Annotated in this window: 96 protein-coding genes and 2 tRNA genes (2 of these 98 cut by a window edge); 63 read left to right on the forward strand and 35 right to left on the reverse strand. The window is 71.3% G+C overall.

Annotated features, from left to right (window positions below; all coding sequences use genetic code 11):
• The 7 genes from gcvH to ABRP24_RS08260 all read left to right on the forward strand — a co-directional run.
• Positions 1-324, forward strand: the 3' portion of a protein-coding gene (gcvH, locus tag ABRP24_RS08230; protein ID WP_027464550.1) for a glycine cleavage system protein GcvH. Its footprint begins 54 nt before the window's first position; the window shows 324 of its 378 coding nt (coding positions 55-378); the start codon falls outside the window, past its left edge; the stop codon is at positions 322-324.
• Positions 321-3,242, forward strand: coding sequence for an aminomethyl-transferring glycine dehydrogenase (gcvP, locus tag ABRP24_RS08235; RefSeq protein WP_349848084.1), 2,922 nt, complete (start codon positions 321-323; stop codon positions 3,240-3,242). Before gcvH ends, gcvP begins: the two co-directional genes overlap by 4 nt.
• A 599-nt stretch (positions 3,243-3,841) precedes the next feature.
• Positions 3,842-5,470: an ABC transporter substrate-binding protein gene (locus ABRP24_RS08240; RefSeq protein WP_027464552.1), complete on the forward strand. Its 1,629-nt coding sequence runs from the start codon at positions 3,842-3,844 to the stop codon at positions 5,468-5,470.
• Positions 5,471-5,691: 221 nt separating this feature from the next.
• Complete coding sequence (locus tag ABRP24_RS08245) at positions 5,692-6,621, forward strand: ABC transporter permease (RefSeq protein ID WP_027464553.1); 930 nt, start codon at positions 5,692-5,694, stop codon at positions 6,619-6,621.
• Positions 6,611-7,561, forward strand: coding sequence for an ABC transporter permease (locus tag ABRP24_RS08250; protein ID WP_027464554.1), 951 nt, complete (start codon positions 6,611-6,613; stop codon positions 7,559-7,561). The genes ABRP24_RS08245 and ABRP24_RS08250 overlap by 11 nt, the downstream gene beginning before the upstream one ends.
• The gene (locus ABRP24_RS08255; protein WP_349848079.1) at positions 7,558-9,300 is read left to right on the forward strand and encodes an ABC transporter ATP-binding protein; all 1,743 of its coding nucleotides are present in this window, start codon (positions 7,558-7,560) and stop codon (positions 9,298-9,300) included. The genes ABRP24_RS08250 and ABRP24_RS08255 overlap by 4 nt, the downstream gene beginning before the upstream one ends.
• Positions 9,301-9,362: 62 nt before the next feature.
• Positions 9,363-9,869 (forward strand): PH domain-containing protein, encoded by a 507-nt coding sequence (locus ABRP24_RS08260; RefSeq protein ID WP_214542376.1) that lies wholly within the window; start codon positions 9,363-9,365, stop codon positions 9,867-9,869.
• Between the two features lie 104 nt (positions 9,870-9,973).
• Here ABRP24_RS08260 and ABRP24_RS08265 read toward each other — a convergent pair whose 3' ends face one another.
• The 3 genes from ABRP24_RS08265 to ABRP24_RS08275 are packed head-to-tail and all read right to left on the reverse strand — an operon-like array spanning position 9,974 to position 14,033.
• On the reverse strand, positions 9,974-12,118 hold the full coding sequence (locus tag ABRP24_RS08265) for a dipeptide ABC transporter ATP-binding protein (protein WP_301600380.1): 2,145 nt from the start codon (positions 12,116-12,118) through the stop codon (positions 9,974-9,976).
• Positions 12,111-13,049, reverse strand: coding sequence for an ABC transporter permease (locus ABRP24_RS08270; RefSeq protein ID WP_083404166.1), 939 nt, complete (start codon positions 13,047-13,049; stop codon positions 12,111-12,113). Before ABRP24_RS08270 ends, ABRP24_RS08265 begins: the two co-directional genes overlap by 8 nt.
• A gap of 3 nt (positions 13,050-13,052) precedes the next feature.
• Positions 13,053-14,033 carry an ABC transporter permease gene (locus tag ABRP24_RS08275; protein WP_027464558.1) on the reverse strand — a complete coding sequence of 327 codons (981 nt, stop codon included), beginning with the start codon at positions 14,031-14,033 and terminating at the stop codon, positions 13,053-13,055.
• 255 nt (positions 14,034-14,288) lie between these two features.
• On the opposite strand from ABRP24_RS08275, the gene ABRP24_RS08280 reads away from it, so the two are divergent.
• Positions 14,289-16,007, forward strand: coding sequence for an ABC transporter family substrate-binding protein (locus tag ABRP24_RS08280; protein WP_071244946.1), 1,719 nt, complete (start codon positions 14,289-14,291; stop codon positions 16,005-16,007).
• 123 nt (positions 16,008-16,130) lie between these two features.
• Here ABRP24_RS08280 and ABRP24_RS08285 read toward each other — a convergent pair whose 3' ends face one another.
• The 3 genes from ABRP24_RS08285 to ABRP24_RS08295 form a co-directional block, all read right to left on the reverse strand.
• Positions 16,131-16,685, reverse strand: a complete 555-nt coding sequence (locus ABRP24_RS08285) for a PH domain-containing protein (RefSeq protein ID WP_349848073.1) — start codon at positions 16,683-16,685, stop codon at positions 16,131-16,133.
• 193 nt (positions 16,686-16,878) lie between these two features.
• The gene (locus ABRP24_RS08290) at positions 16,879-17,358 is read right to left on the reverse strand and encodes a peroxiredoxin (protein WP_111110026.1); all 480 of its coding nucleotides are present in this window, start codon (positions 17,356-17,358) and stop codon (positions 16,879-16,881) included.
• Between the two features lie 76 nt (positions 17,359-17,434).
• Positions 17,435-18,184: a CPBP family intramembrane glutamic endopeptidase gene (locus tag ABRP24_RS08295; protein WP_349848068.1), complete on the reverse strand. Its 750-nt coding sequence runs from the start codon at positions 18,182-18,184 to the stop codon at positions 17,435-17,437.
• Between the two features lie 121 nt (positions 18,185-18,305).
• On the opposite strand from ABRP24_RS08295, the gene typA reads away from it, so the two are divergent.
• The 7 genes from typA to ABRP24_RS08330 all read left to right on the forward strand — a co-directional run bounded on the left by typA (position 18,306) and on the right by ABRP24_RS08330 (position 26,336).
• Complete coding sequence (typA, locus tag ABRP24_RS08300; RefSeq protein WP_027464562.1) at positions 18,306-20,228, forward strand: translational GTPase TypA; 1,923 nt, start codon at positions 18,306-18,308, stop codon at positions 20,226-20,228.
• A gap of 97 nt (positions 20,229-20,325) precedes the next feature.
• Positions 20,326-21,519, forward strand: a complete 1,194-nt coding sequence (locus ABRP24_RS08305) for an amidohydrolase (RefSeq protein ID WP_071244959.1) — start codon at positions 20,326-20,328, stop codon at positions 21,517-21,519.
• A 117-nt stretch (positions 21,520-21,636) separates the two neighbouring features.
• Entirely contained in the window at positions 21,637-22,185 is a 549-nt protein-coding gene (locus ABRP24_RS08310; RefSeq protein WP_349848065.1) for a hypothetical protein, read from the forward strand.
• Between the two features lie 19 nt (positions 22,186-22,204).
• Positions 22,205-23,389: a PIG-L family deacetylase gene (locus ABRP24_RS08315; RefSeq protein WP_349848062.1), complete on the forward strand. Its 1,185-nt coding sequence runs from the start codon at positions 22,205-22,207 to the stop codon at positions 23,387-23,389.
• A 35-nt stretch (positions 23,390-23,424) separates the two neighbouring features.
• A complete protein-coding gene (gene fdxA / locus ABRP24_RS08320) occupies positions 23,425-23,742 on the forward strand; it encodes a ferredoxin (protein ID WP_017887060.1) in 318 nt (105 codons plus the stop codon).
• A 12-nt stretch (positions 23,743-23,754) separates the two neighbouring features.
• Positions 23,755-24,873 carry a succinyldiaminopimelate transaminase gene (gene dapC / locus ABRP24_RS08325; RefSeq protein WP_027464564.1) on the forward strand — a complete coding sequence of 373 codons (1,119 nt, stop codon included), beginning with the start codon at positions 23,755-23,757 and terminating at the stop codon, positions 24,871-24,873.
• A 164-nt stretch (positions 24,874-25,037) separates the two neighbouring features.
• Positions 25,038-26,336, forward strand: a complete 1,299-nt coding sequence (locus ABRP24_RS08330) for a citrate synthase (RefSeq protein WP_081827170.1) — start codon at positions 25,038-25,040, stop codon at positions 26,334-26,336.
• An 866-nt stretch (positions 26,337-27,202) separates the two neighbouring features.
• Here ABRP24_RS08330 and dapD read toward each other — a convergent pair.
• Positions 27,203-28,168 (reverse strand): 2,3,4,5-tetrahydropyridine-2,6-dicarboxylate N-succinyltransferase, encoded by a 966-nt coding sequence (gene dapD, locus ABRP24_RS08335; protein ID WP_349848058.1) that lies wholly within the window; start codon positions 28,166-28,168, stop codon positions 27,203-27,205.
• Between the two features lie 119 nt (positions 28,169-28,287).
• On the opposite strand from dapD, the gene dapE reads away from it, so the two are divergent.
• The 4 genes from dapE to ABRP24_RS08355 all read left to right on the forward strand — a co-directional run bounded on the left by dapE (position 28,288) and on the right by ABRP24_RS08355 (position 31,760).
• Positions 28,288-29,370, forward strand: coding sequence for a succinyl-diaminopimelate desuccinylase (gene dapE, locus ABRP24_RS08340; protein WP_027464567.1), 1,083 nt, complete (start codon positions 28,288-28,290; stop codon positions 29,368-29,370).
• On the forward strand, positions 29,355-30,599 hold the full coding sequence (locus ABRP24_RS08345) for a hypothetical protein (protein ID WP_349848056.1): 1,245 nt from the start codon (positions 29,355-29,357) through the stop codon (positions 30,597-30,599). The genes dapE and ABRP24_RS08345 overlap by 16 nt, the downstream gene beginning before the upstream one ends.
• Before the next feature lie 147 nt (positions 30,600-30,746).
• Positions 30,747-30,917 carry a DUF3117 domain-containing protein gene (locus ABRP24_RS08350; RefSeq protein WP_017887054.1) on the forward strand — a complete coding sequence of 57 codons (171 nt, stop codon included), beginning with the start codon at positions 30,747-30,749 and terminating at the stop codon, positions 30,915-30,917.
• A 123-nt stretch (positions 30,918-31,040) separates the two neighbouring features.
• A complete protein-coding gene (locus tag ABRP24_RS08355; RefSeq protein WP_349848049.1) occupies positions 31,041-31,760 on the forward strand; it encodes an AAA family ATPase in 720 nt (239 codons plus the stop codon).
• Between the two features lie 27 nt (positions 31,761-31,787).
• Here the strand turns inward: ABRP24_RS08355 and ABRP24_RS08360 are convergent, their stop codons facing one another.
• Positions 31,788-32,420 carry an O-methyltransferase gene (locus ABRP24_RS08360; RefSeq protein WP_027464569.1) on the reverse strand — a complete coding sequence of 211 codons (633 nt, stop codon included), beginning with the start codon at positions 32,418-32,420 and terminating at the stop codon, positions 31,788-31,790.
• 64 nt (positions 32,421-32,484) lie between these two features.
• Between ABRP24_RS08360 and ABRP24_RS08365 the strand changes: the two genes are divergently transcribed.
• The gene (locus ABRP24_RS08365) at positions 32,485-32,853 is read left to right on the forward strand and encodes a twin-arginine translocase TatA/TatE family subunit (RefSeq protein ID WP_027464570.1); all 369 of its coding nucleotides are present in this window, start codon (positions 32,485-32,487) and stop codon (positions 32,851-32,853) included.
• Positions 32,854-32,952: 99 nt separating this feature from the next.
• Here ABRP24_RS08365 and ABRP24_RS08370 read toward each other — a convergent pair whose 3' ends face one another.
• From ABRP24_RS08370 to ABRP24_RS08390, 5 genes are all read right to left on the reverse strand, one after another.
• Positions 32,953-34,251 carry a carbohydrate-binding protein gene (locus ABRP24_RS08370; protein WP_035807574.1) on the reverse strand — a complete coding sequence of 433 codons (1,299 nt, stop codon included), beginning with the start codon at positions 34,249-34,251 and terminating at the stop codon, positions 32,953-32,955.
• Positions 34,252-34,414: 163 nt separating this feature from the next.
• Complete coding sequence (locus ABRP24_RS08375; protein WP_214524998.1) at positions 34,415-35,263, reverse strand: bifunctional 2-polyprenyl-6-hydroxyphenol methylase/3-demethylubiquinol 3-O-methyltransferase UbiG; 849 nt, start codon at positions 35,261-35,263, stop codon at positions 34,415-34,417.
• Between the two features lie 10 nt (positions 35,264-35,273).
• A complete protein-coding gene (locus tag ABRP24_RS08380; protein WP_349848043.1) occupies positions 35,274-36,434 on the reverse strand; it encodes a P-loop NTPase in 1,161 nt (386 codons plus the stop codon).
• Positions 36,427-36,924, reverse strand: coding sequence for a DUF1003 domain-containing protein (locus ABRP24_RS08385; RefSeq protein ID WP_042539423.1), 498 nt, complete (start codon positions 36,922-36,924; stop codon positions 36,427-36,429). Before ABRP24_RS08385 ends, ABRP24_RS08380 begins: the two co-directional genes overlap by 8 nt.
• A gap of 52 nt (positions 36,925-36,976) precedes the next feature.
• Positions 36,977-38,296, reverse strand: a complete 1,320-nt coding sequence (locus ABRP24_RS08390; RefSeq protein ID WP_027464574.1) for a magnesium transporter MgtE N-terminal domain-containing protein — start codon at positions 38,294-38,296, stop codon at positions 36,977-36,979.
• A gap of 118 nt (positions 38,297-38,414) precedes the next feature.
• Here ABRP24_RS08390 and ABRP24_RS08395 point away from each other — a divergent pair, with 118 nt between their 5' ends.
• Positions 38,415-39,305, forward strand: a complete 891-nt coding sequence (locus tag ABRP24_RS08395; RefSeq protein WP_349848041.1) for a general stress protein — start codon at positions 38,415-38,417, stop codon at positions 39,303-39,305.
• Positions 39,306-39,729: 424 nt separating this feature from the next.
• Here ABRP24_RS08395 and ABRP24_RS08400 read toward each other — a convergent pair whose 3' ends face one another.
• Positions 39,730-40,200, reverse strand: a complete 471-nt coding sequence (locus tag ABRP24_RS08400; protein WP_035807774.1) for a GNAT family N-acetyltransferase — start codon at positions 40,198-40,200, stop codon at positions 39,730-39,732.
• Between the two features lie 15 nt (positions 40,201-40,215).
• The gene (locus tag ABRP24_RS08405; RefSeq protein WP_027464576.1) at positions 40,216-41,700 is read right to left on the reverse strand and encodes an aminopeptidase P family protein; all 1,485 of its coding nucleotides are present in this window, start codon (positions 41,698-41,700) and stop codon (positions 40,216-40,218) included.
• A 70-nt stretch (positions 41,701-41,770) separates the two neighbouring features.
• Between ABRP24_RS08405 and ABRP24_RS08410 the strand changes: the two genes are divergently transcribed.
• Positions 41,771-42,643 (forward strand): PHP domain-containing protein, encoded by an 873-nt coding sequence (locus ABRP24_RS08410; protein WP_027464577.1) that lies wholly within the window; start codon positions 41,771-41,773, stop codon positions 42,641-42,643.
• A gap of 156 nt (positions 42,644-42,799) precedes the next feature.
• Here ABRP24_RS08410 and ABRP24_RS08415 read toward each other — a convergent pair whose 3' ends face one another.
• A complete protein-coding gene (locus tag ABRP24_RS08415; protein ID WP_071246524.1) occupies positions 42,800-44,308 on the reverse strand; it encodes a DEAD/DEAH box helicase in 1,509 nt (502 codons plus the stop codon).
• 135 nt (positions 44,309-44,443) lie between these two features.
• Between ABRP24_RS08415 and ABRP24_RS08420 the strand changes: the two genes are divergently transcribed.
• Complete coding sequence (locus tag ABRP24_RS08420) at positions 44,444-45,160, forward strand: ferritin-like domain-containing protein (protein ID WP_260678812.1); 717 nt, start codon at positions 44,444-44,446, stop codon at positions 45,158-45,160.
• Between the two features lie 54 nt (positions 45,161-45,214).
• Here the strand turns inward: ABRP24_RS08420 and ABRP24_RS08425 are convergent, their stop codons facing one another.
• Positions 45,215-45,511 carry a hypothetical protein gene (locus ABRP24_RS08425; protein WP_349848037.1) on the reverse strand — a complete coding sequence of 99 codons (297 nt, stop codon included), beginning with the start codon at positions 45,509-45,511 and terminating at the stop codon, positions 45,215-45,217.
• Positions 45,512-45,515: 4 nt separating this feature from the next.
• Entirely contained in the window at positions 45,516-45,740 is a 225-nt protein-coding gene (locus tag ABRP24_RS08430) for a DUF3107 domain-containing protein (protein WP_027464581.1), read from the reverse strand.
• A 127-nt stretch (positions 45,741-45,867) separates the two neighbouring features.
• On the opposite strand from ABRP24_RS08430, the gene ABRP24_RS08435 reads away from it, so the two are divergent.
• Both ABRP24_RS08435 and ABRP24_RS08440 read left to right on the forward strand, forming a co-directional pair.
• Complete coding sequence (locus tag ABRP24_RS08435; RefSeq protein ID WP_349848034.1) at positions 45,868-49,023, forward strand: PD-(D/E)XK nuclease family protein; 3,156 nt, start codon at positions 45,868-45,870, stop codon at positions 49,021-49,023.
• Positions 49,020-52,295: an ATP-dependent DNA helicase gene (locus ABRP24_RS08440; RefSeq protein ID WP_301600364.1), complete on the forward strand. Its 3,276-nt coding sequence runs from the start codon at positions 49,020-49,022 to the stop codon at positions 52,293-52,295. Before ABRP24_RS08435 ends, ABRP24_RS08440 begins: the two co-directional genes overlap by 4 nt.
• 438 nt (positions 52,296-52,733) lie before the next feature.
• On the opposite strand, the gene ABRP24_RS08445 is transcribed toward ABRP24_RS08440, so the two are convergent.
• A complete protein-coding gene (locus ABRP24_RS08445; protein ID WP_301600363.1) occupies positions 52,734-53,732 on the reverse strand; it encodes a phosphotransferase in 999 nt (332 codons plus the stop codon).
• A gap of 116 nt (positions 53,733-53,848) precedes the next feature.
• On the opposite strand from ABRP24_RS08445, the gene nudC reads away from it, so the two are divergent.
• Together nudC and ABRP24_RS08455 are read left to right on the forward strand one after the other, a co-directional pair.
• Positions 53,849-54,784: an NAD(+) diphosphatase gene (gene nudC / locus ABRP24_RS08450; protein WP_173035761.1), complete on the forward strand. Its 936-nt coding sequence runs from the start codon at positions 53,849-53,851 to the stop codon at positions 54,782-54,784.
• The gene (locus ABRP24_RS08455; RefSeq protein ID WP_349848031.1) at positions 54,781-56,547 is read left to right on the forward strand and encodes an ATP-dependent helicase; all 1,767 of its coding nucleotides are present in this window, start codon (positions 54,781-54,783) and stop codon (positions 56,545-56,547) included. The genes nudC and ABRP24_RS08455 overlap by 4 nt, the downstream gene beginning before the upstream one ends.
• Here ABRP24_RS08455 and ABRP24_RS08460 read toward each other — a convergent pair.
• Both ABRP24_RS08460 and ABRP24_RS08465 read right to left on the reverse strand, forming a co-directional pair.
• Complete coding sequence (locus ABRP24_RS08460) at positions 56,438-57,295, reverse strand: TOMM precursor leader peptide-binding protein (protein WP_301629646.1); 858 nt, start codon at positions 57,293-57,295, stop codon at positions 56,438-56,440. The two genes, ABRP24_RS08455 and ABRP24_RS08460, sit on opposite strands and share 110 nt — an antisense overlap.
• Positions 57,296-57,355: 60 nt before the next feature.
• Entirely contained in the window at positions 57,356-58,774 is a 1,419-nt protein-coding gene (locus ABRP24_RS08465; RefSeq protein ID WP_301629647.1) for a zinc-dependent metalloprotease, read from the reverse strand.
• A gap of 152 nt (positions 58,775-58,926) precedes the next feature.
• Between ABRP24_RS08465 and ABRP24_RS08470 the strand changes: the two genes are divergently transcribed.
• The 4 genes from ABRP24_RS08470 (at position 58,927) to ABRP24_RS08485 (ending at position 64,299) form a co-directional block, all read left to right on the forward strand.
• On the forward strand, positions 58,927-60,036 hold the full coding sequence (locus ABRP24_RS08470; protein ID WP_301600359.1) for a PDZ domain-containing protein: 1,110 nt from the start codon (positions 58,927-58,929) through the stop codon (positions 60,034-60,036).
• A gap of 165 nt (positions 60,037-60,201) precedes the next feature.
• Positions 60,202-63,180: a UPF0182 family protein gene (locus tag ABRP24_RS08475; protein ID WP_173035750.1), complete on the forward strand. Its 2,979-nt coding sequence runs from the start codon at positions 60,202-60,204 to the stop codon at positions 63,178-63,180.
• A 63-nt stretch (positions 63,181-63,243) separates the two neighbouring features.
• Positions 63,244-63,320, forward strand: a tRNA-Met gene (locus ABRP24_RS08480).
• 139 nt (positions 63,321-63,459) lie between these two features.
• Complete coding sequence (locus tag ABRP24_RS08485; protein WP_232749696.1) at positions 63,460-64,299, forward strand: carbon-nitrogen hydrolase family protein; 840 nt, start codon at positions 63,460-63,462, stop codon at positions 64,297-64,299.
• 32 nt (positions 64,300-64,331) lie between these two features.
• Here the strand turns inward: ABRP24_RS08485 and ABRP24_RS08490 are convergent, their stop codons facing one another.
• Positions 64,332-65,540, reverse strand: coding sequence for an aminotransferase class I/II-fold pyridoxal phosphate-dependent enzyme (locus ABRP24_RS08490; protein WP_027464589.1), 1,209 nt, complete (start codon positions 65,538-65,540; stop codon positions 64,332-64,334).
• Between the two features lie 191 nt (positions 65,541-65,731).
• Between ABRP24_RS08490 and ABRP24_RS08495 the strand changes: the two genes are divergently transcribed.
• From ABRP24_RS08495 to ABRP24_RS08515, 5 genes are all read left to right on the forward strand, one after another.
• Entirely contained in the window at positions 65,732-67,687 is a 1,956-nt protein-coding gene (locus ABRP24_RS08495) for a trypsin-like peptidase domain-containing protein (protein ID WP_349848026.1), read from the forward strand.
• 184 nt (positions 67,688-67,871) lie between these two features.
• Positions 67,872-68,915, forward strand: coding sequence for a glycosyltransferase family 2 protein (locus ABRP24_RS08500; protein ID WP_027464590.1), 1,044 nt, complete (start codon positions 67,872-67,874; stop codon positions 68,913-68,915).
• Between the two features lie 4 nt (positions 68,916-68,919).
• On the forward strand, positions 68,920-69,741 hold the full coding sequence (locus tag ABRP24_RS08505) for a CDP-alcohol phosphatidyltransferase family protein (RefSeq protein ID WP_176708342.1): 822 nt from the start codon (positions 68,920-68,922) through the stop codon (positions 69,739-69,741).
• Between the two features lie 44 nt (positions 69,742-69,785).
• Positions 69,786-70,661 (forward strand): glycosyltransferase, encoded by an 876-nt coding sequence (locus tag ABRP24_RS08510; RefSeq protein ID WP_349848136.1) that lies wholly within the window; start codon positions 69,786-69,788, stop codon positions 70,659-70,661.
• 42 nt (positions 70,662-70,703) lie between these two features.
• On the forward strand, positions 70,704-71,936 hold the full coding sequence (locus ABRP24_RS08515; RefSeq protein WP_111057027.1) for a CDP-glycerol glycerophosphotransferase family protein: 1,233 nt from the start codon (positions 70,704-70,706) through the stop codon (positions 71,934-71,936).
• A 47-nt stretch (positions 71,937-71,983) separates the two neighbouring features.
• On the opposite strand, the gene ABRP24_RS08520 is transcribed toward ABRP24_RS08515, so the two are convergent.
• From ABRP24_RS08520 to ABRP24_RS08535, 4 genes are all read right to left on the reverse strand, one after another.
• Positions 71,984-72,286 carry a hypothetical protein gene (locus ABRP24_RS08520; RefSeq protein WP_027464593.1) on the reverse strand — a complete coding sequence of 101 codons (303 nt, stop codon included), beginning with the start codon at positions 72,284-72,286 and terminating at the stop codon, positions 71,984-71,986.
• 116 nt (positions 72,287-72,402) lie between these two features.
• A complete protein-coding gene (locus ABRP24_RS08525) occupies positions 72,403-73,173 on the reverse strand; it encodes an ABC transporter ATP-binding protein (protein ID WP_071246545.1) in 771 nt (256 codons plus the stop codon).
• Positions 73,173-73,997: an ABC transporter permease gene (locus ABRP24_RS08530; RefSeq protein ID WP_232536603.1), complete on the reverse strand. Its 825-nt coding sequence runs from the start codon at positions 73,995-73,997 to the stop codon at positions 73,173-73,175. Before ABRP24_RS08530 ends, ABRP24_RS08525 begins: the two co-directional genes overlap by 1 nt.
• Before the next feature lie 43 nt (positions 73,998-74,040).
• Positions 74,041-74,736, reverse strand: a complete 696-nt coding sequence (locus tag ABRP24_RS08535) for an NTP transferase domain-containing protein (protein WP_027464596.1) — start codon at positions 74,734-74,736, stop codon at positions 74,041-74,043.
• Positions 74,737-75,033: 297 nt separating this feature from the next.
• Between ABRP24_RS08535 and ABRP24_RS08540 the strand changes: the two genes are divergently transcribed.
• The 3 genes from ABRP24_RS08540 (at position 75,034) to ABRP24_RS08550 (ending at position 78,145) form a co-directional block, all read left to right on the forward strand.
• The gene (locus tag ABRP24_RS08540) at positions 75,034-76,266 is read left to right on the forward strand and encodes an ABC transporter ATP-binding protein (protein WP_302475673.1); all 1,233 of its coding nucleotides are present in this window, start codon (positions 75,034-75,036) and stop codon (positions 76,264-76,266) included.
• Positions 76,242-77,813: an ABC transporter permease gene (locus tag ABRP24_RS08545; RefSeq protein WP_301600355.1), complete on the forward strand. Its 1,572-nt coding sequence runs from the start codon at positions 76,242-76,244 to the stop codon at positions 77,811-77,813. Before ABRP24_RS08540 ends, ABRP24_RS08545 begins: the two co-directional genes overlap by 25 nt.
• A 71-nt stretch (positions 77,814-77,884) precedes the next feature.
• On the forward strand, positions 77,885-78,145 hold the full coding sequence (locus tag ABRP24_RS08550) for a DUF3039 domain-containing protein (RefSeq protein WP_123313364.1): 261 nt from the start codon (positions 77,885-77,887) through the stop codon (positions 78,143-78,145).
• A 190-nt stretch (positions 78,146-78,335) separates the two neighbouring features.
• On the opposite strand, the gene ABRP24_RS08555 is transcribed toward ABRP24_RS08550, so the two are convergent.
• The gene (locus tag ABRP24_RS08555) at positions 78,336-79,625 is read right to left on the reverse strand and encodes a nicotinate phosphoribosyltransferase (protein ID WP_301600354.1); all 1,290 of its coding nucleotides are present in this window, start codon (positions 79,623-79,625) and stop codon (positions 78,336-78,338) included.
• 194 nt (positions 79,626-79,819) lie between these two features.
• Here ABRP24_RS08555 and murI point away from each other — a divergent pair, with 194 nt between their 5' ends.
• Genes murI through rdgB form a run of 3 tightly spaced genes read left to right on the forward strand, consistent with a single transcriptional unit; the run spans position 79,820 to position 81,989 of the window.
• Complete coding sequence (murI, locus tag ABRP24_RS08560) at positions 79,820-80,665, forward strand: glutamate racemase (RefSeq protein ID WP_301600353.1); 846 nt, start codon at positions 79,820-79,822, stop codon at positions 80,663-80,665.
• Positions 80,662-81,399 carry a ribonuclease PH gene (rph, locus tag ABRP24_RS08565; RefSeq protein WP_027464601.1) on the forward strand — a complete coding sequence of 246 codons (738 nt, stop codon included), beginning with the start codon at positions 80,662-80,664 and terminating at the stop codon, positions 81,397-81,399. Before murI ends, rph begins: the two co-directional genes overlap by 4 nt.
• Positions 81,396-81,989 carry an RdgB/HAM1 family non-canonical purine NTP pyrophosphatase gene (rdgB, locus tag ABRP24_RS08570; protein WP_301600352.1) on the forward strand — a complete coding sequence of 198 codons (594 nt, stop codon included), beginning with the start codon at positions 81,396-81,398 and terminating at the stop codon, positions 81,987-81,989. The genes rph and rdgB overlap by 4 nt, the downstream gene beginning before the upstream one ends.
• Before the next feature lie 124 nt (positions 81,990-82,113).
• Here the strand turns inward: rdgB and ABRP24_RS08575 are convergent, their stop codons facing one another.
• The 3 genes from ABRP24_RS08575 to ABRP24_RS08585 form a co-directional block, all read right to left on the reverse strand.
• Entirely contained in the window at positions 82,114-82,821 is a 708-nt protein-coding gene (locus ABRP24_RS08575; RefSeq protein WP_027464603.1) for a DedA family protein, read from the reverse strand.
• A gap of 145 nt (positions 82,822-82,966) precedes the next feature.
• Positions 82,967-83,047, reverse strand: a tRNA-Leu gene (locus tag ABRP24_RS08580).
• 198 nt (positions 83,048-83,245) lie between these two features.
• Entirely contained in the window at positions 83,246-84,553 is a 1,308-nt protein-coding gene (locus ABRP24_RS08585; RefSeq protein ID WP_027464604.1) for an MFS transporter, read from the reverse strand.
• A 56-nt stretch (positions 84,554-84,609) separates the two neighbouring features.
• On the opposite strand from ABRP24_RS08585, the gene mnmA reads away from it, so the two are divergent.
• The 9 genes from mnmA (at position 84,610) to ABRP24_RS08630 (ending at position 97,827) form a co-directional block, all read left to right on the forward strand.
• Positions 84,610-85,716 (forward strand): tRNA 2-thiouridine(34) synthase MnmA, encoded by a 1,107-nt coding sequence (gene mnmA, locus ABRP24_RS08590; RefSeq protein ID WP_349848015.1) that lies wholly within the window; start codon positions 84,610-84,612, stop codon positions 85,714-85,716.
• A 66-nt stretch (positions 85,717-85,782) separates the two neighbouring features.
• Positions 85,783-88,113: an NAD-dependent DNA ligase LigA gene (ligA, locus tag ABRP24_RS08595; protein ID WP_349848013.1), complete on the forward strand. Its 2,331-nt coding sequence runs from the start codon at positions 85,783-85,785 to the stop codon at positions 88,111-88,113.
• Positions 88,114-88,306: 193 nt separating this feature from the next.
• On the forward strand, positions 88,307-89,710 hold the full coding sequence (locus tag ABRP24_RS08600; RefSeq protein ID WP_349848010.1) for an alpha/beta hydrolase: 1,404 nt from the start codon (positions 88,307-88,309) through the stop codon (positions 89,708-89,710).
• Between the two features lie 247 nt (positions 89,711-89,957).
• Complete coding sequence (locus ABRP24_RS08605; protein WP_176708349.1) at positions 89,958-92,306, forward strand: transglycosylase domain-containing protein; 2,349 nt, start codon at positions 89,958-89,960, stop codon at positions 92,304-92,306.
• A 139-nt stretch (positions 92,307-92,445) separates the two neighbouring features.
• Positions 92,446-92,745: an Asp-tRNA(Asn)/Glu-tRNA(Gln) amidotransferase subunit GatC gene (gatC, locus tag ABRP24_RS08610; protein WP_017887005.1), complete on the forward strand. Its 300-nt coding sequence runs from the start codon at positions 92,446-92,448 to the stop codon at positions 92,743-92,745.
• Positions 92,746-92,756: 11 nt separating this feature from the next.
• On the forward strand, positions 92,757-94,304 hold the full coding sequence (gene gatA, locus ABRP24_RS08615; RefSeq protein ID WP_027464607.1) for an Asp-tRNA(Asn)/Glu-tRNA(Gln) amidotransferase subunit GatA: 1,548 nt from the start codon (positions 92,757-92,759) through the stop codon (positions 94,302-94,304).
• Positions 94,304-95,809, forward strand: a complete 1,506-nt coding sequence (gatB, locus tag ABRP24_RS08620) for an Asp-tRNA(Asn)/Glu-tRNA(Gln) amidotransferase subunit GatB (protein WP_035807593.1) — start codon at positions 94,304-94,306, stop codon at positions 95,807-95,809. Before gatA ends, gatB begins: the two co-directional genes overlap by 1 nt.
• A 111-nt stretch (positions 95,810-95,920) precedes the next feature.
• Positions 95,921-97,108: a 3-oxoacyl-[acyl-carrier-protein] synthase III C-terminal domain-containing protein gene (locus ABRP24_RS08625; protein WP_349848005.1), complete on the forward strand. Its 1,188-nt coding sequence runs from the start codon at positions 95,921-95,923 to the stop codon at positions 97,106-97,108.
• Complete coding sequence (locus ABRP24_RS08630) at positions 97,105-97,827, forward strand: methyltransferase domain-containing protein (protein ID WP_349848002.1); 723 nt, start codon at positions 97,105-97,107, stop codon at positions 97,825-97,827. Before ABRP24_RS08625 ends, ABRP24_RS08630 begins: the two co-directional genes overlap by 4 nt.
• 185 nt (positions 97,828-98,012) lie before the next feature.
• Here the strand turns inward: ABRP24_RS08630 and ABRP24_RS08635 are convergent, their stop codons facing one another.
• A complete protein-coding gene (locus ABRP24_RS08635) occupies positions 98,013-99,062 on the reverse strand; it encodes a zinc-dependent alcohol dehydrogenase family protein (protein WP_349848000.1) in 1,050 nt (349 codons plus the stop codon).
• 80 nt (positions 99,063-99,142) lie between these two features.
• On the opposite strand from ABRP24_RS08635, the gene ABRP24_RS08640 reads away from it, so the two are divergent.
• The gene (locus ABRP24_RS08640) at positions 99,143-100,087 is read left to right on the forward strand and encodes a DUF3097 domain-containing protein (protein ID WP_349847997.1); all 945 of its coding nucleotides are present in this window, start codon (positions 99,143-99,145) and stop codon (positions 100,085-100,087) included.
• A gap of 70 nt (positions 100,088-100,157) precedes the next feature.
• On the forward strand, positions 100,158-100,811 hold the full coding sequence (locus ABRP24_RS08645; protein WP_017886998.1) for a hypothetical protein: 654 nt from the start codon (positions 100,158-100,160) through the stop codon (positions 100,809-100,811).
• Between the two features lie 166 nt (positions 100,812-100,977).
• Here ABRP24_RS08645 and ABRP24_RS08650 read toward each other — a convergent pair whose 3' ends face one another.
• Both ABRP24_RS08650 and ABRP24_RS08655 read right to left on the reverse strand, forming a co-directional pair.
• Complete coding sequence (locus ABRP24_RS08650) at positions 100,978-101,991, reverse strand: LacI family DNA-binding transcriptional regulator (protein ID WP_027464613.1); 1,014 nt, start codon at positions 101,989-101,991, stop codon at positions 100,978-100,980.
• Positions 101,988-102,410, reverse strand: a complete 423-nt coding sequence (locus ABRP24_RS08655) for a DUF3054 domain-containing protein (RefSeq protein WP_349847994.1) — start codon at positions 102,408-102,410, stop codon at positions 101,988-101,990. The genes ABRP24_RS08650 and ABRP24_RS08655 overlap by 4 nt, the downstream gene beginning before the upstream one ends.
• A 115-nt stretch (positions 102,411-102,525) precedes the next feature.
• On the opposite strand from ABRP24_RS08655, the gene ABRP24_RS08660 reads away from it, so the two are divergent.
• From ABRP24_RS08660 to ABRP24_RS08700, 9 genes are all read left to right on the forward strand, one after another.
• Positions 102,526-103,476 carry a hypothetical protein gene (locus ABRP24_RS08660; RefSeq protein ID WP_349847991.1) on the forward strand — a complete coding sequence of 317 codons (951 nt, stop codon included), beginning with the start codon at positions 102,526-102,528 and terminating at the stop codon, positions 103,474-103,476.
• 332 nt (positions 103,477-103,808) lie between these two features.
• Positions 103,809-104,963, forward strand: a complete 1,155-nt coding sequence (locus ABRP24_RS08665) for an extracellular solute-binding protein (RefSeq protein WP_027464615.1) — start codon at positions 103,809-103,811, stop codon at positions 104,961-104,963.
• A complete protein-coding gene (locus tag ABRP24_RS08670; protein ID WP_349847989.1) occupies positions 104,960-105,994 on the forward strand; it encodes an ABC transporter permease subunit in 1,035 nt (344 codons plus the stop codon). The genes ABRP24_RS08665 and ABRP24_RS08670 overlap by 4 nt, the downstream gene beginning before the upstream one ends.
• The gene (locus ABRP24_RS08675) at positions 105,991-106,803 is read left to right on the forward strand and encodes an ABC transporter permease (protein ID WP_017886992.1); all 813 of its coding nucleotides are present in this window, start codon (positions 105,991-105,993) and stop codon (positions 106,801-106,803) included. The genes ABRP24_RS08670 and ABRP24_RS08675 overlap by 4 nt, the downstream gene beginning before the upstream one ends.
• Positions 106,804-106,829: 26 nt before the next feature.
• Positions 106,830-107,906, forward strand: coding sequence for an ABC transporter ATP-binding protein (locus tag ABRP24_RS08680; protein ID WP_349847986.1), 1,077 nt, complete (start codon positions 106,830-106,832; stop codon positions 107,904-107,906).
• Between the two features lie 107 nt (positions 107,907-108,013).
• Complete coding sequence (locus tag ABRP24_RS08685) at positions 108,014-109,534, forward strand: inositol monophosphatase family protein (RefSeq protein WP_301625120.1); 1,521 nt, start codon at positions 108,014-108,016, stop codon at positions 109,532-109,534.
• Between the two features lie 161 nt (positions 109,535-109,695).
• Positions 109,696-110,487, forward strand: coding sequence for a hypothetical protein (locus ABRP24_RS08690; RefSeq protein WP_071246581.1), 792 nt, complete (start codon positions 109,696-109,698; stop codon positions 110,485-110,487).
• A 59-nt stretch (positions 110,488-110,546) separates the two neighbouring features.
• The gene (locus ABRP24_RS08695) at positions 110,547-111,548 is read left to right on the forward strand and encodes an ATP-binding cassette domain-containing protein (RefSeq protein WP_349847982.1); all 1,002 of its coding nucleotides are present in this window, start codon (positions 110,547-110,549) and stop codon (positions 111,546-111,548) included.
• Entirely contained in the window at positions 111,545-112,393 is an 849-nt protein-coding gene (locus ABRP24_RS08700) for an ABC transporter permease (protein WP_051596514.1), read from the forward strand. Before ABRP24_RS08695 ends, ABRP24_RS08700 begins: the two co-directional genes overlap by 4 nt.
• Positions 112,394-112,417: 24 nt before the next feature.
• Here the strand turns inward: ABRP24_RS08700 and ABRP24_RS08705 are convergent, their stop codons facing one another.
• Both ABRP24_RS08705 and ABRP24_RS08710 read right to left on the reverse strand, forming a co-directional pair.
• On the reverse strand, positions 112,418-113,080 hold the full coding sequence (locus tag ABRP24_RS08705) for a response regulator transcription factor (protein ID WP_111057048.1): 663 nt from the start codon (positions 113,078-113,080) through the stop codon (positions 112,418-112,420).
• On the reverse strand, positions 113,077-114,312 hold the full coding sequence (locus tag ABRP24_RS08710) for a PspC domain-containing protein (protein ID WP_349847979.1): 1,236 nt from the start codon (positions 114,310-114,312) through the stop codon (positions 113,077-113,079). Before ABRP24_RS08710 ends, ABRP24_RS08705 begins: the two co-directional genes overlap by 4 nt.
• Before the next feature lie 114 nt (positions 114,313-114,426).
• Between ABRP24_RS08710 and ABRP24_RS08715 the strand changes: the two genes are divergently transcribed.
• Positions 114,427-115,343 carry the 5' portion of a PspC domain-containing protein gene (locus ABRP24_RS08715; protein WP_349847976.1) on the forward strand. 496 nt of this gene lie beyond the right edge of the window, so only the first 917 of its 1,413 coding nucleotides appear in the window; its start codon is at positions 114,427-114,429; its stop codon lies off the right edge, out of view.

Consider the following 115,343-nt stretch of genomic DNA (forward strand, 5'->3'; position numbering starts at 1 on the left):
GAGGGCGACACCGTCACCGTCGGCATCACCGACCACGCCGCCGAGCAGCTCGGTGACGTCGTCTACGTCGAGCTCCCCGCCGTCGGCACCGCCACCACCGCCGGTGCGCAGATCGGCGAGATCGAGTCGACCAAGAGCGTCGGCGAGCTCTTCGCCCCGATCGAGGGCGAGGTCGTCGAGGTCAACGACGCCGTCGTCGACACCCCCGACACGGTCAACCAGGACCCGTTCGGTGCCGGCTGGCTCGTGAAGATCAAGGTCGACGGCACCTCGTTCCCCGAGGACCTGATGGACCACGACGCGTACCGGGCCTCCATCGCATGACCGCGTTCGAGAACCTCCAGACGTCCTTCGCCGACCGCCACATCGGCACCACCCCGGCCGACCAGCAGGCCATGCTCGACGTCGTCGGGCAGCCGTCGCTCGACGCCCTGGTCCGTGCGGCGATCCCGGAGTCCATCCACGTCGGCCCCGTCGCCGACTCGGTGATCCCGGCCGCCGTCGGCGAGACCGAGGCGCTCGCCGAGCTCCGCGCCAAGGCCGGCCGCAACACCGTCCGCCGCGCCATGATCGGCCTCGGCTACCACGGCTCCCACACGCCCGCGGTGATCCAGCGGAACGTGCTCGAGAACCCGAGCTGGTACACGGCGTACACGCCCTACCAGCCGGAGATCTCGCAGGGCCGCCTCGAAGCACTCATCAACTTCCAGACGATGGTGTCCGACCTGACCGGCATGGCCACCGCCGGCGCCTCGATGCTCGACGAGGGCACCGCCGTGGTCGAGGGCATGCTCCTCGCCCGCCGCGCGTCCAAGGTCAAGGGCGACGCGTTCCTCGTCGACGCCGACCTGCTGCCGCAGACCCGTGCGCTGCTCGACCACCGTGCCGACGCCGTGGGCATCACGCTGCGCGCGTTCGACGCTGCCGACGGCCCGAGCGACGACCAGCTCGACGGTGCGTTCGGTGTCATCGTGCAGTACCCGGGCGCCTCGGGCCGCATCGTCGACCCGTCGTCCGTCATCGCGCGGGTCCACGCCGGTGGCGGCATCGCCGTCGTCGCGGCCGACCTGCTCGCGATGACCCTGCTCGCCAGCCCCGGCGACCTCGGCGCCGACGTGGCCGTCGGGACGAGCCAGCGCTTCGGCGTCCCGCTCGGCTTCGGTGGCCCGCACGCCGGCTACCTCGCGGTGCGCGCCGGCCTCGAGCGCCAGCTCCCCGGTCGCCTGGTCGGGGTGTCCTTCGACGCCGACGGCCAGATGGCATACCGCCTCAGCCTGCAGACCCGCGAGCAGCACATCCGCCGCGAGAAGGCGACGAGCAACATCTGCACCGCGCAGGTCCTGCTCGCCGTGATGGCCTCGATGTACGCGGTCTACCACGGGCCCGAGGGTCTGCGGTTCATCGCCGGACGGGTCGCCCGGACCGCCGGTGCACTCGCCGCCGTGGCGCGTGACGCCGGGGTCGAGGTCGTGCACGACGTTTTCTTCGACACGCTCACCCTGCGGGCCGTCGGTCGCGCCGAGGCGATCGTCGCGGCAGCGCAGGACGCCGGCTACCTGCTGCACGTCGTGGACGCCGACACGTTCCAGCTGTCCGTCGACGAGACGACCACGCCCGACGACGTCGTGGCGCTGGCGGGCGTGCTCGGGGCGGTGGACGTCACCGTCCCCGCGACCGAGACCGCCGTGCGCGACGCGGCCACGGGCCTCCCGGCCGCACTGCAGCGTGAGAGCGACTACCTGACGCACCCCGTGTTCAGCGCACACCGCAGCGAGACGCGCATGATGCGGTACCTCAAGCACCTGTCCGACAAGGACTACGCGCTCGACCGCGGCATGATCCCGCTCGGCAGCTGCACCATGAAGCTCAACGCGGCGACCGAGATGGCCGCCGTGACCTGGCCGGAGTTCGCGAACATCCACCCGTTCGCACCGCGCGACGACGTCGAGGGGTACCTCTACATGATCGGCGACCTCGAATCGTGGCTCGCCGAGGTCACCGGCTACGACACCGTCTCCCTGCAGCCGAACGCCGGCAGCCAGGGCGAACTCGCCGGCCTGCTGGCCATCCGCGGGTACCACCAGGCCAACGGCGACAGCGAGCGCACGGTCTGCCTGATCCCGTCGAGCGCCCACGGCACGAACGCGGCGTCCGCGGTGCTCGCAGGCATGAAGGTCGTCGTCGTGGCCTGCGACGAGAACGGCAACGTCGACCTCGAGGACCTCCGGGCCCGTGTCGCCGCCCACGCCGACACCCTCGCGGCCCTGATGATCACGTACCCGTCCACGCACGGCGTCTACGAGCACGACATCCGCGAGATCTGCGACGCCGTGCACGACGCCGGCGGCCAGGTCTACGTCGACGGCGCGAACCTCAACGCGCTGCTCGGCCACGCCCGCTTCGGGGACTTCGGCGGCGACGTGTCGCACCTCAACCTGCACAAGACCTTCTGCATCCCGCACGGTGGTGGCGGCCCCGGCGTGGGACCCGTCGCCGCGAAGGCGCACCTGGCACCGTTCCTGCCCGGGCACTCGTTCGCGCAGCAGGCCGACCGGCGCTCCGGTGCGACCGTCGCCGAGGCGGACGACCGGCTGGCGCACGCCGGTGGCCCGGTCAGTGCTGCTCCGTACGGCAGCCCGAGCATCCTGCCCATCACGTGGACGTACGTCCGGATGATGGGGCTCGAGGGCCTCACCCGTGCGACCGAGGCCGCGGTCCTCGGGGCGAACTACATCGCGGCTCGTCTGCGTGACGCCTTCCCGGTGCTGTACACGGGCGACGACGGACTCGTCGCGCACGAGTGCATCCTCGACCTCCGCCCGCTGCGCGACACCACCGGCATCACGGTCGACGACGTCGCGAAGCGCCTGGTCGACTACGGGTTCCACGCGCCGACGATGTCGTTCCCGGTGGCGGGCACGCTCATGGTCGAGCCGACCGAGAGCGAGGACCTCGCCGAGCTCGACCGCTTCGTCGACGCCATGCTCGCGATCCGGGCCGAGGCCGCAGCGGTGGAGCGCGGGGAGTGGCCTGCGGACGACAACCCGCTGGTGCACGCGCCGCACACCGCCTCGTCGGTGATCTCGGGGGAGTGGGCGCACGCCTACACCCGCGAGCAGGCCGTCTACCCGTTGCCGGGCATTAGCGGCCGCAAGTACTGGCCGCCGGTGCGTCGCATCGACCAGGCGTACGGGGACCGCAACCTGGTGTGTGCCTGCCCGCCGATCGAGGCGTTCGCCTGATCCGACCGGGGCCGACGCCCCGGCGCCGACTCCCCGTCGTCGCTGCCGGCTTGGTCGCCGAGCGCTTCGTGCCCCGTCCGGTCCGCCGGGCGGGGCACGGTCGCGTCCGGGCGTCCGGGCGTCCGGGCGTCCGCGCCTCCGGCCCTCCGGGCCTCCGGGCGTCTTCACGTCCGGGCCTCCGGGCGTCCGGCCGGGCGGTCAAGACACCCCGCTCAGTTCCGCCGAGCGGTCACGAACCGTCGTCCGGACCCGCTCCCACCGACAGTTCGTGACCACTCGGCGCGCCACCCACGGCAGGTCCTGACCGCTCGACGCACCCCCTCAGCCGTACCCCTGAGTGATGCTCGCCCGTCCCCCGACTTGCACAGAAGTGTGACGGAGTGCAATGGATTTCATGCGGATGCAACAAAAACGCACCCCTCACCGGCACGCGCGCGAATGTTGCATCCTCTCGCAAGGATCGTGCAACTTGGTTACCGGCGTGTAACCGTTCGCCCCTGGGTTTGGACGCCGCTGTTCACCTTGCCTACGCTGCAAAGGTCAAACGCGCCCGGGTGACACCGCTGTGCCCTTGCGCGTCCCATGCACCAGGAGGAACCTTGATCAAGAAGCGCGCCGGGCTCTCAGCCCTCGCCGTGCTCGGGGCCACAGCACTCGCCCTGACCGCCTGCTCCAGCAACAGCTCGTCGAACGGCGGTGACTCGGGCTCGGCGAACGCGTCCGGGATCGTCACCACGAACGGCAGCGAGCCGCAGAACCCGCTGATCCCGTCGAACACCACCGAGACCGGTGGCGGCAAGATCATCGACTCGCTCTTCGAAGGCCTCGTCTCGTACGACGCCGACGGCAAGCCGGTCAACGAGGTCGCGAAGAGCATCAAGACCGATGACTCGAAGACCTTCGACATCACGCTCAACACGAACTACACCTTCACCAACGGCGAGAAGGTCACGGCCGAGTCGTTCACCAAGGCGTGGAACTGGGCAGCCCAGAAGTCGAACGCCCAGGGCGCCAGCTACTTCTTCGAGAACATCGAGGGCTACGACGCCGACAAGGACTCCGAGCTCACCGGCCTCAAGGTCGTGGACGACGACGAGTTCACCGTCACGCTGAAGTCGGCGCAGTCCGACTTCCCGCTGTCGCTCGGCTACTCGGCGTTCGTGCCGCTCCCGTCGGCGTTCTACGACGACACCAAGGCGTTCGGTGAGAACCCGATCGGCAACGGTCCGTACAAGCTCGACGGCAAGAAGGCCTGGACCCACAACCAGTCCATCAAGCTCGTCGCCAACAAGGACTACGAGGGCAAGCGCAAGCCGAAGAACGGTGGTCTCACGATCACGTTCTACGCCTCGCAGGACACCGCGTACTCCGACGCCCAGGGCGGCAACCTCGACGTCCTCGACGCCGTGCCGGACAGCGCGTTCAAGACCTACAAGTCCGACTTCCCGGACTCGAACGTCAACCAGGCCGCCGCGATCTTCCAGGCGATCTACCTGCCCTACTACCTCGACCACTGGAAGGGTGAAGAGGGCAAGCTGCGTCGCGAGGCCGTCTCGATGGCGATCAACCGCAAGCAGATCACCGACAAGATCTTCGACGGCACCCGCACCCCGGCCAAGGACTTCACCTCCCCGGTGATCGCCGGCTGGAACGACGACCTCGAGGGTTCGGACGTCCTGGACTACAACGAGTCCGAGGCCAAGAAGCTCTGGGCCGAGGCCGACAAGATCTCGAAGTACGACGACACGCTCACCATCACGTACAACGCCGATGGTGGCCACGAGGCCTGGGTGACCGCGGTCACGAACTCGATCTCGAACACGCTCGGCATCAAGGCCGAGGGCAACGCGATCCCGACGTTCCAGGAAGCCCTGGACCTGCAGACGAACGACAAGCTCACGGGCGGCAGCCGCACCGGTTGGCAGGCCGACTACCCGTCGCTGTACAACTTCCTCGGCCCGACCATGGGTGAGGGCTCGTCGAACAACTACTCGCGGTACGACTCCAAGGAGTACAACGAGCTGCTCGCCAAGGGCCGTTCGGCTGCGACGGTCGAAGAGGGCAACAAGTCCTTCGACCAGGCACAGGAACTCCTGTTCCAGGACCTGCCCGAGATCCCGCTCTGGTACTCCAACGTGACCGGTGTCTGGAACGCGGACAACGTGTCGAACGTCAAGTTCGGCTGGAACTCGGTGCCGCTGTACTACGACATCGAGGTCAAGAAGTAACACCGGTCTCCTCGAGACCAAGGCGCGAGCAGGTATCCTGCCTCGCGACCACCGGACGGGGGTTCGGGGACCGCACAGGTCCCCGAACCCCCGTACCACGGTGACAACACCCCCACACAGCGGGCGCCCTCCCGCACCGGACATCCGTGCCGACCCTCGGACCGTCCACCCCTCACCACAATGAACCTGATCGACATCGCTCCGGACCGGGCAGTGATCTGATGCTCTGGTACCTCGGCAAGCGCCTCCTGCAACTCATCCCCGTGTTCTTCGGGGCCACGTTCCTCATCTACTTCCTGGTCTTCTCGCTGCCCGGCGACCCGATCGCCGCGCTGTTCGGCGACCGGCAGCCGTCGCCGCAGGTCATCGAGACGCTGCGTCAGCAGTACAACCTCGACAAGCCGTTCATCGTGCAGTACCTGCTCTGGATCGGCGGCGTGTTCCGCGGCGACCTCGGCGTGACCTACTCCGGTCTGCCGGTCAGCCAGCAGCTCGCGTCGGCCTTCCCGATCACCGCGCGCCTGGCGATCCTCGCGCTCGTGTTCGAGGCCGTCGCCGGCATCGTCGTCGGCGTCATCGCGGGTCTGCGCAAGGGCAAGCTGTTCGACGCCACCGCGCTCGTCGTGTCGCTCCTGCTCATCTCGGTGCCGACGTTCGTCGTCGGGTTCGTGCTGCAGTACGTCTTCGGCATCAAGCTCGGACTGTTCCGGGTCACGGTGTCCGGGGAGGCACCGTGGAGTGAACTCGTCCTGCCGGCGATCGTGCTCGCTTCGGTGTCGTTCGCGTACATCGTGCGTCTGACCCGGGCCAGCGTCGCCGAGAACATGAGCGCCGACTTCGTGCGCACCGCCACGGCCAAGGGCCTGCCCCGTCGTCGTGTCGTCGGCGTGCACATCTTCCGGAACTCGCTCATCCCCGTGGTGACCTACCTGGGTGTCGACATCGGCAACCTGATGGTCGGCGCGATCGTCACCGAGGGCATCTTCAACATCAACGGTGTCGGCGGCACGGTGTTCCGTGCCGTCAAGCTCGGCGAGGGCCCGACGGTGGTCTCCTTCGTCGCCGTGATGGTCATCATCTTCATGCTCGCCAACCTCCTGGTGGACCTGCTCTACGCCGTCCTGGACCCGAGGATCCGCTATGCCAAGTAACGCCGCACCCCGCTCGGCGACGCACTACGTCGCCCCGCTCGAAGAAACCCCCCTGCAGGCGGTCGACCAGGTCAACGAGGACGAGAAGACCCGTTCCCTGTGGACCGACGCCTGGGAGTCGATGCGGACCCGCCCGACGTTCTGGATCTCCTCGGTCCTGATCCTTCTGATCATCGTCGTCGCGGTCTTCCCGGGGCTCTTCGCCCACGTCGACCCGAGGGCGTCGAACCTGGACAACAGCGACGGCGGACCCGAGGCCGGGCACATCCTCGGCTTCACCCGTCAGGGCTCGGACGTCTACGCCCGCGTGATCTGGGGTGCCCAGAACTCGCTCATCGTCGGCATCGTCGCGACGATCCTGGTGTCGATCGTCGGCATCGTGATCGGTTCCCTGGCCGGCTTCTACGGCGGCTGGCTCGACACGATCGTGTCCCGCATCGGTGACATCTTCTTCTCGATCCCCACCGTCCTCGGTGCGATCGTGATCATGTCTGTCATCCCGGCACGGAACGCGATCACCGTCGCGCTCGTCCTCGCGGCGTTCGCGTGGCCGCAGATCGCCCGCATCATGCGTGGCGCCGTGCTGAGCGCCAAGCAGGCCGACTACGTCATGGCGTCGGCGGCCCTGGGCGTCAGCCGGTTCCGGACGCTCCTGCGCCACGTCATCCCGAACTCGCTGGCTCCGGTCATCGTGGTCGCGACCGTGTCGCTCGGCACGTTCATCGTCGCCGAGGCCACGCTGTCGTTCCTCGGCATCGGTCTGCCGCCGTCGGCCCTGAGCTGGGGCCTCGACATCGGCACCGCCCAGACGTCGATCCGCACGAACCCGTCGACGATCTTCTGGCCGTCGGCTGCCCTGTCCATCACCGTGCTCGCGTTCCTGCTCCTCGGTGACGTGGTGCGCGACGCGCTCGACCCGAAGGCGAGGGCCCGCCGATGAGCGAGACACTGACCCAGACGAACAGCAGCCGCACCGGGGGTTCCGGCGCGCCGCTGCTCGAGATCACCGACCTGCAGGTCGGCTTCAAGACCCAGAGCGGCCTCGTGCAGGCCGTCCGCGGCGTCAACCTCACCCTCGAGCAGGGCGAGCGCCTGGCCATCGTCGGGGAGTCCGGTTCGGGCAAGTCGACGAGCGCCCAGGCGATCATCAAGCTGCTCCCCGGTACCGGTGAGGTCACCGGCGGTTCGATCAAGTTCAACGGGCGTGAGCTCGTCGGGCTGAGCGACAAGGAGATGTCGGAGATCCGCGGGAAGGAGATCGGCTACGTCCCCCAGGACCCGATGTCGAACCTCAACCCGCTGTGGTCGATCGGCTTCCAGGTCGAAGAGGCGATCCGCGCGAACGGCATGGCGACCGGTAAGAAGGCCGTCCGTGACCGTGCGATCGAGGTCCTGCAGGAAGCCGGTCTCGGCGACGCGTCGACCCGCCTGAAGCAGTACCCGCACGAGTTCTCCGGCGGCATGCGCCAGCGCGTGCTCATCGGCATCGGTCTGTCGAGCCGCCCGCAGCTGCTCATCGCCGACGAGCCGACGAGTGCGCTCGACGTCACCGTCCAGCGCGTCATCCTCGACCACCTCGAGAGCCTGACCCGCGACTTCGGCACCTCGGTGCTGTTCATCACGCACGACCTCGGGCTCGCCGCCGAGCGCGCTGAGAAGCTCGTCGTGATGTACAAGGGCCAGGTCGTCGAGGCCGGTCCCTCGAAGGAGATCCTGGCCAACCCGCAGCACCCGTACACGCAGCGTCTCGTCGCGGCGGCCCCGTCGCTGGCCAGCCGTCGCATCCAGTCGAAGGTGCAGCACCAGCGGGTCGACATCTCCGACGCCGGCAACGACGACGCCGAGCTGATCGCCCGGGCCCAGGAACGCGAGCACCGTCCGGCCGAGGACCTCATCGTGGTGAAGAACCTCGAGAAGGTCTACAAGCTGCGCGGCAAGAGCCTCGCCACCCGCGAGCTCAAGGCCGTCGACGACGTGTCGTTCTCGATCCAGAAGGGCACCACCACGGCGCTCGTCGGCGAGTCCGGTTCGGGCAAGTCGACCGTCGCGAAGCTCGTCCTGCAGCTCGAGAGCATCACGAGCGGCACCGTGCAGTTCGACGGCATCGACATCGGCGCGCTGAAGGGCAAGGACCTCTTCGACTTCCGCCGCCGCGTGCAGCCGGTGTTCCAGGACCCGTACGGCTCCCTGGACCCGATGTACAACGTCGGGAACACGATCGCCGAGCCGCTCGCCACGCACAAGGTGGGCGACAAGGCCTCGCGTCGCGCCCGGGTGCTCGAGCTGCTCGACCAGGTCGCGCTGCCGAAGTCGATGGTGAACCGCTACCCGAACGAGCTGTCCGGCGGCCAGCGCCAGCGCATCGCCGTCGCTCGTGCGCTGGCGCTCAAGCCGGAGGTCATCGTCCTCGACGAGGCCGTCTCCGCGCTCGACGTGCTCGTGCAGGGCCAGATCCTCGACCTGCTCACCGAGCTGCAGACCGAGCTCGGCCTGACGTACCTGTTCATCACGCACGACCTCGCGGTCGTCCGCCTCGTCGCGGACAACGTCTGCGTCATGCGCCGTGGGCAGATCGTCGAGAAGGCGACGACCGACGAGGTCTTCGCCGCCCCGAAGGAGCAGTACACGAAGGACCTCCTGGCCGCCATCCCCGGCGCCGGGTTCGAGTTCGGACGCTGATCCACCTGGACACGAACGAGGCCGGACGCCCCGTCGTCCTCCGCGCTGGTCGCGGGGGCGCGGTGGCGTCCGGCCTCGTCGCCGTCCTGGGGCTGTTCCTGCTCGGCGATGCGGCGTTCCGGGGGAGCTGGGACGTCGTCCTCCGCGCTGCCGGCCCGATCGCCGTGCTCGTCTGGGCGCTCTGGGTCCTGACCTACCGCCCGTGCATCGTCATCGACGAGCGCGCGGTCACCGTGGTCAACCCGCTCCGCCGCACCGTGGTGCCGTGGCAGGCCGTCGCCGACGTCCGGCTCCGCTGGCAGATCGTGATCGAGACGGTCGCCGGCCGGAAGGTCCAGTGCTGGGGCGGCCCGTCGCTGCCACGGCCGAAGCCGGCCCGGCGCGGCGAGCGGGCGGTCCTGCGACAGCCCGACGAGATGACCGTGCTGCTCGACCGCTGGTCCGAGCACCGCGACGGCACCGGTGCCGGCGACGCCGTGCGTGGCTGGGACGTGCCGGCCCTGACGGTCGGCGCAGCCGCGCTGGCGCTGCTCGCCGCCTCGCTGCTCAGCCTGTGGCTGGGAGCCTGACGCGGCTCGCGATCGCGACCACGCGACGGACGGGAGGCCCGGTACCAGCTGGTACCGGGCCTCCCGTCCGTCTGCTGGTCACGTCCACGGCGTGACCGACGTCGTCAGACGACCGCGCCGACCCGCTCGGTGAGCAGGTGCTCCTGGTCGGTCTGGATGCAGGCGACACCACGGCCGTGCACGGGCTCGAGACCCGGGTCGATCGTGCGGCACTGCTCCTGCCGGCCCTCGTCGAGGAGCTGGTAGAGCGGGCAGCGCGTGCGGAACCGGCACCCGTCGATGCGCTCCGTGGGGGAGGGCAGGTCGCCGTCGAGCAGGATGCGCCCGCGGGCGGCCTCGGCCAGGGGGTCCGGCACCGGCACGGCCGACAGCAGGGCCCGCGTGTACGGGTGCTGGGGGTCCGAGAACACCGCGTCGCCGTCGCCGTACTCGACGATGCGGCCGAGGTACATGACCGCGACGTCGTCGGCGATGTGCCGGACCACGGACAGGTCGTGCGCCACGAACAGGTACGACAGCCCGAGGCGGTGCTTGAGGTCCTCGAGCAGGTTGATCACACCGGCCTGCACCGACACGTCGAGCGCGGAGACCGGCTCGTCCAGCACCAGGATCTTCGGCTCGACGATGAGCGCACGGGCGATGCCGATGCGCTGCCGCTGGCCACCCGAGAACTCGTGCGGGTACCGGTCGATGTAGCTCGGTTCGAGCCCGACCAGCTCGAGCACGTCGCGCACCCGCCGGCGGATCTCGTCCTTCGCGACGCCGTGCACGGTGAGGGGTTCACCGATCACCGAGCCGATGTCGAGCCGGGGGTCGATCGACGCCATCGGGTCCTGGAACACGACCTGGATGTCGCGGCGCAGTGCCAGACGGTCCTTCTTGGACAGCGAGGCGGTGTCGACGCCGTTCACCCGGATGGTGCCGTGCTGGGCCCCGGCGAGCTCGAGGATCTCCATGATGGTGGTCGTCTTGCCGCAGCCGGACTCGCCGACCAGGCCGAGCACCTGCCCGCGCTTGAGCGTCAGGGAGATGCCGTCGACGGCGTGCACCTCGCCGATCTGCCTGCGGAACAGCGCGCCCTTGGTGAGCGGGAACGTCTTGACCACGTCCTGCAGCTCGAGCACGACGTCGTCGCCGTGGTCGACGGCCGCCTCGGGGACGTCCTCGGGGCGGGGGAAGATCTCCGAGCGCTCGAGGGTGCCCGCGGCGATCTCGTCGCGACGGATGCACGCGGCGGTGTGGTCGTCGAGCAGGGTTCCGTTGCCGATCGTCGTGACGGCACCGGTCAGGACCGGGTTGTCGGCGCTCTGCGGCACCGACGGTGCGACGAGGGCGGGTTCGCCGTCGCGGCAGGCGTCGATGACGGCGGGGCAGCGGTCGGCGAACGGGCAGCCTGTCGGCTTCTGCGTGAGCAGGGGCGGGCGGCCGTCGAGCGGGACGAGTCGCTCGGTGCGGGCGGACGTCATGTTCGGCATCGAGCGGAGCAGCCCGATCGTGTACGGCATCACCGGCTCGCGGAACAGGGGGAGCACCGGCGCCGTCTCGACGATCCGGCCGGCGTACATCACGGCGACGCGGTCGGCGTTGCCGGCGACGACGCCGAGGTCGTGGGTGATGAGCACGACGGCCGCACCGGTCATGTCCTTGGCGGTCTGCAGCACGTCGAGGATCTGCGCCTGGATCGTCACGTCGAGCGCCGTGGTGGGCTCGTCCGCGATGATCAGCTTCGGGTCGTTCGCGATGGCGATGGCGATCATCGCGCGCTGGCGCATGCCGCCGGAGAACTCGTGCGGGAACGCGTCGAGTCGTCGAGCCGGGTTCGGGATGCCGACGATGCGCAGGAGTTCCTCGGCGCGGGTGCGTGCGGCGTGCTGGCTGAGGGAGCGGTCGTGCAGGCGCAGGCCCTCGATGATCTGCTGGCCGATCGTGTACACCGGCGTCAGGGCGGACAGCGGGTCCTGGAACACCATCGCGATGTCACGACCGCGCAGCGCCGACATCTCGCGGTCGTTCCTGCCGACGAGCTCCTGTCCGTCGAACCGGATGCTGCCCTGCACCTGGGCGGACGACGGCAGCAGCCCCATCACGGCCATCGAGGACACCGACTTGCCGGAACCCGACTCGCCGACGATGCCGAGGAACTCGCCGGGAGCCACCGAGTAGTCGACACCCCGGACCGCGTAGACGGGCTTGGTCTTCGGGTTGAACGTGACCGACAGGTCGGACACGGTGAGCAGCGGCTCAGTCACGGTTGGCTCCGGAGGTGGGGTCGATGGCGTCGCGCAGGGCGTCGCCGAGCAGGCTGGTCGAGAGCACGGTCGCGACGAGCGTCGCGGCGGGCAGGACGAACAGCCACGGGCGGGTGACGGCGGACTGGCTGCCGGCGGCGAGCAGGGTACCGAGCGAGACGTCGGGGATCTGGATGCCGAAGCCGAAGAAGCTCAGCGAGCTCTCCGCCAGGATCGCGGCACCGACGCCGAGCGTGGCGTCGATGATGAGCAGCGACGCCACGTTCGGCAGGATGTGCCGCCGGATGATCGTGAACGCCGGGACACCCATGAACCGGGCGGCCTTGACGTAATCGCGTTCGCGCAGCGACATCGTCTGACCGCGGATCACCCGGGCCATCACCATCCAGCTGAACACCGCGAGGCCGACGATGAGGGCCACCCACGTCAGGTTCTTGAACACCGGGCTGAGCAGCACGAGCGCGTAGAACGACGGGATCACGAGCAGCAGGTCGATGACCCACACGAGCAGCCGGTCGGTGACGCCGCCGAAGTACCCGGCGATCGCGCCGACGATGCCGGCGATCAGGGTCGCTGCCGGACCGGCGATCAGACCGATGAGCAGCGACTTCTGCAGGCCGACCAGGGTCTGCGCGTAGATGTCCTGGCCGATGTCGTTCGTGCCGAACCAGTGCGCGGCGCTCGGCGGCATGCCGAACGCCAGTCCGTCCGAGTCGACGGCGTTCCAGTGGTACAGGTACGGGCCGAGGAACGCCCAGAGGATGATGAGGAGCAGGGCGCTGCCGCCGATGCGCGCGCGCCAGGTGCCGAACACCTTGCGCCAGAGCGGGGTGCGGCCGCCCTTCACCTCGATGACGTGCGCCGGCGTACCGGCGTTGCCGTCGCCGGGGTCACCGGCGGTGGTCGTGGTCGTGGGGTCGAGAACAGACACGGGTCACACCCTCACTCGCGGGTCGAGCGCGGCGTACAGCAGGTCCGCGAGGGTTCCTGCGATGAGCACGAGGATCGCCGTGAAGAGGATCGTGCCCGACGCCGCGTTGATGTCGTTGTTGCTGATGCTCTGGACGAAGTACTCGCCCATGCCGTGCCAGCTGAAGACCAGCTCGGTGATGCTCGCGCCGGTCAGGATGAGTCCGAACGAGTACGCGAAGAAGGTCGACATCGGGATGAGGGCGACCCGCACACCGTGGCGCATGATCGCCGACCCGCGGGTGCGGCCCTTCGACCGTGCGGTGCGGATGAAGTCGTTCGACAGCACGTCGAGCATCGCCGAGCGCTGGTAGCGCGAGTACGTGGCGACGGCGCCGATGGTGAGCGAGATCGTCGGTAACAGCAGGTGCCCGAGCCGGTCGCCGAGCACCGGGAAGAACCCGGTCACCCCCGGCGTGTACTCGCCGGTGAACCGGATCACCTGCGTCCCGACGCCCTGGTTGAGCGTGGTCGCGAGGATCATCAGCACGACCGCGATGACGAAGGTCGGGGTGGCGAGCACCGCGAACGACAGGTAGGTCGACACCTGGTCGGACGTGCGGTACTGCCGGACCGCGTTCCAGACGCCGAGCAGCACCCCGAGGATCGCGCCGAGCAGTGTGCCGATCACGAGCAGCCGCAGGCTCGTGCCGGAGCGGGCGATGATGTCGGCCGTCACCTCGGTGCCGCGGGTGCTCATGCCGAGCGAGCCGTGCGTCACCAGACCGACCCACCAGTCCCAGGTGCGGACGAGGAGCGGGGTGTCCGGATCGGCGCCGAGCTTGCGGAGCGACGCCTGGATGGTGCCCGGCGGCACGGCCGGGTTGCGCCCCAGGAACCGGGCGGCCGGGTTGAGCGTCGTGCTGGCGAGGATGTACCCGAGCGTGGTCGCCACGATCGTCAGGACGATGTAGTTGACGATCCGCTTTGCGATGAAGGCGAGCATGTGGTTCGTGACCTCTGGGTGCGGCCGTCCGACCGGACGGCGTTGTCGGTGGCGACAGGCTAGCCGTTCGAGCGACTGGGTGGGACAACGGAAGTGACGCTATGCAACATTCGTTACGAGCGTGTTTCGATTCATCGCACAGACCCTTGTGCCGCCTTCGGATGTGGCTAGGGTTCTCAACCAACAGGCGCGACGGCGGGGGCCGCCGCGGTCCAGCGCGATCTGCGCGAACCACAACGAAAGGGAATCCTCGCCATGCGAAAGAGGATCAAGGGCATCGCCGTCCTGGCCACCGCTGCGGCAGCTGCCGTCGTGCTCGCCGGCTGCTCCGGCGGCGGAGAAGCGGGCGGCGACAACTCCGCGGTCGCCGAGTCGTCGCTGAAGTCGACCGGTTGGACCGTCGCGGACCGCGCCGACGTCAAGGACGGAGGGTCGATCACCCTGCCGATCGACACGGCTCCGGCGAACTGGCAGCTGGCCAACCTGGACTCGGGGACCGTCGACGACACGACGATCTCGCAGACCTACCTGCCGGGCTTCATCCAGTTCAAGGAGAACGGCGAGTGGGAGGCGAACAAGGACTACGCGACCTCCGTCGAGCTGACCAAGGACTCGCCCCAGACCGTCGAGATCAAGATCAACCCGAAGGCCGTGTGGTCGGACGGCACCCCGATCAGCGCGAAGGACGTCATCGCGAACTGGAAGGCGCTGAACGGCACGAACAAGGCCTTCGCGCCCCTCGCCACCAACGTGTGGGAGGACGTGGACTCGGTCAAGCAGGGCTCCGACGAGCGTGACGTCATCATGACGTTCTCGAAGACCAACGCCGACTGGGCGAGCGTCCTCGGCGCGATCTACCCGTACTGGGCCGTCGACACCCCGGACCACTTCAACAAGGCCTGGGCCAAGGGTCCGTACGCGGCCGACGGCAAGACCTACGTCTCCGGTGGCCCGTACATCCTGAAGTCCTTCGACGCCAACGGTGGCGTCGTGACCTTCGAGAAGAACCCCAAGTGGTGGGGCGACGAGGGCAAGCTCGACACGATCGTCTTCAAGACGGTGTCCCGTGACGGTGTCGCCCAGGCGTACGGCAACAAGGAGCTCGACGCCTTCAACCTGAACGGCAGCGCCGACAACCTCAAGACGGCGAACTCGCGCTCCGACTCGAAGATCGAGCGGTCGCTCGGCACCACGCAGCGCCAGATCACGCTGAACGGCACCTCGGACGTCTTCAAGGACCAGGACGTGCGCCAGGCGTTCGCGCAGGCGATCAACCGCAAGGTGCTCGCCCAGGCGATCCTGTCGCCGGTGAAGAGCCCGGGTGACGTGCTCAACAACCTGACGTACCTGCCCGGCCAGGAGGGCTACAAGGACGACGTGTCGAGCGTCTACGGCTACAGCACCGACAAGGCGAAGTCGAAGCTCGAGGACGCCGGCTGGAAGATCGGCTCGGACGGCTACGCGACCAAGGGCGGCAAGGAACTCGACGTCCGCTTCGTGATCCCGTCGGACAACCCGAACTCGGCGAACGTCGCGCAGCTCGTGCAGCAGCAGACCAAGCTCGCTGGCTTCAAGGTGACCATCGACACCGTGCCCACCGACGACTTCTTCACGAAGTACATCACCACGACGACCCGTGACTTCGACGCCACGTACTTCGCGTGGCAGGGCACCCCGTTCCCGATCTCGTCGCTGAAGTCGATCTACTACCCCGCCGACGCCGGCCAGAACTACACCGGCGTGACGGACGACTCGCTCGGTGCCGCCTGGGACAAGGCGAACGGCGAGCTCGACCCGGATGCCCGCATCAAGGACGCGCAGGCCATCGACAAGAAGATCGTCGCGGTCGCCGGCACCATCCCGCTGTTCGCCGAGCCGTACGCCTGGGGCGTGCGCAAGGACCTGGTGAACTACGGTCCGGCACAGTTCCAGCAGTCCTCGGTCAAGTGGCAGGACGTCGGCTACACCAAGTAGTCGGCACCGCGTTCACGAACGACACCGCACACGAACGACACCCTCGACGTCGCACGACGTCGGGGGTGTCGTTCTGCGTCGGGCTGCCGGCCGACCTGACCGGCCGCGACGACTGCGCGACCGCTAGAACCGAGCCGCCGCCAGCGACGCCGCGACCCCGAGGACGACCATCGCCAGGACCGTCCAGCCGTGGGTGCGGTGCGTGATCGGCGCAGCCGTCACGCTCGACGGGGGCGGCCCGTCGTGCGCGGCCGATGCGGGCACGTGGGCCAGCATCCGCGCGGCCGCAGCGTCGACGTCCAGGCGATCCGGGCCTCCCGGCCGGTCACCGGTGTGCGCTGCGAGACGCGCCGTCGGGCGGGTCGCGATCCAGACGCGACGGACGCCCTCGCTGGTGACCACCTCGATGCCGTACTTCGTGCGCACCTCGCTGATGCGTGACCAGGTGTACGTGCTGGTCCGCCGGACGTCCACGATGCGCAGGTGCTCCGGCGTCAGCTCGATCCGGGGCCGCCACAGCGCCGCCCACGCGACGAACGCGACGGCGATGCTCGGGATCGGCACGAGCCAGGGGGCGTCGCCGCCGAGCAGGGCCAGTGGGACGAGCACGACGGCCACGACCCAGAGGACGACGGCGAGGGCGCGCAGGCCGGGGGCGACGATGGTGGTGGTGGGCACCGGACGAGGGTACGAGATGCCTCCCCGGAGACGCCCGGGGAGCGGGTGTGACACACCGGCGCGTATCTCCGGACGACCCGATTCCCCGGGGAGGCAGATCCTGGACGGACCCTCGTGCCGTCCATGGTCGTCGCCCCCAGTTGGGGTGTCAATACCCCATCTCGGCGCACTCAGCGGACTCCCACGCCGGGGCCTACGAAACGAGCAGTTCGATCTGTTCGCGGATGGTCTCGGCCTTCGGGAACCGCAGACCGACCAGGCCGACGTGCCGCCACCGGACCACGCCGTCGGGGCCGATCACGAAGACCGATCGGCGCAGGCCGATGCCCGGTGCCTGCACCCCGTAGGCGCGGATCACCGAGCCCGCGGTGTCGCTGAGCAGCGGGAACGCGAGCGAGGACCCGCGGGCGAACCCCTCGTGCGAGTCGAGTGCCTGCGGGCTGATGCCCCACACGGTCGCGCCGAGGTCGGTGAACTCGTCGAGTTCGGCCTGGTAGCTGCAGAGCTGGGCCGTGCAGACCGCCGTCGCGTCGCCCGGGTAGAAGGCCAGCACCACGGTGCGGCCGATCTCGGCGGACAGGTCGTACTCGTCGTCGGTGCGGACGCCGCCGCGGACGACCATCCCCGGCAGGGTGAACGACGGGGCGGACTCGCCGATCGCGGGGATGCTCATGAGTCTCACGGTAGGGCGAGCCGGCGGGGGTTGCCCCTCGGCGCGCTGTGCGGGGGCTGTGGATGCGCTCCGCGGCCTACGAGAACAACTGCGGGAACGCGTGCGCCACCCAGGGGTACCCGACGAAGACCACCGCGTCGAGCAGCGCGTGCGTGATGACGAGCGGCAGGAGCCGGCCCCACCTCGTGTAGATCCAGCCGAACACGACGCCCATCGCCGCGTTGCCGATGAACGCCCCGAACCCCTGGTACAGGTGGTAGCTGCCGCGCAGCAGGGCGGTCGACAGGATCATCTGCCAGCGACCCCAGCCCAGGTCGCCGAGTCGGGCGTAGAGGTACCCGATCACGATCACCTCTTCCTGCAGACCCGAGCGGATCGCGGACAGCAGCAGGACCGGGACCGTCCACCAGTACGAGTTGAGCGCGGCGGGGTCGACCGCGACCGTGATGCCGAGCGCCCGCCCTGCGAAGTACAGCGCGAGCCCCGGGATCCCGATGCACAGCGCGATGAGCGCCGGGCCGCCCAGGTCCGGCTTCGCCCGGAACCGGTCGATCCCGAGCCGCCCGAGGTGCGGCCGCGACGTGCTCCACAGCAGGTAGCAGACGAGCGCGACCGGGGCCAGGTCCACCGCGATGCCGAGGAGCTGCCGGGCGAGGTCGACGTACTGCACCGTCGTCGACGAGGTGTTCAGGGCCGTCGACTGCTCGCCGAGCGGGGTCGTCTGCGACAGGTCGTCGATGATCTGCAGGATCGAGTAGAGGGCGCTGGCACCGAGCGAGAGCAGCAGGACGATGGTGATCTCGACCCACGTTCGCCGACGGCTCATGCGCTGTACTCCTGTCGCTTGCGAACTACCGGTAGACTGGCGTGTCGGGCGTTCTGCCCACGGGTGCGGTGCTGTGAAAACACTGGCCCGACACTCTCCCAGAAATTGAAGGATGTCCTGTATGGCGCTCGCCACCCGGTCCGACCTGCGCAACGTCGCCATCGTGGCACACGTCGACCACGGCAAGACCACCCTCGTCGACGCGATGCTCACGCAGACCAACTCGTTCGACGCCCACTTCGAGGGCGAAGACCGCATGATGGACTCGAACGACCTCGAGCGCGAGAAGGGCATCACGATCCTCGCGAAGAACACGTCGGTGCTCTACAACGGCAAGCACGCGACCGAGTTCGGCGCGGACGGCCCCATCACCATCAACGTGATCGACACGCCCGGCCACGCCGACTTCGGTGGTGAGGTCGAGCGCGGCCTCTCCATGGTCGACGGTGTCGTGCTGCTCGTCGACGCCTCCGAGGGTCCCCTGCCCCAGACCCGCTTCGTGCTGCGCAAGGCGCTCGCCGCGAAGCTCCCGGTGATCCTGCTCGTCAACAAGACGGACCGGCCCGACTCCCGCATCGACGAGGTCGTCTCCGAGTCGCAGGACCTGCTCCTCGGCCTGGCCTCGGACCTGTCGGACGAGGTCGACGACCTCGACCTCGACGCGATCCTCGACGTCCCGGTGGTCTACGCCTCGGGTCGCAACGGCGCCGCGTCGCGCAACAAGCCGAACGACGGCGAGCTGCCCGACAACGACGACCTCGAGCCGCTGTTCGAAGCGATCCTCCAGCACGTCCCGGCCCCGAAGTACGACGACGAGCACCCGCTGCAGGCGCACGTCACGAACCTCGACGCCTCCCCGTTCCTCGGTCGCCTCGCGCTCCTGCGCATCTTCCACGGCACCATGAAGAAGGGCCAGACGGTCGCGTGGGTCAAGCACGACGGCACCGTCGTCAACGCCCGCATCACCGAGCTCCTCATCACGAAGGCGCTCGACCGCTACCCGGCCGAGTCGGCTGGCCCCGGTGACATCGTCGCCGTCGCCGGATTCGACACGATCACCATCGGCGAGACCCTGACCGACCCCGAGGACGTCCGCCCGCTGCCGACCATCACGGTCGACGACCCGGCGATCTCGATGACGATCGGCACGAACACCAGCCCGCTCGTCGGCAAGGTCAAGGGCCACAAGCTGACCGCCCGCATGGTCAAGGAGCGCCTCGACCGCGAGCTCGTCGGCAACGTCTCGCTCAAGGTCCTCGACATCGGCCGCCCCGACGCGTGGGAGGTCCAGGGTCGTGGTGAGCTCGCACTCGCCATCCTGGTCGAGCAGATGCGTCGCGAGGGCTTCGAGCTCACCGTCGGCAAGCCGCAGGTGGTCACGAAGCGTGACGAGAACGGCAAGCTGCAGGAGCCGTACGAGCACATGACGATCGACACGCCGGAGGAGTACCTCGGCGCGATCACGCAGCTCATGGCCGCTCGCAAGGGCCGCATGGAGAACATGACGAACCACGGCACCGGCTGGGTGCGCATGGAGTTCATCGTCCCGTCGCGCGGCCTGATCGGCTTCCGCACGTCGTTCCTGACCGAGACCCGCGGCACCGGCATCGCCAACGCGATCTTCCACGGCTACGACGAGTGGGCCGGCGCGATCCAGACCCGCATCAACGGCTCGATCGTCTCCGACCGCTCCGGTGTGGTGACGCCGTTCGCCATCACGAACCTCCAGGAGCGGATGTCGTTCTTCGTCAACCCGACCGAAGAGGTCTACGAGGGCATGGTCATCGGCGAGAACTCGCGCGCCGACGACATGGACGTGAACATCACCAAGGAGAAGAAGCTCACCAACATGCGTTCGGCGAACGCCGACACGTTCGAGTCGATGACGCCGTCGCGTCAGCTCTCGTTGGAGGAGTGCCTCGAGTTCGCCCGTGAGGACGAGTGCGTCGAGGTCACCCCCGCCGCCGTGCGCATCCGCAAGGTCGAGCTGGACGCGTCGGCTCGCCAGCGCTCCTACGCGCGTCTCAAGCGCCAGGACGCGTAAGCACCAGCAGCAACACCCGCGGAGGCCCGTCCTCCGTCCGACGGCCCGGTCACCTGCAACAGGTGGCCGGGCCGTTCGCGGTTGTACCGTGGTCAGCGTGACTCTCGACCTGCTCTCGATCTACCAGGACCTGCACGCCCACCCGGAGCTCGGCTTCCAGGAGCACCGCACCGCCGGTGTCATCACTGCGAAGCTCGCCGAGATCGGTGGGATCGAGGTGACGACGGGCGTCGGCGGCACCGGCGTCGTCGGTGTCGTGTCGAACGGCGAGGGCCCCGTGGTCTGGCTCCGCGCCGACATGGACGGCCTGCCCGTGCAGGAGCGGACCGGCCTGTCCTACGCCAGCGAGCACGTCGGCACCGACGACGAGGGCCGCGAGGTCCCGACCATGCACGCCTGCGGCCACGACATCCACGTCACGTGGCTGCTCGGCACGCTCGAGCGCCTGGTCGCGACCACGGGGGACTGGCGTGGCACGGTCGTCGCCGTCTTCCAGCCTGCTGAAGAGGTCATCTCCGGGGCCCGCGCGATGGTCGAGGACGGCCTGGTCGAGCGGTTCCCGAAGCCGGACGTCGTGCTCGGGCAGCACTCCGCGCCCGCACCGGTCGGCATCGTCGCCGTCGGCACCGGCCCCGTGATGGCGTCGAGCGACCGGCTGACGGTGACCTTCAACGGTCGTGGGGCGCACGGTTCGGCGCCGCAGGCCTCGCTCGACCCGGTCGTCACCGCGGCCTCGGCCGTCGTGCGGCTGCAGACCGTCGTCGCCCGCGAGGTCTCGCCGAGCGACGCGGGGGTCGTCACCGTCGGCAGCTTCCACGCCGGCACGCGGGCGAACATCATCCCCGACGAGGCCGTCATCGAGATCTCGACCCGGGCCCGCAACGAGGAGACCCGCCAGCGCATCATCGCGTCGATCGAGCGCATCGTCCGTGCCGAGAGCACGGCCGGTGGCCTGGCCGAGCCGACGATCGTGCGTGCACCGGGCGCCGAGGTCACCGTGAACGACGCCGAGGCCGCCGCCACCGTGCTCGAGGCCATCCGCGCCGAGGTGCCGGGAGCCCGCGACCTGGAGATCGGGCTCGCCATGGCGTCGGAGGACGTCGGTCAGCTCGCCACCGCAGCCGGAGCGCCGCTCGTGTACTGGTTCACGGGCATCACCGACCCGGAGCGCTTCCGTCGCGGCGAGGAGATCCCGAGCAACCACTCGCCGTTCTACGCGCCGCAGGCCGAGACCGCGATCCCGGTCGGCGTCGACGCCCTGGTCGCGGCGACGCGCGCCTACGTCGCCTGACACGTCCTTCGGGAAGGAGGCCCGGGGCGGACCCGCCGCGCACGTGACCGCCCCGGGGACGGCACGTTCACAGCCAACTCGCGCCGGGCCTCCCGGCTCGTCCGTTACGGTCGCGCCATGCGCTCCCTCCGTACCCCGCTGATCGCCGCCGTCGCTGCCGGCATCGCCCTGGCCGGACTCACCGGCTGCTCGACCCAGGCCGTGCAGCAGGCCACCGACCTCGGGTCCTCCGTCGCGTCGAACGTCGCCGACGGGGTCGCGGGCATCGACGGCAAGGCGATCCAGGACGGCATGTCCTCGGTCGCCGGGGGCATCGACGGCGCGCTCGACACAGCGCTCAAGGGCGCGGACGTCACCTCCGACGGCAAGGTGCCGGACGGGTTCCCGTCCGCCGACGTCCCGCTCGTCGACGGCACCGTGCTCGGCGGGGGAGCCGGACCGAACGGCTCCGGGTGGGTCGCGCAGGTCCGGGCGGCCTCGGTCGACGACTTCCAGGTCGCCGTGCAGCAGCTCACCGACGCCGGGTACACCGAGTCGGCGAAGCGTGCGGACTCGTCGAGCGCGTTCGGCATGTTCCGGAGCGACGCCTACCGCGTCGTCCTGACCTTCTCGGAGAACAAGGACAGCGGCGGCGTCACCGCGACCTACATCGTCACGCCCCGCTAGTCCCGTACCCTTGGGGACGATGTCGAAGGCCCCTGCCACGCGCCCCGAGCGCGTCCTGATCGTGCACGCCCACCCCGACGACGAGACGCTCTCGTCGGGCGGGACCATCGCGACCCTGCTCGAGCGCGGCGCCGAGGTGACCGTGCTCACCGCGACCCGGGGCGAGCGCGGCGAGATGCTCACGGAGCAGTTGGCCCCGCTGGCGGGCGACCCCGCGCGGGTGGCACGGCACCGGGAGACCGAGATCGACGCGGCCCTCGCCGCCCTCGGCGGGCCGCAGCACCTGTGGCTCGGCGGGCGCGGTGCCCGGCCGACCGACCTGCCGGAGCGTCGCTACGTCGACTCCGGCATGCAGTGGGGCCCGGACGGGCGGGCCACCGCCGCGGACGACGCCCCGGCCGACTCACTGACCGCGGCCGACCTGGGCGAGGTCGTGGACGACGTCCGCGCCGCGATCCGCTCCACCGGTGCCGACGCCGTGATCAGCTACGCCGACGACGGCGGCTACGGGCACCCCGACCACGTGCGGATGCACCACGCGGCGCAGTACGCGGCCCGAGCCGAGGAAGTCCCGTTCTCGATGATCGTCGACCCCGCCAGCGGTCAGGCCGACGTCACGGTCGACGTCCTACCCGTCCGGGCCAAGGTGCGTGCGGCGGTCGAGCAGTACCGCTCCCAGGTCGCCGTCGACCCTGTGGACCCCGCCGACCCAGCGGCCCTGTCGTGGGTCATGCCGCACGGCGTCCGGCAGCACGCCCCGGCGGCCGAGGCGTTCCGGCACGACGCGGCCCCGCAGCCGGCGGCTCCGCAGACCTACGCCGAGATGTCCGGCCAGGGCAAGGCCGCGGCGGTCGTCGTCTCGCTGCTGCTCGGGCTGCTCGCCGGCGGCCTCGGCACGGTCACGCACCAGCAGACGATCGGCGCGTTCCCGGTCGGACTCGTCGTCACCACCCTCATCGTGCTCGGCCTGACCGTGGGCGTGCGGCTCGTCTACCGCTCGCGTGCGATGGTCGCCGCGATCGGCATCGGGATCCTCGTCGCGACGCAGGTGCTCGTGTCGGTCGGCGGGGAGAGCTCGCCGCTCGTCCTCGCCAACGCGGCCGGGTACGTGTGGACGTTCGCCCCCGCGGTCATCGCCGCCCTGGTCCTCGCGTGGCCGGACCTGTCGGGGCTGCGGTCCCGGACGGCCCCGGGCCGCGAGTAGACTCGAACCCGCTCGTCGAAGGGAGCACCCGAACCGTGACCTACGTGATCGCCCAGCCCTGTGTCGACGTCAAGGACCGCGCCTGCATCGACGAATGCCCGGTCGACTGCATCTACGAGGGTGACCGCTCGCTCTACATCCACCCCGACGAGTGCGTCGACTGTGGTGCGTGTGAGCCGGTCTGCCCCGTCGAGGCCATCTACTACGAGGACGACCTGCCCGACCAGTGGGCCGACTACTACAAGGCCAACGTCGAGTTCTTCGACGAGGTCGGGTCGCCCGGCGGTGCCGCGAAGGTCGGTGTGATCCACAAGGACCACCCCGTCGTCGCAGCCGAGCCCGTCCGCGGCTGACCGGACCCCCTCGTGGCGCTCGACCTCCCCGACTTCCCCTGGGACCAGCTAGTCCCGTTCAAGCAGCGCGCCGCGGCGTACGAGGGCGGCATCGTCGACCTCAGCGTCGGATCGCCCGTCGACCCCACGCCCGAGGTCGTCCGCACCGCCCTGGCCACCGCGACCGACGCGCACGCCTACCCGCAGGTCGCCGGCACCCCGGCGCTGCGGCAGGCCATCGCCGACTGGTACGGCCGTCGCCACGGCGTCGCCCTGACCGAGGCGAACGCGCTGCCGACGATCGGCTCGAAGGAGTTCATCGCGGGCCTCGCGCTCTGGCTCGGCATCGGCCCCGGTGACACCGTGGTGTTCCCGGCCGCCGCGTACCCGACGTACGAGCTCGGAGCCGCACTGGTCCGCGCCGATGCCCTGGCCTCGGACGACCCCGCGGCGTGGCCGTCCACCACGAAGCTCGTGTGGCTGAACTCCCCGGGCAACCCCGACGGCCGCGTGCTGACCCTCGACGAACTCCGTGCCGCCGTGGTCCGCGCCCGCGAGCTCGGAGCCGTCATCGTCGGCGACGAGTGCTACGCCGAGCTCGGGTGGGACCCGGACCACGCCACCACCCCGACGCCCACGATCCTCGACCCGCGGGTCGTCGGCGACTCGCTCGACGGCGTGCTGAGCGTGTACTCGCTGTCGAAGCAGTCGAACCTCGCCGGCTACCGTGCGGCCTTCGTCGCCGGTGACGCCGCGATCCTGGCCGACGTCCTGGCCGTCCGGAAGCACGCCGGGCTCATGCCGCCGCTGCCCGTACAGCAGGCCATGGTCGTCGCGCTGCAGGACGAGACCCACGTGCAGCAGCAGAAGGCCCGCTACCGGGCCCGCCGGAACATGCTCCGGCGAGCACTCGAGGACGCCGGGTTCCGGATCGACCACAGCGAGGCCGGGCTCTACCTCTGGGCCACCCGTGGCGAACCCGCACTCGACACCGTGGCCTGGCTCGCCGACCGCGGGATCCTCGTCGCACCGGGAACGTTCTACGGCGCAGCAGGGGGCGAGCACGTCCGCGTGGCCCTGACGGCGACTGACGAACGCATCGCCGCAGCGGCGCAGCGACTGGCGAGCAGCCGTCGCCTCGGTACCGCTTAGCACGGACACGAGTACTCCGGGCGGGCCCCGCAATCCGTGAGAACCACCAAATCGTCACCTGGGATGTGTGCACGACCGACAGGTGCCGCGATTAGGCTGTCCTCGTGACTGACACTGCCAATGACGCTCAGAAGACGGCCACACCGCCCACCACGCCCGTCCCCGTGAGTCCCGCCGCCGAACAGCAGGGCGCGACCGCGACGCTGACGTTCCCGGGCGGCACGGCGGAGTTCCCGATCCTGCAGAGCGTCGACGGCGCGTCCGCGATCGACATCTCGACCTTCAAGAAGCAGACCGGGATGAACACGCTCGACTACGGGTTCGTGAACACCGGTGCGACGAAGAGCGCGATCACCTACATCGACGGCGACCAGGGCATCCTGCGCTACCGCGGGTACCCGATCGACCAGATCGCCGGCAACTGCACCTTCCTCGAGGTCGCGTGGCTCCTGATCTACGGCGAGCTGCCGACCCCCACCGAGCTCGAGCAGTTCGACGCCCGCATCCGTCGGCACACGCTGCTGCACGAAGACCTCCGCCGCCTGTTCGACGCCCTGCCGCACTCGGCGCACCCGATGTCCGTGCTCTCGAGCGCCGTGAGCGCCCTGTCCACGTACTACGAGGACGACATGGACGTCGACGACCCCGAGAAGGTCGAGCTGCAGACCGTCCGGCTCCTCGCCAAGCTCCCGGTGATCGCGGCCTACGCCCACAAGAAGGCCATCGGGCAGGCGTTCCTGTACCCGGACAACTCGCTGTCGTTCGTCGACAACTTCCTGCGACTGAACTTCGGCACCATGGCCGAGACCTACAAGCCCAACCCGGTGCTCTCGAAGGCGCTCGAGCGGCTCCTCATCCTGCACGAGGACCACGAGCAGAACGCCTCGACCTCGACGGTGCGCATGGTCGGCTCGACGAAGGCGAACATGTTCGCCTCGATCTCGGCCGGCATCAACGCCCTGTACGGCCCGCTGCACGGCGGCGCGAACGAGGCCGTGCTCGAGATGCTCCAGCAGATCAAGGACTCGGGCGAGCCCGTGACGCGCTTCGTCGAGCGGGTGAAGAACAAGGAGCAGGGCGTCAAGCTCATGGGCTTCGGACACCGCGTCTACAAGAACTACGACCCGCGCGCGAAGCTCGTCAAGGAGTCCGCGCACGAGGTCCTCGAGTCCCTCGGTGTGCAGGACGACCTGCTCGACATCGCGATGGAACTCGAGCAGATCGCGCTCGAGGACGAGTACTTCGTCAGCCGCAAGCTCTACCCGAACGTCGACTTCTACACCGGCATCATCTACAAGGCGATGGGCTTCCCGCCTCGGATGTTCACCGTCCTGTTCGCGATCGGTCGTCTGCCGGGCTGGATCGCCCAGTGGCGCGAGCTGAACAACGACCCGCTCAACAAGATCGGTCGCCCGCAGCAGCTCTACGTGGGTGCGCCCGAGCGGGACGTCCCCTCGCGCTGACCGACTCCGAGCGCCCCGCCCCACGGTTCCGTGGCGCGGGGCGCTCGTGCGTGTGCGCCGCGTGGCATTCCGCCCGCTCGCGGGGCGGTGGGGCGGCGGGACGCGCCGCTCGGCTCTGCCGAGTGGTCGTGAACTGTCGTTGAGTGGGTGCCGAACCGACGGTTCGTGCGCCCTCGGCGCCCGCGGACGGTGTGTTGTGACCACTCGCGGGGCGGGGCGGGGCACTGGATGCGACGGCCTGGAGGCCCGGTGGCGGTCTCGCGGACCGGCGCCGGGCCTCCCGTGCGTGCGTGTCGGGCGCGGGGCGGCGGGACGCGCCGCTCGCCTTCGCCGAGTGGTCGCTAACTGTCGTTGGGTGGGTGTCCAACCGACGGTTCGTGCCCCCGGCGCCCGCGGACGACGTGTCGTGACCGCTCGCGGGGCGGCGCTGGACGCAACGGTCTGGAGGCCCGGTGGCGGTCTCGTGGACTGGCTCCGGGCCTCCAGGCGGGCGCGTCGGGCGCGGGCCGGCGGGGCGCGCCGCTCACCTCCGCCGAGTGGTCGTGAACTGTCGTCCAGCGGGTGTCGAACCGACGGTTCGTGCACCCTCGGCGCCCGCGGACGGTGTGTCATGACCGCTCGCGGGGCGGGGCGCTGGACGCAACGGCCTGGAGGCCCGGTGGCGGTCTCGTGGACTGGCTCCGGGCCTCCAGGCGGGCGCGTCGGGCGCGGGGCGGCGGGACGCGCCGCTCGCCTTCGCCGAGTGGTCGTGAACTGTCGTCCGGCGGGTGTCCAACCGACGGTTCGGGCACCCGCGGCGCCCGCGGACGGTGTGTTGTGACCGCTCGCGGGGCGGGCCTCCGGGCCGGCGCGCCCGGCGTGGTGCGCTACGCGTGCAGCGCGGTGTTCAGCTGGATGCCCTCGCCCTTGCGCTGCAGCGCCTCGACGGCGCCGCTGACGCTGTTGCGGCGGAACAGGAAGTTCGGGGTGCCGGAGAGCTCGGCAGCCTTGACGGTCTTCGGGGTGCCGTCGGGGTTCGGGGCCGCGCCGACCAGCACGACCTTGGTGCCGGCCGTGACGTAGAGACCGGCCTCGATGACGGAGTCGTCACCGAGCGAGATGCCGAGGCCCGCGTTCGCGCCGAGCAGCGCGCGTTCGCCGAGCGAGACACGGTGCGTGCCTCCGCCGGACAGGGTGCCCATGATCGAGGCGCCGCCGCCGATGTCGGTGCCGTTGCCGACGACGACGCCCTGCGAGACGCGGCCCTCGATCATGGCGTCGCCCAGGGTGCCGGCGTTGAAGTTCACGAAGCCCTCGTGCATGACGGTCGTACCCGGTGCCAGGTGGGCGCCGAGACGGACCCGGTTCGCGTCGCCGATCCGCACGCGGTCCGGCACGACGTAGTCGACCAGACGCGGGAACTTGTCGATCGCGTGCACGGCGATGCCGGCGCGCTGCAGGGACGGGCGCAGGCGCGTCAAGGACTCGGGGTGCACCGGGCCGGCGTTCGTCCACGCGACGATCGGCAGGTGGCCGAAGATGCCGTCGAGGGAGACCTCGTTCGGGCGGACGTGCAGGTGGCTCAGCAGGTGCAGGCGGAGGTACGCGTCCGGGGTGCTCGTCGGGCCGGCGTCGATCGTGATCTCGGTGGTGACGGCCTCGATCCGGACCTCACGGCGGGGGTCGTCCCCGACGTGCGCCTGCAGCTCGGCGGGGAACACGGCGTCGGCGGGCAGCGCGCCGAGGTGCGTCTCGGGGTACCAGGTGTCGAGCGTCGTGCCGTCGGCGGCGATCGTCGCGAGGCCGTGGCCCCAGGCGTGGGTCGGGCGGTCGGTGGCAGTCGTGTCGGTCACGGCTCCAGGGTACCGAGCGCCGTTCGGCGGGCACCGTCCGTCCGGACTGCCGGGGCGGTCGGGTCGCCGACCGTCCGGACTGCCGGGGCGGTGCGAGGGGCGGCCGGTAGGCTGCCCGCATGCCGGAGCACCTCGACCTCACCGCCTCGTCCATCGACATCACCCGTGCCATCTGCGACATCGAGTCGGTGTCCGGCAACGAGCAGGCCCTCGCCGACGCGATCGAGGCCGTGCTCGCACCGCTGCCGCACCTCGAGGTGATCCGTGACGGCGACGCGATCGTGGCGCGGACGAACCTGGGCCGCGACCGCCGGGTCGTCATCGCCGGTCACATCGACACGGTGCCGCTCAACGACAACCTGCCGACCGAGTTCCGGACCGCCGAGGACGGCACCGAGATCCTCTGGGGCCGCGGCACCGTCGACATGAAGGCGGGCTGCGCGGTGCAGCTCAAGCTCGCGTACGACCTGGTCGACCCCTCGGTCGACGTCACGTGGGTCTGGTACGACCACGAAGAGGTGAGCGACGCCCTGAACGGCCTCGGCCGCCTGGCCCGGACGCGACCCGAACTCCTCGCCGCCGACTTCGCGATCCTGGGTGAGCCGTCCGGGGCGCAGATCGAGGGCGGGTGCAACGGCAACCTCCGCGCCGAGATCCGCACGTTCGGCAAGCGCTCGCACAGCGCCCGGAGCTGGATCGGCGACAACGCCATCCACAAGACCGCCCCGATCCTGGCCACCCTGGCCGCGTACGAGCCCCGCACGGTCACGGTCGACGGGCTCGAGTACCGCGAGGGCCTGAACGCGGTCGGCATCAGCGGTGGCATCGCGGGCAACATCATCCCGGACGAGGCGATGGTGCACGTGAACTACCGGTTCGCCCCCTCGCGCTCGGCCGACGAGGCCGTCGCCCACATCCGCGAGCTGTTCGACGGGTACGAGGTCACGATCGTCGACCTCGCCGCCGGTGCCCGCCCCGGGCTCGACGCCCCGCTCGCGCAGGACTTCGTCGCGGCCGTCGGCGGACCGGAGCCCCGTCCGAAGTACGGCTGGACCGACGTCGCACGCTTCTCGGCGCTCGGGGTCCCCGCGGTCAACTACGGCCCCGGCGAGCCGGTCTTCGCCCACCACGACGACGAGCAGGTCCCGGTCGCGCAGATCACCGCGGTCGAGGCCGGGCTGCGTCGGTGGCTGACGGCCTGACGACGGCGGGGGCCACCCGGAGGACCCCTGCTCGGAACCGTTGGCGGGCCCGGTACCGGGTCGTCCCGTGGTGGGTGCGCATCACGGTCGTCTACGTGCTGGCGCGGCTCGTGACCGGTGCCATGATGCTCGCGTTCGCGGGTGTGCAAGCGGCGAACTCGTTCACCGTGCAGAACCCGGGCTACCTGTCGTTCGCGTCGTTCTGGGACGGCGCCTGGTACCGCGTGATCGCCACGGGCGGGTACCCGTCGACGCTGCCGGTCGATGCCGCCGGGCACGTGACCGAGAACGCGTGGGCGTTCATGCCCGCGTACCCGTTCCTGGTGCGCGGGCTCATGCTGCTCACCGGAGCGTCGTTCGAGTTCGTCGCGGTCTCGGTGTCGTTGCTCGCCGGACTCGGGGCCGCGCTGGTGTTCCGCCGGCTCATGGGGCGGTTCCTCGACCCCGCACGGGCGACGTTCGCCACGGTGTTGTTCTGCGTCGCACCGGTGTCCGCGATGTTCCAGGTGGCCTACGCGGAGTCGATGGGCCTGTTCCTGTTGCTCGTCGCGCTGCTGCTCATGGTTGATCGACGGTGGTGGGCGATGCTGCCCGTCGTGCTGCTGCTCGGCATGACGCGGCCGACGGGCCTCGCCTTCGCGTTCCTGGTGGTGCTCTTCGTGGCCGCGTGGGCGATCCGGCCGGCGTGGGTGCGCTCGTCGGAGCCGCTCACCCTCCGCCGACTCGTGCCCCCCGCGGTGGTCGCCACGGTGTCGGGTCTGGTCGGGCTGGCGTGGCCGGCGATCGCGTGGGCGGTCACCGGGGTGCCGAAGGCCTACACCGACACCGAGCTCGCCTGGCGGTCGTCGTACATCGGGTGGAAGGAACTCGTGCCGTTCGCGCCGTGGGTGCAGGGGTTCGGGTGGTGGTTCGGGCAGCCGGCCGGCACGGTCCTGCTCGTCGTCGTGCTCGTCGGGTTCGCGGCGTTCGTGTGCATGCCCGCCGCACGCCGGATCGGCATCGAGCTCCGACTCTGGGGCGTGGCGTACCTCGTGTACCTGCTCGCGGTGTTCTTCCCGCAGTCGAGCACCTGGCGCATCCTCGTGCCGATCGCGCCGTTGCTCGGGATCGTCGCGCTGCCGCGGTCGCGGGTGTACCGCGTCGCCGTCGTCGTCGCGTTCGTCGGGCTGCAGTGGGTCTGGCTGTACTACACGTGGTGGATCGACGGCTACGACTGGACCCCGCCGTGATCGATGCGGGGCTCCGGAGGCCCGTGGTTCCGCGTTCTGCGGAGCATCCGGGCGGCACATCCGACACCCCCAACCTGGGCGGTTTCGCAGTTGCCCCCTCCATACGGGATAATGGGGCTGCATTTACTGCACGAAAGGGGACATCTGATGGCAGCCATGAAGCCGAGGACCGGTGACGGGCCGATGGAGGCTGTTAAGGAGGGTCGACTCATCATCGTGCGGGTTCCGCTCGAAGGTGGAGGCCGCCTGGTCGTCTCGGTCAACGATGCCGAGGCCAAGGAACTCCACGACGCACTCGCTGAGGTCGTCTCGGCCTAGTACGTCGAAGCACCAGAACGGAAGGCCCGGAGCGTGTACGCTCCGGGCCTTCCGTCTGTGCGCTGCCGATCCCGCGGCTGGGGGATCCGCGGCGCTGTCGGTCGGCTCCGGCAGGATGGGGCCGTGCCGAGGACGAGACTGCCGATCCGCCGCGTCGAGGAGTACGCGCCCGACCCGATGCCGCGCGACGTCTGGCCCGCGACGCTCGCGCCCGTGCGGCAGCTGCTCGACGACGGGCTCGACCTCGCTCCGGTGACGGTGCTGGTCGGTGAGAACGGTGCCGGCAAGTCCACCCTGGTGGAGGCGATGGCGCTCGCCTTCGGCATGGGGCCCGAGGGCGGTTCGACGAAGTCCGGGCACAGCACCCGCCCGAGCGAATCGCAGCTCTGCGAACACATCGCCCTGCACCGGGAGCCCGGCGCGGTGCGGTCCGGCTTCTTCCTGCGCGCGGAGACCATGCACGGGGTGTTCACCTACCTCGAACAGCACCCCGGGGGAGCCGAGCCGCTGTTCCACGAGCGGAGCCACGGTGAGTCGTTCCTCGACTTCGTCATCCACCGGTCGCAGTGGCCAGGGCTCTGGATCCTGGACGAGCCGGAGTCCGCCCTGTCGTTCTCGGGGTGCCTGGCGCTGATCGGGCTCCTGCAGTCCATCGTCGAGACGGGTGTCGGCCAGGTCGTGCTCTCGACCCACTCACCCGTGCTCGCCGCGTTCCCCGGGGCCGAGATCCACGAGGTCGGCGAGTGGGGCCTGCGGCGCACCGGATGGCGCGACCTCGACCTGGTGCGGAACGAGCGTGCGTTCCTCGAGTCGCCCGAGCGGTACCTGCGGCACCTGGACTGACCTGCGCGAGCGGCGGCGGGTCGAGCGCTAGTTGGTGACCTTCGTCAGCTGCAGCAGTCCGTCGCCGGCGGGCGACAGCGCGCTGCGCACTGCACCCGAGGTCGACACCTCGGTCAGGAGCAGCCGGAAGTCCGTGGTGGCACGGTCGCGCTTCACCGGGTCGGCCACGCGTCCGCGCCAGAGGGCGTGCGGCACCAGGACGGTGCCACCCAGGCGGGCGAGCCGCAGCCCGTGCTCGACGTACTCGATCACGTGCTCGGGGTCGGCATCGACGAGCACGACGTCGTACGAGGCCTCGTTCATGCGGGGGAGTACCTGGTTCGCCCGACCGGGGATGAGCCGGATCCGTGCGGGAGCGGTGCCGGCGCTGATGTAGGCGTCGCGGGCGAACTGCTGGTGGTCCACCTCGACGTCGATCGTGGTCAGGGTCGCGTTCGGGGCGCCGGCGAGCAGGTACAGGCCGGAGACCCCGAGGCCGGTGCCGATCTCGATGATGCTCGTCGCACGCGAGGCTGCGGCGATGACCGCGATCTGCGCACCGATCGCGGGCGAGATCGCTTCGACCCCGAGTTCCAGGGAGTGCTCACGAGCACGGGCGATCGCCTCGGTCTCCGAGACGATGTCCTCGGCGAACTTCCAGTTCGACTCTTTCTCTGACACGCACACTCCGTTCGGGAGACAACTCTAGAGGTGCAACGCAGCAGCACGCGTTAGGCTCGCTCGCGTGGACATCCCGCTCGACAAGATCCTGATCATCGGGGTCATCGGCGTCCTCTTGCTCGGGCCGCAGCGCCTGCCGATGTACGCCCAGAAGCTGGCCGAGTTCGTCAAGGCCGTCCGTCGGTTCGCCGACACCGCCAAGGAGCGGATGCGCGACGAGATGGGCCCCGAGTTCGACGACATCGAGTGGCAGAAGCTCGACCCGCGGCAGTACGACCCGCGCCGCATCATCCGCGACGCCCTGCTCGACTCCGGCACGAGTGCCGCAGCCGTCCAGACCGCGCAGGTCACGGCCTCGAAGGTGCGCGCGACGGCTCCCGTCGTGCCCCTGGCCGCCGGTGAACCGGCACCCTTCGACGCCGAGGCGACCTGACGCCCGTCACGTCCCCACACGACGGACTGGAGGCCCGGTGCCAGCTGGCACCGGGCCTCCAGTCCGTCACGGGGTCGCGTCGCGACGCCCGGTCCTTCCCTACTTCAGGGCCGCCAGGAAGCGGTCGGTCCAGGCGAGGGCCGCGGTGCCGGCCACCGAGCTGCAGGTGGGTGACGCGGTGCTCTGCGCCGTCGGGCAGGGGGTGTCGCGGTCGAGCGACCAGGTGTGCACGCCCGCGAGCCCGTGGGACTTGGCGTACGCGGCGACGGTGTCGGCGTCCGCGAGGGTGAAGACCTCGTCGGCGGTGTCGTTGACGCCGATCATCGGGGTGACCTCGATCTTCGACGAGGCGATCCCGTAGGTGTGCTGCAGGTTCGTGACCGCCTGGATCGTCGACTGCCCCATCTGACACGTCGACCCGACGATCACGCAGTTGGCCGTGGTCGCGCGTCCGAAGTCCATCGTCATGAGGTTGATCGTGTAGTTCGTGAGCGCCGAGGCCTTGATCGCCTTGACGGTGGCGTCGCCGGTGCTGTTCAGCCCGCCGAACGAACCGTCGGACGCCGCCAGCGTGGCGAGCGTGAACGAGAAGCGCAGGCCGGGGTACTTCGCCTGCGCCAGCGCCGCTGCGCTCACCAGGTTCTGCACGTCCGCGGCGGACTGCCCGCTCTCGATGTCGAAGTCGACGCCGATCATGTGTGGCGAGGCGTAGCGGGCGATGAAGGACTGCAGCGCGGTGCCGGAGCACTTGAACGAGCCTGCGGCGCCACCGGTGCTGACGATGTAGTTCACCCCGGCCGCGTCGAGCTTCGCGATGTTGGCGCTGGCGAACGCGTCGGCGGCCACGCCGCCCCAGTTCTCGCTGCCGCAGGTACCGGTGGCGAAGGCGAGCGTGATGGCCTTGAGGCCGGGCTCCCGCGTCGACACGAGGCTGTTGCTCGACCCGACGACCGGGATCCGCGTGCCGGTGACCGCGGTGTTCATGACGTTCGTGTTCCAGTCGAGGTTCACGGTGATGTCCTTGTACGGGCTGAAGACCAGACCGCTCGCGGTGCCGGTGCTGCCGTTGCCGGGCGTGGTGGTCCCACCGCCGCCAGGGGTGGTGGTCCCGCCGCCGGTGCCGCCGCCGGTGCAGGTGCCGGACGACGTCCACGGCTGGCCGCTGCCGGTCGCACCGGAGTGGGTCGCCGGTTCGTCGCCCTGGGTCCACCAGTTCGCGGTGTAGTTCGAACCGTTCTCGCTGACGGTGGCTCCGCCGTTGTAGGCGGTGCCGGCGCTCCAGGCGGTCGCGCAGGTCGTCGCAGCGAGGGCTGGCGCCGCTGTGAGCGAGCCCCCTGCGACGATGACGGCGGCGATGGTGGCCACGAGGCCCGATCGCACGCGGGTGTTCTGGTTCACACGGTTCTCCTGTCCTCGGTCGGACGTCGTCGTCCGGCGGGTGGAGCCCTCACGTCATATTCCGCAAGGGCATTGTGTAATGCCCTTGCATAATGCGCCGGGGTAGAACGCCCTGTCCATGAACGAACGCACAGGATGCGCCGAACGGACCAGAGGGGCCAGGTCAGTCGCGGGTGGCGACGATCGTGTAGGTGGTCGGCATCCGGTCGCGGTCGTGATCCGGCCAGGCCCACGAACCCGTGTCGGTCTCGACCATGCGGGAGCTGAAGCGCCAGGGCAGGGTCCGGCCCTCGTCGAGCCGTCGGAGTCGCAGCCCGGCACCGAGCAGGGCGTTCACGATCTCGGACAGCGGGTGCGGCCACTCGAAGGTGCGGGTGTTCGCCACCGTGCCGTCACCGGCGTAGGTGCCGGCGTCGTCCCACTGCTGCGCGGTGCCGTCCGGGAAGTACCGGTACCGGGTGACGAGCTCGTCGGCGTCCTCGTCGAGGGCGTACAGCGCCGGGTGGCCGTCGCGGATGAAGAACACCCCGCCGGGGCGCAGCAGGCCGGCGACCTGCGCAGCCCAGCGGTCGAGGTCGGGGAGCCAGCAGATCGTGCCGATGCTCGTGTACACGACGTCGAAGTCGCCGGTGACGGCGGTCCGGGCATCGAGCACGTCCGTCTCGACCCAGGTGACGTCGAGGCCGAGGCGCGAAGCGAGCCCGGCGGCCGAGGCGAGGGCGGCGGGGGAGAAGTCGACGCCGGTCAGCCGGGCACCCTCGCGGGCGAGCGACACCGTGTCGGTGCCGATGTGGCACTGCAGGTGGCAGACGTCGAGGCCCGCGAGCGAGCCGTTCGGCAACCAGGGCGTCAGGGCCGGCAGGTCGTCGCGGACGACGTCGGAGCGGTGGCCGGGGTCGGCGAGGGCGTCGATCGCGTACGCGCCCTCGTGGATCGGCACCCGGTCGTCCCAGTTCGCGCGGTTGGTGGCGCGTGCGTGGTCCCAGTCGACATCGACGTGATCGGTGCTCATGACCCCGAGCCTAGGACAGCGACAACCCGAGCTTCCGGCCGGCGAGCCCGCGTCCCATCGTGGTGATCCGGTCGGCGATCGCAGTCAGGGCCACGGCGGACGGGTCGTCCGGGGCGCCGAGCACCACCGGGACCCCTGCGTCACCGCCCTCGCGCAGCGGCACGGACAGCGGCACGCTGCCGAGCACCGGGACGGGGGCGTCCTGCCCGCGGGAGAGCCGTGCGGCGGTCTCGGCGCCACCACCCTCACCGAACAGGTGCAGCACCGAGCCGTCGGGCTGCACGAGCCCGGCCATGTTCTCGACCACGCCGATGACCCGCTGCCCGGTCTGCCGGGCGACGATCCCGCTGCGCTCGGCGACGTCGGCCGCGGCGGCCTGCGGGGTCGTGACGACCAGGACCTCTGCGTGCGGCAGCAACTGCCCCACCGAGATCGCGACGTCGCCGGTGCCCGGCGGCAGGTCGAGCAGCAGGACGTCGAGGTCGCCGAAGAACACGTCCGTCAGGAACTGGTTCACGGTGCGGTGCAGCATCGGTCCGCGCCACGACACCGCGGTCGAGACGTCGTCGACGAACATGCCGATCGAGACGACCTTCACGTCGTGCGCCACCGGCGGCAGGATCATGCTGTCCACGCGGGTCGGGCGGGGTGCGACCCCGTGCTCGTCGGTCAGGCCCATCAAGCCGGGGACGCTGAAGCCGTGCACGTCGACGTCGACGACCCCGACCCGCAAGCCCCGCCGGGCGAGCGCGACGGCGAGGTTCACGGTGACGGTGGACTTGCCGACGCCGCCCTTGCCGCTCGTGACGGCGATGACGCGCGTGAGCGAGTCTGCGGTGAACTGGACGCCCTTGGGGCGGCCGGCTCGCAGCCGCTCGGTCAGTGCGGAGCGCGTGGCCGGGTCCATCACGGACACGTCGACGTCGACTGCGGCGACCCCCGGGACGGACCCGGCGGCGACGCGGACGTCGCGCTCGATGGTGTCGGCGGCGGGGCACCCCACGATCGTGAGCTGCAGGTCGACGCGCACCGCGCCTCCTGGCTGCACGTCCACGCCGCGGATCATGTCGAGCTCCGTGACGGGGCGGCGGATCTCGGGGTCGATGACGCGGCCGAGCGCGGCGAGGACCGCCGTGCCGAGCTGTTCGTCGGTGGGGACGGCGTCAGCCACGGGTGGAGCTGTCGTGTTCGTCCGCGTAGCCGGCCTCGTCCGCGTCGCGGCGGTCGAGCTCCTCGAGCAGGGAACGGAGCTCGGCGCGGATGAAGTCCTTCGACGCCATGTCCCGCATCGCCAGGCGCAGGGCCACGACCTCGCGGGCCAGGTACTCGGTGTCGGCCAGGTTGCGTTCGGCGCGCTGGCGGTCCTGCTCGAACTGCACACGGTCGCGGTCGTCCTGCCGGTTCTGCGCGAGCAGGATCAGCGGAGCGGCGTACGAGGCCTGCAGCGAGAGCACGAGCGTCAGAGCCGTGAAGCCGATGGCCGCCGAGTCGAACTGCCACGGCTTCGGCGCCAGGGTGTTGTAGCCCATCCAGACCACGCAGAACAGCGTGAGCCCGATGAGGAACCAGGGCGTGCCCATGCCGCGGGCGATGCCCTCGGTCGCGCGACCGAAGGTGTCCCCGCGACCACGGCGGCGGCTGGGGAGCACACGCGTGCGCATGCCCTTCGGGGAGTCGAGCCGGACCTCTTGCCGGTCACGGTCGCGACGGTTGTCATCCGTTCGGGCCACGGGTGGTCCTCCTTCCCGTCGTCACGGGTGTCCTGCGCGGGCGTTGGCGTGGAAGCGGTGAGGGTTCCCCCTCGCCCTGACTTCGCCAGTCGTCCGGCAGGACGTGGTCGAGGACATCGTCGATCGTCACCACCCCGACGAGACGGTGGGCGTCGTCGACCACGGGGACGGACAGCAGGTTGTAGGTCGCCATGATGCGGGTGACCTCGGCGGCGCTCGCGTCGACTCGGACCGGTTCGGTCTGCTGGTCGATGAGCGTGCCGAGCCGCTCGTTCGGCGGGTAGCGGAGCATCCGCTGGAAGTGCACGAGCCCGAGGAACCGACCGGTCGGCGGCTCGTACGGCGGCAGGGTGACGCAGACGGCGGCGCCGAGCACCGGCGCGAGCTCGTGGCGGCGGACCAGCGCGAGGCCCTCGGCCACGGTGGCATCGGCCGAGACGATCACCGGTTCGGTGGTCATCAGACCACCGGCGGTGTCCGGCTCGTACTCCAGGAGCATGCGGACGTCCTGCGCCTCCTCCGGCTCCATGAGCTGCAGGAGGGCTTCACTCCGCTCGTCGGAGAACTGGGCGAGGACGTCGGCCGCGTCGTCCGGCTGCATCTGGTCGAGTACGTCGGCGGCGCGGGCGTCCACCAGCCGGGTGAGGATCTCGATGCGCTCCTGGTCGGGCATCTCCTCGAGCACGTCGGCGAGGCGGTCGTCCGGAAGTTCCTCGGCGACCTCGAACCGGCGCTCGGCGGGCAGGTCGAGCAGCGTCGACGCGAGGTCGGCGGGCAGCAGGTCGGAGTAGGCGGCGATGACGTGCTCGGCGGACTGCGCCTCACCGGGGAGCTCGTCCTCGGTGACCTCGTTCCACGTCGCGAACGTCGTCGGGCCCTTGCCGAACGGCGACGGCGTGGTCTTCGGCTTGCGGAGGAAGAGCTGCGCGACCTCCCAGTCGCCCTGCCCGCGGTCCTCGATCGCGACGTCCTCGATGGTGGCGCGGATCCGTTGGTTCTTGATGAGTACCTTGCGGCCGAGCATCTCCGCGATGACGCGGACCTCGCCGCCGCGCTGCTCGAAGCGGCGCATGTTCACCAGGCCGGTCGTGATGACCTGCCCGGCACCGATCGAGGTGATGCGGCCGATGCTCACGAAGATGCGGCGCTTGCCGGGCACCTCGACGATGAGCCCGACGACGTGCGGGGGATCGGCCCGGCGGTAGACGACCAGGACGTCTCGGACCCTGCCGACGCGGTCGCCCGCGGGGTCGAAGACGGAGCACCCGGCGAGGCGGGCGACGAAGACCTTCGTGGCGCTCACCCGACCAAGCGTAGTCGCTCGGGTGTGGGCGTTCGCGCGCGCCGGTCGGCTGCTTCCGATCGGCTGCTTCCCTGAGAGTGCACGTGCGATTGCAAGGTGTGCGGTGAATGATGGCTGTGTGAGCAATCAGAGCCCCTTCGCCGGCAGGACCGCCCAGGCGTTCCCGACGCTGCCCAAGGGCGACGTCCTGGGAACGTACGACAGCTACCCCGACGCGCAGCGCGTGGTGGCGAAGCTGGCCGAGGCCGACTTCCCCGTCAACCAGCTCTCGATCGTCGGCAACGACCTGAAGACGGTCGAACGGGTCACCGGCAAGATGACCTACGGCCGTGCCGCCATCGCCGGCGCGCTGTCCGGTCTGTGGCTCGGCATCTTCTTCGGCATCGTGCTCACGCTGTTCTCACCGAGCGCCGGCGGCCTGATCCTGGCGGCCGCGATCATCGGTGCCGCGTTCGGCATGCTCTACGGCATCGTCTCGTTCGCGATCACGAAGCGGCAGCGTGACTTCACGAGCGTGCACCAGGTGCTCGCCACGAACTACCAGATCGTCGTCAACCCGCAGCTGACCGGGCAGGCGCAGCGGATCCTCGGCGAGCACGGGGCGACCCCGTCCACGCACTGGAACGACGCTCCCCAGCAGCAGCAGCAGCAGCAGCAGCAGCAGCAGTGGCGTCCGGGCCCCGGTGGGGTCCCGCCGCAGCAGCAGTCGCCGTACGGCGGGCACGCCACGCCGCACCAGCAGCCGGGAGGCCCGCAACACCCCGGCACGTCGGCCCCCGGCGCGCAGACCGGTGCGCCTTCGGGCCCGCCGCGCTACGGCACGAACGACGGACCCCGGTACGGGGAGACCCCCGAAACGGCCGCCGCCCCCGCGGCCCCGCCGGTGCCGGAGCGTCGACCCGAGGAGCCGCCGCGCTACGGCGAGCGAGTCGTCGGTGCCACGCCTCCGGAGCCCTCGTCCTCGCCGGACGCCCAGCGCGACGGCGACGGGGACAGCGACCGCCGCTAGTCGCGAGCGTCGGGTTGTTCGACGCGCGGCTCACGTCCGGCTAGGTGGCACGAAGTGTCGCCGCCGAGCACCGCGCGCGGCGCTTCGGGCTACCGCAGCGGCGGAGTCCGGGGCGGTGCTGGCGGTGCTGGCGGTGCGGGCGGTCCGGGTGGTCGCAACACCCCGCGCGCACGGCGTCGAGCGGTCAGAGATCGTCGTTCGGCGCCGGCCCAGACGACGCTTCGTGACCGCTCGGCCTCGGGCAGACGGCACGTCGTGACCGGGAGCCGTGCGGGCCCCGGGCGCGGCAGAGCAGCCCCGGCACGGTGCGGCATCGCCCGGCACGCGTGGCTCGGCGTCGCCCGGCACGGCGTCGCCCGGCACCACACCGGACGGCATCGCGTGCCACAGCACCGCCCGGACTCGCGGGGCAGGCTCGGTCCGGCTAGAGGACCTTCGAGTAGCAGACCGACAGGGGCGCCCCGACGTAGGGCCCGAAGTTCGCGATCCGCCGGAACCCCTCGCGCTGGTAGAAGCCGACGGCACGCTGCTGCGCTGTGCCCGTCTCGAGGACGAGCGCCGGGGACCCGAGGTCGAGCGCGGCCTCTTCCAGCCGTCGCAGCAACGCGGACGCGACGCCGGACCCGCGGGACTCCGGTCGGACGTACATCCGCTTGATCTCCGCGATGCCGTCATCGACGATGCGCAGGCCACCACATCCCAGGGGAGTACCGGACTCGTCCCGCGCGACGAAGAACACCGCGATCGACTCGGCGGTCGGCTTCTCACCCGGCTCGGTGTCGCCGCCGTGCGCCCGGTCGATCTCCAGTCGCTGGGCGGCTCGGAGTCGCTGGGCGTCGGGGGAGTCGAAGTGCTCGACCTCGATCGCGAAGGTGTTCGGGGAGGCCTCGGGCATGGTCACCCGATCAGGCTAGCTGCCCGAGCGGGCGATCCACCCCTCCACTTCCGAGGGGGTCCGGGGGATGCCGACGGACAGGTTCTCGGCGCCGTCCTCGGTCACCAGGATGTCGTCCTCGATGCGGACACCGATGCCGCGGAACTCCTCCGGCACGGTCAGGTCGTCCTGCTGGAAGTACAGCCCGGGCTCGATCGTGAAGACCATGCCTGCCTGCACGGTGCCGTCGAGGTACATCTCGCGGCGGGCCTTCGCGCAGTCGTGCACGTCGAGCCCGAGGTGGTGGCTCGTGCCGTGCACCATGTAGCGGCGGTGGAACTGGTTGTCCGGCTCGAGCGACTCGGCGGCCGAGACCGGCAGGAAGCCCCACTCGGCGGTCTTCCGCGCGATGACCTCCATCGCGGTGGCGTGCACCTGGCGGAACGTGATGCCCGGCTTGACGATCGCGAACGCGGCGTCGGCGGCTTCGAGCACGGCTTCGTAGACCATGTGCTGCACGGGCGAGAACGTGCCGCTCACCGGGAGCGTGCGGGTGATGTCGGCGGTGTAGAACGAGTCGACCTCGACCCCGGCGTCGATGAGGATGAGGTCGCCCGGCTGCACGGCGCCGTCGTTGCGGGTCCAGTGCAGGATGCAGGCGTGGTGGCCCGAGGCGGCGATGGTGTCGTAGCCCACGGTGTTGCCGTCCGCGCGCGCCCGGCGGTTGAACGTGCCCTCGACGATGCGCTCACCGCGCGGGTGCGCGAGCACGGCGTCGAAGTCGCCGATGACGTCGTCGAACCCGTGCTTCGTGGCGTCGACGGCCTTGCGGAGCTCACGGACCTCGTACGCGTCCTTGACGAGTCGCAGCTCGGACAGGTCGCGGGAGAGCAGGTCGTCGGTGGCCGGCGACCCCTCGGTCTCGTCCGCGCCACCGATCGCCGCGCCGATGCGGGCGTCGAGGGAACGGGTCAGGTCGTCGTCGGCTTCACGCACGAGCAGCGCCGACGCGTCGAGTCCATCGGCGACGGCCGTGAACGCCCCGAGGTCGGCGGTGGCCAGCCCGAGGTCGGCGGCGACTGCGTCGAGCGAGGGGCGCGGACCGACCCAGAACTCCCCGATCTCGGGGTTGGCGTAGAACTCCTCCGAGTCGCGGCCTGCGGTGGCGCGGAAGTACAGCGTGGCGTCGTGCCCGGAGCCGTTCGGCGTCATCACGAGCACGGAGCCGACGACGGTGTCCGTGCCCCAACCGGTCAGGTGGGCGAAGGTGGAGTGCGGGCGGAACGGGTAGTCGCAGTCGTTCGAGCGGACCTTGGCCTGCCCGGCCGGCACCACGATCGTGCGGCCCGGGTGCAGCTCGGAGATGCGCGCGCGACGCTCGGCGGCGAACGCGGCCTGCTCGCGGGGCTCGGGCTGCGCTTCCGAGCGCTCGGCCCACTGCGACCCGATGAAGTCCTTGAAGGTCGAGGACCCGGGGGTCGTGGATCGGTTGCTCGTCGCGCGGGGAGTCGTGTCGGCCATGCGTCCATCATCGCACCGCCCGGGGACACCCGGCCTGTGCGGCCGCTCACCTGTGGATAGCATTGGCCACGTGCCAGACCCGTTCATCGACCTGCACGCGCACTCCAGTGTCTCCGACGGCACCGAGCGTCCCGCGGAGCTCGTCCGAGCGGCCGCGGCCGCCGGACTCGACGCCGTCGCGCTGACCGACCACGACACGACCGCGGGGTGGGCGGACGCCACGGCCGCGGCGCACGAGCTGCCCCTGACCCTGCTGCCGGGCCTCGAGCTGAGCACCCGGATCGGCTACCGCAGCGTGCACGTGCTCGGCTACCTGGTGGACCCCGAGCACCCCGGACTGGTCGAGGAGACGACCCGGATCCGCGACGGCCGGCTCTCCCGCGCGCACCGCATGGTCGACCGCATCGCCGAGGACCACCCGATCACCTGGGCGGACGTCCTGGCCCAGTCCAGCCCCGGTGCCACGATCGGCCGTCCGCACATCGCCGACGCCCTGGTCGCCCGCGGGCTCGAGTCCGACCGGTCCGCGGCGTTCCGCGGCATCCTGCATCCGGCATCCGGCTACTACGAACCCCACGAGGCGCCGTCGCCCCTGCGCGGCGTCGAACTCATCCGGCAGGCGGGCGGCGTGCCCGTCATCGCGCACCCCGCGGCGTCCTCGCGCGGGATCGTCATCGACGAGCCGATGCTCCGCGACCTGGTCGACGCCGGGCTCGGCGGGCTCGAGGTCGACCACCGCGAGAACCTGGCACACGGCAAGCGCACCCTGCTCGACTGGGCGACGCGCTACGGCCTGTTCGTCACCGGTTCGAGCGACTACCACGGCACCGGCAAGCCGAACCGGCTGGGGGAGCACCGCACCGCACGCGTCTCGTTCGACGCGATCGTGTCCGAGGCCACCGGCAGCGCCCCGGTCGTCGGCCCCGGTTCGCGTCTGGCCTGACGGCCGACCGAACGGCTGGCCACCGAGTCTTCGGCCTGGCCGACAGTCCACGCGTCGGCGTCCGCGTGAACTGTCGCTGCGCGCATGACGCCGGTCCGCGGGTGGAGACGACGAAGGGCCCGTCGCGTCAGCGACGGGCCCTTCGGTCTGGAGGCGCTACTCGCCGTCCGACGTACCCTGCGGTGCCGAGGCGGTCGCCGAGGCATCGCCGGTGCCGGCTCCGCGACGGCGGCGACGACGACGACGCTTCGCGGCGCCGTCGGTGGTGGAACCACCTTCGACGGCCGAGCCGTCCTCGGTGCCCGCCGCGGCGGTGGGGGCGACCGACTCGGTGGCCGGAGCCTGCGGGGCGGACTGCTCCGAGCCTCCTGACCGGGTGCGGCTGCGCGACCGCGAGCGCGACGCGTCACGCGAACCCGAGGCCGGGCGGTCGCTGCTGCGCTTCTCGACGGGAGCGCCGGCCGAGGCGGCGTGCGACGACGAGCCGGGCAGGCGGCCCTTGGTGCCCTTGGGGATGTCGAGTTCCTCGAACAGGTGGGGCGACGACGAGTAGGTCTCGACGGGCTCGGGGATGCCGAACTCGAGGGCCTTGTCGATCAGCGTCCACTTGTGCAGGTCGTCCCAGTCGACGAACGTGACCGCGATGCCGGTCTTGCCGGCGCGGCCCGTGCGGCCGGCACGGTGCAGGTACGTGTCCGGGTCGTCCGGGATCGTGTGGTTGATCACGTGCGTGACGTCGTCCACGTCGATGCCGCGGGCAGCGACGTCGGTGGCGATGAGCACGTCACGCTTGCCGGCCTTGAACGCCGCCATCGCGCGCTCGCGCTGCTCCTGGTTGAGGTCGCCGTGCACCGCTGCGGCGTTGAACCCGCGGTCCTTCAGCTCCTCGACGAGCTTCGCCGCGGCACGCTTGGTGCGGGTGAAGATCACGGTCTTGCCGCGACCCTCGGCCTGGAGGATGCGGGCGATGACCTCGTCCTTGTCCAGGGAGTGCGCTCGGTAGATGAGGTGCTTGATGTTGGCCTGCATGAGGCCCTCGTCCGGGTCGGTCGCCCGGATGTGCACCGGACGGCTCATGAACCGGCGGGCGAGGGCGACGATCGGCGCGGGCATCGTCGCCGAGAACAGCATCGTGTGACGCACCTCGGGGACGGCCTGGAAGATGCGCTCGATGTCCGACAGGAACCCGAGGTCGAGCATCCGGTCGGCCTCGTCGAGCACCACCTCTTGCACGTGGGAGAGGTCGAGCAGACGCTGCCGCTGCAGGTCGATGAGCCGCCCGGGCGTGCCGACGACGATCTGGGCACCGGCCTTGAGCTGCTCGACCTGGCCCTCGTAGGCCTTGCCGCCGTAGATCGAGACGACCGTGGTCGGGCGGTTCGAGGCCGCGAGCTCGAGGTCCTCGGTGACCTGGACCGCGAGTTCACGGGTCGGGACGACGACGAGCGCCTTCACGCCGTGCGCCGGGTCGGCACCGAGTCGCTGGATCAGCGGCAGGCCGAAGCCGAGCGTCTTGCCGGTACCCGTCTTGGCCTGGCCGATGATGTCCTGGCCGGTCAGGCCGAGCGGGATGGTCTGTTCCTGGATCGGGAAGGGCTCGATGATGCCCTTGCCGGCCAGCGCATCGACGATGTCCTGGTCGATGTTGAGGTCTGAGAAAGTCAAAGAATCACCTTAGTTCTGGTGGAAGTCCCGGCCAGTCTACCGACGGGCGCGTGGTCCGGGGCGCTCCGGGGTGCGTCGGGGCGTCCCGGCGGGCGACCGGCGGGTGCCACGGGACTCGCCCTCTATGCTGGTCGGGTGGTCTCGTGGTGGAACCGGAAGCGCGCGGCGCAGCTCGCTGCAGCATGGCTCGCGTCGCGGAACCCGCGCGGAGCCGCGCAGGTCAAGCGGCTCGCGCTCGACGACGTCACCCCGGAGCTCGACGTCTACCTGGGGCAGGCCGCGTACCTGCAGCTCTCCGTCTACGAGACGATGGGACGAGCCGGTGCTTCGGCACCGACGCTCTCCGGCCGTCTGGTCACCGGGGTCCTCGCGACCACGGCGCTCGAGCGGCACCGCACGATCGTGGCCGAGATCGAACGCAGCGGCGGAGACCCGGCGGCGCTGATGGCCCCGCACCGCGAGGCGATCGACCTGTTCCTCGAACGGACGAGCGGTGCCGACTGGTACGAGTCGATGCTGACCGGCTACGTGACGGCCGGCATCCTGAACGACCTGTTCGGCAACCTGCTCCGCTCCCTGCCGATCGACGTGCGGCAGCGGCTGCGTTCGGTGTTCGACGCGCGCGAGGAAGCAGCGGTCGTCGAAGAACTGACGGCCCACATCGAGAACGACCCGCGGATCGGTTCTCGCCTGGCGATGTGGGGACGGCGCCTGGTGGGCGACACCCTGCTGGTCGCCCGGTCGGCGCTGGCGTCGCACGCCCGCGAGGACCAGGAGCGGCTCGAGCCGGTCTGGACCGAACTCATCGCCGCCCACACCCGACGGATGGACGCGCTCGGCCTGACGGCCTGAGCGGTCAGGCTGCTCGAGCGTCAGGATTGCTCGACCGTCAGGATTGCTCGAGGGTCAGGCGCCGCGCGTCTTGAGCTGCTCGTAGTACTCGGCGTCGCGCTTGTCGCGCTGCGTGCCGAGGAGCCACTCGACGATGAGGACGACCACGCCGGACCCCACGAGGGCCACGACCCAGATCCAGGTGCCGTCGTACCGCCACCCGGCCCAGGTCAGCGCCTCCCAGAGGACGGCTGCGGCGATGCCGCCGACCGAGGGGCCGACGAGCACGCCGCGGTTCGACCGCCACGGCAGGATCACGTGCGCGACCGCGCCGATGATGACGCCGCCGAGGACGGCGAAGAGCAGTTCCACGTCGTCAGGCGACGAAGCCGATGCGCCGTGCCTCTTCCGCGCCGACCTCGACGTACGCCAGAGCCGAGACGGGGACGATGAACCGACGGCCCTTGTCGTCCTGCAGCGACAGGTGCGTCGACTGCGCGGTGAGCGCCTCGGACACGGCCTTCTCGACCTGGTCCGCGGTCTGGGCGGTCTCGAAGGCGATCTCGCGGGGGCTGTTGATGATGCCGATCTTGATGTCCACGAGCACAGCGTATCCGAGCGGTCCCGTGCGGTATCGGGCGTTCGCCGCGGGCGCACTCGACGGCGCGACGACCGGTGCCCCGCGCGTCCGCAGCGGTGCTGTCGGCGGTCCTGGGTACCGTACGAGCGTGCCGCAGACCACGCTGATGCCCGCTCCCGAGGACACCGGGTTCGCGCGCGCACTGGTCGACGACTCCTCGCAGGCCGCTGTGCTCGCGCTGCCGGACGGCCGTCACGCCGCGGTGATCGGTGCGCCGGGCAGCGGCAAGACGACCACGCTCGCACGGCTCGTCGCCGATCGGCTGGCCCGACCTGGCGCGATCACGCCCGACGGCCACGCGACGGTCCTCGCCCTGACCTCGGCGCGGACGGCTGCAACGGCGCTGCGTGACCGGCTCGCGCGGGTGGTCGACCGGGTCGTGCCGGGTGCCCTCGCACGCACCGTGAACTCACTGGCGTTCCAGATCGTCACCCACGCGGCGTCGGTGCAGGGGCAGGAACCCCCGACGCTGCTGACCGGTGGGGAGCAGGACCGGATCATCGCCGACCTGCTCGCCGGGCACGAACTCGACGGAGCCGGACCGGCCTGGCCCGACCCGATCACCTCCGTGGTCCGGGAGCGAGCCGGGTTCCGCACCGCCCTGCGCGACGTCATGATGCGTGCGGTGGCCGCCGGCGTCGAGCCCGACGACATGCGGGAACTCGGCGACGAGCTCGGACGGCCCGAGTGGCGGGCCGTCGGCGACTTCGTGGACGACTACCGGGCATCGGTCACCGCGTTCCGGCCGACCGGGCTCGACTCCGGTGAACTCGTGGCGTACGCCACCGCCGCGGTGCTGCGGCACGAGCTCCCCGCCGGCATCGCCGCCCTGCGCCTGGTCGTGGTCGACGACACGCAGGAACTGGTGGAGGGCGAGATCGCCCTGCTCGGGGCGCTCGCGCGCTCCGGCGTGCAGGTGGTGGCCTTCGGCGACCCGGACATCGCCGCCTCGGCGTTCCGCGGCGCCGAACCGGACGTGCTCGGTCGACTGGCCGTGCGACTCGGGGTCGACCGTGTCGACGAACTGTTCCTCGGCGCGGTGCACCGGCACCCCGCCCCGGTCCGCGCCCTGGTCACGGGCGTCACGGGTCGCATCGGCACCGCGGCGGCCGGCCGTCAGCGCAGCGCGTCGGCGGGCGACCATGATGCTCGGTCCGACGCCGTCGTGCACCTCGAGGCCGCCAGCCGGTCCGCGCTCGTCGTGGCGATCGCCCGTCGACTGCGCGAACACCGCCTGCTCGACGGCGTGCCGTGGCACCGGATGGCCGTGGTCACCCGCAGCGGTGCTGCCATCCCCGAACTCGTCCGGGCACTCTCCGTGGCCGAGGTCCCGGCGACCGCCGGTGCCGCGCCCGTCCGTCCGCGCGACGACTCCGCGGCGCGGGCGCTGCTGGACGCGGCTGCGGTGGCGCTCGACGTCCTGCCGCTCGACGCCGCCCTGGCCACCGCGTTCGCCACGGGGCCCCTTGGTGGCCTGGACACCCTGGCGATGCGTCGGCTCCGGCTCGCCCTGCGGCGCGAGGAGCTCGCGGGCGACGGCAGCCGCACCGCCGACGAACTGCTGGTCGATGCCCTGGGCGCACCGGAGCGCCTGGCGACGGTGGACGCCGGGTTCGCGCGACGCGCGACCCGGCTGGCCCGGAGCCTGGTGCAGGCGCGTGCCGACGCCCAGGCGGGATCGAGCATCGAGGAGATCCTCTGGGGCCTCTGGGAACGCAGCGGTCTCGCGAAGTCGTGGGGTGCCCAGTCCGCCGCCGGTGGGGTCGGCGCCGGGGAAGCCGACCGGCACCTGGACGCCGTCGTCGGCCTGTTCACCGCCGCCAAGCGCTTCGTCGAGCGCACGCCGGACGCCCCTGCGCGGGTCTTCGTCGACGACCTGCTCGGCGCCGACCTGCCAGAGGACTCGATCGGCCCCGACCGGACCGCCGGCCGGGTGCGGGTGCTGACGCCGTCGGCGACGATCGGACTCGAGTGCGACGTGGTCGTGGTGCTCGGTCTGCAGGACGGCGTCTGGCCCAACACCCGGGTGCGCGGCAGTCTGCTCGACCCGGACGGACTGGTCCGCGCTGCTGCCGGGGTCGAGCGTTCGCCCATCGACGACCGTGCCGCCGTGGTCGCCGACGAACTCCGGCTGTTCGCCCGGGCCGTCTCGCGCGCCACCACCCAGGTCGTCATCGGCACGGTCGCGAACGACGACGAGTCGCCGTCACCCTTCGTCCGACTCGTCCCGGTGCCGCCGGACCGTCAGCCGACCGTCCACCCGCTGTCCCTGCGTGGGCTCGCCGGGTCGTTGCGCCGCCGGGTGGTGGGCTCGGGCGATCACGAGGCCGCGTCCGCGCTGGCCCGCCTGGCCGAGGCCGAGGTACCCGGTGCGGCTCCGGACGAGTGGTACGGGCTCGCCGAACCGACCACGGACGACCCCCTGGTCGACCTCGACGCCGAGCCCGCGCCCGAGGTCGAGGGCGGCGAGCCGGTCGCTCCGGCCGTGTCGGTGTCGCCGTCGCGCATCGGCACCTTCGAGGAGTGCCCGGTGCACTGGTTCGCGCAGACCTTCGGCGGCGGTGCCCCGAGCCCGGTGATGGGCATCGGCACGATCGTGCACGAAGCGATGGAGCACGCCACCGAGATCGACGTCGAGTCGCTGTGGGAGCGGGTCGAGGCGCGGTGGGACGAGCTCACCTTCGAGTCGCCCTGGGTCGCCGACCGCGAACGCGCCCGGACCCGGCGGATGATCGAGGGGCTGAGCGACTACCTCCGCACCTTCGCCAGTGCCGGCCGTCGACTGCTCGGCGCCGAGACCTCGTTCGCGCTCGTGACCGGCCCCGCCCGCATCCGGGGGAGCATCGACCGCATCGAGGTCGACCCCGAGGGCCGTGTCAGCGTCGTCGACCTGAAGACGGGCCGTTCGATGCCCAGCGAGAAGAACGACATGCCGGAACACCCGCAGCTCGGCGCCTACCAACTCGCGGTCGAGGACGGCGCGGTCGAGGGCGTGCCGGCGGGGTCTCCGATGACGGACGCCCGGCTGGTGTTCGTCCAGAACCCTCGCGGCGGACAGGCGTACTCCGAGCGGACGCAGCACGCGTTCGACGCCGAGGCACGGGAGGCCTACCGCGAGCGGTTGCACGGGGTGGCACGGGGCATGGCCGGCCGGACGTTCGTGGCGAACGTGGACGACCACTGCGAGAAGGCCCGGACCGGGGTCGAGTGCCGGATCCACGTGGTGGCGGAGGTGACCTGGTGAGCGACACCGCGGACACGACCGACACGACCGGCACAGCTACTGCGGCCGACACGGCTGCCGCTGCTCCGCCCGTCATCCGGCACGGCGCCGACGCCATCGCCGACGCCCTCGGCCGCCCTCGTCCCACCGCCCAGCAGCGTGCCGTCATCGAGTCGCCGCTCGTGCCGGCGCTGGTCGTCGCCGGTGCCGGCAGCGGGAAGACCGAGACGATGGCCTCGCGCGTCGTCTGGCTGCTGGCCAACGGACTCGTCCGACCCGACGAGGTCCTCGGGCTGACCTTCACCCGCAAGGCCGCCGGCGAACTCTCCGTCCGCATCAACGACCGCATCCGCGCGCTCGAGGACGTCGGGCTGATCACCCCCGGGGACGCCTTCGAAGCGCCCACCGTCTCGACGTACAACGCCTTCGCCAACGCGGTCTTCCGCGAGAACGCCCTGCTCGTCGGGCGTGACGGCGAGTCCCAGGTGCTGACCGAACCCTCGGCCTGGCAGCTCGCCCGTCGGGTCGTGGTGGCCGCCCGCGACGACCGGCTCGCGGGACTCGACCGCGACGTCGACACCCTGACCGCAGCCGTGGTGGCGCTCGCCGGTGCCACCTCCGAACACCTCGTCGAGCCGGAGGACCTCCGCCGGTTCGCGATCGAGTTCTCGGAGCTGCTCGAAATCCCCGGCAACCGCGGCAAGCCGTACAAGGCGATCACCGACGCGGTCGCCGCGATCGGCGCCCTCGAACCCCTGGCCGACCTGGTCGCCGAGTTCCGGCGGCAGAAGGTCGACCGCGGGTTCGTGGAGTTCTCCGACCAGATCGCCCTCGCGCTCGCCGCAGCCGAGTCGGCCCCACGCGTCGTCACGGACCTGCGGAGCCGGTACGGGGTGGTGCTCCTCGACGAGTACCAGGACACCTCGGTGGTGCAGACCCGGTTCCTCGCCCGGCTGTTCCGCGGGCACTCGGTGATGGCGGTCGGCGACCCGCACCAGTCGATCTACGGGTTCCGCGGTGCGAGTGCCGCGAACCTCGCCCGGTTCCCGCACGACTTCGGCGGCGACGAACCCGGCGTGGCCGAACCCGTGACCTTCGCGCTGTCGACCAGCTGGCGGAACCCGGTGGACGTGCTCGCGGGGGCGAACGCGATCGTGGCACCGCTGTCCGAGGCGTCCGAGGTCGACGTCGAACGGCTCTCGCCCCGGCCGGGCGCGGACGCCGGCACCGTGCGGGTGGTGTTCCCCGAGACCCTGCCGGACGAGGCCGACGAGGTCGCGGCGTGGTTCCAGGACCACCGCCGTCAGGACCCGACGGGCTCGATGGCGCTGCTGCTGCGCGCGCGGAAGGACCTCGCGGCGTTCACGGCGGCGCTCGGTGCCCGCGGGGTGCCGTACCACGTGCTCGGCACCGGCGGACTGCTCCAGCGCCCGGAGATCGTCGACCTGGTGGCGTGCCTGCGGGTGCTGCACGACCCGGCGGCCGGCAACGACCTGATCCGGCTGCTCGCGGGTGCACGGTGGCGGGTCGGTGCGGCGGACATCGTCGCCCTGCACCAGCTCGCCCGGTGGCTGTTCCAGCGCGACCACACTCAGCAGCGGCTCGATGACGACCTGACCGCGGCGTTCCGGGCCTCCGTTGCCGCCGGGGAGCACGGGTCGATCGTCGATGCGCTCGACTTCGTGGCGACCGCGCCCGACGAGCACGGCGCGCTCGAGGGCATCACCGCCGCGGGTCGCAGCCGGATGCGTGCGCTCGGCGGCCAGCTCGCGATGCTCCGGTCACGCGCGGGGAGCGACCTGGTCGACTTCGTGACGCTCGTCGTGCAGGAGATGCGGCTCGACATCGAGGTCGCCGCCCACGAACAGGGGAGCGGCGCCTACCTCGACGCCTTCATCGACGAACTCGCCGGCTTCGTCTCGACCGACGACCGCGCCGACCTCGGTTCGTTCCTCGGGTGGATCGACGCCGCAGCCCGGCGTGACGACATGGGCCCGCGTTCCGAGGAGCCCGAGGCCGGCACCGTGCAGATCCTGACGATCCACGGGTCGAAGGGGCTGGAATGGGACGCCGTCGCGGTGCCCCGGATGGTCGAGGGCGGACTGCCGGCACGCCCGCAGGAGGGCTCGTCCGGCTGGCTGGGGTTCGGCCGGCTGCCGTACGAGTTCCGGGGGGACGCCGCCGAGCTGCCACGACTTGCCTGGCGCGGGCAGGAGACCCAGAAGGACGTCACGACGGCGATCGACGCCTTCAAGGAACAGGTGAAGGCCCGCAACGAGGACGAGGAACGCCGGCTCACCTACGTCGCCCTGACCCGTGCCAAGCACGACCTGCTGGTGTCCGGCTCGTTCTGGGCCGGCGGGGTCCGACCCACCGAGCCGAGCCGCTACCTGCGCGACCTGGTGGACGCCGGCGTCATCGACGGTGCGGCGATCCCGGAGACGACGGTGCACGACGAGAACCCGATGGGGGAGAGCGGCGCGACCCAGACCTGGCCGCACGTGCCGTTCGGGCAGCGTGCGCCGCGGGTCCTGGCCGCCGCGGAGCGGGTGCGGAACGCGAACCCCGGAGCGGCGGGGCGCTTCGCCGCCGACATCGACCTGCTGCTCGCCGAGCGGCACGCCACCCGGAACGCGAAGCACGCGGTCGCCGTCCCGCACCGGGTGCCGGCGTCGGGCTTCAAGGACTACCTGACCGAACCCGACTCCGTCGCCGAGCGGCTCCGCCGGCCGATGCCGGAGCGACCGTACCGCGCGACCCGGCTCGGCACGCTCTTCCACCAGTGGGTGGAGCAGCGTGCGCGCAGCGGTGGCGCGCTCGAGACCCTCGACGTGTGGGACGGGGAGCTCGACCTCGATGCCGACGACCTCGCCGATGCGTCGCCGGACGCCGTGGTCACCGACGACGACGCCCGTCGACTGGCGGACTTCCAAGCGACGTTCGCCCGCTCCCGCTGGGCCGGGCTGACGCCGATCGAGGTCGAGCGCGAGATCCACATCCCGTTCCTCGGGCACAGCGTCGTCTGCAAGCTCGACGCCGTGTACGAGATCGACGGGCGTGCCGAGGTGGTCGACTGGAAGACGGGCAAGGCACCGTCCGGTGCGGACGACCTGGCCCGACGCACGCTGCAGCTCGCGCTGTACCGCGTCGCCTACGCCGAGTTCACCGGGCGGCCGCTCGACCAGGTCGACGCGGTGTTCTACTTCGTGGCCGACGACCTCGAGGTCCGTCCGACCGAGTTGCTCGACCGCGCCGGACTCGAGCGTGCGTGGTCCGAGGCCATCGGCAGCTGACGTCCCGCGGAAGGCGCGTCGCGCTCGTGTCGTGCTCCGCCCGTGTCGCGCTGCGCGCCTCGCGCGTCGCCCTGCGCCCTGTCGCGCTGAGCCCGTGTCGAGCCGCGTCAGTGTCGCGCCGCGCCCGTGTCGAGCCGCGCCGCGGTGTCGCGCCGTGCCCGTGTCGTGCTCCGCCCTGGAGGCCCGGTGCCGGTCCGCCGGGCCGGCACCGGGCCTCCAGGCGGTCGCGTCAGGTGCCCGGGCGGCGGCCGGGACCGGTCACGACACCCCGCAGGACGCACAGCGAGTGGTCACAGACCGTCGGTTGGCCGCGCTGCGACCGACAGGTCGTGACCGCTCGGCGGAACTGAGCGGGGAGTCGTGACCACCGTGGGGCGGTGTGGAACGAGACGGTGTGGACGAGAAGTGTGGAACGAAACGGTGCGGAACGAGGCGGCGTCAGCCGTGGCGGCGTTCGGTGGAGGACAACAGCTGCTCCACCTCGCCGATCTCCATCGTCTCGGGTGACACGGACTGCAGCGGTTCCGCACTCGGGGCGTGCACCGCGTCGACCAGGCGGTGCATCATCGAGACGGCATCGTCGACGACCTCGGTGCTCTTCGCCTGCACGCCGTGCAGCAGCCAGTGCGCCGTCTCGAGCTCGTGGTGCACGCGCGCACGCTGAGCGAGCTGGCGGTCGCGTCCGCCGCCGTTCGCCTCGTAGGCGCTGAGGACGGTGTCGAAGGCGTCGCGGCGGCCGGCGAGCACCCAGGCGAGGTCCTTCGCCGGGTCGCCGAGCCGCAGCTCGCCCCAGTCGAGGACCCCGGTCACCGCATCGCCGTCGACGAGCAGGGCTCCGGTGCCGAGCGACCCGTGCACGACGGTCGGTGTGAACTGCCAGAGCTGCTGGTCCCGAGCGGCGCCCTCCCAACGTTCGACGAGCGCGGCGGGGACGAGCTTGGTCGCCACGGCGCGGTCCATCACCGAGACTGCGGACCGGAGCACCTCGAACGGCGTGAGCGAGGGCAGCCCGGCGTCGGAGACGAAGCTCGTCGGCAGCTGGTGGATCGAGGCGACGGCACGGCCGACGCTGGTCGCGAGGTCGGGGCGCTCGACGAGCGACGCGAGGGTCGGGTGGATCCCGGCCAGTCGGGTCGTGACGATGGCGCGCGTCGACCCGATCGGGGCCTGGCCGCGGTACTCGGCGACGCCGAACGGCAGCCGTGTGCGGATGCCGGCGCTCAGCGCACGGATGGCGACCAGGTCGGCTGACTGCCGGGCCTCGGCGCGCTGGTTCCGGGGGCGGCGGATGACGATCTCGGTGCCGTCGGCGTCGCGGAGGAGCGCCGACTCGTAGTCGCCGGCCGCGGCCGAACCGAGCGTGCGCGTGCCCGTGACGAGGAGACCTGGAACGGCCGTCGTCGCCAACGCGGCTAGAGTGAACTGGGATCCCGCCATGCCCCTCAGGGTAGGCGCGTGACGCGTGCACGGCTGCACGCCACGCTGTTCGGCGGCCCGCACGCCCACCGCACGTCTCCTGCACGTCCGCACCCGATCCGAGGAGCTCTCCCGCCGTGACCGTCGAGTTCGCCGCCCGGCTCCCGCTCTCCCGCAACGAACTCGACCGCGACGCCGAGTTCCGCACGACCGACGACGTCGAGCGTGTCCTGCGCGAGGACGAGCACACCCGGTACCTGCCGGTGCGTGGTGCTGAGATGCTCCGGAACGCCGACGGCACCCTGCGCTTCGTGGCCGCGTCGGAGATCCCGGTCGACACCGTGACCCTGTACCTGGGCCGTGCGGTGTCGGACGCCGCGGACGCGCCGGCGGGTACCCGCTTCGTCGCCGCCCTGATCGACAGCGCGACGGCCACCGCCATCGAACCCGACGACGACGCCTGGCAGAGCCTCCGGATGTTCGGCACCGAGCTCTCGCCGCGCGACCAGGGCCTGGCGGTCGAAGCCGTGGCGATGGCCAACTGGCACGCCGTGCACGGCTTCTCGCCGCGCACCGGGTCGCCCACGGCCGTCGTGAGCGGCGGATGGGTCCGCCGCGACCCCGAGGGACACGACCTCTTCCCGCGCACGGACGCGGCGATCATCGTCGGGGTCGTCGACGCCGACGACCGGATCCTGCTCGGTTCCAACGCCGCGTGGGACGCCGACCGGTACTCGCTGCTGGCCGGGTTCGTCGAGCCGGGGGAGTCGCTGGAGGACGCTGTCCGCCGCGAGGTCTGGGAGGAGTCCGGCGTCCGCGTCGAGGAGCCCGAGTACCTCGGCTCGCAGCCGTGGCCCTTCCCCGCGTCGCTGATGGTGGGCTTCCGTGCCCGTGCAGCCGGCGGTGACCCGACGACCGCACGCCCCGACGGCGTGGAGATCCTGGACGTCCGGTGGTTCTCGCGCGACGAGATCCGCGAGCGCGCCGGCGACACCCTGCTGCTGCCGGGACGCACCTCGATCGCCCGCGCCATCATCGAGGAGTGGTACGGCGGGCCGCTGGACCTGCCGTGAGCGTCGCCGGTCCGCGCGGCGCAACGGGCGCAGGGGCAGTCGAGCCCCGTCCGCCGTCGCCCGACGAACTGCTCGCCGCGCTCGACGCCGAGCAGCGGACGGTCGCCCGCACCCTGCTCGGTCCGGTCGCGGTGCTGGCCGGTGCCGGGACGGGCAAGACCCGTGCGATCACGCACCGGATCGCCTACGGGGTCGCCACCGGGACCTACGCCCCGAACCACGTCCTCGCGCTGACCTTCACGACCCGTGCCGCCGGTGAACTGCGGTCGCGCCTGCGGGCCCTCGGGGCCGGGACGGTCCAGGCGCGCACCTTCCACGCCGCCGCGATGGCGCAGCTCAGATACTTCTGGCCGGACACCGTCGGCGGGCACGCCCCCAAGATCGTCGAGTCCAAGGGTCGGATGATCGCCCACGCCGCGGACACCGTCGGCATGCACGTCGACACCCCGGTGCTCCGCGACCTGGCCGCCGAGGTCGAGTGGCGCAAGGTGCAGATGCTCTCGCTCGACGAGTACGAGGCCGCCGCCGCGGACCGGGTGATGCCGCGGGACACCACACCGCGCCGGGTCATCGACCTGATGAAGGCGTACGAGCGGCTGAAGGACGACCGGCGGCAGCTCGACTTCGAGGACGTCCTGCTGGCGACCCTCGGCATGGTCGAGTCCGAGCCCCGCGTGGCGTCGTACGTGCGGCAGCAGTACCGGTTCTTCGTGGTCGACGAGTACCAGGACGTCTCGCCGGTGCAGCACGACCTGCTGCGGGCCTGGCTGGGCGGGCGTGACGACCTGTGCGTCGTCGGCGACGCAAGTCAGACCATCTACTCGTTCGCCGGAGCCTCGAGCGACTACCTGCTCGGGTTCGGGTCGGAGTTCCCCCGCGGGTCGGTCCTGCGCCTCGAGCGGAACTACCGCTCCACCCGCGAGGTCGTGTCCGCGGCCAACACGCTGATGCGCGGCCAGCCCGGGGCACTCGACCTGGTGGCCCAGAGCCAGGAACCGGGCCCGGAACCGGTCGTGCTGGCCTGTGTCCACGACGGCGACGAGGCGCAGACCATCGCCCGCCGCATCGCCGAGCTCGTCGGGGCCGGAGCGTCCTACGGGGAATGCGCCGTGCTCTTCCGCGTCGGGGCGCAGTCCGCAGCGCTCGAGTCCGCGCTCGGCCGGAACGGCATCCCGTACCGCGTGCAGGGAGGCACCCGCTTCTTCAACCGCCCGGAGGTCAAGCTCGCTGTCCACCACATGCGCGGTGAGGCGATCCGGCAGACCGACGACGAGCTGACCCGACGGGTCCGGCTGGTGCTGCAGGTCAGCGGCTGGACGGAGACGCCGCCGGAGGGCACCGGTGCAGTGCGCGAGCAGTGGGAAGCGCTGCAGGCGATCATGGGCCTGGCCGAGGACGCCCCCGCCGGCACGACGATGCAGCAGTTCACCCAGGACCTGGTGGACCGTGCGGCGACCCACCACGAGCCCGAGGTCGACGCCGTCACGCTCGCGACGCTGCACTCGTCGAAGGGTCTGGAGTGGCCGCACGTGGTCATCGCCGGCGCTGCCGAGGGTCTCCTGCCGATCTCGCACGCGTCGACCGACACCGAGGTGGACGAGGAGCGACGCCTGTTCTACGTCGGGCTGACCCGAGCCCGCCGATCCGTCACGATCACGTGGTCGCAACAGGGCTCCACGCGTGGGGGAGCCCGGGCTCCGAGTCGGTTCCTGGCAGCGCTCGGCACGCGCACCGCGGATGGGGTCGGACCGGCGAACGACTGACCGTCAGGTCGTCGCGCTCGAAGACGAGCTGGTCGGGCTCGGCCCGTTGCGTCCGGAGCGGGAGCCGTTCCAGCAGCATCCGTGTCGTGGCGGCGGCCACCGCCGCTGCCCGCCACGGTGAGAGCGGTGCCGGGTGCCGGCCCCACACCTGGGCGGCGATGGCCGGCCAGGCCGGGTCGTCGTCGACGCGTGCGTACTCAGCGCACTGGAGGCACGGCCCGGCTCCCGGCACGACGAACGGACCGAGACGGACGCGTCCGTCCCCGACGACGACCGCCAGGTGCGGCACACCCCGTCGGGTCCACGCGGTGCGGAGCGCCGGGTCGACGACGTGGTCGGCCACCACCACGGCGAGGCGTGGTTCGGGCTCGGGCAGCACGATCGGCCCCCCGGCGGGCGCGGTGGTGCGACTGACCGTCACGCCCTCGCCGGACAGGAACGTCGCCACGGTGTCGGCGAGGACACCGTCGCCGTGCACCTCGATGCGTTCGAGCGGCTCGGGCAGGACCTCGACCACCGCGGGCGACGCGGCACCGAGCACCCCGGCAGCACGTTCCGGAGAACACCCCGACGCGGCCGCGAGGCCGGACAGCACGTCGTGCCCGGTCTCTCGTCGGAGGCCGTTGAGGAACCGCTCTTCCCCCGTGGTGGGCACCGCGACGACCGCGCGCGGGGGGTCCACCCCGAGCTGGACCGTGGCGGGGTCACGCCAGACGAACTCGAGCGTCGGATCGATGCGGATGCCCATGACCCCACGGTGCCGGAGTGCGCGGCACGCGTGGGGTCACAAGAGGGATCTGTGGAGAACTCAGCGGGGCTGGTCGCCCGTGTCGTTCCCGGGCTCGTCGCCCGCTCCACCCTCGGTGTCGTCGGCCACGCGGCCGGACTCGTCCTCGTGCGGGCGCGCACCGGTCGAGTCGTTCAGCAGGTCCTCGAGGGCCTTGTCGAACGCGTCGTCCTCGTCGGTCTGGGACGGGTTCCGCAGCCGTGCGACGAGGGCGTCGGGTGCGTCGACGTCGTCCGAGGTCGGCACGAGGTCGAAGTGCGACCAGAGGGCATCGCGCTGCTCGGCACCGAGCTCGTCGGTCACCCGCTGCCACATCGCCGCGGCCTCACGCAGACGGCGCGGCCGCAGCTCGAGGCCGACGAGTGTGGCGAACGCCGACTCGGCGGGGCCACCCGCGGCACGGCGACGGCGCACCATCTCGGCGATCGCCCCGGCCTTGGGGAGACGGACGGTGGCAGCAGCGGTGACCGTGTCCACCCAGCCCTCGACCAGCGCGAGCATCGTCTCGAGCCGGGCGAGGGCGGCGTCCTGCTCGGCGGTGCGCGGCGGGATGAGGGCACCCGACGCGAGTGCGTCGCGCAGCTGCTCCTGGTTGGTCGGGTCGATGTCGGCCGCGAGTTCCTCGACGCGGTCGAAGGGGATGTGGATGCCCCGTGCGTAGTCCGTGATCGACGAGATGATGTGCAGCCGGAGCCACCGTGCCGACCGGAAGAGCCGGGCGTGCGCGAGTTCGCGGACCGCGAGGTAGATGCGGACCTCGTCCTCGGAGACGTCGAGGCCCTCGGCGAACTCGGCGACGTTCTGGGGCAGGAGCGCTGCGACCTGCTCGTCGAGGAGCGGCACGCCGACGTCGCCGCCGGACACGACCTCCTTCGAGAGCTGCCCGACGACCTGACCGAGTTGGATCGCGAACAACGCCCCGCCGATGCCGCGCATCGCCTTCGAGACGTCACCGAGCATCGCCTTGAGCTGCTCGGGAGCACGCTGGTCGATCGCCTCGGTCAGGGCATCGGCGATGCTGAAGGCCACCGGCTCGGCGATCTGCGTCCACACCGGGACGGTCGCCTTGGCCCACTGTTCGCGCGTGTAGAGACTCGGGGTCGCGGTCAGTTCGGCGACCGTCGTCACCTCGTCGAGCCACAGTGCGGCGACCTGGAACGCCTGGTCGGCCGCCTGCGAGGTGGCCGGGTCGACGGGGTGGCCGCCCTCCCGAGCGATCGCGGTGGCGCGTTCGGCGGTGGCCGAGAAGTCGATGCCGTCACCGCCGGACTGGGCGGCTCGCTGGAGCTGGCTCATCAGGTTCGCCACCGAGGCCGGGTCGTTCGGCAGACCGGCGGCACCGGCGAGCTGCGACGGGTCGATCTGCCCCTCGCCCGAGAGCAGCTTGCGCAGCATCTCCTGGAAGTCGTCGTCCGGCCCCGGCTGTGGTTCATCAGGCATGCCGACTACGCTAATCGCTGCTCACGGGGCCGCACCTGGGATGCCCCCGTGGGAACGCCCGAAGCGCTGCGCCCAGGGCGAACAGCCCCGTCGCGAGACGTGGGCGACCACCCTGCCGCCAGGCGCGGGTGCCCACCTCGGAAGGACCCCGCGTGACCCTCTTCGCCCCCGCGCCCCGTCGTCGCTCGCGTGCCCGGACCGTCGGGTGGGCGTTCCTGATCGGCGCGGTCGTCCTGGGCCTGTTGGCGAGCCTGCTGCCCAGCCCGTACCTCATCGAGGTCCCCGGGCCGGTCTACAACACCATCGGCACGCAGAAGCAGGGGACGGGCAAGGACGCGAAGGACGTCAAGCTCATCCAGGTGTCCGGCCACGAGACGTACCCGACGGCCGGTGCCCTCGACATGCTCACCGTCGGCATCCAGGGCGACTCCACGAACCGTCCGTCCTGGACCAGCGTCATCCGCGCGATCTTCACCAGGTCACAGGCGGTCATCCCGGTCGAGGCGATCTACCCGAGCGGCACCACGACCGAGCAGGTGAACGAGCGGGACTCCGCCGACATGCAGGCATCGCAGCAGTCGGCCGTCGCCGCCGCGCTCATCCAACAGGGGAACGACCTGCCGACGGAACTCGAGGTCAGCGCCGTGCAGGAGGGCTCGGCGGCCGACGGCGCGATCGAGAAGGGCGACGTCATCACGGCGTTCGACGGCAGGTCGCTCACGACGAACGCCGACGCCTCGAGCCTCCGCGAGCTCGTTGCGAAGCACGGCACCTCGCGCCCCGCGACCGTCACCGTCGAACGGGACGGCGCGACCGAGGACGTCAGGGTGACGCCGCGCAGTGAACAGGGCACGGCGCTGCTCGGGGTCGGTGTCACCGAGCGCTACGAGTTCCCCTTCAAGGTGTCGATCCGGCTGCAGGACGTCGGCGGTCCGTCCGCCGGCATGATGTTCGCGCTCGGGATCATCGACGAGATCACGCCGGGCAAGCTCAACGGCGGCAAGCACGTCGCGGGCACCGGCACGATCACGGCAGACGGCGAGGTCGGGCCCATCGGTGGGATCCGCCAGAAGCTCTACGGGGCGGCGGACGCGGGTGCCACGGTGTTCCTCGCCCCCGCGGACAACTGCGACGAGGTCGTCGGGCACGTGCCGGACGGACTCGACGTCTACAGCGTCTCCACGCTCGACCAGGCCGTCACCGACCTGCAGACGATCGCCGACGGCGGGAGCACCGCGAAGCTCGCCCGCTGCGGTTCCTGACCCGGTCCTGAGTCCCCGTACAGGTTCACGTCCGGTCGGGTCCCATAGGATCAGTGTCACTGACGGCCCGCCGCGAGCCGGGCGCGCCGGTCCGACACGTCTGGAGCACATCAAGTGACGACAACCTCGTCCACCTCGGGGCGGCGTTCGCCGCGGGTCCCCATCGTGGTCACGATCATCGTGCTGGCCGCACTGGTGATCGCCTTCTTCATCTTCGCCAGCCTGTACACCGACTACGCGTGGTTCGCGCAGCTCGGGTTCCAGCAGGTCCTCACGACCCGGTGGATCGCCGGGACGCTGATGTTCCTGGCGGGCTTCCTCGGCATGGCGGTCCCGGTCTTCGTGAGCATCGCGCTCGCGTTCCGGTTCCGGCCGGTCTACGCGAAGCTCAACTCGCAGCTCGACCGCTACCAGCAGGTCATCGAGCCCCTGCGGCGCGCCGTGATGATCGGCATCCCCGTGGTCCTCGGCATCTTCGCCGGGCTCTCGACGGCGGGGCGCTGGAGCATGGTCCTCGAGTACTTCAACCGCACGCCGTTCGGCAAGACCGACCCGCAGTTCGGACTGGACATCGGGTTCTACGTGTTCGAGCTGCCGTTCTGGCGCTCGATCGTGGCCTACTCGTCGGCCGTCGTCCTCATCGCCGGTCTCGCCGCACTCGCGGCGAGCTACCTCTACGGCGCGCTCCGCTTCGGTGGTCGTGAGGTCCGGATCTCCCGCGCCGCGCGCATCCAGCTCGCGGTCACGGCGGCGCTCTACATCGCGCTGCAGGCCGTCAGCCTCTGGCTCGACCAGTACGCGGCCCTGACGAAGTCGAACTCGCTCATCACCGGTGCCCAGTACACCGACGTCAACGCGGTGATCCCGGGTCGCGAGATCATGGCCGGCATCGCGGCGATCGTCGCGTTGCTCTTCATCGTCACGGCGGTCATCGGCCGCTGGCGCATCTCGATCGTCGGGACGGGCCTGCTGCTCGTCGCCGCGATCGTCGTCGGGGGCATCTACCCGTGGGTCGTCCAGCGTCTGCAGGTGAAGCCCTCGGAGCGCACGTTCGAGTCCGCCTACATCGAGCGGAACATCAAGGCCACGCGTGACGCCTACGGTGTCGCCGGCGTCGAGGAGCAGAACTACGACGCCACGACCGAGACGAGCTCGGGTGCGCTCGCGAAGGACGCGCAGACCACGGCGAACATCCGTCTCATCGACCCGAAGATCGTCTCCGACACGTTCAGCCAGCTGCAGCAGTACCGGCAGTACTACCAGTTCCCGAAGGAGCTGGACGTCGACCGCTACGACGTCAAGGGCGAGACCGAGGACACCGTGATCGCGGTCCGCGACATCGACCTCGCCGGGCTCAGCTCGGCCGCGAACACGCAGTACAACCGGGCGTTCGTCTACACCCACGGCTACGGCGTCACCGCGGCCTACGGCAACCAGCGCGCGAGCGACGGCAAGCCGGTGTTCCTCGAGTCCGGGATCCCGTCGAACGGTGCCCTGGGTGACTTCCAGCAGCGCGTGTACTTCGGTGAGACCTCGCCGCCCTACTCGATCGTGGGTGCCCCGAAGGGCACGAAGGACGTCGAGCTCGACTACCCGTCCGGCTCCGACGACGACAACGGTGGCAACGCGACCACCACGTACGCCGGCGACGGCGGTCCGAGCCTCGGCAACTTCTTCAACCGGCTCGTCTACGCTGCGAAGTTCCAGTCGGAGCAGATCCTGCTCTCGAACGCGGTGAACAAGGACTCGCAGATCCTCTACGACCGCGACCCGATCACCCGCGTGCAGAAGGCCGCGCCGTACCTGACCGTCGACAGCGACGCGTACCCGGCGATCGTCGACCACCGCATCCAGTGGGTGGTGGACGGCTACACCACGAGCGACGCGTACCCGTACTCGCAGAGCCAGAGCCTGTCGGACAGCATCGCCGGCGCCGAGTCCTCGACGTACCGCACCGACCAGGTGAACTACATCCGGAACTCGGTGAAGGCCACGGTCGACGCGTACACGGGCAAGGTGACGCTGTACACGTGGGACACGAAGGACCCGGTCCTGAAGACGTGGCAGAAGATCTTCCCGACGTCGATGAAGCCGGTGTCGAGCATGAGCGCGGAACTCCTCGACCACGTGCGGTACCCGACGGACCTGTTCAAGGTGCAGCGCTCGATCCTCGGCACCTACCACGTGACCAACGCCAACTCGTTCTACTCGGGTGACGACGCGTGGAACACCCCGCAGGAACCGACGAGCACGGCGACGTCGGACAGTGACGCCGACACCGCGGCGACGTCGACGAACGCGCTCGGCGCGCAGACGACGACGACGGCCAACAGGGCGAACCTGCAGGACCCGTACTACCTGACGATGAAGGTGCCGGGTCAGGGGACCGCGTACTCGCTGTACACGACCTACATCCCGCAGCAGTCGGCCGGGGCGAACAACCGCAACGTGCTGACCGGCTACCTGGCGGTGAACTCCGACGCGGGTGGTGCCGGCAAGGGCGAGAAGGCGTCGGGCTACGGCAAACTCACGCTGTTGACGATGCCGAAGACCGACAACATCCCGGGCCCCGGACAGGTGCAGAGCCTCTTCAACGGTGACTCGACCGTGTCGCAGGAGCTCAACATCCTGAAGCGCGGCAACTCGACCGTGAAGCAGGGCAACCTGCTCACGCTCCCGGTCGGCGGCGGGTTCCTCTACGTGCAGCCCGTCTACGTCCAGTCGACCTCGAGTGGTTCGTACCCGCTGCTGCAGAAGGTACTCGTGGCCTTCGGCGACAAGATCGCGTTCGAGGACACGCTCGACGAGGCCCTGAACTCGCTGTTCGGCGGGGACTCCGGTGCGGCGGCCGGCGACTCCGGCGCGAGCGGCGGCGACAGCGGCAGCGGTACCGGTTCCGGTTCCGACAGCGGGTCTGGCTCGGACACGGGTTCCGGCTCCGACACGGGCTCCGGCTCGACCGGCTCGACGGGTTCCGGCTCGGCTGACAACGACGCCCTGCAGAAGGCCCTGGCCGACGCCAAGGCTGCCCTGCAGGACCGCCAGGAGGCCTACGCGGACAACGACCTGGTCGCTGCGGCGGAAGCCGACCAGCGCCTCCAGGACGCGATCGAGGCCGCCACGGCAGCCGAGAACGGCAAGTGACACACCGTGGCGGGGCACTCGATTTGTGTCCCGCCACGGCCCCGTGTAGGCTTCTAAACGTGCCGCGGGGTGGAGCAGTTCGGTAGCTCGCTGGGCTCATAACCCAGAGGTCGTAGGTTCAAATCCTGCCCCCGCAACCAAGCGTCACATGAAGGCCCCGGTCCAACAGGACCGGGGCCTTCTTCGTGTCCCCGCCCGCAGGACGACTGAACGCAGGCCCGCTCGCAGGACGACCGAACGCAGGCCCGCCCGCCGCACACCCCCGGGTACGCTCACCGCATGGCCACCCTCACGATCGCGGCGGCGCAGTTCGCCCCCGTGGACGACCCCGTCGCCAACCTCGACACCGTGCGCACCGCCGCCGTCGACGCGGCCGCCCGGGGCGCGGACCTCCTCGTCACGCCGGAGTACACCTCGTACTTCACCGCCGACATCGACGATCGGTTCGTCGCCGCGGCGCAGCCCCTGGACGGTCCGTTCGTCTCGGGCCTCCGCGACGTCGCTCGCGAGACCGGCATCGCCCTGGTCGTCGGGGTCGCCGAGTCAGCGGACACGCCGGAGCGCTTCCGGAACACCCTGGTCGCGGTGCTCCCGTCGGGGGACGTGGCGGCGACGTACCGGAAGGTCCACCTCTACGACGCCTTCGGCTCGCGGGAGTCGGACCGCATCGAGTCCGGCGACCCGGAGCAGCTGCCGGTCTTCGAGTTCGGCGGAGTCCGCGTCGGGCTCGAGACCTGCTACGACCTGCGCTTCCCCGAGGTCACCCGACGGCTCGCCGCTCCCGAGACCGGCGCGGCCGACGTCGTCGTCCTCCCGGCGGAGTGGGTGCGCGGGCCCGGCAAGGAGCACCACTGGCGCACGCTCCTCACGGCGCGCGCGATCGAGAACACCGTCTGGGTCGTCGGGGTCGGCCAGACGCCGCCCATCGGGATCGGCGGCTCGGTCGTCCTCGACCCGTCCGGCGTCGCTGTGGCCTCGGCCGGTGCCTCGCCGAGCACCCTCACCGCCACGATCGACACCACCGTCACGGACGCAGTCCGTCGGGTGAACCCGTCGTTGTCGCTGCGGCGGTACGACGTCGCACTGCGCACCCCGCCTGGAGGCCCGGGGCAGCGCTGACGCGTCCGTCGCGTCCCCGACGCGGTCGCGTCTCAGGCGCGGGGGCGCGTTCCGAGGGTCGCCAGGCGTGCGGCGGCGTCCTCCAGGACGCTCCGGCGCTTGCAGAACGCGAAGCGCACCAGGGACCGGTAGCCGGAGACACGGTCCGGGCGGACGAACGCCGACACCGGGACCCCGGCGACCCCGGCCAGAGCCGGCAGTTCGAGGCAGAACGCGCGGGCGTCGTCGTACCCGAGCGGCGCGGCGTCGGCGAGCACGAAGTAGCCGCCGTCGGGGCGCATCACGTCGAAACCCGCAGCCGTCAGTCCGTTCGCGAGCAGTTCGTGCTTCGCGCGCAGGTCGGCGGCGATGCCGGTGAACACCGCGTCGGGCAGGCGGAGTCCCACGGCGACGGCCGGTTGGAAGGGTGCACCGTTCACGAACGTCAGGTACTGCTTGACCGTCGTGATCGCGTCGACGAGCGCCGGGGGAGCGGTGAGCCAGCCGACCTTCCACCCGGTGGTGTTGAAGGTCTTGCCGGCGCTCGACACCGACACCGTCCGTTCCGCGGCACCCGGCAGGGTCGCGATGGGCGTGTGCGGGACGTCGAAGGTCAGGTGCTCGTAGACCTCGTCCGTGATGATCACCGCATCGCGCTCGGTGGCCAGGTCGACGATCGTCTGCAGCACCTCGGTGGGCAGGACCCGGCCCGTCGGGTTGTGCGGGGTGTTCACGAGCACGGCGCGGGTGCGGTCGGTGAAGGCCGCACGCAGCGTGCGCTCGTCCGGCAGGAAGTCGGGTGCGGTGAGCGGGACCGTGACGTGCACCCCGCCGGCCAGCCGGATGAGCGCCCCGTAGGCGTCGTAGAACGGCTCGAAGGTGATCACCTCGTCACCGGGTTCGACCAGCGCGAGGATCGTCGCGGCCAGCGCCTCGGTGGCACCGGCGGTGACGAGGACCTCGCGGTCGGGGTCCACCTCGAGCCCGTACCACCGCTGCTGGTGCTCGGCGATCGCCGCCCGCAGGTCGGGGGTGCCCCGGCCCGGCGGGTACTGGTTCGCGCCGTCGCGGATCGCCTGCACCGCGGCCTCGAGCACCTCGGCCGGCCCGTCCTCGTCGGGGAACCCCTGCCCCAGGTTGACCGCGCCGGTGTTGGCGGCGAGGGCGCTCATCTCGGCGAACACCGTCGGTGCGGGGACTCCGTCCGGTCCGAGCAGCATCGCTCCGTCGGCGGCTCGCAGCCACGGTCCTGCCTGGCGCATGTGGTTCCCTCCCGTGCGGGCGACGACGTGTCGCGCTGAACGGACCCCAACCTAGCTGTCCGTCCCGCGGCGGACCGGGGCACCGTGTACAGCGCACGCATAAGATCGCCAGGGGTGGCTCGCAGCCTCGCCAGAAGGACCGCTCAGGTGCTTGCGACAGACTGCACGAGCTTGAAAGGAGCACGTCCAGCATGACCGACACCACGCCCGACGGGCAGGGCGACGACCGCCGTCCGGACGATGCGGCTCCGCCTGCCGCCAGTGAGGACGCCGCAGCAGCGGCCACGAGAGGGAACACGTCGATGCCGAACGACTCCGACCAGCCGGACGAGACTTCTCGCCCGAACCAGAACGACGAGACGACCCCGGACCACACGGACGTGATCCCGTCGTCGACGGACCACCCGACCGACCGCTACACCGCGCCGTACCCGGCCGTCTCCGGTGACTCCTCGCGCGCGCAGCAGGGCGGCTACGGCCAGCAGACGTCGCCGTACGGCCAGCAGGCACCGCAGTCCCAGAACCCGTACGGCCAGCAGTCGCAACAGAGCCAGAACCCGTACGGCCAGCAGCCGCAGTACGGCCAGCAGGCGCCGCAGGCCCAGAATCCGTACGGCCAGCAGTCGCAGTACGGTCAGCAGGCGCCGCAGGCCCAGAATCCGTACGGCCAGCAGTCGCAGTACGGTCAGCAGGCCCAGAACCCGTACGGCCAGCAGTCCCAGTACGGCCAGCCGGGCGCCGAACGCCCCCGCTACGGCGAGTACGCCCAGCCGACGTCCTCGTCCGCTCCGAGCTCGTCCTCCGAGTACGCGAACGCATCCGCGCAGGCCCCGCAGTCCGCCACGAGCGCCTTCGGCGACGTCGACGGCGCGAACCAGCGCAACGGGCACTACTTCAGCGACGACGCCTCGGGTGCCGCGGCGACCACGACGACCAAGGAGCGCTCGGGCCGCAACAAGCTGCTCCTGCCGATCATCGCCGGTCTCGTCGTGGCCGGGCTCGTGGGTGGCGGTGCTGGGTGGCTCGCATCGTCGGCGGCGAACGACGGTGGCAGCGTGGTGTCCTCTGGTTCGTCGCAGGGCGGCAACCTGACCGTCAACGACTACGACTCCGCCACCGTCGTCACGGCCGTCGCGGCACAGGCGACCCCGTCCGTGGTCACGATCAACGTGTCGGCGAGCAACGAGGCCGGCACCGGTTCCGGTGTCGTGATGAGCAAGGACGGCTACATTGTCACGAACACCCACGTGGTCACCCTCGACGGCGACAGCTCGAACGGCCGGATCACGGTGACGACCTCGAACGGCAAGATCTACGCGGGCAAGCTCATCGGCACCGACCCGACGGTCGACCTCGCGGTCATCAAGATCGATGCGACCGACCTCAAGCCGATGGAGTTCGCGGACTCGTCCAAGCTCAACGTCGGGGACACCGCGGTCGCGATCGGTGCGCCGCTGGGCCTGTCGAACACCGTCACCGACGGCATCGTCTCGACCCTGAACCGCAGCATCCAGGTCACCTCGAGCGCCCCCAGCGAGGGTGGCGACTCGAACGAGGGCGGCAACGGCGGCTCGGGTCCCTTCGACTTCTGGGGCAACGGGGACAACGGCAGCAGCTCGTCCGCGAACACCACCGTCTCGCTCCCGGTCATCCAGACCGACGCCTCGATCAACCCGGGCAACTCCGGCGGTGCGCTGCTCGACTCGAAGGGCCGACTGATCGGCATCAACGTGGCCATCGCCTCGGCTGGCAGCTCGTCGTCGGAGTCGGCCGCCGGCAGCATCGGCGTCGGCTTCTCGATCCCGGCCAACCTGGTCAAGCGGGTCGCGAACGAGATCAAGGACAACGGCTCGGCGACCCACGGGCTCCTCGGCGCGACGGTCGGCGACGCCACCGAGGACGCCAGCGCCACCCAGGTCGGCGCCCTCATCAAGTCGGTGTCCAACGGCGGTGCCGCGGCGAAGGCCGGTCTGCAGAAGGGCGACGTCGTCACGAAGATCGGCTCGGCGTCGGTCTCCGACGCCACCGACCTGACCGCGCAGGTGCGCTTCTTCGCGGGTGGCGCCTCGACGACGATCAGCTACGTCCGCGACGGTCAGACCCGCCAGGCCGACGTGAAGCTCGGAACGTACGACAGCAAGGGCTGACGCCACCACACGACGGACAGGAGGCCCGGGGCACGACGTGCGCCGGGCCTCCAGTCCGTCACGGGGGCGCGTCCCGCGCCGACGCAGGTGGGCGGTTCGGCCTCTTGATAGGCTCATGGTCGCTCTGCGGGGCGGCACCGCCCCGGTGCGTCCCGTGCCGCCAAGCCAGCACCCCGAGGTACGCATGCAGTCAGACGGACAGCCCCTGCCGGGCGTCTCGTACGTGATGCCCGTGCTGAACGAGGTCACCGAGGTCCGGGCCGCCGTCGGCAGTCTGCTCGACCAGGACTACGCGGGCCCGTTCGAGGTCATCCTCGCGCTCGGGCCGTCGATCGACGGCACGAACGAACTCGTCGCCGAGATGAGCGCTGCCGACCCACGGATCCGCGCGATCGACAACCCCGTCGGCTCGACGCCCGCCGGGCTGAACGTCGCGATCCGTGCGTCCGTGCACCCCGTCGTCATCCGCGTCGACGCGCACTCGGTCCTGCCCACCGACTACACGCGCATCGCGGTGCGCACGCTCCTGGAATCCGGAGCGGACAACGTCGGCGGCATCATGCGCGCCGAGGGCCGGACCCCCTTCGAGCGGGCCGTCGCCCTGGCCTACGGCAGCCGTGTCGGCCTCGGCGGCACGCCGCACCACGTGGGCGGCACAGCCGGCCCGGCCGAGACCGCCTACCTCGGCGTGTTCCGACGTGAGCGGCTGTTCGACGTCGGCCTCTTCGACGAGGGCATCAAGCGCGGCCAGGACTGGGAACTCAACCGGCGGCTGCGCCAGACCGGCGGGACCGTCTGGTTCACGCCGGAACTCGTCGTCACCTACCGCCCGCGGCCGAGCCTGAAGCGCCTGGTGCGGCAGTTCGTCGCCACCGGGCTCTGGCGCGGCGAGCTCGCGCGTCGGTTCCCTGCGAACAACGGCCTGCGCTACTTCGTGCCGCCGGCGATGGTCGCGGCGATGGCGCTGGGCGTCGTCGCCGGACTCGTCGGCATCGTCGGCGCGGCGCTCGGCACCCCGCTCGCCTGGGCGCTGCTCGGGTTCGTCGTGCCCGTCGTCTACCTGCTCTTCGTCGTCCTGGGGTCGATCGCGGTGGCGCGCCGCTCCGGGCTGCCGACGCTCCTCTGGTTGCTCGTCGTGCTGCCCTGCATCCACGTGGGCTGGGGGCTCGGGTTCATCATCGGGTTCCTGACCCGCACGTCCGAGCTGACCACCCACACGGGACGGTGACCGAATGACCGACCACCCCACGACCGGCCGCGGATCCGCACGGCCGAACTCGATCGCCGAACTCCGGGCCGTCGCCCAGCCGGACGAGGTCCGTGCGCGCGCCAACGCCGAGCACTGGACGGCCTCGCTGTACCTGCGCGACGTCTCGCCGTACCTGACCTGGGTGCTCCTGAAGACCCGCGTCAGCGCGAACCAGGTCACCGGCCTGATGATCCTGGTCGGCTGGAGTGTCGCCGCCGCCCTGCTCATCCCCGGCATCTGGGGCGCCGCCCTGGCACTGGTCCTCGGCCAGCTGCAGATGCTCGTCGACTGCTCCGACGGCGAGGTCGCCCGGTGGCGCGGCACCAAGTCGCCCGCCGGGGTGTTCCTGGACAAGGTGGGGCACTACACGACCGAGGGACTGATCCCGGTCGCGCTCGGCATCCGCGCGGCCACCTGGCCCATCCACGGCGCCGACTGGATGTGGACCACGATCGGGTGCGCACTCGGCCTGGTCATCGTGCTCAACAAGGCCCTGAACGACATGGTGCACGTGGCCCGCGCGAACGCCGGGCTCGACAAGCTGGTTGACCGACGCGATGCGTCCACCGCCCCGTCCGGCCGCAGGCTCGCCTCGCTCCGCCGCGTGGCACGGTTCCTGCCGTTCCACCGCCTGTACCACTCGGTCGAGCTGAGCATGCTCGCGTTCGTCTTCGCCCTGCTCGCCCTGGTGATCGGTGACCCGCTCGCCAGCCGGATCCTGGTCGGTGCGCTGTTGCCGCTCGCCGTGCTCGCGACGATCGGGCACTTCCTGGCGATCATCGCCTCGAAGCGGGTCAAGGCGTGACCGAGGACACGACCGTGCCCGGAACCCTGCGCCGGCACGCGGTGGTGCACCGCGGACGACCGCGCGTCGCCGTGGTGAGCCTGTCGCAGGGCACCCGGCCGGAGGACCTGCGCCGCGGCCTCGACAGCGTGCTCGCCCAGCAGGACGTCGAGCTCGACGTCGTCTGCGTCGGCAACGGCTGGGTACCCACGGGCCTGCCGGACGGTGTGCGAGCCCTGGCCCTGCCCGAGAACGTCGGGATCCCGGCCGGTCGGAACGCCGGGGCCGAGGTCGTCGACGGTGACTACGTGTTCTTCCTCGACGACGATGCGTCGGTGCCGTCGCCGACGTTCCTGCGCGACGCGATCGCGCTGTTCGAGCACGATCCGTCGCTCGGCCTCGTGCAGCCCCGGGTCGTCGACCCCACGGGTGCCGCGAACCCCCGCCGATGGGTGCCGCGGATCCGGAAGGGCGAGCCGGACCACTCGTCGCCGGTGTTCTCGGTCTGGGAAGGCGCCGTCGTGCTGCCGATGGACGTCTACCGTGCCGTCGGCGGCTGGGGGGCCGAGTACTTCTACGCCCACGAGGGCATCGAGCTCGCCTGGCGCGTGTGGGATGCCGGCCGTCGGACCTGGTACGCCGGCGACCTCGTGGCGCACCACCCCGCGATCGACCCGGCGCGGCACACCGAGTACTACCGGTTGAACGCCCGGAACCGGGTGTGGCTGGCTCGGCGCAACCTGCCCGCGGTGCTGCGCCCGGTGTACGTGGGGTCGTGGGCCGCGATCCAGATCACGCGCTGGTGGCGTCACCCCCGCCGACTGGCCACCTGGTTCGGTGGGATCCGTGAAGGATGGACGACCGACTGCGGTCCGGTCCGCCCGATGGGCTGGCTCACAGTCGCACGGATGACCATCGCAGGGCGGCCGCCGGTCGTCTGACCCGCACGCCTCGTCCCACCAGAGCAGACCCGGAGAAGGACCATGTCGATCATCAGCGACCTGCGGACCGCGCTGCGGCTCGTCGAGCGACTCCTGACGTCCCGCCGGAGCCGGCAGCAGCTCGCACGGCGACTGCCGTCGGCGCCGAAGCCGGCGCCCGGTTCGGTCGAGATCGCCGTGTACTTCGCCGACGGTCCGGTCAACATGTACCAGGTGCGCCAGTGGTACGCGCCGCTGGCCGAACTCGCGAAGACGCACCCGGTGGCGATCATCTCGCGGAGCCCGGGCACCATGCTGACCCTGCTCGAGGAGTCGCCCGTGCCCGCGGTCTACGCCCGGCAGGTGGTCGACCTCGAACACTTCGTCGACACGCAGGCGCCGAAGGTGGTGCTGTACGTCAACCAGAACGCCCGCAACTTCCAGATGATGCGGTACGGGCGGATGTGGCACGTCTTCGTCAACCACGGCGAGAGCGACAAGATGTACATGACGACGAACCAGTTCAAGGCGTACGACTACGCCCTGATCGCGGGGGACGCGGCACGCGACCGTCTGGCCGAGGCGCTGTGGGACTACGACCTGGACGCCCGGACCATCGCGATCGGACGCCCGCAGGCCGACCACTTCGCCGGAGCGGCCCCGTACCCCGACGACGACCGGACCGTCGTGCTGTACGCCCCGACGTGGGAGGGTGACCGCGGTGCCGCGGCGTACGGGTCGATCGCGTCGCACGGCACGGTCATCGCCGAGCAGGTGCTCGCATCGCCCCGCCACCGTCTGGTGTACCGCCCGCACCCACGCAGCGGTGTGCTCGACCCCGCCTACCGCGCGGCGCACGAGCGGATCGTCGCGGCGATCAGCGCGGCCAACGCCGCCGACCCGGCCGCGCACCACCTGTACGACGACGGCGGTGACCTCGGCTGGCAGCTGGCGGACGCGGACGTGGCGATCACCGACATCAGCGCGATGATCTACGACCGACTGGCGGTGGGCAAGCCGCTCATCGTCACGCGGCCGGTGTCGCCCGAGGCCGACGTCGACGAGCGGGGCTACCTGAGCGACGCGAACTGGCTGACCGCGGCGGACGCCCCGTCGGTGCTCGCCCGGGTCGACGCGGCCGCGAGCGACGCCGAGGAGCTCGCCCGCCTGCAGCACTGGGTCGCCCGGTACTTCGGCGACACCACCCCGGGTGCGGCAACGGCGCGGTTCCACGCGGCAGTGGAGTGGTTGCTCGAGCGGTGGCGGACCGTTGCCGCCGAACGCGACGGGGCCTGACGGACGATCGTCACCCCGCGGGCTCCGTGCCGGAGGCCGGTGCTGCGTCACGGCTGCATCCCCGGCCCGACGAGTGACATCCGCCAGAGGTACTCGGACCGGTCGGGCCGACGCCACCGGACGATGACGACTCCCGTGTCCTCGGGGTCGGCGCCGAAGACCGCCAGGGACAGCGATCGGCCGGGGTCGAGGCGGCGCACTGCGAGCGGCGGGCAGTACCCGTTGCCCAGGTGGGTGAGCGTGAGCCCGTCGACCGGCTCGGGGCCGGTGTTGACGAGGTCGTACCGACGCGGTGCGTGCGATCGGTCGACGGCGAACGGGACGGCGTACGCGGTTGGTGGGTGGTGCATGGGGGGAACGCTAGGGGGAGGGTCCGACGGCGGGACCCCGGGGGCGGCCACGAGGGCCCGGGCTGTGGAGGGAGCCACAGACGCCCGTGTTGGTGCAGGGGGAGTACCCCGGCCGGTCAGGAGCCGTAGTCGGCCGCGTACCGGGCCAGCGCGGCCTCGATGGTGCCGTCGAGCTGCAGACGACCCTTGTCGAGGTAGAGCCCCCGGTCGCAGAAGCGGCGCAGGTCCTTGTCGCTGTGGGAGACGAAGAACAGCGTCCGGCCGCCGGCCAGGAGCTGCTCGATCCGCTTGTAGCACTTCTCGCGGAAGGCCTTGTCGCCCACCGCCAGCACCTCGTCGACCAGGATGACCGGCTCGTCGAGCCGCGAGATCACCGCGAACGCGATGCGGACCTTCATACCGCTCGACAGGTGCTTGTAGGGGGTGTCGACGAAGTCGGCGATCTCGGCGAAGTCGATGATCTCGTCGAAGGCGTCGCGGATCTCGGCCCGGGACATGCCGTGCAGGCCCGCCGTCAGGTACACGTTGTCGCGCACGGTGAGGTCACCGACGAAACCTCCCGTGATCTCGATGAGCGGGGCGACGCCGGCACCCACGTCGACGCGGCCCTCGTCGGGCAGCATGACCTGGGCCACGAGCTTCAGCAGGGTCGACTTGCCCTGTCCGTTCCGCCCCACGACCCCGATCGCCTCGCCCGGGCGGACGTCGAACGACACGTTGCGGAGCGCCCAGAACTCATCGGCACGCTTGCGGCGCCCGCGTCCGGCGAACAGGTCCTTGAAGTTCCGGCTCGCGCGACGGTTCCGTTTGAAGCAGATGCCGGCGTCGCGCACCGAGATGACCGGGGTGACGGTCTCGGTGCGTCGGGTCTGGTCGGTCGCGGTCATCACAGCTCCTTCAGCACGCGGTGCTCGCTGCGGCGGAACACCGCGAAGCCGATCACCAGGACGATGCCGGTCACGACCACCGAGGCTCCGACCTCGAGCCAGTCGAGCTGGCCGGGGAAGAACGCCGCACGGTACATGCCGAAGATGCCGGTGAGCGGGTTGATCGCGGCGATGTCCCGCAGGGCGGGAGGCAGCGCGTGCGTGCCGTAGATGATCGGGGACGCGTAGAACAGGAACCGCAGCACGAGCTTGGTGGCGCGCTCCAGGTCACGGAAGAAGACCACGAGCGGGGCGACGATGAGCCCCAGGCCGTAGACCAGCGCGCACTGCAGCACGATCGCCAGCGGGAAGAACACGACCTGCCAGTGCAGGTGGGCACCCGTCGCGATCGCGAAGGCGGCCAGGACCGGCAGGCTCAGCAGGAACTCGATGCCCTTCGACGCGTCGATCCGTGCCACCCAGATCGTGCGGGGGATGGTGGTCGAGCGGATGAGCTTCGATTCCTTGATGAACGCCCGGGTGGAGTCCGAGACGCCACCGGTGAACCACATCCACGGCAGCAGCGCGGACAGCAGGAACACGATGTACGGATCTTCACCCACCGAGCCGCGGTGGAAGACCTGCGTGAAGACGAACCAGTAGATCCCCGACATCACGAGCGGGTCGAGGATCGACCACACGTAGCCGAGCGCCGACGTCGAGTAGCGGACCCGCAGGTCGCGGACGGTCAGCAACCAGAGGGCCTGACGATAGCGCCGACCGGCGCTCCGGGCCTTCGCGGGTGCGGGAGCCACGGGCGCGGTCGGCGCACTCGCTGTGGTCACGGTTTCCCTTCGGGCGGAACCGCCGAGGGGTCCTGACGGTGGTTCAGGCGAACAGGTTGTTCGCGCGCTCGAGGTCCTCGGCGAAGTCGATCTCGACCGCGTACAGGTCGGAGATGTCGATCGGCGTCCAGCGTAGCCCGTCCTCGGCGATGGCAGCCTCGATGCCGCCCTCGAAGTACTCCTGGTCGTCGACGCGACCGAGCTGCCGGATGAGGGCCTGCTTGTCGGCTGCGGAGACGTAGTTGATCCCGACGGCTTCGCCGAGACCCCCGACGACCCGCTTGGAGAGCTTGTGGATGAAGCCCTCGGCGTCGACGGTGTACTTGACCTCTTCGTCGGAGACCTTGTCGGTGTTGACGCTGACGAAGGAACGGCCCTCGTCGATCATGTCGGCCGCACGGACGAGCGCCATCGGGTCGAAGACCACGTCGCCGTTCATCCAGAGGACACCGCTCTTGCCGGTGGCCTTGAGGGCACGCAGCAGGCTCTTCGAGGTGTTGGTGGAGTCGTACGACTCGTTGTAGACGAAGTTCGCTTCGGGGAACGCCTCGACGATGTGCTCCGACTTGTAGCCGACGACGATCGTCACGCGGGCGCTCGAACCGAACGCGGCGCGGATGTTGTCGAACTGCTGCTGCATGATGGTGCGGCCGTCACTGAGCTCCGTGAGCGGCTTCGGCAGGCTGCGGCCGAGACGGCTGCCCATCCCCGCTGCGAGGATCACGATCTGCGTGGTCATGCTGGTCCCTTCTGGTGTCCGCCCGCGCACCCTGGGGTACGGGCGGGCCTCGTCGAGTCTGCGCTTCCAACGTCCGAGTTGCCCGAGAACCGTTCGTGTCGACGTGGTCGTCGCTGCGAAGAGGCCGCCGGGATCGCCTGCTGGAGCAGGTTTCCAAGTGGTGAACACTCCTTCGTGCCCTGGTGAATGATACGGAAACACCCCCTCGCGGGGTACGGGTCTGCGCGCTTCGTACTCAATTCGTGACCCGGGCCGCGACGGTTCCCGACGGTCGGAGAGCGTTGGTACGGTGGGTCGATGCCAGCGCGAGCAGAGAACGAGGACGTGTACGCCACGGCCGACGCTGCCTGGATGACCGAGGCGGGGGACGCCGACGAAGCGGACACCGCCGCGGCTGCTGAGGGCGACGCAGCCGACGACGACACGGGGGACACTGATGCGGACGACGCCGCCACTGATGACGCGATGACCGACGCGACGACGGACACCCGTACCGACGCGACGACGGACACCCGTACCGACGACGCCACGACGGACACCCGCGCCGACGACGCGGCCGCCGCCGCGCCGCGCCTCGCGAAGGCGCGCAACGGCAAGGGACGCACCAAGCGCCCGACGAAGGCCGCCCCGCGGACCGACGCCGAGCCTCCCGTCCCGACCGACGCGGACGACGTGACGGACGACGCCGGCCGGGCGACCACCGCCACCCCGCCCGCGACGAAGAAGCGTGCGCCGCGCAGCGCCGCACCGAAGCAGCCGCAGACGCTCCAGCCCGTCGTGCTCGCAGCGAGCGGCCTGGTCAAGCGGTACGGGCAGACCCTGGCCGTCGACGAGGTCGACCTCGAGATCCGGCAGGGCTCGATCTTCGGCGTGGTCGGCCCGAACGGCGCCGGCAAGACGACGACCCTGTCCATGATCACCGGACTGCTGCGCCCCGACGCCGGCTCGGTGACCGTGCTCGATCACGACGTCTGGGCAGACCCGACGGCGGCGAAGCGCAGTCTCGGCGTCCTGCCGGACCGGCTCCGGCTGTTCGACCGGCTGACCGGTGCGCAGCTCCTGTACTACTCGGCCACGCTCCGCGGTCTCGACGGTGCCACCGCACGGAAGCGCAGCGCCGACCTCGCCGAGGCCTTCGGGCTGGGCGAGGCGCTCGGCCGCCAGGTCGCCGACTACTCGGTCGGCATGGCGAAGAAGATCGCCCTGGCAGCGACCCTGATCCACTCGCCGCGGGTGCTCGTGCTCGACGAGCCCTTCGAGTCGGTCGACCCGGTGAGTGCGGCGACGATCACGGACATCCTGCGCCGGTACACCCGGGGCGGCGGCACGGTCGTGCTCTCGAGCCACTCGATGGAGCTCGTGCAGCGCACCTGCGACTCGGTCGCCATCATCGTCGGCGGCAAGGTCCTGGCGTCCGGCACCATGGCCCAGGTCCGCGGGCGCAAGAGCCTCGAGGACAAGTTCGTCGAACTCGCCGGCGGTCGTGTCGTCGCGGAGAGCATGGAATGGTTGCACAGCTTCTCCGGCTGAGGGCGGACCTGCTCTCGGGCGAGGTCCGGGGCACCGCCCGCCGGTCCGTCGCCGTCGTGCTCGCCAGCCTCGTCGGACTCCTCGCCGCCGTGTTCGTCGCGTCGCAGACCATCGCCCTCGGTGACGTCGACCCGGACGTCGCGCGTGCGGTCATCGTGCCCGTCGGCACCCTGATCACCTTCGGGTTCACGGTCGTGCCGCTCGTCCTCGGCCGGAGCGACCAGCTCGACCCGCGGCGCTTCGCGGTGTTCGGCATCGAGCGCCGTCGCCTGGCGATCGGGCTCGTCGTCGCCGGACTCGTCGGCATCCCGGTGATCGGCGTGGTCGTCGTGGCGGTCGGCCAGGTCGTCGCCTGGGCCCGCGATCCCGGTCTCGGACTGCTCGCGGTCCTCGGCGGGCTGCTCGGCGTCGCGACCTGCGCGCTCCTGATCCGCGTCTGCTGCACCGTCGGCTCCCGGCTGATCGGGCCGGACCGCTCCCGCGACGCCGGGTGGCTGGTGGCCCTCGTCATCATCGCGCTCTCGATCCCGACGGTGGCGCTGCTGCTGCGCGTCGATTGGCTCGACCCGCAGGGCACCGAGATGCAGCGCGTCGCGGACGTCGCCGGCTGGACCCCCTGGGGTGCCGCGTGGGCCGTGCCCGCCGAGGTCGCGAGCGGCCACGTCGGCGCCGGTGTCGTGAAGCTCCTCGTCGCGGTCGCCGTCGTCGCGCTCCTCGCCTGGGCGTGGTGGGCGCTCGTCGGCCGTGCGCTCGAGACCGTCGACGACCGCGCCCGCACCCGCCGCTACCAGGGCCTGGGCTGGTTCGACCGGTTCGGCTCGGCCCCGGTGTCGGCCGTCGCCGCCCGGGCGCTCACCTACTGGGCGCGCGACCCGCGGTACCGCACGTCGTACCTGATCATCCTGCTCGTGCCGATCGTCGTCATCCCGCTCGGCGTCGCCGGGGTGCCGTGGCAGTGGACCGCCCTCGTACCGCTGCCGCTGATGGCCCTGATCGCCGGGTTCCTGCCGCACAACGACGTCTCGTACGACAACACCGCGGTGTGGCTGCACGTCGCGTCCGGTGCGCCCGGGTGGAGTGACCGGCTCGGTCGTGTCGTTCCCGTGCTGGTCGTGGGGGCGCCCGCGATCGTCGCCGGGGCCGCGCTGTCCGCGTGGCTGTTCGGCGACTGGGCCGCCTTCCCGCTGCTCATCGGCGTCAGTGCGAGTGCCCTGCTGTCCGGGCTCGGGTTGTCGAGCGTCCTGTCCGTGCTCATGCCCTACCCGACGGTGCGCCCGGGCGACCATCCCTTCCAGCAGCCGCAGGCCGCCGGCGTCACCGCCACGGTCGCGCAGGCGACCATGGTGATCGGCATCGTGCTCTGCACGGTCCCCGCTGTCGGCCTCGCGGTGCTCGCCGCCGTGCAGGGACCGGAGCCGTGGTCGGTGCTGACGCTCCTGGTGGGCATCGGGGTCGGTGCCGTCGTGCTCGTGATCGGTGTGTCCGCGGGCGGACGCCTGTTCGACCGCCGCGGCCCCGACCTGCTCGCCGCGGCGCAGCGCAACTAGCGGTGCAGCGCAACGAGCGGCGCAGCGCAACGAGCGGCGCGCCCGAGGCCGGACCGTCGTACCCTGGACCCATGAGCATGACGGAACCAGGCGGCGGCCTCGACGTGATGGACCGGGAGCTCGAGAAGCTCCTCGAAGACGAAGCGATCGAACCCGGTGACCACGAGCGGTTCTCGCACTACGTGAAGAAGGACAAGATCCTGCAGTCGGCCATGTCCGGCAAGCCGGTGAAGGCCCTGTGCGGCAAGAAGTGGATCCCGGGTCGCGACCCGGAGAAGTTCCCGGTCTGCCCGGACTGCAAGGCCATCTACGAGAAGATGAAGGCCGAGTAGACGCGACCAGCAGACGGACGGGAGGCCCGTGGCGACGCCGCCACGGGCCTCCCGTCCGTCGTCTGCGTCAGCTGACCGCGCATCGTGAGCAGAAATGGTCGGGTCACCCTCGGACACCCGACCATTTCTGCTCACGAAGCGGCGACGCGAACGCGAGGCGCGACGCGCGATGCGTTCGTGCGTGCGTGCCCTAGATCACCAGGGTGGGGATGGCGGGGTCGCCGCGCCCGATGCGGGACGCGTCGGCGGGCAGCTCCGCCTTCGCGCGCTTGTGGTGCGCGCGTGCGGCCTCGACGCCCTGCGTGCCGAGGAACGCCGGGTCGACCTCGCCGCCGCTGACGACGGGGACCAGCAGCGGCCGCTCGTCCGGGCCGACCTGCGCACCCGTGAGCACGATCTCGGCGGTCGCGACGCCGTTGCGGAGTCGTCGGCCCGCCTCCTTCCGGCCGCCGATCGACGCCTTGTCGGCCGACTTCTTGGCGACGGGGACCCAGTCGCCGCCGTCCGCGTCCCGGTGCGCGACGAGCTTGAACACCATGCCGGCGGCCGGGTGCCCGGAGCCGGAGACGACCGAGGTGCCGACGCCGTACGAGTCGACCGGGGCGGCTCGGAGCGCGGCGATCGTGTACTCGTCGAGGTCGTTCGTCACCGTGATCTTCGTGCCCGTCGCACCGAGGCGGTCGAGCTGCGCACGCACGGCGGCGACGACGGACGGCAGGTCGCCGCTGTCGATCCGGACGCCGCCGAGCTTGCCGTCGGTGAGCCGGACGGCCGTCTCGACCGCGGCCTCGATGTCGTAGGTGTCGACGAGCAGGGTCGTGCCGCTGCCGAGCGCGTCGAGCTGCGAACGGAACGCCTGCTCCTCGGAGTCGTGCAGCAGCGTGAAGGCGTGCGCGGCGGTGCCCATCGTGGGGATGCCCCAGGTGCGGCCGGCCTCGAGGTTGCTCGTCGCACCGAAGCCGGCGATGTACGCGGCACGGGCGGCGGCCACGGCGTTCCACTCACCGGTGCGGCGGGAGCCCATCTCGGCGAGCGGGCGGCCGTCGGCGGCGGACACCATGCGGGCGGCGGCCGAGGCGATCGCGGAGTCCGCGTTGAAGATGCTGAGGGCGAGGGTCTCGAGCACGACGGCCTCGGCGAAGGTGCCCTCGATCTGCAGGATGGGGGAGTTCGGGAAGTAGACCTCGCCCTCCCGGTAGGCGCGGACGTCGCCGCCGAACCGGTAGTCGGCGAGCCACGAGGCGGTGCCGGCGTCGATGACGCCGCGGTCGCGCAGGAACCCGATCTCCTCGTCGCCGAAGCGGAAGTCGCCGAGGGCGGTGAGGAAGCGTCCGAGTCCGGCCGCGACACCGTAGCGGCGGCCGTCCGGCAGCCGCCGGGCGAACACCTCGAAGACGCATCGGCGGTCGGCGGTGCCGTCCTTCAGGGCGGCGTCCACCATGGTGAGCTCGTACTGGTCGGTGAGGAGCGCGCTGGTCACGTCTCCGACACTAGTGACGTGACCCTCGGGAGGCCCGGATCACGCCCGGCGCCCGGCGTCACGGTTCGGTCCGTGCGAGGTTCCGTACTCGGTGGTACCCGCCGAGGGTCGCACCGAGTCCGGAACCTCGCACGGCGCGTGGGCGGACCTCGCACGGTGCGAGGGTTCGGGACGGGCATCGGTACGCTGGTGCCGTGACGGATGCACCGATCGGAGTCTTCGACAGCGGGGTCGGCGGCCTCACCGTGGCCCGCGCCATCATCGACCAGCTCCCGCGCGAGAGCATCCGGTACGTCGGCGACACCGTGCACTCGCCCTACGGCCCGAAGCCCATCGCCGACGTCCGCCGCTACGCGCTCGAGGTCATGGACGATCTCGTCGAGCAGGGCGTGAAGGCCCTGGTGATCGCGTGCAACACCGCCTCGTCCGCCGTGCTCCGCGACGCCCGCGAACGGTACGAGCAGGCGTACGGCATCCCCGTGGTCGAGGTCATCCAGCCCGCGGCCCGCGCCGCCGTCAAGCAGACCCGCACGGGCCGCATCGGGGTCATCGGCACCGTCGGCACCATCGCGTCGCGCGCCTACGAGGACGCCTTCGCGGTCGCCGCCGACGTCACGCTGACCACCACCGCGTGCCCCCGGTTCGTCGAGTTCGTCGAAGCGGGGGACACCTCGTCGCCGTCGCTGCGCGAGATCGCGGCCGGGTACCTCGACCCGATCCGTGCCGCCGACGTGGACACCCTCGTGCTCGGCTGCACCCACTACCCGCTCATGTCCGCCGCGATCCAGTTCGTCATGGGTCCGGAGGTCACGCTCGTCTCCAGCGCCGAGGAGACCGCGAACGACGTCTACCGCCGGCTCGTGGAGCACGGGCTCGAGCGCACCGCGACCACCGCCCCGACGTACTCGTTCGAGGCGACGGGCGACGACAAGAACGGCTTCATCCGGCTCGCCCGGCGCTTCCTCGGTCCCGAGGTCTCGAGCGTCGGCCACCTCCAGACGGGGGCCATCACGCTGCCCCGCACCGAAAGGACCCCATGACCGACAACCTCCGCGTCGACGGCCGTACCGCCACCGACCACCGTCCCGTCACCATCGAGCGGGGGTGGAGCACGCAGGCCGAGGGCAGCGCGCTCATCTCCTTCGGCAACACCAAGGTGCTCTGCACCGCGTCGTTCACCAACGGCGTGCCCCGCTGGCTCGCCGGCAAGGGCACCGGGTGGGTCACCGCCGAGTACTCGATGCTGCCGCGGTCGACCAACGAGCGCATGCAGCGCGAGTCCATCAAGGGCAAGGTCGGCGGCCGCACGCACGAGATCTCCCGCCTGATCGGGCGTTCGCTCCGCGCCGTCGTCGACACGAAGGCCCTGGGCGAGAACACCCTCGTCATCGACTGCGACGTGCTGCAGGCCGACGGCGGCACGCGCACGGCGTCGATCACGGGCGCGTACGTGGCAATGGCCGACGCGATCGAGTGGGGCCGCGCCAAGGGCTTCATCGCGAAGAAGGCCACCCCGCTCACCGACAGCGTGCAGGCGATCTCGGTCGGCATCGTCAAGGGGGAGCCGATGCTCGACCTGGCCTACACCGAGGACTCCGCAGCGGACACCGACATGAACATCGTCACGACGGGGTCGGGCAAGTTCATCGAGGTGCAGGGCACCGCCGAGCACGCGCCGTTCGACCGAGACGAGCTGAACGTCCTGCTCGACCTCGGCCTCGCCGGCAACCAGTCGCTCGCGGCGATCCAGCGTTCGGTCCTGGGCCTGGCGTGACGTCCCGCGAGGTGGTGCTGGCCACCCACAACCAGGGCAAGGTCGTCGAACTGCGCGAGATCCTCGGGTCGGCGCTCGGCGAGGGTGTCGAACTCGTCGGGTACGACGGTCCCGAGCCGGTCGAGGACGGCGACAGCTACGCGGCGAACGCCCTGATCAAGGCGCGTGCCGCGGTCGCACACACGGGGTTGCCGGCGCTCGCCGACGACTCCGGGATCGCGGTCGACGCCCTCGGGGGCTCACCGGGCATCCACTCGGCCCGCTACGCCGGCACCCGCTCGGACGCCGACAACATCGCGCTGCTGCTCACGAACCTGCAGGGTGTCGTCGAGCGGACCGCCGCGTTCGTGTGCGCAGCGGCCTTCGTGACGCCCGACGGTCAGGAGCACGTCGTCGAGGCGGTCTGGAACGGCGAGGTGCTGACCGAGCCCGTCGGTGACGGCGGGCACGGCTACGACCCGGTGTTCCGACCGGACGACGCCGACCGCTCGTCGGCGGAGCTCACCCGCGACGAGAAGAACGCCCTGTCGCACCGCAGCAAGGCGTTCCGGGGCATCGCGCCGATCGTGCAGGAGCACTTCGGCGTCTGAGCGTCCGCGCTCTTTCCGTTCCGCACAACCGAAGTCGCCCCGAACCACGTGATCTCGGGGTTCGAGGCGACTTCGGTTGTGCGCGGTGCGCGGTACGCCGGTGCGCGGTGCGCCAGCCCTGCGGCTAGAGCGTCGGGTCGACCGTCGGGGCCGTGGTGGCCTCGGCCTCGTTCGTGTGCTTCGCCTTGCGGGCGTTGCGCAGGTACGTCAGCGCCATCGGCACGACGGTCACGACGACCGCGGCGAGCAGGATGATGTCGATGTACTCGCGGACGATGTGCGCCACGAAGGGGATGTGCCCGATGAAGTACCCGAGGAACGTCACGCCGACGCCCCAGACCACGGCGCCGATCGCGTTGTAGAGCGAGTACTTCTTGTAGTCCATCCGGCCGACGCCCGCGGCGATCGGGGCGAAGGTGCGGACGACCGGCACGAAGCGCGCCAGGATCACGGCGAGGGGGCCGAAACGGTGGAAGAACGCGTTGGTGCGCTCGACGTTCGCCTTCGAGAAGAGCCCGCTGTCCTTGCGTTCGAAGATCGGTGGCCCGGCCTTCTTGCCGATGTAGTACCCGAGCTCACCGCCGAGGAACGCGGCGGCGCCGATCATCAGCGCCGCGACCCAGATCGGGATGCCGCCGATCTCGCCACCGCGGTCGAAGGCGAACAGGCCGGTGATGACCAGCAGGCTGTCGCCCGGGAAGATGAAGCCGATGAGGAGACCGGTCTCGGCGAACACGATCGCGCAGACCACGAGCACGGCGATGGCCCCGAAGTGGTCGAGGATGTACTGCGGATCGAGCCACGGGATCAGGGCGAGTGCGACGGAGTGCATGGTTCTTCCGGTCGTGGAGGCGGGAGTCACGGGGAGGACTCCCGCGGGATGAGGGTACCGCCCGGAAGTGACCGGGCCATCCCTCGCAGGGTTGACCTGCTCGAGGCGTGCGGATGACCGCAACGGTGCGCCTGGGGGGACTCGGTGCGGAAGGAGGGACTCGAACCCTCACGCCTGGGGCACAGGAACCTAAATCCTGCGTGTCTACCGATTCCACCACTCCCGCGAGCAGCGGCAGTCTACCGAGCGCGGCGTGCGGGGCGGACGTGCGTCGGGCCTCCAGGCCGTGGGACGCACCGTGCGCGGGACGTGACGTGGTGCGAGGAACCGGACGTGGTGCGGGGCGGGCCGAGTGCCACCGAGTACGGAACCTCGCACGGGACGACAGCGCGGCAGCGCGGCAGCACGTCAGCGCGTGAGCGCGTCAGCGCAGCGGGCGCGGCAGGTACCGGGGGACGTACCGGAGCAGGATGCCCGCGCCGACCAGGCCGAGCACGCCCATCACCCCGCTGGCGACCGCGATGGACGCGACGGCGGTCACGCCGGAGATGAGGAGCGGTGCCGCCGCCGACCCGAAGTCGCCGGTGAACCGCCAGGCCCCCAGGAACGGTGCCGGGGCGTCGCGCGGTGCGAGGTCCGCGCCGAGCGTCATGAGGATGCCGGAACCGACCCCGTTGGCCAGGGACATGCCCATCGCGATCGCGACGAACCAGCCGACCCGGGCGTCCAGGTGGCCGCTCCAGGCGAGCAGGAAGTAGCTGATGCTCAGGCCGAGCATGCAGGGCAGCGCGCTCGCGAGCCGTCCCCACCGGTCCATGATCTGCCCGCTCGTGTAGAAGAGCGCGAAGTCGACGGCTCCGGCGATGCCGATCACGAGGGCCGCGGTCGAGTCGTCGAGGCCGACGCTCACCGCCCAGAGCGGCAGGATCACCTGTCGTCCGGCGCGCATCGCGCCGATCAGGCCGGCACCGCTGCCGAGCCGCAGCAGGACCGCCCCGTTCGCGCGGATGGTGCGGAAGAGGCCCTGCGCCTCCTGCTGGACGAACTGCGCGCCGGTGTCGGCGGGCGGTTCGGTCGCGTGGTCGCTCGCGTCGGTCGCGTGGTCGGCCGAGCGCCGGGAGGCCCGTGGCGGCAACCGCAGGCCGCGTGTGCCCGTCGCCGGGTCGCGCAGCACCAGGAGCACGGTCGCCGCCGCCAGGCAGCAGACGACGTGGATCCAGAAGGCGCTGCTGGTGGTGCCGGTCAGGTGGATGACGCCGGCGGCGATGAAGGGGCCGACGAAGTAGCCGAAGCGGAAGACGCCGCCCAGGCTCGACAGCGCCCGGGCCCGGATCCGCAGGGGGATCGCGGTGGTCATGTAGGCGTGCCTGGCGAGCGCGAACACCGCGGTGGAGACGCCGACCAGGAACACCCCGAGCGCCAGGACCCAGGCGTTCGCGGCCGTCGTGGCGACGACGAGCCCGACCACGGAGACGAGCGCGGCGCCGATCATCGCGTTCCGCTCACCGATGCGGGCGACGACGATGCCGGACGGCACGTCGCCGATGAGCTCCCCGACCAGGATGAGCGAGGCGACGAAGCCCGCGAACGCCAGGCTGGCGCCGAGGGAGTCGGCGGCGATCGGGATGATCGGGATGATCGCGCCCTCGCCGATCGCGAAGAGCGCGGCGGGCAGGAACCCGGACAGCAGGACGGACCGGAAGTCGAATGAGTCGTTCCCCGTCGTGGCCATCGCCCGACCAACGGTACGCCAGCGGTACCGCTTCGTCGGCGGGTTACCCTGGACGCATGCGTGTTCTTGCGGCGATGAGCGGTGGTGTCGACTCGGCGGTGGCCGCAGCCCGGGCGGTCGACGCCGGCCACGACGTGGTGGGCGTGCACCTGGCCCTGAGCCGGATGCCCGGCACCCTGCGTACCGGCAGCCGCGGATGCTGCACCATCGAGGACTCGATGGACGCCCAGCGCGCCGCGTCGGCCCTCGGGATCCCGTACTACGTGTGGGACTTCTCGGCCCGGTTCAAGGAGGACGTCGTCGACGACTTCGTGGCCGAGTACCAGGCCGGCCGCACCCCGAACCCCTGCATGCGCTGCAACGAGCGGATCAAGTTCGCGGCGCTGCTCGAGAAGGCACTCGCCCTGGGGTTCGACGCCGTCGCGACCGGGCACTACGCCTCGATCGTCACCGGTCCGGACGGCTCCCGCGAACTGCACCGGTCGGCCGCGTGGGCCAAGGACCAGTCGTACGTGCTCGGCGTCCTGACCGCCGAGCAGCTGCAGCACGCGATGTTCCCGCTCGGAGCCACCCCGTCGAAGGACGAGGTCCGGGCCGAGGCCGCCGAGCGCGGGCTGACGGTCGCCCAGAAGCCGGACTCCTACGACATCTGCTTCATCCCGGACGGTGACACCCGCGGCTGGCTGGCGGACCGCGTCGGCACCGCCCCCGGCGACGTCGTCGAGCGTGACGGCAGGGTCGTCGGCTCGCACGAGGGCGCCACCGGCTACACCGTCGGACAGCGCCGCGGCCTGGCCCTCGGCCGCCCGGCACCCGACGGCAAGCCCCGGTTCGTGCTCGAGATCCGTCCGAAGGACAACACCGTCGTCGTCGGCCCGAAGGAAGCCCTCGCCGTCACCTCGATGTCCGGCTCGCGGTTCACCTGGGCGGGCACGGCCCCGGCCGACCCCGCGACGCCGTTCGCCTGCGACGTGCAGATCCGCGCGCACGCCGACCCGGTGCCCGCGACCGCCCGGGTGCAGGACGACGTGCTCGTCATCGACGTCGACGAGCCGCTGCACGGGGTCGCTCCCGGGCAGACCGCCGTGGTCTACGTCGGCACGCGGGTGCTCGGCCAGTGCACGATCGACACCACGGTCAGCGCCGTCCCCGTCAACGCCTGACCCCGCCGCTCCCGGGGCGCACGCTCGCTGCACGCCGCGTCGGTGGTGCACGGTAGAACTGATGCCATGAGCGAGACCGACGCGACGTTCGAGACCATCGACCCCGACGGGCTCGACGCCGCCCAGGCCGCGCGCGAGGTCGACCGGTTGCGCGCCCGCGTCAACGAGCTGCGCCACGACTACTACGAGGGCAACGCCTCGCCCCTGTCGGACGCCGACTACGACGCCCTGGTGCACCGCCTCGACGCGATCGAACGGCGGTTCCCGGAACTCCTGACGCCCGACAGCCCGACGCAGACCGTGGGCGGGCAGGCGCAGACGACGCAGTTCGCGCCGGTCGAGCACGCCGAGCGCATGCTCTCGCTCGACAACGTCTTCAGCCCCGACGAGCTCACCGAGTGGGCCCTCAAGGTGCAGCGGGACGCCGGTGCCGAGCGGGTGCGGTTCCTGACCGAGCTGAAGATCGACGGCCTGGCCATCAACCTGCGGTACGAGCACGGTCGGCTCGTCTCGGCCGCCACCCGCGGTGACGGCGTGGTCGGCGAGGACGTCACCGGCAACGTCCGCACCATGGGCACGATCCCGGACCGCCTGTCGGGAACCGGCCACCCGCCCCTGGTCGAGGTCCGGGGCGAGATCTTCTTCCCGGTCGCCGAGTTCGACGAGCTCAACGCGAACCAGCGCGAGGCGGGGGAGCGCGTGTTCGCCAACCCGCGCAACGCCGCCGCCGGGTCCCTCCGCCAGAAGGAAGAGGGCAAGTCCGAGGCGAAGCGTGCCCTGATGGTCGACCGGCTGCGGCGTCTGCGGATGCTCGTGCACGGCATCGGCGCGTGGCCCGTCCGCGAACTCGAGCAGGGCACCGACGTCCGCAGCCAGTCCGAGGTGTACGAGCTGCTGCAGACCTGGGGCCTGCCGACGAGCAGCCACTACCGGGTGTTCGACACCATCGACGAGGTCAACGGCTTCGTCCGGACCACGGGGGAACGCCGGTCGGCCGTCGAGCACCAGATCGACGGCGTCGTGGTGAAGGTCGACGACCTCGCCCTGCACGAGGAACTCGGGTCGACGTCACGGGCGCCGCGGTGGGCGATCGCCTACAAGTACCCGCCGGAAGAAGTGCACACCACGCTCACCGACATCGTGGTCAGCGTCGGCCGCACCGGCCGTGCGACCCCGTTCGCGGTGATGGCCCCGGCCGAGGTCGCCGGGTCCGTCGTCCGCCAGGCCACGCTGCACAACCAGCAGGTCGTCAAGGCGAAGGGCGTGCTGATCGGCGACACCGTCGTGCTGCGGAAGGCCGGCGACGTCATCCCCGAGGTGCTCGGCCCGGTGGTCGAGCTCCGTGACGGCTCCGAGCGCGAGTTCGTGATGCCGACGAACTGCCCCGAGTGCGGCACCGAGCTCGCCCCCGCGAAGGAAGGCGACATCGACCTGCGCTGCCCGAACGCGAAGAGCTGCCCGGCGCAGGTGCGCGGTCGGGTCGAGCACATCGCCTCGCGCGGGTCGCTCGACATCGAGGGGCTCGGCGAGGTCGCGGCCGCGGCGCTCACGCAGCCGCTCCGCCCGGAGACCCCGCCGCTCGTCACCGAGGCCGGACTGTTCGACCTGACGATGCAGGACATCGTCCCGATCGAGGTCATCGTCCGCGACGCCGAGACCGGCATGGAGAAGGTCGACGACGACGGCACCCCGAAGCGCGTCACACCGTTCAGCCGGGCGCGCAAGAAGACCGACCCGCCGTTCGACCCCGAGGCACGGGGCGCCGACTACACCGGTGAGCCGAGCCGCTACCCGTCGAAGAACGCGTTCGAGATGCTCGCGAACATCGACGCCGCGAAGACGAAGCCCCTGTGGCGGATCCTGGTCGGCCTGAGCATCCGCCACGTCGGACCGGTCGCCGCCCGAGCCCTGGCGAACCACTTCGGCTCCCTCGACGCGATCCGGTCGGCCTCGCGCGAGGACCTCGCGGCCGTCGACGGGGTGGGCGGCATCATCGCCGACGCCCTGCTCGCCTGGTTCGACGTCGACTGGCACCGCGAGATCATCGACCGCTGGACCGCGGCCGGCGTGCAGTTCACCACCCCGGGCCACCCCGGCCCGGGCAGCGCCGACGTCGAGGGCGGCGTGCTGAGCGGCGTCACCGTCGTCGCGACCGGGTCACTCGAGGGCTACACGCGCGAAGGTGCGCTGGAGGCGATCATCACCGCCGGCGGCAAGGCGGCGTCGAGCGTGAGCAAGAAGACCGACTTCGTGGCCGCCGGTCCGGGTGCCGGTTCGAAGCTCACGAAGGCCGAGCAGCTGGGTGTCCGGATCATCGACGCCGAGCAGTTCCACCTGCTCGTGACCGAGGGGCCGGCGGTGCTCGCCGAACCGGAAGCGCCGACGACCGAGGACTGAGGCCCGAGAACCGAGCGGGATGCCCAGCACGCCCGTTCGCATCCGCTGAGCGCGGCGCGCCGTCGAACGCGCCCAGTTCGGGGGACAAGTTGCATCGCGCATGGATGATCGGCAGACATCTCCATAGACTCGACCGAGCATCACCCGTCGTCTGCAGGGGGACGTCGGGACGGCCTTCCCGGGGGAGACCCGAATGCTGCTCATCGCTGCGGCTCTGCTCACCGCCTCGGTGCACTCGCTCGGAGTGATCGAGGCCCCAGGCATGCCCCCGGCGCACCAGGTCACGGTCACCAGCACCGCCGCGACCCGCATCGTCCCGGTCGTGGACCCCGCCGTCGCCACGCTCCCGGCGGCACCGGCGGTACCAGCGGCGTCGACATCGACATCGACGACGGGGGTGGGGGTCGACGACATCGCCGCCGCGCACGGACGAGCCTTCGTGGAGGACCTCGGTGCACTCGGCGCCGCCGACCTGCGAAGCGCGGCCACCGACCGTCGTGTCGTGGCGACGGTGCAGGACGACCCGCCGCCCGCGCAGACCGTCGCGCAGTGGTGGTCGCACCTGCCGGCCGACGAGCAGGACCGGCTCCGGGTGCACGCACCCGCCCTGGTGGGGAACCTCGAGGGCGTGCCGTACGCCGTCCGCGACCAGGCCAACCGCGCGACGCTGACCGCCGGCCTCGCCGACGCCGACCTCGGTGCAGCCCGGGCCGCGATGCTCGGGCAGGTCCGCGACTCCCTGGTGCAGGAGCCGGGCGACCCGCGGCGCTTCCTGGTGGCGCTCGACACCCGGGGTTCCGGGCGTGCGGCGATCAGCATCGGCGACCTCGACACCGCGGCCGACGTCACCGTCGTGGTGCCGGGAATGTTCTTCACGGTCACCGGGCAGATGACCGACTTCACCAACACCGCCAACGACCTGTCCCGGGAGCAGGCCACCCTGGCGCCGCTCGCCGCCACCGGCAACGGGTCGGGTGTCGCCGTCGTCGCGTGGATGGGGTACCGCACTCCGGACCTGTCGAACATCCTGTCGCTCGGGCTCGCACGGACCGGGGCGGAGCGGCTCGAACGGACCGTCGCGGGGCTGCGCGTGATCCGCGCAGGCGACCAACCACGGGTGAACATCGTCGCGCACTCGTACGGGTCGACCACGGCGATGACGGCCCTGGCGTCGGGGCGCATGACCGCCGACACCCTGACCGTGCTCGGATCGCCGGGCAGCGACGTCCGGACGGCGGACGACCTCGCCGTCGCCACCGGACAGGTCTTCGTCGGCGGTGCGCACAGCGACCCCATCGCGGGCTCCGGGTACTTCGGTACCGACCCGGGTGGGGCGTCGTTCGGCTCGACCGTGCTCGACCTGGCCGGGGGCGCCGACGCGCTGTCGGCCGGTGACGTGTTCCGGCGTCCCGTGGGGCACAACGACTACCTCAAACCGGGCACGGCATCGCTGCACGACGTCGCCCTGATCGGCATCGGACGCGGCGACCTGGTGCGCGAGCAGGTCCGACGCGGGAAGTCGGGTGGCGACGGCATCGTCGGCGCCTCGCCGGACATGTACCTCGTGCGCCCGCAGGACCTGCAGCCCCGTGACTGACCGGCCGTGCCCGACCGCCCCCTGAGCGACCCGGCGGACCCGCCGTTCGTGGCGACGCGGTGGGCGTGACCCGATCGTGACCGGCCGCCGACGTGCCGGAGCCGTCGCGGGCCTCCCGGCCGGATCGGTGCGCCCGCGCGGATCGCGACCCGTCCTCGGAACGGGCTGGGTGGCAACCTGAACGCGACCGCAGCCTGCACTCGTTCCGGGGCAGAACCAGTACAGCCCTGCTGCCTACGGTGCCGTCATGCGTGTGGTGCGATGGCCTGGTGCTCTCCTGATGTTCGTGGTGATGTCCGTGCTCGCCGGCATGCTCGTCGCCGTCGCGGTGACCCCGGCGGTCGCCGTCGCGGGAGAGGGGACCTCCGGGGCGGTCTCGTTCTTCGAGGACCTGCCGACCTACCTCGACGTGCAGACCCCGCAGCAGGTGTCGTCCATGTACGCGGAGCAGGGCGGGAAGCAGGTCAAGATCGCCTCGTTCTACGCCGAGAACCGCACGAACGTGACGGCCGACCAGATGGCGGACACGCTCAAGCAGGCGGCGATCGACACGGAGGACCCGCGCTACTACGACGAGGGCGGCATCGACGTGCTCGGCACGCTCCGCGGCGTCGCCGCGACCGTCGTCGGCGGCGATGTGCAGGGCGGCTCGAGCATCACACAGCAGTACGTCAAGAACGTCCTAGTGCAGCAGTGCGAGGAGCTCACCGGCGCGGACCAGGCCGCCACCGAGAAGAAGGTCGAGGCCTGCTACGAGGATGCGGCCGGCGTCACGCCGCAGCGCAAACTGCAGGAGATGCGGTACGCCATCGCGGTGAACAAGAAGTACTCGAAGGACGAGATCCTGACCGGGTACCTCAACATCGTCGGGCTCGGCGGGCGGGTCTACGGCGCCGAGGCCGGGGCCGAGTACTACTTCGGCGTGCACGCGAAGGACCTGTCGCTCGTGCAGTCGGCCACGCTCGTCGCGATCCTCAACAACCCGTCGAACCTGCGCATCGACGTGCCGAGCGACAAGGACAACGGCAAGGCCAACGGGTACGAGCTGACGAAGGAGCGCCGCGACTACGTGCTCCGCCGGATGCAGGCGCACGGGTCGATCACGAAGGCGCAGATGACGAAGGCGATCGCGACGCCGGTCACGCCGAAGATCACCGAGACCGCCAACGGGTGCTCGACCGCCGCGACGAACCACGACGCCGGCTACTTCTGCGACTACGTCCGCGACCAGGTGCTGCAGGACCCCGCGTTCGGCAAGACCGCGGCGGCACGCATCGCCACGCTCGACACCAAGGGCCTGCAGATCCACACCTCGCTCGACCTCGACCTGCAGGGTCAGGCACAGTCCGCCCTGTCCACCTACGTGCCGGCCACCATGGCCGGCGTCGACGTCGGCGGCTCGAACGTCACCGTGGAGCCCGGCACCGGCCGGATCATGTCGATGGTCCAGAACACCACCTACACGCAGGGGGACCACGCCGGGGCCGGTGCCACGGCGGTGAACTACAGCGCCGACTCCGGGTACGGCAACTCGGGCGGGTTCCAGACCGGCTCGACCTACAAGGTGTTCACCCTGGCCGAGTGGCTCGCCAGCGGGCACACCCTGTCCGACTCGGTCACCACCTCGGAGCACCAGTTCGAGAACGCCGAGTTCACCAACACCTGCCAGAACGTCGCGGGCGGCACCTGGAACGTCGCCAACGCCGAGAGGGTGCCGTCGTCGATGTCGGTCGAGGCGGCGACGGTCGAGTCGATCAACACCGCGTACGCCCAGATGGGCAAGCAGCTCGACCTGTGCAAGATCGCCCAGCTCGCGCAGTCGATGGGCATCCACCGCGCCGACGGCGGTGACCTCACGCAGACGCCGTCCTCGATCCTCGGCGTGAACGAGCTGTCGCCGATCGACCTGGCCGAGGCGTACGCGGGCTTCGCCAACGGCGGCATCGTGTGCACGCCCACCGCGATCGACTCGGTGACCGAGGCGGACGGCACGAAGATCACCCCGACGCCGTCGTCCTGCACGCAGGGTGTCTCGGCGGACGTCGCGGGCACGGTCGACTACGCGCTGCAGGGCGTGCTGTCCGGGTCGGGGACGGCCGCGAGTGCGAACCCCGGGGACAGCGTGGCGAAGTTCGCGAAGACCGGCACCACCGACGGTGACGTGCAGAACTGGCTGGTCGCGTCGTCGACGAAGTACACGAACGCCACCTGGGTCGGCAACGTGCAGGGGAACGTGAGCCTGGCGAACTGGCCGTTCCTGCAGGGCACCACCGGGTACAGCGCGAAGTTCGGGGTCGGGAAGTCGATGATGGCGTACCTGGACCAGACCGTCGGCGGGGGAGCGCTGCCCGCGCCGAGCCAGGCGATGATCGGGCAGGCGAGCAAGTCGTCTTCGTCGTCTTCGTCGTCTTCGTCGTCGGGGTCCTCGTCCGGGCAGGGGACGGCGCAGGACGACCAGACGACGCCCACGGCTGCGCCCGCTGCTCCGGGGGCTGCGCCCGCTGCTCCGGCTGCACCCGCTGCACCCGCTGCGCCGGCGCCCGCCGCGACGGTGGCCCCGGCGGCGCCGGCTGCGAGGGACCAGAACGGGAAGTGACCCGCTGGCCCCCTGGAGGCCCGGTGCCGGTCCGGCGGACCGGCACCGGGCCTCCAGGGGCGTTGTCCACAGCCGCGCCTGCGCGCCCGACGCAGCCAATAGACTGTGGGGCATTCCACGAACCGATCGACGGAGCACCATGCCTGACATCACGAGCGAGCAGGTCGCGCACCTGGCGAACCTCGCACGTATCGCACTCACGCCCGACGAGATCGAGAAGCTGACCGGGGAGCTGTCGCACATCGTCGAGAGCGTCGCCAAGGTCGCCGAGGTCGCGACCGACGACGTCCCGGCGACGAGCCACCCCGTGCCGCTCGGCAACGTCACCCGACCCGACGTGGTCGGCACGACGCTGACGCAGGAGCAGGCGCTCTCCGGGGCGCCCGACTCCGACGGCGAACGGTTCCGCGTGACCGCCATCCTCGGCGAAGAACAGTAGGGCGAAGAACAGTGACTGACGACATCACGAAGCTGAGCGCCGCGGCGCTCGCCGACGCCCTCGTGGCGCGCGACGTCTCGAGCGTCGAGGCCACCCAGGCCCACCTCGACCGGATCGCCGCCGTCGACGGCGACGTGCACGCGTTCCTGCACGTCAACCAGAACGCCCTGGCAGTGGCGAAGTCGATCGACTCCCGCCGTGCCGCCGGTGACGACCTCGGGCCCCTCGCCGGTGTGCCGATCGCCGTCAAGGACGTCCTGTGCACGCAGGACATGCCCACGACCGCCGGGTCCAGGATCCTCGAGGGCTGGGTGCCGCCGTACGACGCCACCCCCGTCGCGAAGCTCCGCGCCGCCGGCCTCGTGCCGCTCGGCAAGACCAACATGGACGAGTTCGCGATGGGCTCGACCACCGAGTTCTCGGCGTACGGTCCGACCCGCAACCCGTGGGACCTCGACCGGATCCCCGGCGGGTCCGGCGGTGGCTCGGCCGCCGCGGTCGCCGCGCACGAAGCACCCTTCGCCCTCGGTTCGGACACGGGTGGCTCCATCCGCCAGCCCGGTGCCGTGACGGGCACGGTCGGCGTGAAGCCGACCTACGGCGGGGTGAGCCGCTACGGCGCCATCGCGCTGGCGTCCAGCCTCGACCAGATCGGCCCGGTGTCCCGCACCGTCCTCGACGCCGCGCTCCTGCACGACGTCATCGGTGGGCACGACCCGAAGGACTCCACGTCCATCCCGGACGCCTGGCCCTCGATGGCCGCCGCCGCACGCGAAGGGCTGCAGGCGGACACGCTCCGCGGCCTGCGCGTCGGCGTGGTGAAGGAACTCGCCGGGGGCGACGGGTTCCAGGCCGGTGTCACCCAGCGATTCCAGGAGACGGTCGCGCTGCTCGAGTCGGCCGGCGCGGTCGTCGTCGAGATCGACGCCCCGTCGTTCGCGTACGCGATCAGTGCGTACTACCTGATCCTCCCGGCCGAGGCGTCGTCGAACCTCGCCAAGTTCGACTCGGTGCGCTTCGGCCTCCGGGTCACGCCCGAGAACGGCGCCACCGTCGAGGACGTCATGGCCGCCACGCGTGAAGCCGGCTTCGGACCCGAGGTCAAGCGGCGCATCATCCTCGGCACCTACGCCCTGAGCGCCGGCTACTACGACGCCTACTACGGCTCGGCGCAGAAGGTCCGCACGCTCGTGCAGCGGGACTTCCAGGCCGCCTTCGAGCAGGTCGACCTGCTCGTCAGCCCGTCGGCGCCGACGACCGCGTTCCCGATCGGTGAGCGCATCGACGACCCGCTGGCGATGTACCTCAACGACCTCACCACGATCCCGGCGAACCTCGCCGGCGTCCCCGGCATGAGCATCCCGAACGGCCTCGCGCCCGAGGACGGTCTGCCCGTCGGCGTGCAGCTGATGGCGCCCCAGCGTGAGGACGCCCGGCTGTACCGCTACGGTGCCGCCCTCGAGCGTCTGCTCGAACAGCAGTGGGGCGCGCCGCTCATCGCGTCCGTCCCGGACCTCGACCAGAGTCAGCAGTCCGCTGCGCAGGAAGGTGTGATCTGATGGCGCAGAAGGACGCGCTGATGGACTTCGACGAGGCGCTCGAGCGCTACGAGCCGGTGCTCGGCTTCGAGGTCCACGTCGAACTCGCGACGAAGACCAAGATGTTCTCGGACGCCCCGAACTTCTTCGGCGGCGAGCCCAACACGAACGTCACCCCGGTCGACCTCGGGCTGCCCGGGTCGCTGCCGGTCGTGAACGCACAGGCCGTGCGGTACTCGATCCAGCTCGGGCTCGCGCTCGGCTGCTCGATCGCCGAGTCCTCGCGGTTCGCCCGGAAGAACTACTTCTACCCGGACAACCCGAAGAACTACCAGGTCTCGCAGTACGACGAGCCCATCGCCTACGAGGGCGAGGTCGAGGTCGAGCTCGCCGACGGCACGATCTACAACATCCCGATCGAGCGCGCCCACATGGAAGAGGACGCCGGCAAGCTGACGCACGTCGGTGGTGCCACCGGCCGCATCCAGGGCGCCGAGTACTCGCTCGTCGACTACAACCGCGCCGGCGTGCCCCTGGTCGAGATCGTCACGAAGCCGATCTTCGGCGCCGAGCACCGTGCCCCCGAGCTCGGAGCCGCCTACGTGCAGGTCATCCGCGACCTCGTCCGGGCGCTCGGTGTCTCCGAGGCACGCATGGAGCGCGGCAACCTGCGGTGCGACGCGAACATCTCGCTGCGCCCCCGCGGGCAGGAGAAGCTCGGCACCCGCACCGAGACCAAGAACGTCAACTCGTTCCGCGCCGTCGAGCGTGCGATCCGCTACGAGATCCAGCGTCAGGCCGCGATCCTCGCCGCCGGCGGCACGATCACGCAGGAGACCCGCCACTGGCACGAGGACACCGGCCGCACGTCGGCCGGTCGCCCCAAGTCGGACGCCGACGACTACCGGTACTTCCCGGAGCCCGACCTGCTGCCCGTCGTGCCGGACCCGGCCGTCATCGCGGAGCTCCGTGCCTCGCTGCCCGAGGCCCCCGTCGCACGCCGCCGTCGCCTGAAGGGTGACTGGGGCTTCGCCGACCTGGAGTTCCAGGACGTCGTCAACGGCGGCCTGCTCGACGAGGTCGAGGGCACCGTCGCCGCCGGCGCCGCACCCCAGGCCGCCCGCAAGTGGTGGACCGGTGAGATCAGCCGCGTCGCCAACGCGCAGGACGCAGCCCCCGGTGACCTGGTGTCGCCGAAGCACGTCGCCGAGGTCATCGCGCTCGTCGAGTCCGGCGACCTGACCGACCGTCTGGCACGCCAGGTGCTCGAGGGCGTCATCGCGGGCGAGGGCTCGCCGGCGCAGGTCGTCGAGGCCCGCGGGCTCAAGGTCGTCTCGGATGACTCCGCCCTGACGGCCGCGGTCGACGAAGCACTCGCGGCGCAGCCCGACGTGCTGGCGAAGATCCAGGACGGCAAGGTCCAGGCAGCCGGCGCGATCATCGGTGCGGTCATGAAGGCCATGAAGGGCCAGGCCGACGCCGCCCGCGTGCGGGAACTCGTGCTGGAGCGCGCACAGCAGTCGTAGGCAGTCCCACCTCGCAAGGGCACGGCACCGGTCGGTGCCGTGCCCCTGCGTGCGTCCCGGTCGCCGTGGGCATCCTGGGGACACGTCAGCGATCGGGTGACAGGATGAGTCGTGTCCGCAACGATCCGCGCCATCGGAACCGCCGTCCCCGAGACGACCCTCGACCAGCCCCGGGTGCGTGACCTGTTCTCCGCCCAACCCGACCTCGGGCGGCTCGGCCAACGGCTCGTCCCCGCCGCGTTCGACGGGTCGGCGGTCGACCAGCGGCACACCGTCCTCCAGGAACTCGACTCCGCACGTGCCGGTGGTGCGTTCCGTGACGACGACGGCACCCTGCGCTCGCCGTCCACCGGGTCACGCAACGACCGGTACCGCGAACTCGCCCCGCCGCTGTTCGTCGCCGCCGCTCGCGACGCCGTCGAACGCGCCGGCATCGCGCCGGAGGCCGTCACACACCTGGTGACCGTGTCCTGCACCGGGTTCACGCAGCCCGGGCCCGACATCGACGTCGTCGAGCAGCTCGGGCTCCCCGGTGGCGTCTTCCGGCACCACATCGGTTTCATGGGGTGCTGTGCCGCGTTCCCCGCGCTGCGGATCGCCGCGGCGTTCGTCGACCAGGACCCGGACGCCGTCGTGCTCGTGGTCTGCGGCGAACTCTGCACCCTGCACGTCCGCGCCTCGAACGACCCCGACCAGATCGTCGCGAACAGCGTCTTCGGCGACGGTGCGGCCGCCGCGGTGGTCGCCCGCGACGGAGCCGGTCTGCGCTTCGACGACTTCACGACGGCCGTGGTGCCCGAGGGAGCGTCCGAGATGGCGTGGAACATCGGGGACGAGGGCTTCGAGATGGTCCTGTCCACCGCCGTGCCGAAGCTCGTCGGCCTGCACGTCCCGAGCGCCGTGCAACCGCTGCTCGACGGCGGGCCCGCCTCGGACGTGCCGGTGTGGGCGGTCCACCCGGGCGGCCGGGCCATCCTCGACCGCACCCAGGAGTCGCTCGGCCTGCCGGACAGTGCGATGGAGTCGAGTCGTCGGGTGCTGCGTGAACACGGCAACATGTCGAGCGCCACCGTGCTCTTCGTCCTCCGCGACGCGGTCGACGCCGGCCTCGAGGGCGGCAGCGCCGTCGTCGCGCTCGCCTTCGGCCCCGGACTCACAGTGGAGAGTGCGCGGCTCACCGCGGTGCGGACCGAGGCGTCGCCCGCGGCAGAACCCGCGGCGGAACCCGCGGCGGAACCCGCGGCGGAACCCGCGGTCGCACTCGACCGCGTGCCCGTCGCGACCACGGGCGCGGCGTGAGCCGTCAGGGCGGCGGCACCACGGGCCTCCCGGCCGTCGACCTGCGCACCCGCGCGCTCAGCCTGACCGAACTGATGGACGACCCGGACTGCGACCCGCGTGCGCTCGCGCGCACGTTCCGGCGCTTCGCCGTCGTGAACGCGCTCGTGAGTGGCTGGCGCGCGGCCTGGCGCTCGCACGTCGTGCCGGCCCTGCCCGCCAGCGGCCGTGGCCGGGTGCTCGACCTGGGGTGCGGTGGCGGCGACCTGGCCCGCTCGCTGGTGCGCTGGGCGGCGAGCGACGGCTTCGAGCTCGAGGTCGTCGGGGTCGACCCGGACGAACGCGCCATCGCCGCGGCACGGCGGTCGTCCCCGACCGGTGTGACCTTCCGGCAGCAGTCGAGCGGTGACCTGGTCGCTGCTGGTGAGCGGTTCGACGTCGTCGTGTCGAACCACGTGCTGCACCACCTGGGTGACGAGGAGCGGCGGGGATTCCTGGCCGACTCCGAACTGCTCGCGAGCGGGCGCAGCCTGCACTCCGACATCCGGCGGTCGCCGACGGCCTACCGGGCCTACGCTCTGGCGTCACCGCTCGTGGCGGCGGGGACGTTCATCCGGGTCGACGGCCTGCGGTCGATCCGCCGGAGTTTCACCGTGCCCGAACTCCGCGACGTGCTGCCCGGCGGGTGGCGGGCCGAGGCGGCTGCACCGCACCGGGTGCTGGCGATCCGCGACGCGTGAGCGGGCGGGGCCGCGGGACGCGGGCCGCGGGCCGCGGGCCGCGGGGCCACGTTTCGGGCTCAGCGACAGTTCACGGGCGTGCCCGCGCGTGAACTGTCGCTGAGCGCGAACGACCGGCCGGCGGCCCGGCGGGACGAACCCCGCGCGACGCGCGACGCGCGACGCGCCCCGCGCGACGCGCGCCGCTACGGGCGCAGCAGCACCTTGATGGCCCGGCGCTCGTCCATCGCGCGGTAGGCCTCGGCGGCCTCGTCGAGCGGCAGCTCCAGGTCGAAGACGCGACCGGGGTCGATCGCGCCGGACAGCACGTCGGGCAGCAGCTCGGGGATGTACTTCCGGGCCGGGGCCATGCCGCCCGCGATGGCGATGTTCGTGTCGAACAGGTAGCGCGTGCCGATCGTCGGCACCCCGTGCGGGACCCCGACGAAGCCGACGTTGCCACCGGGGCGCACCGAGTGCAGCGCCTGGTCCATGCTCTCCTCGGTGCCGACGGCCTCGACGGCGCAGTCGGCCAGGTCGCCGCCCAGGAGCTCCCGGACGGCGTCGACGCCCTCGGCACCACGGGCGGCCACGATGTCGGTCGCGCCGAACTCGCGGGCGAGCGCCTGGCGGTCCGCGTGCCGGCTCATCGCGATGATGCGGTCCGCGCCGAGCCGCTTCGAGGCGAGCACGGCGGACAGGCCGACCGCGCCGTCGCCGACCACGACGACGGTCTTGCCGGGGCCGACCGCTGCCGACACGGCGGCGTGGTGCCCCGTCGAGAAGACGTCGGACAGGGTGAGCAGCGACGGCACCAGGGCCGGGTCGACCGGGCCGGGAACCACGACGAGCGTGGCGTCGGCGTCCGGGATCCGCACGTACTCGGCCTGTGCGCCACCGACGGGGTCGCCGTAGGCGTCCGTGCTGCCGAAGCCGGACAGGTGGTCGCAGCCGGTGGTCATGCCGTTGCGGCAGGCCTGGCAGGTGCCGTCGTTCATGGTGAAGGGGGAGATGACGAAGTCGCCCTCGTGCAGGCCGGTGACGTCGTCACCGACGGCGACGACCTCGCCGACGAGCTCGTGGCCGATCGGCCGCGGCTGCTTCGTCTCGGTGACGCCGCGGTAGGGCCAGAGGTCCGAGCCGCAGACACAGGCCGCGAGGACCCTGACGACGACGTCCTTGCCGGACAGGAGCCCGGGTCGGTCGCGCTCCTCGACGCGGATGTCGTTCGGGGCGTGGATGATCGCTGCGCGCACGGGCGGGCCTTCCGTCGAGATGATGGGGAACCGGCGCGGTCGACGTCGTCCGGGCCGTCGTCGACAGTACCCTCGTGCGGGTGGACGACGACCGGTACGGCGGCGATGTGCTCTCGGGGGACTGGCGCTCGCGCGGAGTGAAGAAGGTGCGGCAGGTGCCGCTCGAACGGGACATGGTGCTCGAGGACCCGGACTCCGGGTGGGCCGGTGCCGTGGTGGGGCTCGAGGCCGGCAACATCGCGCTCGAGGACTGGAAGGGCCGCACGCGCTCCTTCCCCTTCACCGGGCAGTTCCGGCTCGAGGGTGAACTGGTGACGCTGGGGCGGCCGTCGGCGCCGGTCGGCCGGTCTGCCGCAGCCGCTGCCGGCTCGCCGGGTTCGCTGGGTTCCGTTCATTCGGACTGGAGGCCCGGGGGCGCGCCCGCCGTGCGGCAGGCGTCCGACGGTGTTCGGCTCCGCACCGCGTCCGGATCGTTCGCCGTGGAGTCGCAGCGTGCTCGGGTGGCGCTCCCCAGCCGCATCATGGTCGAGGGCAAGCACGACGCGGAACTCGTCGAGAAGGTCTGGGGCGCCGACCTGCGCGTCGAAGGCGTCGTGGTCGAGGAACTCTCCGGCGTCGACAACCTGGCCGCCGTGCTCGACGAGTTCCAGCCGACGCGGGAGCGCCGGGTCGGGGTACTGGTCGACCACCTGGTGCCCGGGTCGAAGGAGTCCCGCTTCGCCGACGCCGTGATGCGTGGCAGGTGGGGAGCGCACGTGCTCGTCGTCGGGCACCCGTTCGTCGACGTCTGGCAGTCGGTCAAGCCGGCGCGGGTCGGGCTGCGGGCGTGGCCGACGATCCCGCGCTCGATCGAGTGGAAGGCGGGCATCTGCCAGGCGCTCGGTTGGCCGCACGCCGAGCAGGCCGACATCGCTCGGGCCTGGCAGCGGATCCTCGGGCAGGTGCGCACCTTCGCCGACCTGGAGCCGGAGCTGCTCGGCCGTGTCGAGGAGCTGATCGACTTCGTGACGGAACCACAGGCCTGAGAACCGGTGGATTGCCCGACCGGCGCGGTGTGCCGGGGGTGATCCGCGCCTCCAGGCCTACTGTTGAGGGATGGACGGCATCGACGGTCGCGTGCGGGGCGCGGTCGACCTGTGGCTGCGCTGGCTGCCGCGCTGGCAGATCGGTACCGCCCGCCCGCGCACGCGCATCTGCCGGAAGTGCACCGGGTCCCCGATCGCCGCGGCCGCGGGGTTCGGACCCGACGTGCCGCACGCCGTCCAGCACGCGCTGATCGGGCGGATCTCGACGATCGTCGAGGACGCCGTCGACGACTACACGGCGAAGAACCTGCCGCTGCTGCAGCGTGAACTCGAGCGGGCGGCGGCCCGGAAGCGGCACGCGGGGTACCAGCCGGCCGAGGGGTTGTCGCCGGAGTTCCAGGGCCTGGACGTGGACCCCGAGCCGTCGCCGGGGTCGCCGTTCCTGTTCACGCTCGGCGAGCTCGCCGGCACCGGTGCGGGGGAGCAGACGCCGCGCGAGCCGTTGTCCGACGAGGCGAAGGCCGCACTCCGACACGAGATCGCGCTGTCCGACGAGTGTGCACGGTCGACCGGTACCGCGGTGTGCCTGGCGCTCATCGACCACCGGCCGCGGATCGCCGAGGCCGTCGAACGGCTCGTGGAGCCGCAGATCGAGGCGCTGGTGTCGGACATGTTCCGCGGGTTCGACGGGCCGGAGGACGGCCCGCGCAGCGGGTTGTTCTAGGCGCGGGCGTGGTCGCGCGCGGCTGCGGGCGTGGGTGCGGGTGCGGCTGCGGGTGCGTTCGGTGCGAGGTTCCGTACTCGGTGCGAGCGTCGTCCGGCCGCACCGAGTACGGAACCTCGCACCGTTCGCGTGGCGCCTCGCACGGTGCGAGGTTGGCGGGTCGGCGTCAGCGGGGGAGCAGGGTGCGGCCGGGGATCACGGTGCCGCGCAGTGAGCGGTGCTCGACCGGGCGCGTGGGGTCGTCGATGCGGCCGATGACCAGGTCGATGGCCTCGCGGCCGATGCGCTCGATCGGTTGCTCGAGTGTCGTGAAGCCGATCCAGTCGCTCGCCAGCGGGTAGACGCCGTCGAACCCGGTGACGGAGAGGTCACGCGGGACCTCGACGCCCCGGCGGGCGAGCGCCTCGCACACGTCGAGCATGAGCCGGTCGGTCGGGCACATCACCGCGGTCACGCCCGACTCCTGCACGGCGTCCACCAGGTCGGCGGCGAGATCGTCGGGTGGCCGCACGAAGCTCGCGTCGATGTCGATCACCCGGACGCCACGTGCTCGGAGCCGCTCGAGCATCGCCGAGGATCGCGCGTGCTGCGTGATCGCGTTGTCGAGCGGGACGGTGAACACCACGGCCGTGGTGTGGCCGGCATCGGCGACGGCATCCGCGATGGAAGCCCCACCGTCGACCTCGTCGCAGTAGACGCTCGAGAGCGCCGGGTGCAGCTCGGGCCGACCCGCGACGACGGTGGCGATGCGGGGCGCGAACTCGGCGATGTCGGCGGACGGCATCAGGCCGCTGCACACGACGAGTCCGTCGACGCGCATCGACACGAGTGCGGCGAGGGCGGACTTCTCGTCCTCGACCCGACCGACGCCCGTCGTGGTGACGACGCGGTAGCCGAGCTCCGATGCGCGGCGCTCCATCACGGCGTGCAGTGCGGTGTAGACCATGGACGAGGCGTCCCGGACGAGCATCCCGATCGTGTTCGTGCGCCCGCTGACCAGTCCGCGAGCCATCGCGTTCGCGACGTACCCGAGCTCGGCTGCCGCTCGTTCGACGCGTTCGCGGGTCTCGTCCGAGAACCGGCCTGTGCCGGAGAGCACGCGGCTCACCGCCGACTTCGAGACCCCCGCACGTGCGGCGACGTCGAGGATCGTCGGCTGGGAACCGCGGCTGCCGTTCACGCTTCGGACGCTGCGGCGTCCCGTCGCGACCGCGACGCGGTGAACCGGAGCACGCCGCGGGCGATCGCGCGCCAGCCGAGCAGGAACACCCCGAGCACGATCGTCGCGACGATGACGAACGAGATCGGCAGCGGGTTGCCGTCGACGTCGCCCTGCCCGGTGGCGACGCGGATGGCCAGACCGACGAAGACCGTGAGGACCCAGACCACGATGCCGGTCGGCCAGAAGCGCAGCGGTCGAGCCCAGGCTCCACTCGTCACGTACCCGATCGCCCAACCGGCCAGGAACGGGTACGCGGTGGTCCAGAGCGCCAGCGCCGTGTTGGCCTCACCGTGCGACGAGCGCCCGATGAGCGCGAAGACGACGATGAGGACGACGTCGATGACGGCTGCGAGCCAACCCCAGGTGCGTGCGTTCACCCGCTCATTCTCGCAGCTGCTGATTCATCCGCCTGCGACTGTGGACGGATGCGGCTGTCCACAGCCAGATCCGGCTGCACTCGCACCGTGCGAGGTGTCGGCCAGCATCCGATGCATGGCTGCTCATCCCCGTTTCCCCGCCGTCCCCGACTGCACGGTCCTCGTCGCGCACGAGTCACGGCCGGACGAGGCCGCGGCGATCCGGGTCCGGGCCCGCGCTGGGGAACTGGTCCGCATCGCGCACGGCCGGTACGCGGACGCCGAGCGGTGGAAGGGCCTCCGCCCCGAGCAGCGGCACCACGTGCTCGTGCGATCACTCGTCGACCGGATCAGACCCCGCTTCGTCGTGTCGCACCTGTCGGCGGCAGCGGTCATCGGTGTGCCGCACGTGGGCCGGTGGCCGGAACGAGTCCACCTGACCAGACCCGGGCGTGATGCGCGGACCACCAACGCCACGTTCGTCGTGCACGCCGACTTCGACCCGTCGATGGCGGGCACGTGGCGGTTCCGCACGGACGACCTGACCCTGACGGGGTTCGACCGCACGGCCGTGGACCTCGCCATGACCTTGCCGATGACGGAAGCGGTGGTGGCCCTCGACCGGCTCCTCTCCCTCGGCGCGGACCGCGACGCCGTCCTGGACGGGGTCGCCCGGCGGGGACGGAAGGGCCGGCGCCGTGCCCTGCGGTCCGTCGGTTTCGCGGACGCAGCCGCCGACTCGGTCGGGGAGTCGCTGGTCCGGGTCCGCCTTGACGAGTACGGCGCTCCCACCTCGGTGCTGCAACGACGCTTCACCACCCGGGGCGAGCCGGACATCGTCGTGGACTTCTGGCTACCGGACCAGGGCGTGGTGATCGAGTTCGACGGTGAGGTGAAGTACCGCGATGCAGCGCTGCGCGGAGGGCGGTCGGCGGAGGACGTCGTCATCGCGGAGAAGTACCGCGAAGACCGCTTGCGCTCCTTCCCCGAGGTGCGCGGTGTGATCCGGTACGGCTGGAAGGACGTGTGGGACGAGTCCGCGTTCCGCGCGAAGCTCCGGACCGCGCGGGTACCGATGTCGCGGTGACCTCGCACGGTGCGAGGGGCGGCGCGAACCGTGCGAGGTTCCGTACTCGGTGCAGGGGCCCGGGGCGGGCACGGAGTACGGAACCTCGCACCAGGGCGAGGCGCCCCCGCACGCCCGCACCCGGAGTTCACCCGGCGGCGACACCGGAGGCACCCGGAGTTCACCCGGCAGCGCCACACTCGACCCCGGCGCGGGAACGTTCCCACACGGCCCGCCCGCACGACCCCGCACACCCACACGACCCGCCCGCACGACCCCTCACACCCGCACGACCCCGCACACCCCCACCCCGCACGACCCCACCGCACCACCACGGAACAGGGAGAACCCACGTGAAGACCCGAGTCCTCGCCGGCCTCGCCATCGCGGCAGCCGCGACCGTCGCACTCTCCGGCTGCGTCCAGAGCGCCAACGCCTCGAACGCCTCCGACACCGACGGCACCACCGACCTCACCGTGTTCATCAGCGGCGACACCAACGTCCAGGACCTCTGGGACAAGTCGCTCATCCCCGCCTTCGAGAAGGCCAACCCGAAGATCCACGTCAGCACGAGCATCGACCTGCACGGCGAGCACGACGCCCAGACCCAGGCGAACCTCGCCACCGCGGTCAAGGCCGGCAAGTCCGTCGCGTACGACCTCGTCGACGCCGGCTTCGTCACCACCGCCGGCAAGGCCGGGCTGATGGCGAAGGTCGGCGACAGCACGATCCCGAACCTCAAGGACGTCCCGGACGCCACGAAGCAGCAGGGCGGCGACAGCGCCATCCCGTACCGCGCTTCGAGCGTGCTGCTGGCGTACGACGCGAAGAAGGTCACGGACCCGCCGAAGACCCTCGACGACCTGCTCGCCTGGATCAAGGCCAACCCGGGCGAGTTCGCCTACAACTCCCCGTCGTCCGGCGGTTCGGGTGGCTCGTTCGTGGCCACGGTGCTCGCGAAGTACCTGACGCCCGCCGAGCAGGAGACGATGCAGACGAAGTACGACAAGTCGCTCGAGTCGAAGTGGGACAAGGGCTTCGCGGCCCTGAAGGACCTCGGCCCGTCGACGTACCAGAAGGGCGTCTACCCGAACGGCAACGACCAGGTCGTGCAGCTGCTCGGCAGTGGCCAGATCGCGATGGCCCCCGTCTGGAGCGACCAGTTCATCACCTCGCAGAAGACCGGCATCATCCCGAAGACCGTCAAGGCCGTGCAGATCGACGACCCGTCGTTCACCGGCAGCGCGAGCTTCCTCGGCATCCCCAAGACCGAGCCGAAGGCCAAGAAGGCGGCAGCCGAGAAGCTCGCCGACTTCGTGCTCAGCGCGAAGGGGCAGCAGCTCGTCGCGAGCGCCGTCTCCGGCTACCCGGTGATCCCGCTCGACAGCCTGCCGGCGTCGGTCGCCGAGCAGTTCGCCGACGCAAACCCCTCGCAGCTCCGCCTCGGGTTCCAGAGCGACTTCGCCGCCGACATGAACGCGGCGTGGGACGCGAAGGTCCCGCAGTGACCCAGACCGTCCAGGACGGCCCGGCAACCGGCCGGGAGGCCCGTGGCGACTCCGCCACGGGCCTCCCGCCCGTCCCGCCCCACGCCCAGGGCCCGGCGCACCCCGCCAGCGGGCGTACGGCGCAGGAGCGGCTGGCCCGCCGCCGGCGGTGGCAGGGCCTCGCCCTCGTCGCCGCCCCGGTGCTGGTCGTCGTCCTGTTCGTCGGCGTCCCGGTGGTGAACGCCGCCCTGTTCAGCCTCGGGTTCACCGGTGGCCTGAACCAGGCGCTCGCCGACATCGGCGGCGACACCGTGCGCGGCTTCTCGTTCGCGGTCTACGCCACCCTGCTCGGCAACGCCACGTTCCTGCGTGACCTGGTCGCGACGCTCGGGGTCACCGCACTGTCGACCGGCCTGACCGTGGGGCTCGCCGTCGTCGTCGCGGTGATCCTGCGACTCCGCGGAGGCTTCCTCGGCAAGACCCTCAGTGTCCTGGCCGTGGTACCGATCTTCGTGCCGGTGGTCATCGCCAGCTGGTCCATCCTGACGTTCACCGACGCGCAGGGGTTCCTCCGGAGCCTCGGTGCCCAGTTCGGCCTCGACGTCCCGGTGTGGGGCTACACCCTCGTCGCCGTGGTGTTCGGCAGCGTCTGGACCAGCCTGCCGTTCGCGGTGCTCATGATCGCCGGGGCGCTGCAGGGCACACCGGACGCCCTGGTCGAGGCCGCGAAGGACGCCGGGGCGAGCACCTGGCGCGTCGTCTGGCAGGTGCTCCTGCCGATGGCCGCGACCCCGCTCGTCATCGCGACGACGTTCACCGTGATCGGGGTCCTCGGTTCGTTCACCGTGCCGTACTTCACCGGTCCGAACGCCCCGACGATGCTCGGCGTCGACATCTCGAAGTACTTCCAGGCCTACAACCGTCCACAGCAGTCGACGGCGATGGCGTTCATCGTGTTCGCGTTCGCCGCGGCCGCGAGCATCTTCTACCTCCGCTCGACGGTCCGCTCGAACGCGGGCGAGCTCGACACGAAGCAGCAGGAGCAGCAGTGATCAAGCGTCTGACCGGCAACGCCCTCGTCTGGGCGACCGCGATCGTGCTGGCCGTGTTCATCCTCGGGCCGCTCGTCTGGCTGGCCGCCCGTGCCTTCGCCACGACGTGGACCTACCCGAACCTGCTGCCCGACGGCTGGACCCTGCAGTGGTGGGGCACCGTGTTCGAGGACCGCAGCCTGGCCGTCGCGGTGCAGAACTCGCTCGTCCTCGCCCCGCTCACGGTCCTCATCGCCGCGGTGGTCTGCCTGCCCGCCGCGTGGGCGATCAGCCGCATCGAGTTCCCGGGGCGGCGGCTCGTGCTCGTCGGACTGTTCGCCACGAACGCGTTCCCGAAGATGGGCCTCTTCGTCACGATGTCGGCGATGTTCACCGCGCTGAACCTCATGAACACGGTCACCGGCATCCTGATCGTCCACGTCCTGGGCTGCGTCGTGTTCATGACGTGGTTGCCCGCCGCAGCGTTCTCGGCCGTGCCGCGGTCCCTCGAGGAAGCCGCCCGCGACGCCGGGGCGAGCCGCTGGCGCACCTTCTGGAAGGTGACGTTCCCGATCGCCTGGCCCGGGATCCTCGTCGCGATGGTGATGTCGTTCCTGGCGTCCTTCGACGAGGCGCAGGGCACGTACCTGGTCGGCGCCCCGACGTACATGACGATGCCGACGGCGATGTACTCGCTCGTCCTGAACTCCCCGCGCCAGGTCTCGGCGGTGTTCGCGATCGCGCTGAGCATCCCGTCCGTGGTCCTGCTGCTGCTCGCCCGGAAGCACATCATGGGCGGCCGCCTGGCGGACGGCTTCCAGATCCGATGACCCACACCAGTACGAAAGGCGACCAGATGACGGACAAGGCGCTCGTCGCAGAACGCACACCGGGCCTCCAGGCCGACGGCAGCACGGCGGACCGGACCCGCTCCGGCGGACTCACCATCCGCGGACTGCGCAAGACGCTCGGTGGGCGCGACGTCGTCGCCGGCATCGACCTCGACGTCGCGAAGGGCGAGCTCGTCTCGCTCCTCGGCCCGTCCGGCTGCGGCAAGACCACGACGCTCCGCATGGTGGCGGGGTTCCTGCCCGCCGACGGCGGCGTCGTGACCATGGGGGACCGCGACGTCACGTCGCTCGGCCCGGAGCGCCGGCCGAGCGCGATGGTGTTCCAGAACTACGCGCTCTGGCCGCACATGACGGTGACGCAGAACGTCGCGTTCCCGCTGCGGACCCGACGGGTGCCGAAGCAGCGGGTCGCCGAGCGGGTGCGCGACGCGCTCGAGCTCGTCGGCCTGAGCCACCACGCCGGCTCGAAGCCGACCGCGATCTCGGGCGGCGAGCAGCAGCGCGTCGCCCTGGCCCGCGCCATCGTGCAGGAGCCGGACGTCCTGCTCCTCGACGAGCCGCTGTCGAACCTCGATGCGAAGCTCCGCGTGAGCGTCCGCGACGAGATCCGCCGCATCCAGCAGCGACTCGGCATCACGACCGTGATCGTCACGCACGACCAGGACGAAGCGCTCAGCATCTCCGACCGGATCGCCGTCATGCACGACGGCCGCATCGAGCAGATCGCGACACCGACCGAGCTGTACGCCCGCCCCGCCACGAGCTTCGTCGCGTCGTTCATCGGGTCGACGAGCGTCGTCACCGGCCGGTTCCTCGCCGGCACCTCGGTCAGCCCGACGGCGGCCGACACGGTGCTGGTCCGCCCCGAGCAGGTCGTGCTCACCGATGACTCGCCGATCCGTGCGACGGTCGCGCGGGTGCTCATGCGCGGGCACTTCGCCGAGGTCGTGCTCAGCACCGACGGCGCGGAGCTCCGCGCCTACGTCACCGGGCCGCCGCCGGCGGTCGGCGCCGAGACCGGGGTGCGGCTGGGCGAGGTGCTCGTCCACCGCGACGGCGTGCTGCTCGAGGTCGCCCGATGAGCGCGGGGGCTTCGACGTCCACGGCTTCGGCTTCGGCTGCGTCTGCGTCTGCGCCTGCGCCTGCGGTCGACCGTGTGGTCTCGGCCAGCGTGGACGCCAGGCCCGGCGTGCGTCCGCCACGCCTCGTCGCCCACCGCGGTGCGCCGCGCGTCCGGCGCGAGAACACGCTGCCCGCCATCGCGGTCGCCGAGGCGCTCGGCGCCGAGGTGATCGAGGTCGACGTCCGTCGCACCGCCGACGGCGTCGCCGTCCTGCTGCACGACGAGACCCTCGGCCGGATGTGGGGCGACGCCCGCCGGGTGTCCGACGTCGACTGGTGCGACGTCGCCCGGCTCGGCAACGGCCTCGACCGGATCCCGCGGCTCGACGGTGCACTCGAACGGCTCGACGGCTGCCGGTCGACCCTGCTCGTCGACCTGACCGACGCCGAGGACGCCCTGGTCGCCGCCCGCACCGTCGCGGGCTTCACCGGCTCCACCGCGGTGGCCTGGTGCGGGGCACCGGCGGCGATGGCGGCCGTCCGCTCCGTGCTGCCCGACGCCGACGTCTGGCTGGCGTGGGAGTCGCTCGATCCGCCCGTCGCCGCGGACCTCGAGGCGCTCGCGCCGTCGACGCTCAACCTCGACGTCGCGTTCCTCACCCCGCGCACCGTCGAGGTCGCGCACGCCCTGGGCCTGCGCGTCGCCGTCTGGACCATCGACGACGTCGAGCCCGCCATCTGGGCAGCCCGGCTCGGTGTCGACTCGATCACCACGAACGACGTCGGGTCCATCGGAGCAGCCCTGTCGGCGGCCGAGCGCGACGGCTGGCCCGAGCGCGACCGCGAGCCCACCGAGACCGAGGTCGCCTCGCGCGCCCAGGCCCTGGCCCACCGCATCGCCCACGAGGTCATCGCGTACACGCGCGAACACCCGGTCAGCGAGGTCCACACCAAGGCGAACCCCGCCGACCTGGTCACCGACGTCGACCGCCTGGTGGAGCAGCACGTCCGCTCCCGCGTGCGGATGGTGTTCCCGACGCACGGGTTCACCGGCGAGGAGTACGGCGAGGCCCCCGGCGACCGGCACCGCTGGTTCCTCGACCCCGTCGACGGCACCACCAACCTGGCGAACGGCGTGCCCTGGACCTCGATGTCGCTCTGCCTGACCCGTGGCGGGCGTCCGCTCGTCGGCGTCGTCGCGGACCCCTGGCGCGGCGAGGTGCTCGAGGCCCGACGCGGCCGCGGCGCCACCCTGCGCGACCGCCAGCTCCGACTCGACGACACACCCCGGCCGCTCGCCGGCGCCGTCGTCGGCACCGAGCTCGACGGACACCGCCCGTGGCCGGGGTTCGGGGCGTTCCTCGACGCCCTGGCCGACCGGTCGTGCACGCTCCGGGTGCAGGGATCGGGCACGTTGACGATCGCCCAGGTCGCGGCGGGGCGGGGGATCGGCGGCTGCGTCTCGGCGTTCAACCCGGTCGACCACGGCGCCGCGGTGCTGCTCGTGCACGAGGCCGGGGGCGTCGTGCTGACGCCGTCCGGCCCCGTGGAGGGCTTCCCGCCCGTGGGGGAGCCGTTCCTCGTGGCGCACCCGGGGGCCGCGGACGAGCTGCACGCGGTGTGGACGGCGGCGCTCGCCGCGGGGTGAGCCGCGGCGCACGGTGCGGACCGGAGGCACGGTGCCAGGCCGGCACGCGCCTCCCGGCCGACTCTGAGCGGGCGCTCAGTCATCGGACGCCGGGGGTTCGTAGTGTTGCAGTCCACGACGGGTCCGACCGGACCCGCCGTGCACCCGAAGGAGCATCGACCATGGGATTCCTCGACCGCCTGCTCGGACGTCCGGAGCGTGACCGATCCGCGGACGCGCAGCAGAACCAGTGGGGGCAGCCGCCGCAGCAGCAGGGCTACCGGTACGGCCAGCAGTCCTACCAGCAGCCGGCACCGTCCGCACCGCAGGGCGGCCAGTACGGCGTCCCGCAGTGGGGCGGTGCACCGACGCAGCAGCAGGGCGCGACGACCGACGACGAGCGTGCGGTCGAGCGCTACCGCTACCTGCTCCGCACGGCCCCGCCGGAGCGCATCGAGGAGGTCCACGCCGAGGCCTTCGCCAAGCTGACCGACGAGCAGCGCCGCATGGTCTACGACGAGTTCACCCGGACCGCGCCTCCCGGTGAGGCGCCCCGTGGCGACGACCCGCGCTCGCTCGCCCAGTCGGCGACCCGCTCCGAGATCCGCCAGCCGGGCTTCATGGAGCGCTCGCTCGGCGGCGTCGGCGGTGGCGGCGGACGCTTCGGCGGCCAGCGCGGGGGCCCGTCGTTCGGCAGCATGATCGGCGCCTCGATCCTCGGGACGGTGGCCGGCTACGTCATCGGTTCGGCGATCATGAGCGCGTTCCTGCCCGACCCCGGTTCGTTCGATGGCGGTACCGACGCTGCGGGTGACGGTGGTTCGGAGGACACTGGTGCTGAATCCGGCGATGCCGGGGCGTCCGACGGCGGCGCATCCGACGGCGGCGGCTTCGACAATGCGGGCTGGGGCGACAGCGGATCCGACTTCGGCGGTGGCTTCAGCGACTTCGGTGGTGGTGACTTCGACGTCTGAGTGACGTCCGTCGCTCCACCGGACCCCCGGGTACCCACCGTGTCCGACGAAGGAGCGACATGGCCATCATCGAAGCCTCCGGGCTGACCAAGACCTACAGGTCGAAGTCCGGGCCGGTGCACGCGCTTGCCGGACTCGACCTGTCGGTGCCGCAGGGCACCGTGAAGGCACTGCTCGGGCCGAACGGCGCGGGCAAGACCACGGTGGTGAAGGTGCTCACCACCCTCATCACGCCGGACTCGGGGACCGCGACGATCGACGGCATCGACGTGATCGCCGACCCGCAGGCCACCCGGCGGTCCATCGGGGTGTCCGGGCAGTACGCGGCGGTCGACGAGAACCTGACCGGGTTCGAGAACCTCGAGATGATCGGGCGGCTCTACCACCTGGGCCGCAGGACCGCGCGCGATCGTGCCCGGGAGCTCATCGACGTCTTCGACCTGTCCGAGGCGGGCGACCGTCCGGTGAAGGGCTTCTCCGGCGGCATGCGGCGACGCATCGACCTCGCCGGGGCGCTGGTGATGAACCCGCGCGTGCTGTTCCTCGACGAGCCGACGACGGGCCTCGACCCCCGCAGCCGACTGGCGCTCTGGGGCATCATCGAGGACCTCGTGGCCGAGGGGGCGACGGTGCTCCTCACCACCCAGTACCTGGAGGAAGCCGACCGGCTCGCCGACGACATCGCGGTCATCGACGACGGGGCGGTCATCGCCGAGGGCACCGCGGACCAGCTCAAGGCGCAGGTCGGCGGGCACCGGGTGGTCGTCACCCTGGTCGACGAGGCCGACGGCGACGCGGCGACCACGGTGCTCCGCCGCTACGGGGTCGGCGAGGTCGAGACCTCGGGCGACGGCCGCACCCGTGCCATCGCGGTGGAGGCCGGTCCGGCAGCCCTGCAGCGCGTGCTCGCCGACCTGGGCGCGGCCGGCATCGAACTCCACGACGCCGGCATGCGACGCCCGACCCTCGACGACGTCTTCCTCCGCCTGACCGGACACGCCGCGACGGACGACGACGCCGACGAACCCGCGGCCGCCAAGCAGAAGGAGACGGCACGATGACCACCACGTCCCTCGCGCCGGGCCGCCAGCTGCCCGTCGTCGTCACCTCGCCGCTCGCCGTCTGGGTCGAGGACGGCTGGACCGTCACCAAGCGGAACCTCATCAAGCTCAAGCGGTCGCCGGACATGCTCGTGTTCGCCGTGCTGCAGCCGATCATGTTCGTGCTGCTGTTCAGCCAGGTGTACGGCGGCGCCATCCAGGTCCAGGGGACCGACTACACGCAGTTCCTGATGGCGGGGATCTTCGCGCAGACCGTGGTGTTCGGTGCGACGTTCTCCGGATCGGCGATGGCGCAGGACCTGAAGGAAGGGCTGATCGACCGGTTCCGGACGCTGCCGATGTCGGCGTCCGCGGTACTGGTCGGGCGCACCAACTCCGACCTCGTCCTCAACTCGATCTCGATGGCGATCATGATGCTCACCGGCCTGGCGGTCGGGTGGCGGGTGAACTCGTCGCCGCTCGAGTTCCTGGCCGGCATCGCCCTGCTGCTGCTGTTCAGCTACGCGTTCAGCTGGGTCATGGCGCTGCTCGGCATGAGCGTCAAGACGCCCGAGGTCATCAACAACGCCTCGTTCATGATCCTGTTCCCGCTGACGTTCATCTCGAACGCGTTCGTGCCGAGCGACACCCTGCCGCTGGTGCTGCGCGTGTTCGCGGAGTGGAACCCGGTGTCGTCGCTCGTGCAGGCCGCGCGGGAGCTGTTCGGCAACGTCGGGTCCGCGCCGGTACCGGACATCTGGACGATGCAGCACCCCGTGCTGACGGTGCTGATCGGCATCGCCGTGATGCTCGTGGTCTTCGTCCCGTGGGCGGTGAACAAGTACACCCGCATCAGCGCGAAGTGAGGCCGGTCCGGCCGGCGTGGACGCTCAGAGCAGCTTGCGCTGCAGCGCCCACGCGGTCAGCTCGTGCCGGTTCGACAGCTGGAGCTTCCGCAGGACCTTCGACACGTGTGTCTCGACGGTCTTCACCGAGATGAACAGCTCCGTCGCGACCTCCTTGTAGGCGTACCCGCGCGCGATGAGCCGCATGACCTCCTGCTCGCGGGCGGACAGGCGGTCCAGCTCGGCGTCGTGCTGCGCCGTCTCGCCGCTGACCGCTCCGAAGGCGTCGAGCACGAAGCCGGCCAGGCGCGGCGAGAAGACCGCGTCACCGTCCGCCACGCGGGCCACGGCCTCGGCGACCTCGGCACTCGACGAGCTCTTCGTGATGTACCCGCGGGCGCCGGCCCGGATGACCCGCACCACGTCGTCGGCGGCGTCCGACACGCTCAACGCGAGGAACCGGGTGTCCGGGTTCCCCGGTGCGGACCGCGTGATGACCTCGGCACCGCCGCCGCCGGCGCCGCCCGGCAGGTGCACGTCGAGCAGGACGACGCGCGGGCGCGTGGCCGCGACGAGCGTCACGGCTTCGTCGACGGTCGCCGCCTCACCCACGACCTGGAGGCCCGGTGGCAGCCCGGCGCGCACGCCGGCTCGGAAGATGGAGTGGTCATCGACGATCGCGACCGTCAACGGGGCGGGTCCGGTCATGCGTGCTCCTCGTCGTGGGTGGCGGGTGCGAGCGGCAGGGTCAGCCGGACCTCGGTGCCGGTGCGGCCCGGCCCCGGCGCGATGGTCGCGTGGCCGCCGAGGCGCTGCATCCGGCCGATGATCGACTCGCGGACGCCGTACCGGCCCTCGGGCACCGCGTCGACGTCGAAGCCCGGGCCGCGGTCGCGGATGCTGAGCTCGACCCGCTCACCGGCGGTCTCGGCGTACACGCTCACGGTCCCACCGGCGTGCCGGGCGGCGTTGAGCATCGCCTCGCGGGCGGCGGCGACGAGCCCGTCCGGCAGGTCGCTGCGGGCGGGTCCGACCGCGATGACCTCGATGCGGGCGGGGTACTCGGCCTCGATGTCCACGGCAGCGTCCCGCAGCTGCGTGCCGAGGTCGCGCGCAGGTTCCGCCTGCTCGGTGAACAGCCAGGACCGCAGCTCGCGCTCCTGCGCCCGCGCCAACCGCGCCGCGTCCGAACCCGGCTCGGCCTTCTGCTGGATGAGGGCGAGGGTCTGCAGCACCGAGTCGTGCAGGTGCGCCGCGAGCTCGGCGCGCTCGAGGTCGCGGACGCGGGCGCCGCGTTCCTCGGCGAGGTCGCGGACGAGTCGGACCACCCACGGGGCGACGACGACGGCGACCCCGACCAGGACGGCGACCGCGGCGGTGAGGACGGTCCAGACGTTCGGGCGGCTGCTCGTCGTGAAGAACAGCAGGATGCCGAGCACGACGAGCACCAGGGCCCCGAGCGCCCGGACGACCAGGGCGGAGGACCCGGCGGTGCGGACGTTGCGGAGCGCGTCGAACTGCCGCCAGGCGAGTGCGGCGCCGGTGACGACCACGACGCCGGGCACGACGACCTCGAGGGGGACCGCCGCACCCATCCGTGCCGCGACGACGGCGCCGGCGGCCGCGAGCAGGGCCACGCCGAGCAGGATCTCGACGACCGGGGCGTGCCGGGCGGACGCGGTGGGCTCGTCCTGGTCGACGTCGGCGGCAGGGGTCAGCACGGACTTGAGCGGTGCGCTTCCGGCGGCTGCCCCGGCGGCTGCGCTCGGCACGGTCGCCCAGAGCCAGGCGTAGAGCAGCAGCCCGGCGCCGCCGCAGACCACCAGGACCGCGGTGGCGAGCCGGACGGCCCCGACCGGCAGCCCGGTGTGCGCCGCGAACCCGCTGCAGACCCCGCCGACGACCCTGGGGGTCGGGCGCGTCATCGTCGCGGTGGCCATGGGGCAATCCTGGCACCCGGACGGCGGTCCCTGCAGGGTCGGGGGCAGGGATCAGGGACCGGTCAGGGGGAACCCCGATGGTGTCGGCGGAGCACTGCCGGGATGCTGGTGGCCATGACCGATCACCAGCACGACTCCGCTCCCGGCACCGCCGCCGGCAGCGCCGACTCGACGACCCGGTTCTTCGACTGGGTCCGCGGCCTCGGCATCGCGCGCACCGACGACCGCTGGCTCGCCGGCGTGTGCGGTGCCGTCGCCCGCCGCACCGGGCTCGACCCGCTCGTGGTCCGCGGCGTGACGATCGTCGTCGCGCTGCTGGGCGGGCCGGTCTTCCTCGCCTACGCCGTCGGTTGGGCGCTGCTGCCCGACACCGCCGGACGCATCCACGTCGAACGGATGATCCGCGGGGTCCTCGACCCGGCGCTCATCGCGATCGGCGCGCTCGTGGCACTGACGTTCGTGCCCGCGGCCCGGGGCCTCTGGTGGCAGGGGGTCCCGGACGCCTGGGGGATGCCCGGATGGCTCGAGGCGACCCTGGCCACCGCGTGGAGCATCGTGCTCGTCGGCGGGATCGTGTGGCTCATCGTGGTCCTGGCCCGACGCGGGGTGGACGGTGATCTGTCAGCGAGCACTGGCACTGGCACCGGCACCGGCACCGGCACCGACCCGACCGCCGCACCGCGGGGCGACTTCTGGACCAGCCCCGAGGAGCCGCACCCGGCCCGGAACGCGTGGACTGCGGAGGCGACCGGCGCGACGGACGCGGGGCGGGCCTCCTGGCAGTGGGGTGCACCGCTGAGCCCCGAGGACCGGCGACGGCAGCACGAGGAGCGGATGCGCGCGGAACGCGAGCGGGCGGCCGAACGGCGGGCCGAGCGGGTGGAGCGGCGCCCCGGGGCGGCGTACGTCGCCGTGTCCCTCGGACTCGCACTCGTCGCCGGAGCCGGGGTCGCGTTCTGGGCGCAGCAGGCCGGGTGGTCCGTCCCGGTCCTCGGGATCGCCGCGGCGCTCGCGGTGCTGGCGATCGCCAC

Origin of the sequence: Curtobacterium sp. WHRI 8282 (genome assembly GCF_040223925.2) — a bacterium.
Taxonomy (GTDB): Bacteria; Actinomycetota; Actinomycetes; order Actinomycetales; family Microbacteriaceae; genus Curtobacterium; species Curtobacterium flaccumfaciens.

What these genes read in the sequence shown, in the direction of transcription:
- gcvP (WP_349848084.1), top strand. Translation starts at nt 321, where the DNA reads ATGACCGCGTTCGAGAACCTCCAGACGTCCTTCGCCGACCGCCACATC.
- ABRP24_RS08245 (WP_027464553.1), top strand. Translation starts at nt 5,692, where the DNA reads ATGCTCTGGTACCTCGGCAAGCGCCTCCTGCAACTCATCCCCGTGTTC.
- ABRP24_RS08250 (WP_027464554.1), top strand. Translation starts at nt 6,611, where the DNA reads ATGCCAAGTAACGCCGCACCCCGCTCGGCGACGCACTACGTCGCCCCG.
- ABRP24_RS08255 (WP_349848079.1), top strand. Translation starts at nt 7,558, where the DNA reads ATGAGCGAGACACTGACCCAGACGAACAGCAGCCGCACCGGGGGTTCC.
- ABRP24_RS08275 (WP_027464558.1), bottom strand. Translation starts at nt 14,033, where the DNA reads ATGCTCGCCTTCATCGCAAAGCGGATCGTCAACTACATCGTCCTGACG.
- ABRP24_RS08280 (WP_071244946.1), top strand. Translation starts at nt 14,289, where the DNA reads ATGCGAAAGAGGATCAAGGGCATCGCCGTCCTGGCCACCGCTGCGGCA.
- ABRP24_RS08290 (WP_111110026.1), bottom strand. Translation starts at nt 17,358, where the DNA reads ATGAGCATCCCCGCGATCGGCGAGTCCGCCCCGTCGTTCACCCTGCCG.
- ABRP24_RS08295 (WP_349848068.1), bottom strand. Translation starts at nt 18,184, where the DNA reads ATGAGCCGTCGGCGAACGTGGGTCGAGATCACCATCGTCCTGCTGCTC.
- typA (WP_027464562.1), top strand. Translation starts at nt 18,306, where the DNA reads ATGGCGCTCGCCACCCGGTCCGACCTGCGCAACGTCGCCATCGTGGCA.
- ABRP24_RS08310 (WP_349848065.1), top strand. Translation starts at nt 21,637, where the DNA reads ATGCGCTCCCTCCGTACCCCGCTGATCGCCGCCGTCGCTGCCGGCATC.
- ABRP24_RS08315 (WP_349848062.1), top strand. Translation starts at nt 22,205, where the DNA reads ATGTCGAAGGCCCCTGCCACGCGCCCCGAGCGCGTCCTGATCGTGCAC.
- dapE (WP_027464567.1), top strand. Translation starts at nt 28,288, where the DNA reads ATGCCGGAGCACCTCGACCTCACCGCCTCGTCCATCGACATCACCCGT.
- ABRP24_RS08350 (WP_017887054.1), top strand. Translation starts at nt 30,747, where the DNA reads ATGGCAGCCATGAAGCCGAGGACCGGTGACGGGCCGATGGAGGCTGTT.
- ABRP24_RS08375 (WP_214524998.1), bottom strand. Translation starts at nt 35,263, where the DNA reads ATGAGCACCGATCACGTCGATGTCGACTGGGACCACGCACGCGCCACC.
- ABRP24_RS08385 (WP_042539423.1), bottom strand. Translation starts at nt 36,924, where the DNA reads ATGCGCACGCGTGTGCTCCCCAGCCGCCGCCGTGGTCGCGGGGACACC.
- ABRP24_RS08400 (WP_035807774.1), bottom strand. Translation starts at nt 40,200, where the DNA reads ATGCCCGAGGCCTCCCCGAACACCTTCGCGATCGAGGTCGAGCACTTC.
- ABRP24_RS08405 (WP_027464576.1), bottom strand. Translation starts at nt 41,700, where the DNA reads ATGGCCGACACGACTCCCCGCGCGACGAGCAACCGATCCACGACCCCC.
- ABRP24_RS08445 (WP_301600363.1), bottom strand. Translation starts at nt 53,732, where the DNA reads ATGGCGGGATCCCAGTTCACTCTAGCCGCGTTGGCGACGACGGCCGTT.
- ABRP24_RS08460 (WP_301629646.1), bottom strand. Translation starts at nt 57,295, where the DNA reads ATGGGCATCCGCATCGATCCGACGCTCGAGTTCGTCTGGCGTGACCCC.
- ABRP24_RS08465 (WP_301629647.1), bottom strand. Translation starts at nt 58,774, where the DNA reads ATGCCTGATGAACCACAGCCGGGGCCGGACGACGACTTCCAGGAGATG.
- ABRP24_RS08485 (WP_232749696.1), top strand. Translation starts at nt 63,460, where the DNA reads ATGGCCACCCTCACGATCGCGGCGGCGCAGTTCGCCCCCGTGGACGAC.
- ABRP24_RS08490 (WP_027464589.1), bottom strand. Translation starts at nt 65,540, where the DNA reads ATGCGCCAGGCAGGACCGTGGCTGCGAGCCGCCGACGGAGCGATGCTG.
- ABRP24_RS08495 (WP_349848026.1), top strand. Translation starts at nt 65,732, where the DNA reads ATGACCGACACCACGCCCGACGGGCAGGGCGACGACCGCCGTCCGGAC.
- ABRP24_RS08500 (WP_027464590.1), top strand. Translation starts at nt 67,872, where the DNA reads ATGCAGTCAGACGGACAGCCCCTGCCGGGCGTCTCGTACGTGATGCCC.
- ABRP24_RS08505 (WP_176708342.1), top strand. Translation starts at nt 68,920, where the DNA reads ATGACCGACCACCCCACGACCGGCCGCGGATCCGCACGGCCGAACTCG.
- ABRP24_RS08515 (WP_111057027.1), top strand. Translation starts at nt 70,704, where the DNA reads ATGTCGATCATCAGCGACCTGCGGACCGCGCTGCGGCTCGTCGAGCGA.
- ABRP24_RS08520 (WP_027464593.1), bottom strand. Translation starts at nt 72,286, where the DNA reads ATGCACCACCCACCAACCGCGTACGCCGTCCCGTTCGCCGTCGACCGA.
- ABRP24_RS08525 (WP_071246545.1), bottom strand. Translation starts at nt 73,173, where the DNA reads ATGACCGCGACCGACCAGACCCGACGCACCGAGACCGTCACCCCGGTC.
- ABRP24_RS08535 (WP_027464596.1), bottom strand. Translation starts at nt 74,736, where the DNA reads ATGACCACGCAGATCGTGATCCTCGCAGCGGGGATGGGCAGCCGTCTC.
- ABRP24_RS08540 (WP_302475673.1), top strand. Translation starts at nt 75,034, where the DNA reads ATGCCAGCGCGAGCAGAGAACGAGGACGTGTACGCCACGGCCGACGCT.
- ABRP24_RS08545 (WP_301600355.1), top strand. Translation starts at nt 76,242, where the DNA reads ATGGTTGCACAGCTTCTCCGGCTGAGGGCGGACCTGCTCTCGGGCGAG.
- ABRP24_RS08550 (WP_123313364.1), top strand. Translation starts at nt 77,885, where the DNA reads ATGAGCATGACGGAACCAGGCGGCGGCCTCGACGTGATGGACCGGGAG.
- rph (WP_027464601.1), top strand. Translation starts at nt 80,662, where the DNA reads ATGACCGACAACCTCCGCGTCGACGGCCGTACCGCCACCGACCACCGT.
- ABRP24_RS08575 (WP_027464603.1), bottom strand. Translation starts at nt 82,821, where the DNA reads ATGCACTCCGTCGCACTCGCCCTGATCCCGTGGCTCGATCCGCAGTAC.
- ABRP24_RS08585 (WP_027464604.1), bottom strand. Translation starts at nt 84,553, where the DNA reads ATGGCCACGACGGGGAACGACTCATTCGACTTCCGGTCCGTCCTGCTG.
- mnmA (WP_349848015.1), top strand. Translation starts at nt 84,610, where the DNA reads ATGCGTGTTCTTGCGGCGATGAGCGGTGGTGTCGACTCGGCGGTGGCC.
- ligA (WP_349848013.1), top strand. Translation starts at nt 85,783, where the DNA reads ATGAGCGAGACCGACGCGACGTTCGAGACCATCGACCCCGACGGGCTC.
- ABRP24_RS08600 (WP_349848010.1), top strand. Translation starts at nt 88,307, where the DNA reads ATGCTGCTCATCGCTGCGGCTCTGCTCACCGCCTCGGTGCACTCGCTC.
- ABRP24_RS08605 (WP_176708349.1), top strand. Translation starts at nt 89,958, where the DNA reads ATGCGTGTGGTGCGATGGCCTGGTGCTCTCCTGATGTTCGTGGTGATG.
- gatC (WP_017887005.1), top strand. Translation starts at nt 92,446, where the DNA reads ATGCCTGACATCACGAGCGAGCAGGTCGCGCACCTGGCGAACCTCGCA.
- gatB (WP_035807593.1), top strand. Translation starts at nt 94,304, where the DNA reads ATGGCGCAGAAGGACGCGCTGATGGACTTCGACGAGGCGCTCGAGCGC.
- ABRP24_RS08645 (WP_017886998.1), top strand. Translation starts at nt 100,158, where the DNA reads ATGGACGGCATCGACGGTCGCGTGCGGGGCGCGGTCGACCTGTGGCTG.
- ABRP24_RS08660 (WP_349847991.1), top strand. Translation starts at nt 102,526, where the DNA reads ATGGCTGCTCATCCCCGTTTCCCCGCCGTCCCCGACTGCACGGTCCTC.
- ABRP24_RS08680 (WP_349847986.1), top strand. Translation starts at nt 106,830, where the DNA reads ATGACGGACAAGGCGCTCGTCGCAGAACGCACACCGGGCCTCCAGGCC.
- ABRP24_RS08690 (WP_071246581.1), top strand. Translation starts at nt 109,696, where the DNA reads ATGGGATTCCTCGACCGCCTGCTCGGACGTCCGGAGCGTGACCGATCC.
- ABRP24_RS08695 (WP_349847982.1), top strand. Translation starts at nt 110,547, where the DNA reads ATGGCCATCATCGAAGCCTCCGGGCTGACCAAGACCTACAGGTCGAAG.
- ABRP24_RS08700 (WP_051596514.1), top strand. Translation starts at nt 111,545, where the DNA reads ATGACCACCACGTCCCTCGCGCCGGGCCGCCAGCTGCCCGTCGTCGTC.
- ABRP24_RS08705 (WP_111057048.1), bottom strand. Translation starts at nt 113,080, where the DNA reads ATGACCGGACCCGCCCCGTTGACGGTCGCGATCGTCGATGACCACTCC.
- ABRP24_RS08710 (WP_349847979.1), bottom strand. Translation starts at nt 114,312, where the DNA reads ATGGCCACCGCGACGATGACGCGCCCGACCCCCAGGGTCGTCGGCGGG.